This is a genomic window from Pseudoalteromonas sp. NSLLW24 (genome assembly GCF_015864725.1).
GTDB classification, from domain to species: domain Bacteria; phylum Pseudomonadota; class Gammaproteobacteria; order Enterobacterales; family Alteromonadaceae; genus Pseudoalteromonas; species Pseudoalteromonas arctica.
Map to the genome: position 1 here is coordinate 115,343 of NZ_JADYWQ010000007.1, position 95,492 is coordinate 210,834.

79 protein-coding genes and 1 tRNA gene (1 of these 80 cut by a window edge) are annotated in these 95,492 nt (G+C 37.4%); 50 read left to right on the forward strand and 30 right to left on the reverse strand.

Going from position 1 to position 95,492, the window contains the following annotated elements; all coding sequences use genetic code 11:
* From I6E72_RS09380 to I6E72_RS09395, 4 genes are all read right to left on the reverse strand, one after another.
* Positions 1 to 4,079 carry the 5' portion of an Ig-like domain-containing protein gene (locus I6E72_RS09380; RefSeq protein ID WP_197111995.1) on the reverse strand. It extends 2,635 nt beyond the left edge of the window, so the window shows 4,079 of its 6,714 coding nt (coding positions 1-4,079); its start codon is at positions 4,077 to 4,079; its stop codon lies off the left edge, out of view.
* A gap of 39 nt (positions 4,080 to 4,118) precedes the next feature.
* On the reverse strand, positions 4,119 to 5,237 hold the full coding sequence (locus tag I6E72_RS09385; RefSeq protein WP_165735302.1) for a FecR family protein: 1,119 nt from the start codon (positions 5,235 to 5,237) through the stop codon (positions 4,119 to 4,121).
* Positions 5,238 to 5,249: 12 nt separating this feature from the next.
* Entirely contained in the window at positions 5,250 to 6,575 is a 1,326-nt protein-coding gene (locus tag I6E72_RS09390) for a surface lipoprotein assembly modifier (RefSeq protein ID WP_165735303.1), read from the reverse strand.
* Positions 6,576 to 7,057: 482 nt separating this feature from the next.
* Positions 7,058 to 7,133 (reverse strand) — tRNA-His (locus I6E72_RS09395).
* A 284-nt stretch (positions 7,134 to 7,417) separates the two neighbouring features.
* On the opposite strand from I6E72_RS09395, the gene I6E72_RS09400 reads away from it, so the two are divergent.
* The 20 genes from I6E72_RS09400 to I6E72_RS09495 all read left to right on the forward strand — a co-directional run bounded on the left by I6E72_RS09400 (position 7,418) and on the right by I6E72_RS09495 (position 31,130).
* The gene (locus I6E72_RS09400; protein WP_101217996.1) at positions 7,418 to 8,236 is read left to right on the forward strand and encodes a mechanosensitive ion channel family protein; all 819 of its coding nucleotides are present in this window, start codon (positions 7,418 to 7,420) and stop codon (positions 8,234 to 8,236) included.
* Between the two features lie 185 nt (positions 8,237 to 8,421).
* Positions 8,422 to 9,204 carry a DUF481 domain-containing protein gene (locus I6E72_RS09405; protein ID WP_007582317.1) on the forward strand — a complete coding sequence of 261 codons (783 nt, stop codon included), beginning with the start codon at positions 8,422 to 8,424 and terminating at the stop codon, positions 9,202 to 9,204.
* A 122-nt stretch (positions 9,205 to 9,326) separates the two neighbouring features.
* Positions 9,327 to 12,005 (forward strand): SLBB domain-containing protein, encoded by a 2,679-nt coding sequence (locus tag I6E72_RS09410; protein ID WP_197111997.1) that lies wholly within the window; start codon positions 9,327 to 9,329, stop codon positions 12,003 to 12,005.
* A 271-nt stretch (positions 12,006 to 12,276) separates the two neighbouring features.
* Positions 12,277 to 13,236: a Wzz/FepE/Etk N-terminal domain-containing protein gene (locus tag I6E72_RS09415; protein WP_197111999.1), complete on the forward strand. Its 960-nt coding sequence runs from the start codon at positions 12,277 to 12,279 to the stop codon at positions 13,234 to 13,236.
* A 41-nt stretch (positions 13,237 to 13,277) separates the two neighbouring features.
* Positions 13,278 to 14,381: a dTDP-glucose 4,6-dehydratase gene (gene rfbB, locus I6E72_RS09420; protein WP_197112001.1), complete on the forward strand. Its 1,104-nt coding sequence runs from the start codon at positions 13,278 to 13,280 to the stop codon at positions 14,379 to 14,381.
* A 1-nt stretch (position 14,382) separates the two neighbouring features.
* A complete protein-coding gene (gene rfbA, locus I6E72_RS09425; protein ID WP_197112003.1) occupies positions 14,383 to 15,255 on the forward strand; it encodes a glucose-1-phosphate thymidylyltransferase RfbA in 873 nt (290 codons plus the stop codon).
* A 20-nt stretch (positions 15,256 to 15,275) separates the two neighbouring features.
* Positions 15,276 to 16,007 (forward strand): acetoacetyl-CoA reductase, encoded by a 732-nt coding sequence (gene phbB / locus I6E72_RS09430; protein WP_010555583.1) that lies wholly within the window; start codon positions 15,276 to 15,278, stop codon positions 16,005 to 16,007.
* 7 nt (positions 16,008 to 16,014) lie between these two features.
* The gene (locus I6E72_RS09435) at positions 16,015 to 16,584 is read left to right on the forward strand and encodes an acyltransferase (RefSeq protein ID WP_197112005.1); all 570 of its coding nucleotides are present in this window, start codon (positions 16,015 to 16,017) and stop codon (positions 16,582 to 16,584) included.
* Positions 16,571 to 17,701, forward strand: a complete 1,131-nt coding sequence (gene rffA / locus I6E72_RS09440; protein ID WP_197112007.1) for a dTDP-4-amino-4,6-dideoxygalactose transaminase — start codon at positions 16,571 to 16,573, stop codon at positions 17,699 to 17,701. Before I6E72_RS09435 ends, rffA begins: the two co-directional genes overlap by 14 nt.
* Complete coding sequence (locus tag I6E72_RS09445; RefSeq protein ID WP_197112013.1) at positions 17,691 to 19,106, forward strand: lipopolysaccharide biosynthesis protein; 1,416 nt, start codon at positions 17,691 to 17,693, stop codon at positions 19,104 to 19,106. The genes rffA and I6E72_RS09445 overlap by 11 nt, the downstream gene beginning before the upstream one ends.
* A complete protein-coding gene (locus I6E72_RS09450; RefSeq protein ID WP_197112015.1) occupies positions 19,107 to 20,369 on the forward strand; it encodes a glycosyltransferase family 4 protein in 1,263 nt (420 codons plus the stop codon). It abuts the gene before it with no gap.
* A 35-nt stretch (positions 20,370 to 20,404) separates the two neighbouring features.
* A complete protein-coding gene (locus I6E72_RS09455) occupies positions 20,405 to 21,907 on the forward strand; it encodes a hypothetical protein (RefSeq protein ID WP_197112017.1) in 1,503 nt (500 codons plus the stop codon).
* A complete protein-coding gene (locus I6E72_RS09460) occupies positions 21,897 to 22,997 on the forward strand; it encodes a glycosyltransferase (protein WP_197112019.1) in 1,101 nt (366 codons plus the stop codon). Before I6E72_RS09455 ends, I6E72_RS09460 begins: the two co-directional genes overlap by 11 nt.
* Entirely contained in the window at positions 22,987 to 23,994 is a 1,008-nt protein-coding gene (locus tag I6E72_RS09465) for an EpsG family protein (protein ID WP_197112021.1), read from the forward strand. Before I6E72_RS09460 ends, I6E72_RS09465 begins: the two co-directional genes overlap by 11 nt.
* 22 nt (positions 23,995 to 24,016) lie before the next feature.
* Positions 24,017 to 25,150: a glycosyltransferase family 4 protein gene (locus I6E72_RS09470; RefSeq protein WP_197112023.1), complete on the forward strand. Its 1,134-nt coding sequence runs from the start codon at positions 24,017 to 24,019 to the stop codon at positions 25,148 to 25,150.
* Positions 25,151 to 25,419: 269 nt separating this feature from the next.
* Positions 25,420 to 26,589 carry a glycosyltransferase family 4 protein gene (locus I6E72_RS09475; protein WP_197112025.1) on the forward strand — a complete coding sequence of 390 codons (1,170 nt, stop codon included), beginning with the start codon at positions 25,420 to 25,422 and terminating at the stop codon, positions 26,587 to 26,589.
* Positions 26,589 to 27,185 carry a sugar transferase gene (locus I6E72_RS09480; RefSeq protein WP_024593736.1) on the forward strand — a complete coding sequence of 199 codons (597 nt, stop codon included), beginning with the start codon at positions 26,589 to 26,591 and terminating at the stop codon, positions 27,183 to 27,185. Before I6E72_RS09475 ends, I6E72_RS09480 begins: the two co-directional genes overlap by 1 nt.
* Positions 27,178 to 27,819 carry an acetyltransferase gene (locus I6E72_RS09485; RefSeq protein WP_197112027.1) on the forward strand — a complete coding sequence of 214 codons (642 nt, stop codon included), beginning with the start codon at positions 27,178 to 27,180 and terminating at the stop codon, positions 27,817 to 27,819. Before I6E72_RS09480 ends, I6E72_RS09485 begins: the two co-directional genes overlap by 8 nt.
* Positions 27,820 to 27,846: 27 nt before the next feature.
* Positions 27,847 to 29,025: a DegT/DnrJ/EryC1/StrS family aminotransferase gene (locus I6E72_RS09490; protein WP_197112029.1), complete on the forward strand. Its 1,179-nt coding sequence runs from the start codon at positions 27,847 to 27,849 to the stop codon at positions 29,023 to 29,025.
* A 170-nt stretch (positions 29,026 to 29,195) separates the two neighbouring features.
* Complete coding sequence (locus I6E72_RS09495) at positions 29,196 to 31,130, forward strand: polysaccharide biosynthesis protein (RefSeq protein ID WP_197112031.1); 1,935 nt, start codon at positions 29,196 to 29,198, stop codon at positions 31,128 to 31,130.
* A 1,101-nt stretch (positions 31,131 to 32,231) separates the two neighbouring features.
* Here I6E72_RS09495 and I6E72_RS09500 read toward each other — a convergent pair.
* Positions 32,232 to 32,699, reverse strand: a complete 468-nt coding sequence (locus I6E72_RS09500) for an REP-associated tyrosine transposase (RefSeq protein WP_331459152.1) — start codon at positions 32,697 to 32,699, stop codon at positions 32,232 to 32,234.
* A gap of 702 nt (positions 32,700 to 33,401) precedes the next feature.
* Positions 33,402 to 34,775: an MBL fold metallo-hydrolase RNA specificity domain-containing protein gene (locus tag I6E72_RS09505; RefSeq protein ID WP_197112033.1), complete on the reverse strand. Its 1,374-nt coding sequence runs from the start codon at positions 34,773 to 34,775 to the stop codon at positions 33,402 to 33,404.
* A gap of 582 nt (positions 34,776 to 35,357) precedes the next feature.
* Between I6E72_RS09505 and rfaH the strand changes: the two genes are divergently transcribed.
* Positions 35,358 to 35,840, forward strand: coding sequence for a transcription/translation regulatory transformer protein RfaH (gene rfaH / locus I6E72_RS09510; RefSeq protein WP_197112043.1), 483 nt, complete (start codon positions 35,358 to 35,360; stop codon positions 35,838 to 35,840).
* 829 nt (positions 35,841 to 36,669) lie between these two features.
* On the opposite strand, the gene I6E72_RS09515 is transcribed toward rfaH, so the two are convergent.
* Positions 36,670 to 36,807: a hypothetical protein gene (locus I6E72_RS09515; RefSeq protein ID WP_197112045.1), complete on the reverse strand. Its 138-nt coding sequence runs from the start codon at positions 36,805 to 36,807 to the stop codon at positions 36,670 to 36,672.
* Between the two features lie 625 nt (positions 36,808 to 37,432).
* Between I6E72_RS09515 and I6E72_RS09520 the strand changes: the two genes are divergently transcribed.
* The 18 genes from I6E72_RS09520 to galU all read left to right on the forward strand — a co-directional run bounded on the left by I6E72_RS09520 (position 37,433) and on the right by galU (position 59,788).
* Positions 37,433 to 38,548 carry a polysaccharide export protein gene (locus I6E72_RS09520; protein WP_197112047.1) on the forward strand — a complete coding sequence of 372 codons (1,116 nt, stop codon included), beginning with the start codon at positions 37,433 to 37,435 and terminating at the stop codon, positions 38,546 to 38,548.
* Between the two features lie 12 nt (positions 38,549 to 38,560).
* A complete protein-coding gene (locus I6E72_RS09525; RefSeq protein WP_197112049.1) occupies positions 38,561 to 38,995 on the forward strand; it encodes a low molecular weight protein-tyrosine-phosphatase in 435 nt (144 codons plus the stop codon).
* Between the two features lie 15 nt (positions 38,996 to 39,010).
* Entirely contained in the window at positions 39,011 to 41,260 is a 2,250-nt protein-coding gene (locus tag I6E72_RS09530) for a polysaccharide biosynthesis tyrosine autokinase (protein ID WP_197112059.1), read from the forward strand.
* A gap of 206 nt (positions 41,261 to 41,466) precedes the next feature.
* Positions 41,467 to 42,216 (forward strand): 3-deoxy-manno-octulosonate cytidylyltransferase, encoded by a 750-nt coding sequence (gene kdsB, locus I6E72_RS09535; RefSeq protein ID WP_197112061.1) that lies wholly within the window; start codon positions 41,467 to 41,469, stop codon positions 42,214 to 42,216.
* A 2-nt stretch (positions 42,217 to 42,218) separates the two neighbouring features.
* A complete protein-coding gene (locus I6E72_RS09540) occupies positions 42,219 to 43,145 on the forward strand; it encodes a KpsF/GutQ family sugar-phosphate isomerase (protein WP_197112063.1) in 927 nt (308 codons plus the stop codon).
* Between the two features lie 11 nt (positions 43,146 to 43,156).
* Positions 43,157 to 44,596, forward strand: a complete 1,440-nt coding sequence (locus I6E72_RS09545; RefSeq protein ID WP_269435266.1) for a flippase — start codon at positions 43,157 to 43,159, stop codon at positions 44,594 to 44,596.
* Positions 44,593 to 45,942 (forward strand): capsular polysaccharide export protein, LipB/KpsS family, encoded by a 1,350-nt coding sequence (locus I6E72_RS09550; protein ID WP_197112072.1) that lies wholly within the window; start codon positions 44,593 to 44,595, stop codon positions 45,940 to 45,942. The genes I6E72_RS09545 and I6E72_RS09550 overlap by 4 nt, the downstream gene beginning before the upstream one ends.
* A gap of 50 nt (positions 45,943 to 45,992) precedes the next feature.
* Complete coding sequence (gene wzy / locus I6E72_RS09555) at positions 45,993 to 47,318, forward strand: O-antigen polysaccharide polymerase Wzy (RefSeq protein WP_197112074.1); 1,326 nt, start codon at positions 45,993 to 45,995, stop codon at positions 47,316 to 47,318.
* Entirely contained in the window at positions 47,315 to 48,286 is a 972-nt protein-coding gene (locus I6E72_RS09560) for a hypothetical protein (protein WP_197112077.1), read from the forward strand. Before wzy ends, I6E72_RS09560 begins: the two co-directional genes overlap by 4 nt.
* Before the next feature lie 7 nt (positions 48,287 to 48,293).
* Entirely contained in the window at positions 48,294 to 49,301 is a 1,008-nt protein-coding gene (locus tag I6E72_RS09565) for a glycosyltransferase (protein ID WP_197112079.1), read from the forward strand.
* Between the two features lies 1 nt (position 49,302).
* Entirely contained in the window at positions 49,303 to 50,340 is a 1,038-nt protein-coding gene (locus tag I6E72_RS09570; RefSeq protein ID WP_197112081.1) for a polysaccharide biosynthesis protein, read from the forward strand.
* Positions 50,340 to 51,449, forward strand: a complete 1,110-nt coding sequence (gene wbjC, locus I6E72_RS09575) for a UDP-2-acetamido-2,6-beta-L-arabino-hexul-4-ose reductase (protein ID WP_197112083.1) — start codon at positions 50,340 to 50,342, stop codon at positions 51,447 to 51,449. The genes I6E72_RS09570 and wbjC overlap by 1 nt, the downstream gene beginning before the upstream one ends.
* Positions 51,450 to 51,485: 36 nt before the next feature.
* Complete coding sequence (gene wecB / locus I6E72_RS09580; protein WP_024607987.1) at positions 51,486 to 52,616, forward strand: non-hydrolyzing UDP-N-acetylglucosamine 2-epimerase; 1,131 nt, start codon at positions 51,486 to 51,488, stop codon at positions 52,614 to 52,616.
* Positions 52,616 to 53,821, forward strand: a complete 1,206-nt coding sequence (locus I6E72_RS09585; protein ID WP_197112085.1) for a glycosyltransferase family 4 protein — start codon at positions 52,616 to 52,618, stop codon at positions 53,819 to 53,821. Before wecB ends, I6E72_RS09585 begins: the two co-directional genes overlap by 1 nt.
* 485 nt (positions 53,822 to 54,306) lie before the next feature.
* Complete coding sequence (wecA, locus tag I6E72_RS09590; protein ID WP_197112087.1) at positions 54,307 to 55,389, forward strand: UDP-N-acetylglucosamine--undecaprenyl-phosphate N-acetylglucosaminephosphotransferase; 1,083 nt, start codon at positions 54,307 to 54,309, stop codon at positions 55,387 to 55,389.
* Positions 55,390 to 55,835: 446 nt separating this feature from the next.
* Positions 55,836 to 57,002, forward strand: coding sequence for a nucleotide sugar dehydrogenase (locus I6E72_RS09595; RefSeq protein ID WP_197112097.1), 1,167 nt, complete (start codon positions 55,836 to 55,838; stop codon positions 57,000 to 57,002).
* A gap of 692 nt (positions 57,003 to 57,694) precedes the next feature.
* Positions 57,695 to 58,699: an NAD-dependent epimerase gene (locus I6E72_RS09600; RefSeq protein ID WP_197112099.1), complete on the forward strand. Its 1,005-nt coding sequence runs from the start codon at positions 57,695 to 57,697 to the stop codon at positions 58,697 to 58,699.
* Positions 58,700 to 58,897: 198 nt separating this feature from the next.
* Positions 58,898 to 59,788, forward strand: a complete 891-nt coding sequence (gene galU / locus I6E72_RS09605; protein WP_197112101.1) for a UTP--glucose-1-phosphate uridylyltransferase GalU — start codon at positions 58,898 to 58,900, stop codon at positions 59,786 to 59,788.
* A gap of 513 nt (positions 59,789 to 60,301) precedes the next feature.
* Here the strand turns inward: galU and I6E72_RS09610 are convergent.
* Complete coding sequence (locus tag I6E72_RS09610) at positions 60,302 to 60,535, reverse strand: hypothetical protein (protein ID WP_231620524.1); 234 nt, start codon at positions 60,533 to 60,535, stop codon at positions 60,302 to 60,304.
* A 74-nt stretch (positions 60,536 to 60,609) separates the two neighbouring features.
* Here I6E72_RS09610 and I6E72_RS09615 point away from each other — a divergent pair, with 74 nt between their 5' ends.
* The gene (locus I6E72_RS09615; RefSeq protein ID WP_197112103.1) at positions 60,610 to 60,759 is read left to right on the forward strand and encodes a hypothetical protein; all 150 of its coding nucleotides are present in this window, start codon (positions 60,610 to 60,612) and stop codon (positions 60,757 to 60,759) included.
* 110 nt (positions 60,760 to 60,869) lie between these two features.
* Here I6E72_RS09615 and I6E72_RS09620 read toward each other — a convergent pair whose 3' ends face one another.
* The 10 genes from I6E72_RS09620 to lptD all read right to left on the reverse strand — a co-directional run bounded on the left by I6E72_RS09620 (position 60,870) and on the right by lptD (position 74,102).
* On the reverse strand, positions 60,870 to 61,901 hold the full coding sequence (locus I6E72_RS09620; RefSeq protein WP_197112105.1) for an acyltransferase family protein: 1,032 nt from the start codon (positions 61,899 to 61,901) through the stop codon (positions 60,870 to 60,872).
* 235 nt (positions 61,902 to 62,136) lie between these two features.
* A complete protein-coding gene (locus I6E72_RS09625) occupies positions 62,137 to 63,579 on the reverse strand; it encodes a capsule assembly Wzi family protein (protein WP_197112107.1) in 1,443 nt (480 codons plus the stop codon).
* 562 nt (positions 63,580 to 64,141) lie between these two features.
* Positions 64,142 to 64,594, reverse strand: a complete 453-nt coding sequence (locus I6E72_RS09630) for an REP-associated tyrosine transposase (protein ID WP_076923743.1) — start codon at positions 64,592 to 64,594, stop codon at positions 64,142 to 64,144.
* 779 nt (positions 64,595 to 65,373) lie between these two features.
* The gene (locus I6E72_RS09635; RefSeq protein WP_101163650.1) at positions 65,374 to 67,389 is read right to left on the reverse strand and encodes a methyl-accepting chemotaxis protein; all 2,016 of its coding nucleotides are present in this window, start codon (positions 67,387 to 67,389) and stop codon (positions 65,374 to 65,376) included.
* Positions 67,390 to 67,525: 136 nt separating this feature from the next.
* Complete coding sequence (locus I6E72_RS09640; protein WP_197112109.1) at positions 67,526 to 68,344, reverse strand: symmetrical bis(5'-nucleosyl)-tetraphosphatase; 819 nt, start codon at positions 68,342 to 68,344, stop codon at positions 67,526 to 67,528.
* An 8-nt stretch (positions 68,345 to 68,352) separates the two neighbouring features.
* Entirely contained in the window at positions 68,353 to 68,742 is a 390-nt protein-coding gene (gene apaG / locus I6E72_RS09645) for a Co2+/Mg2+ efflux protein ApaG (RefSeq protein WP_007585091.1), read from the reverse strand.
* Entirely contained in the window at positions 68,726 to 69,532 is an 807-nt protein-coding gene (gene rsmA / locus I6E72_RS09650) for a 16S rRNA (adenine(1518)-N(6)/adenine(1519)-N(6))-dimethyltransferase RsmA (protein WP_007585090.1), read from the reverse strand. The genes apaG and rsmA overlap by 17 nt, the downstream gene beginning before the upstream one ends.
* Entirely contained in the window at positions 69,529 to 70,521 is a 993-nt protein-coding gene (pdxA, locus tag I6E72_RS09655; protein ID WP_197112111.1) for a 4-hydroxythreonine-4-phosphate dehydrogenase PdxA, read from the reverse strand. The genes rsmA and pdxA overlap by 4 nt, the downstream gene beginning before the upstream one ends.
* Before the next feature lie 2 nt (positions 70,522 to 70,523).
* The gene (surA, locus tag I6E72_RS09660; RefSeq protein WP_197103619.1) at positions 70,524 to 71,819 is read right to left on the reverse strand and encodes a peptidylprolyl isomerase SurA; all 1,296 of its coding nucleotides are present in this window, start codon (positions 71,817 to 71,819) and stop codon (positions 70,524 to 70,526) included.
* A 30-nt stretch (positions 71,820 to 71,849) separates the two neighbouring features.
* Positions 71,850 to 74,102, reverse strand: a complete 2,253-nt coding sequence (lptD, locus tag I6E72_RS09665; RefSeq protein WP_024589798.1) for an LPS assembly protein LptD — start codon at positions 74,100 to 74,102, stop codon at positions 71,850 to 71,852.
* Positions 74,103 to 74,213: 111 nt separating this feature from the next.
* On the opposite strand from lptD, the gene I6E72_RS09670 reads away from it, so the two are divergent.
* Genes I6E72_RS09670 through djlA form a run of 3 tightly spaced genes read left to right on the forward strand, consistent with a single transcriptional unit; the run spans position 74,214 to position 76,766 of the window.
* The gene (locus I6E72_RS09670) at positions 74,214 to 75,215 is read left to right on the forward strand and encodes an aminoglycoside phosphotransferase family protein (RefSeq protein WP_197112113.1); all 1,002 of its coding nucleotides are present in this window, start codon (positions 74,214 to 74,216) and stop codon (positions 75,213 to 75,215) included.
* Complete coding sequence (murU, locus tag I6E72_RS09675) at positions 75,212 to 75,868, forward strand: N-acetylmuramate alpha-1-phosphate uridylyltransferase MurU (protein WP_197112115.1); 657 nt, start codon at positions 75,212 to 75,214, stop codon at positions 75,866 to 75,868. Before I6E72_RS09670 ends, murU begins: the two co-directional genes overlap by 4 nt.
* Positions 75,869 to 75,899: 31 nt before the next feature.
* Entirely contained in the window at positions 75,900 to 76,766 is an 867-nt protein-coding gene (djlA, locus tag I6E72_RS09680) for a co-chaperone DjlA (RefSeq protein ID WP_007585079.1), read from the forward strand.
* On the opposite strand, the gene I6E72_RS09685 is transcribed toward djlA, so the two are convergent.
* The 3 genes from I6E72_RS09685 to rsuA form a co-directional block, all read right to left on the reverse strand.
* Positions 76,749 to 77,699, reverse strand: coding sequence for a DUF3530 family protein (locus I6E72_RS09685; protein ID WP_197112117.1), 951 nt, complete (start codon positions 77,697 to 77,699; stop codon positions 76,749 to 76,751). The genes djlA and I6E72_RS09685 overlap by 18 nt on opposite strands.
* 92 nt (positions 77,700 to 77,791) lie before the next feature.
* Positions 77,792 to 78,445 carry a bifunctional tRNA pseudouridine(32) synthase/23S rRNA pseudouridine(746) synthase RluA gene (gene rluA, locus I6E72_RS09690; protein ID WP_197112119.1) on the reverse strand — a complete coding sequence of 218 codons (654 nt, stop codon included), beginning with the start codon at positions 78,443 to 78,445 and terminating at the stop codon, positions 77,792 to 77,794.
* Between the two features lie 386 nt (positions 78,446 to 78,831).
* On the reverse strand, positions 78,832 to 79,530 hold the full coding sequence (gene rsuA, locus I6E72_RS09695) for a 16S rRNA pseudouridine(516) synthase RsuA (RefSeq protein ID WP_197112121.1): 699 nt from the start codon (positions 79,528 to 79,530) through the stop codon (positions 78,832 to 78,834).
* Between the two features lie 59 nt (positions 79,531 to 79,589).
* On the opposite strand from rsuA, the gene zapE reads away from it, so the two are divergent.
* Positions 79,590 to 80,699 carry a cell division protein ZapE gene (gene zapE / locus I6E72_RS09700; RefSeq protein ID WP_197112123.1) on the forward strand — a complete coding sequence of 370 codons (1,110 nt, stop codon included), beginning with the start codon at positions 79,590 to 79,592 and terminating at the stop codon, positions 80,697 to 80,699.
* An 826-nt stretch (positions 80,700 to 81,525) separates the two neighbouring features.
* Here zapE and I6E72_RS09705 read toward each other — a convergent pair.
* The 6 genes from I6E72_RS09705 to I6E72_RS09730 are packed head-to-tail and all read right to left on the reverse strand — an operon-like array spanning position 81,526 to position 86,535.
* Complete coding sequence (locus I6E72_RS09705) at positions 81,526 to 82,953, reverse strand: tetratricopeptide repeat protein (RefSeq protein ID WP_197112125.1); 1,428 nt, start codon at positions 82,951 to 82,953, stop codon at positions 81,526 to 81,528.
* A 19-nt stretch (positions 82,954 to 82,972) separates the two neighbouring features.
* Entirely contained in the window at positions 82,973 to 83,629 is a 657-nt protein-coding gene (locus tag I6E72_RS09710) for an energy transducer TonB (protein ID WP_197112127.1), read from the reverse strand.
* Position 83,630: 1 nt separating this feature from the next.
* On the reverse strand, positions 83,631 to 84,035 hold the full coding sequence (locus tag I6E72_RS09715) for an ExbD/TolR family protein (protein WP_197112128.1): 405 nt from the start codon (positions 84,033 to 84,035) through the stop codon (positions 83,631 to 83,633).
* Positions 84,036 to 84,039: 4 nt separating this feature from the next.
* Positions 84,040 to 84,420, reverse strand: coding sequence for a MotA/TolQ/ExbB proton channel family protein (locus I6E72_RS09720; RefSeq protein WP_002960812.1), 381 nt, complete (start codon positions 84,418 to 84,420; stop codon positions 84,040 to 84,042).
* Complete coding sequence (locus I6E72_RS09725) at positions 84,413 to 85,762, reverse strand: MotA/TolQ/ExbB proton channel family protein (protein WP_197112129.1); 1,350 nt, start codon at positions 85,760 to 85,762, stop codon at positions 84,413 to 84,415. The genes I6E72_RS09720 and I6E72_RS09725 overlap by 8 nt, the downstream gene beginning before the upstream one ends.
* Entirely contained in the window at positions 85,762 to 86,535 is a 774-nt protein-coding gene (locus I6E72_RS09730; protein WP_197112130.1) for a DUF3450 family protein, read from the reverse strand. The genes I6E72_RS09725 and I6E72_RS09730 overlap by 1 nt, the downstream gene beginning before the upstream one ends.
* Before the next feature lie 217 nt (positions 86,536 to 86,752).
* On the opposite strand from I6E72_RS09730, the gene I6E72_RS09735 reads away from it, so the two are divergent.
* Positions 86,753 to 88,933, forward strand: a complete 2,181-nt coding sequence (locus I6E72_RS09735; RefSeq protein ID WP_197112131.1) for a TonB-dependent receptor — start codon at positions 86,753 to 86,755, stop codon at positions 88,931 to 88,933.
* Positions 88,934 to 89,010: 77 nt separating this feature from the next.
* Positions 89,011 to 89,691: a Fe2+-dependent dioxygenase gene (locus I6E72_RS09740; protein WP_197112133.1), complete on the forward strand. Its 681-nt coding sequence runs from the start codon at positions 89,011 to 89,013 to the stop codon at positions 89,689 to 89,691.
* Positions 89,692 to 90,127: 436 nt separating this feature from the next.
* On the opposite strand, the gene galE is transcribed toward I6E72_RS09740, so the two are convergent.
* The gene (gene galE, locus I6E72_RS09745) at positions 90,128 to 91,144 is read right to left on the reverse strand and encodes a UDP-glucose 4-epimerase GalE (protein ID WP_165724766.1); all 1,017 of its coding nucleotides are present in this window, start codon (positions 91,142 to 91,144) and stop codon (positions 90,128 to 90,130) included.
* Positions 91,145 to 91,423: 279 nt separating this feature from the next.
* Here galE and I6E72_RS09750 point away from each other — a divergent pair, with 279 nt between their 5' ends.
* The gene (locus tag I6E72_RS09750) at positions 91,424 to 91,915 is read left to right on the forward strand and encodes a DUF3016 domain-containing protein (protein WP_197112135.1); all 492 of its coding nucleotides are present in this window, start codon (positions 91,424 to 91,426) and stop codon (positions 91,913 to 91,915) included.
* A gap of 47 nt (positions 91,916 to 91,962) precedes the next feature.
* Here the strand turns inward: I6E72_RS09750 and I6E72_RS09755 are convergent, their stop codons facing one another.
* Positions 91,963 to 92,253, reverse strand: a complete 291-nt coding sequence (locus I6E72_RS09755) for a hypothetical protein (RefSeq protein WP_007585044.1) — start codon at positions 92,251 to 92,253, stop codon at positions 91,963 to 91,965.
* Positions 92,254 to 92,324: 71 nt separating this feature from the next.
* Here I6E72_RS09755 and I6E72_RS09760 point away from each other — a divergent pair, with 71 nt between their 5' ends.
* Positions 92,325 to 92,534, forward strand: a complete 210-nt coding sequence (locus I6E72_RS09760) for a hypothetical protein (protein ID WP_002960797.1) — start codon at positions 92,325 to 92,327, stop codon at positions 92,532 to 92,534.
* Here I6E72_RS09760 and epmB read toward each other — a convergent pair.
* Positions 92,531 to 93,544 carry an EF-P beta-lysylation protein EpmB gene (gene epmB, locus I6E72_RS09765; protein ID WP_197112169.1) on the reverse strand — a complete coding sequence of 338 codons (1,014 nt, stop codon included), beginning with the start codon at positions 93,542 to 93,544 and terminating at the stop codon, positions 92,531 to 92,533. The two genes, I6E72_RS09760 and epmB, sit on opposite strands and share 4 nt — an antisense overlap.
* A gap of 41 nt (positions 93,545 to 93,585) precedes the next feature.
* Here epmB and efp point away from each other — a divergent pair, with 41 nt between their 5' ends.
* Positions 93,586 to 94,152 (forward strand): elongation factor P, encoded by a 567-nt coding sequence (gene efp / locus I6E72_RS09770; protein ID WP_010555265.1) that lies wholly within the window; start codon positions 93,586 to 93,588, stop codon positions 94,150 to 94,152.
* A 56-nt stretch (positions 94,153 to 94,208) separates the two neighbouring features.
* Complete coding sequence (gene epmA, locus I6E72_RS09775; protein WP_197112137.1) at positions 94,209 to 95,183, forward strand: elongation factor P--(R)-beta-lysine ligase; 975 nt, start codon at positions 94,209 to 94,211, stop codon at positions 95,181 to 95,183.
* Positions 95,184 to 95,492 lie beyond the last annotated feature (309 nt).

Here is a 95,492-nt window from a genome sequence, read left to right on the forward strand (position 1 = left end):
GTTAAACTATAAGTTAAGGTCTGGTTCTCAATATCTGACGCGCTAACAGTCCCTATGATGTCGCCATCGGTAGCATTTTCATTAATACTAAAACTTTGAACCGATGCTACAGGTGCATCGTTAACACCAGTTACGGTAATGGCCACTGTGGCTGTATTGGTTCCGCCATTATTATCACTAATCGTATAAGTTACCGTGGCAAGTCCATTGGTATTGGCTTCAGGCGTATATTGAATTTGATTGCCAACTACTGAGACCGAACCAATATCAGCTGAGGTTGAAGAGATCACCAAGCTATCTCCATCAGAGTCAGTATCATTTGCTAATACGTTTATCAGTATTGGTGCTGCATCTTCAGCCATGGTCGCGGTATCGTTATTGGCAACAGGCGCATCATTCACGGCAGTTATCGTAATAGCGAGCGTGGCAGTATTCGTTCCACCATTATTATCACTAACAGTATAGGTAACTGTTGCTAAGCCGTTGCTATCGGCTGCTGGTGTGTATTGAATTTGATTGCCAACTACTGAGACTGAGCCAATATCAGCTGATGCTGCACTAATCGCCAGGCTGTCGCCATCTACATCTGAGTCATTTTCTAATACGTTTATCAGTATTGGCGCTGCATTTTCAGCCATAGTAGCGGTATCGTTATTGGCAACAGGTACATCATTCACGGCAGTTATCGTAATAGCGACCGTGGCAGTATTTGTTCCACCATTATTATCACTAACGGTATAAGTAACTGTTGCTAAGCCATTGCTATCAGCTGCCGGTGTGTATTGAATTTGATTGCCAACTACTGAGGCTGAGCCAATATCAGCTGATGCTGCACTTATCACCAGGCTGTCGCCGTCTTCATCTGAGTCATTGGCTAATACGTTTATCAGTATTGGTGCTGCATCTTCAGCCATAGTAGCAGTATCGTTATTGGCAACAGGTGTATCGTTCACTGCAGTTATAGTAATAGTGACCGTGGTATTATCTGTTCCGCCATTATTATCACTAACGATATAAGTAACTATTGCTAAGCCATTGCTATCGGCCGCCGGTGTATATTGAATTTGATTGCCAACCACTGAGACCGAGCCAATATCGGCTGATGCTGCACTGATAGTGAGGCTGTCGCCATCTACATCTGAGTCATTGGCTAATACGTTTATTAGTATTGGCGCTGCATCTTCAGCCATGGTAGCCGAATCGGCGTTTGCTATTGGAGCATCGTTTACGGAGGTAATAGTGATAGTTAACGTTGTTGTACTGGCACCACCGCTGCTATCGCTTACAGTATAAGTAACTGTTGCTACGCCGTTGTCGTCAGCTGCCGGTGTATATTGAATTTGATTGCCAACCACTGCGACCGAACCAGTATCTGCCGAGGCAGCACTGATAGTGAGGCTATCACCATCCACGTCGGAGTCATTTGCCAATACGTTTATTAGTATTGGCGCTGCATCTTCATCTACTGTCGCTGAGTCTGCGTTTGCAATAGGAGTATCGTTTACAGGAGTAATAACTATTGATAAGTTTGTAGTTGCAGTACCACCATTACTATCACTTATTGTGTAGCTAATAATTGCTGTTCCATTTGTATTAGCAGCAGGCGTGTATTGGATTTTATTATCAACAACAGATGCAGAACCTATATCTGCAGTAGCAGCTGTTATTGTAAGAGTATCGCCATCAATGTCGGAGTCGTTAGCTAGTACGTTAACTAATAACGCAGGAGCATCTTCGTTCATCGTTGCTGAATCAGTATTTGCAGTGGGGGCATCATTAACGGGTGTCACGGTAATCGTCACACTTGCTGTTCTGTCGTTTATGCCTTCATTACCAGTGCTATAGCCATCCGTAATGGTGTAAGTTAGTACTATCTCACCTGAAAAGTTTGCTGGTGGAGTAAACTGTATTTTTCCGGCGACAATAGTCGCTTCTCCAGCAATATTTTCTATGTTCGAAATACTAATCGTATCGCCATCTGCATCAGTGTCGTTAGCTAGCACGTCTAATAAAGATGCAGAGCTGTCTTCGTCTAACATATATTGATCGTCATTGGCTTCTGGAAAAGTATTAACGCCGCTTTCACTTAAGGTTACTTGAGCTGTTGAAGTTAAGCCTTGCTCATTTGAAATTGAATAGGTAAAGCTATCTACACCAATAAAACCTGAGTCTGGTTGATAGGTAAACGAGCCATCAACTTTTAATGTAAGCTCGCCATTTTGAGTTGTATTAATTGCCGTAGTATTAACCGATAAATCGCCAGCCTCAATATTAAAGTCGTTAATTAACAAGCCATTTTGTACTGTTACTTCAAATAGTTTATTTTTACTAAATTGATAGGCATCATTTTGTGCGACAGGGCTATCGGGTTCGCTGTTTATTACTAAAGTTACTGTGGCTGTAGAGGTTGCACCTAATGAGTCTATAGCTTGATATCGAAATTGATCAACACCATTAAAATTAGCATCCGGCACATAACTAAAGCTGCCATCAATTGCTAATAATAGTTGGCCATGTGTTGGTGCCACAATAAATGTTTCATCAACTGAAAAAATGTCATTATTTGGGTCAGTATCGTTACTAAGCACACCATTGGCTGATGTAACCACAAGTGTCTCATCTTCGCTTAAACTATAGCTATCATTTTTTGTTACAGGGGCTACGTTAGTATTTGAGCTTACAATAGTTACATTTGCAATAGCCTGAGCACCTTGCGCATCAACAACTCTATACTGAAAGCTGTCTTGGCCTTGCATGTTCTGCTCGCCTTGGTATTCAAAGCTACCATTATCAAAAAGGGTTAATTGTCCTCTTGTCGGTTCGCTAACAGGCGTTGTATCAACAGTTAAGTTATCTAAATCAATATCGCTATCGTTAATAAGTAAGCCAGGCGATAGGACAACTAAGGTTCCATTGTTTGTAATGTTATAAGTATTATCAAGCGCAATAGGGGCGTCGTTAACAGCTAAAATGGTTATCTCTACAACTGCGGTATCTGTCATACCTAGCTCGTTAGCAACTTGATAGCTAAAGGCATCTTCACCATTAAAGTTTGCAATAGGGATATAAGTAAAATCCCCATTTTCATTTATATTAATGGTGCCATGCTGCGGTAGAATTAATGCATCTGCATTTACACGTAAATCGCCACTGTATTGATTCGTATCATTTGTTAGAACGTTGCCTTGCAGAGTTTGATCTTCATTTATCTGAAACTGATCGGCATTAGCTTCTGGTGCAAATGCAAGCTCTCCACCCACTGGTGCTATGTTTATTATATTAGCAAAGCCACTTTCACCACTGCCATCAATACCGGTAATAAGTACTTGATAACTTTTATCTGTAAGTGACTCGGTAATGCTTAATGCAGTATCTTGAATACTTAAAAATTGTTGCCCGTTTTCTAATTCATAAATATTAGTAGATGAAACTCCAGCTTGAGTTGCAATATAAACGTTATAACGATTAAGTTCGGGGTTAGCTTGCCACGAAAGATTAATATTATCCTCGTCTCGCTGAGCTGTAACACCTTCAATTTGATATGGTTGCCAGTTAAAAGTAATTGCATCAGCAAGGACTTGATTATTTAAAGTGTCAGTTATCCATATTTCTAGGCGTATCTCTCCTGGAATTACGCCATAAAGCACAGGGCTGAGGCCTATAATTGATTTTTCGTAGTCAAAACCACAATCAGAAGAACACAGTGATATGCTTTTATTGACACTAGGGAGCACTAAACTAACTTCAGCAATGCCATCAGTATCCGAAGCTTCAAGTAAAAAAGAAACGTTGCCTTGCACAGTTTCGTTTGTTTGTGAAAAAATAATATTAGCGCGTGTATTAGCTATGCTTGATCCAACAACACCTCTACTTGAAGTGACAGCACCTAAAGATTTTGTATTTTTGGTTTGATTACTCGCTATAACACCAGCCAAATTTATATAGCTAGTCACCGTTGGCGGTACTACTTCAGCCGTAGGTGATTGTATTGTCTCTTGAGCAGGGCTTTCTTCTGAGCCTCCACAGGCACTTAACAAAAACACCATAGAACCAAGCAAAAATATATTTTTTGCTGTCATTTTAAATACTCCATAATAAAAGCTTTGTATCCAATGTGTTTATGGTTCTAATTTAAAAGAACCGCTAGCATTTACATCAGGATTATTTATTTCGTTAAGATTGAAGTTGCCAGTAATATTGTCTAAGTCATTCAAAAATATTGCATCAACATCGCCCTCGGCTTTATTGTTGCCATGGGATGCAAATGTAACGGCTAGGTCAAGTTCGCTTAAATTTATTAAGCCGCTGTAAGCCGCATACCAATTTCCGCCCGCGTCATTAAAACTAATTTCACCATCAGGTACCGTGCCATTATCAAAATCAACAGCCATAGTCATAGCAAAGTCAGTAACAGCACCCACACTCGAATTTACATTAAAGCTTGATGCTTCATAGTTAAATACACCTTGGCGCTGAGCTATTTGATCGACTAAAGATGCGCTGCTAACTGTTTGAAATTGTTGTTCAGAATATATATCCATAGTATCTGTATCTGCTTCAAAAGCATTTACTTCAACTTCAGTTACAGATGCTTGTTCAGCCTCTTCTTCGTTGTCATCTTTAGGGTCGATCGTTACTATATTTTGATCAAACACACGTGCCGCACGCGTCGTTTTTAATACTTCACCAGAGGCTGTAATTTGTGCAAACGAAAATGCCTCGTTATCACCCAAAGAAACCACGCTATTATTTTCTAAAGTTAAATCTATTGCGCCATCCCATACAGCTAAAAACACGTTGCCTTCAACGAGCTGAACTTCAAAATGTGTTCCACGTATACCAATAGATCCAACGGGGGTTTTTACATTATAAGAGCCGCCATTTTTTTTAATCACACCCGAAATAGAGCGTAAACCACCTTTAAGTAACTCAATAGAAGCAGAACCTTGTTGGGTATTATCATCAAATTCGTAGTTAGCAATATTGAGTTCTGAATTTTCTTTTAAAGCGATTAAACCACCATCCGACATTGAAAATTGCGCTTTGCTTTTCTCTCCAGTCGTAATGCGATCTACACCAAAAACGGTATCTCTGCGCTGCAACTGCCGTTGTTCAGAGCTTCCATCAACCGCTAGTACAGAGCCTCGCGCTAAAATAGTTTTACCAGCAGGGGAGTTTGCTTGTGTATAAAAACTTACACAAAGTAAAGTGGTAATTACAGGGAGTAAATGTTTCATAAATACCTTAAATTAAAATGAGTAAGAAGCGCTTAAATTGATATCTAAACGGTCATATTCGAATAAAGAAATATTACTGGATTTATCTTGATAGTTGGCAGCCAACTGTATTGCTAAATCACGATTAACTAAATAGCGAACAGTGGTTGAGAGCATAAAGAGGTTATCGGCACGTTCTTGTAAAAATAAAGGGTGATCATCTTTATAATTAATCCATTGGTATCCAGCAAGAGATAACAACTGCCAATGTTGAGCTAGTTGAGTGTTCACTTGGTAGTACAAACTCGTAATATTACGGCTATTAAATTCACCTTCAGTAATATCGGCTTCTTCATTTTTAGCGTTAACACTTAAACTTTGAAACCATTGCTTAGTTGCATAGCTAGCTCCTGCGTTTATTGCATAAAACGAATTATTGAGCTTTTCATCAAATCTATTATTTAAAACACCCGCAGTCGCAGAGCTAAATAAATTAACTTGTTTATTCAGCTTATAACTAGCACCTGCTGTTAAAGCTGATTCAGTACGATAAAGATCGCCATCAAGCATTAATGGAGTCGTCGATACTTGTGCAAACCAACTTATGTCATTTTGTTTATATTGATAGGCAGCATTAATATGCGCATTTATACGATCGTATTGGCTGAGTTCTGCAAACTTGTACCACCCGGTATTAACGCTTAAAGTGATTAAACTTTTTTGATCTATAGGGTGAGAGTACTTTCCTCTGTAATTTAGTCGCGCATAGTTGTCTTGCGTACTTTTACTTTCTGGCGATAATAAAAATTCACCAATATTAGGAATTATAATCGTATTTTCTGCCGTACCCGCATTTACGTTGCCATCAACGCCAAGGGCAAGCTCAATATTTTGCTTATAAGAACGTCCAGCTTCTTGCTTTTTAAGTGTGGTTGTATCAAGTAACGACTGGGCCGAAGACTTTATGTTATTAGGTGTATTAGGTGAGTTAATCAGTATTAAAGCTTGGGTATCGGCAGCAGGTAAATTATTAACGGTTAAATAAGCACGAACTAAGTACAAGCGAGCTTCATACCATCTAGGGTTGTTTTCAACTACGCGTTCAAAAGCAAATACAGCAGGTGCCGCATTTCCTGTTTTAAGCGCAGAAACCCCAAGTAAAAAATCATAAACAGGCTCACCTAAGTATTGAAATTCACTGTTACTTTTTTCGTAAGCCTGAGTATATTTCTTTTCAGAAACTAATTTTTGCAGTTTAATCAATAGATTATCATATTCATCATTGCTTTGAGCCAATGAGCTAAAACTTATTAAGGCCAAATAACTACATAGTAAATTTCTTAAAAGCTGTTTAATCATGCTTAATTTTATATCCCATAGGAAGTTTGATGTTTTGTAATAAAGTGATGTTATACCAATCTGCTTATATGTGAGGTCTATTTAACGTTAAGAAAATCACGCTAGAACTAGGCGAAAATTTTTGTATCTAGTTGTTCTAAATAAAAAAATTTTAACAACGTTTTAGTGAAATTTAATTCGTTAAGTTGCTCAAATATTTATGCAGGTTTGGTATTAGTACTAGAAATCTAGCACTTTTTGTACTTAAGTACAGCCAATGTAATCACATTGGTTAAATAAATGTTATTTAATTGCAGGCTAAATACTTGCTAAGAAATCTTCAAGTTAAACTAATTAAAGGGGAGAGGTTGCTGATAAACTAATTTAGCTTAAAATATTAATTAATTTGGGTAATAAAGCTTGGGTATGCTGTATAGAATATTAAAAAATATAATTTAGGGGAATTATTAAAATATAAATAAGGGTATTACTAGGAGAAAAAGTGGGGCGATTGACGGGGCTTGAACCCGCGACAACCGGAATCACAATCCGGGGCTCTACCAACTGAGCTACAACCGCCACTACACACACCTTGTTTGGTGTGGCGCGCATAATACATAAAATAATAAATGTTGTGAAGTCTAAAAGTGAAATAAATTAAAATAATTTAAATAAACAAATTTAATCAGTGTTGGACAGCTAGTATTTACGGGGATTAGGTAACATATTTGTCGCATAACCTTCGCGAAAAATCGAATACAGGCGAATTTAATAGTATTAATTCATTATTCTATGAGAATAAATTGTAAATTAATGTATAATAATGCTCGGAAAACGCTTAATAAAAAACATTTGGAGTAAATATGGATTCAGTACTTAATTGGCTTAACGATAACTCAGGCCTAATCTTACACTACGGTATACAAGCTGTTGTTGCGCTTGTTATCTTTTTACTTGGTAGTCGTATCGCTAAGTTTTGTTCTAACTTAACTGAAAAAGGTTTTGCTAAAAAGAAAGTAGATAAGGCTGTAGGGTCGTTTGTTTCAAGCATTGTGTACACACTTGTATTTGCTGTTACTATTTTAATGGCACTTTCGCAAATTGGTATTGAAACAACTTCGTTCATTGCTATTTTAGGTGCTGCAGGCTTAGCTGTTGGCTTAGCATTACAAGGTTCATTATCTAACTTCGCATCAGGCGTACTTATTATTTTACTTCGCCCATTCAAGTCTGGTGACTTTGTTGAAGCCGGTAATAAAATGGGTACTGTTAAGAAAATCGAAATATTCTCAACTGAACTTCGTACTCCAGATAATAAAGTAATCATCGTACCAAACTCTCAAATAATGTCAGGCGCTATTACTAACTTCTCGCGTGAGTCTACTCGCCGTATCGATTTAGTTATTGGTGTTAGTTACGATGCTGATTTACGTCAAGCAAAAGAAGTATTAAAATCTGTATTAGATGCAGAAACACGCATACTTAAAGACCCAGCTTATACAGTAGCTGTAAATGAGTTAGGTGATTCTAGCGTAAACTTTGTTGTTCGCCCTTGGGTTAACGCTGCTGATTACTGGCCTACTTACTGGTCATTAATGGAAAATATTAAAATTGCATTAGATGATGCAAATATTGCAATCCCATTTCCACAAATGGATGTTCATTTACACAAGCAAGACTAATTTTAAATAGTTATTTAATTAAAGTTATTCTTAGTTGTTGTAGTGATAAAACGGCTATTAGACATAAAATTTCATGCAGTATTTGCTGCATGAAATTTTTTACATTATTACTTAGCTGTTTTGCTTGCTCTAACAAGTAACGCTTTAATAAAATAGATATACATTTATACAAAGGTTATTTTTTAATGAAATTAAAGCTTTTATCAGTTTTAGTTGCAGCATCTGCTGCAACAAATGCATTCGCTGCAGACGCAGATCAAAAAACGTGGGAAGTTACCAGTGAGCTTGGTGCTATTATCACAAGTGGTAATACAGAAACGACCACACTCAAAGGTGGTATTAAAGTACAGCACAACCTTGAACACTGGAACAACGAATACAAGCTAGATGGTATCTACAAAGAAGATGAAGTTGAAGATGCGAATGGCGACAAAAATAAGCAGCGCACAAATGAAAAGTACTCGATTTCAGCGCAAGGTAATTACAAATTAAATGAAGATCATTCTCATCTATTCATTTATGGTTCACACGTTTCAGATTATTTTGGAGCATATAGAAGTGAGTCAGTAATTTCTGCAGGTTACGGTCTACGTTTATTAAACGAAAAAACAATGTGGTTAAGTGCCGAAGTTGGTCCTGGTTATAAATATTTTGAATACCCAGATGACAGCACTGAAATAGATGATAACGGTAACTCTCTTGCTGGCGAGTTTGAAGGCGAAGTAATTGCCTTAGGTAAATTAGATTACAACTGGCAAATTTCTGAGAGTGCACGTTTTACTCAATTAGTTGCTGTAGAGTATGGTGATACAAACACTAAAACTCGTTCAGAAACTGCATTGCTTGCAAAAATAAACGGCTCATTACAAATGAAAGTCGCTTTTAATGTCACTAACAACTCAGATGTTGCTGACGACAAAGAAAGCACTGACACAGAAACATCATTTACTCTGGTTTACAGTTTTTAACCAATGTAACTAAGTTAATGACACTAAAGTGACAAAAGGGACGAAAGTCCCTTTTTTATTTGCTCAAAATTAAGGTATTATAGCCACCAATTTTGGTTGTAGACCTAGGGATATACCTACTCGTGAAAGTTTTTACACAATTTATTAGTGCTTTTATTCTACTTTGTAGTTTTAGTACTTTGGCTTTTACGCCAACAGCATCTCAAATTGAGCAATTTAAAAAGCTGCCAAAAGCTCAGCAAGAAGCCCTAGCAAAACAGTATGGTGTTGATGTTTCAACAATCACCGGTACAAACCAATCCAATAATCAAAATAATACAGAGCAACAAAACAGTATTGGCGAGCGCGCAGAGCCAGAAAAAGAAAAGCTAACAGATGAAGAGCGCTTCAAACCAAAAGCAGACGAACTAAAACCATATGGTTATGAGTTGTTTGCAGGTGAACCCACTACATTTATGCCAAGCGAAAATGCCGCAGTACCCGATACTTATATTGTAGGTCCTGGCGATCAATTAAAAATTAACTTTTATGGTAAAGAAAGTGACAGTTTTGAAGTCATAGTTGACCGTGAAGGACGTATTAGTATTCCTGATCTGAGCCCTGTAGAAGTGGCTGGTTTAACCTTTGCTGAAATTAAAGAACTAATAAAAGTAAAAGTAGAGCAGGAAGTTATTGGTGTAAAAGCCTTTATATCGCTTGGCCAACTTCGTAGCATGCGTATTTTAGTGCTAGGAGAAGCGTATAAGCCGGGTAGCTACAGTGTTTCTTCGTTAACAACCGTTTCGCACGCATTATTCGTAAGCGGTGGCGTGTCTGACATTGCCTCTCTTCGTAATATTCAAGTTAAACGCGCAGGCAACGTAGTTGCAAACTTTGACCTTTACGACTTACTTATTAATGGCGATAGCAGTAACGATATCGTATTAAAGCCGGGCGATGCTGTATTTATTCCATCAGTTGGCGCTCAAGTAAGAGTTGAAGGTGCGGTTAAACGCCCAGCTATCTTTGAACTTAAAAAAGGTGAGTCTGCTAAGCAGTTATTAGCAATGGCTGGAGGCCTTAAACCAAATGCATATGCCAAAAGCGCAATTGTAGAGCGCTTTAACTTCGATCGTAAAGAAGTACTCTCGGTAGACTTTTCAAAATCGCAAATTAACTATATTCCACAAGATGGCGATCGTATTCGCTTTAATTCAGTTAGTTCGCAATATCAAAATTCAGTTAGCTTAATTGGTGCCGTAGCGCGCCCAGGCAATTATCAGTGGCACCAAGGCAAGCGCATTTCAGATGTACTTAAATCAGTACGTGGTGACTTACTACCGCAAGCCGATTTAAGCTATGGACTCGTAATCCGCGAAATAAATATAAACGGCGATATAGAAGCACACCAATTCGACGTTGCTCAAGCGATTATTAAAAATCCTGAAAATAACTTACAACTTCAAGCTAATGACAAAATTGTTGTATTTAGCCGTTTTGAAGAAAAAGAATTAGAGCAATCAACTCTAGCAAATATGGCCCTTAGTAAAGAGCAACAAGAGCAGCAACAAAAAGCAGAGCAATGGCATAAGTTTGAGCAAAAAGAGTTCGAAAAATACATTGGCGTTAATCAAGAAGACGAAGAACTTGTTCTTGAAGACAATAAAATACTCACTATTGCTGAAATTTCTAAGCGCAAAGCAAAAGAAGAAGAAGACAAAGAACTCAAACCTGAAGATTACGCGTTATTTAGCCGCCATAATTTATTAGCGCCAATTATTGCTAAATTTAAGCAGCAAGCATCAGTGCAGCAAGCTATGCAATTAGTTGAGATTAGCGGGAACGTTACTTTCCCTGGTATTTATCCACTAATGATTGGTGGTGAGGTAAGTGATTTAATAACAGCAGCAGGTGGCTTGCTGGAGTCTGCATACATAAAACAAGCTGAAATTACACGTATTGTAGCAAGCGATGGCTCTAAAATAGAACACTTAAGATTTGACCTTGAAAGTGCCATGAAGGGCGATCTTCAAAGTAATATTACGTTACAAAGCAAAGACAGCATAAACGTATTCGCTATTCCAAATTGGCAAGAAAATGTAAAAGTAGAATTAAAAGGCGAGCTTAAATTTCCGGGCACTTACACCATACGCCGAGGAGAAACGCTTACTGAATTGCTAGAACGTGCGGGTGGCTTTTCAAAATTTGCAGAGCAAAAAGCAGCTGTATTTACCCGTACGTCGATTAAAGAGCAAGAGGAAAAGCAGTTAGCACGTTTATCTACAGAGCTTCGCCGTGATATAGCTTCTAAGAGCTTCCAAAACTCTGTAAGCAGTAGCACACTTTCATATGAAGAAATGAACAAGCTGTTAAACGACCTCGCGAGTGTTGAAGCCGTAGGACGTTTAGTAATTGATTTACCTTTAATTGTAAATAACCAACAAAACTTAGTATTACAAGATGGTGATACACTTTATGTACCAAGCAAGCGTGATTCAATTAGCGTAATTGGTGAAGTTAATTACTCAACATCGCACCTATACAAAACTGGGGTGAGTGTTGATGATTATCTTGCTTTGAGTGGTGGCCTTAAAGAGCGTGCCGCTGAAGACAGAATTTACATTATTAAAGCCAATGGTTCAGTGAAAATACCAAACACAGGTGGCTGGTTTGCAGCAAATAATGCTGATCAGTTAGAACCAGGCGACACAATAGTAATACCAATGGACGCAGGACACATGGACAAGCTAACGCTTTGGAGCACTGCAACGCAGATTCTTTATCAGCTAGGCGTAGCAGTGGCAGCTATTGGTAGCTTATAAAAAGAAAATAAATAAACGCAATGAGTAAAACCATTGTTGCGTTTATTTTGACTAAAATATTGATAGAAATATAAATCGAAACTTGAGTTAACTGTGTTGTTTACTTCAGTTAAGTTATTTACTCCGTAAGAGTATTTATTTTTAATAAGTTAAGATTACTAAGTTTTGTAGTTTCATATCTTCCCAGTTATCTGTAGCTAAAAACTTAAATTCAATGTTTTGTTGAAAATTGAATCATATATCTCAGAAAACTGGCTGATAAGAGAATTACATGAGTAATAAAATTAAAGAATATCACAACGAGTTAAACTATTTAGAGCAAGACTTTGATGCAGAGATAAATTTAAAGGAGTTATTATCAGTACTATGGAAGCGTAAATTTATAATTATTTTCACATCGATATTATTTACTTTTATAGCTGTATTTTATGCATTGAGTTTACCCGATACTTATAAGTCTGAAGCATTATTAACTGCAGCAGAACAGAAAGAGTCTGGCGGCTTAGGTGGCTTATCAGGGCAGTTTGGTGGTTTGGCTAGCTTGGCTGGAATTAATTTGGGTGCAGCCTCTGATAATAAAACACAGCTAGCAATTGAAGTTTTGAAGTCACGTCAATTTACGAGCGAATTTATACAAAATCATAATATCCTACCCAATTTAATGGCAGTAAAGTCATGGAATAGTAGTACTAATGATATTTTATACAATGAAGATGTTTATCTCGCAGAACAAAAAAAGTGGGTTCGTGAAATATCTGCACCTTTCAAGCCAAAGCCTTCAATGCAAGAAGCATATAGAGCATTCAGCAAAGTCGTATCTATAAATACTCTAAAAGATACAGGGATGATTACAATTTCAATTGAACATGTTTCCCCTGTCGTTGCCAAGCAGTGGGTAGACTGGTTAATTGCCGACATCAATTCGGTTATGAAAAAACGAGATGTAGCAGAAGCCAATCGTAGTACAGATTTTCTAGTTAAACAGTTAGATAAAACAAAAATTGCAGATATACGTTCAATTTTATACAAGCTTATAGAAGAGCAAGCAAAAACGATTATGTTCGCTAATGTTCGTGATGAATACGTATTTAAAACAGTAGATCCAGCAATCGTCGCTGAAATTAAGTCAGGCCCCAAACGAGCTTTTATCTGTATATTTGCGGCAATTCTAGGGTTTATTTTGGCAACAATTAGCGTTTTAACTTTGTATTTTCTAAAAAAAGAAGACTGAAATAATCCGCTTTGAGCAGTAAAGTTTTAAAGGTAATTAAATTGAAAATACTAATAACAGGTGGTGCAGGGTTTATTGGCTCTGCTGTTATCCGACATATAATAGATAATACTCAAGATTTGGTTATCAATCTCGATAAGCTGACTTATGCAGGTAATTTAGAGTCACTAAGATCAGTTGATAGTAATGAGCGTTATGCATTTGAGCAAGTTGATATTTGTGACCGTGTAGCCCTAGACCGTGTGTTTGCCGAGCACAAGCCAGATGCTGTAATGCATTTAGCTGCAGAGAGCCATGTTGATCGCTCAATTACAGGCCCCGCTGAATTCATTCAAACCAATATTGTAGGAACTTACACTTTATTAGAAGCTGCTCGCGAGTACTGGAATTCACTCGAAGATAGCGCAAAGCTCGCTTTTAGGTTTCATCATATATCTACTGATGAAGTGTATGGTGATTTACCTCACCCAGATGAGCAAGCGGGTAATGCGTTGAGTAAAGCGCTACCTCTGTTTACTGAACAAACATCTTATGCACCAAGCAGTCCTTATTCAGCAAGTAAGGCATCTAGTGATCACTTAGTTCGTGCATGGCTACGTACGTATGGCTTTCCTACAGTTGTAACCAATTGCTCAAATAACTATGGGCCATATCATTTCCCTGAAAAATTAATACCATTAGTAATACTTAATGCCCTTGAAGGTAAAAAACTACCGATTTATGGAAAAGGTGATCAGATTAGAGATTGGTTATTCGTTGAGGATCATGCTCGAGCTTTATATAAGGTAGTAACTGAAGGTAAAATTGGTGAAACATATAATATTGGTGGTCATAACGAAAAGCAAAACATTGAAGTTGTTAAAAGTATTTGCAGTATTCTAGATACTTTAGTGCCTAAGGACTCCCCGTACTCAGAACAGATAACGTACGTGGCAGATCGCCCTGGTCACGATAGACGTTATGCTATTGATTCATCAAAAATGAGTGCAGAGCTAAACTGGACACCGGTCGAAACCTTTGAAACAGGCCTACGTAAAACCGTTCAATGGTATTTAGATAATCAAACGTGGTGTCAAAACGTACAAGATGGTTCATATCAGCGTGAGCGTCTGGGCGAAATAAATATGACAGCTAAAGGAAAATAGCATGAAAGGAATTATCCTTGCCGGAGGCTCCGGTACACGCCTTTATCCTATTACTATGGGTGTATCCAAGCAGTTACTCCCAATTTATGATAAGCCAATGATTTACTATCCGCTTTCTGTGTTGATGTTAGCGGGAATACGTGAAATCTTAATTATTACTACACCTGAAGATCAAGAATCATTTAAACGATTATTAGGTGATGGTTCACGCTTTGGCGTTGAGCTTAGTTACACGATACAACCAAGCCCAGATGGCTTGGCTCAAGCGTTTATTTTAGGTGAAGAGTTTATTGGCTCTGACGACGTTTGCTTGTTGCTAGGCGATAATATTTTTTATGGGCAAGGGTTTTCACCTAAGTTAAAACATGCAGTCGAGAATGCCAAAAATGGGCAAGGAGCGACTGTATTTGGTTATCAAGTAAAAGATCCGGAACGTTTTGGTGTCGTTGAATTTGATGATAACCAAAAGGCTATTTCCATTGAAGAGAAGCCAGCTAAACCAAAGTCTGATTTAGCGGTAACCGGTTTATATTTTTACGATAATTCAGTTGTAGAAATAGCAAAACAAGTTAAGCCCTCGCATAGAGGTGAGCTAGAGATAACGTGTTTAAATGAAATTTATTTAAAGCAAAATAAGCTAAATGTTGAAATACTTGGTCGAGGCTTTGCTTGGCTTGATACAGGTACGCATGAAAGCTTACTTGAAGCGGCTCAATTTGTAGAGACTATTGAAAAGCGACAAGGGTATAAAATAGCTTGCTTAGAAGAAATTGCATTAAATTATGGCTGGTTAACAAAGCAAGAAGTTTTAAGACTAGCTAAGCCACTAGAAAAAAATAGTTACGGGCAGTATTTAAAAAGTATTGCCACCTGAAATTATAAAGTGAGTTAGTTATGAAAAAAATAGCCGTAGTAACTGGTGCTACAAGAGGTATTGGCTTAGCTATATCCCAGAAGCTAAGTCAGGATGGTTTTTTTATTGTTGGTATATCAAGGGCTGATAATCAAGAAGCAAATGATTCTTGGGTAAATTCTCTATCAAATGATTGTCGCTTATTTAAGTGCGACGTCACAAGTTTATTAGCTGTTGAAGAGATGATTGCTAAAATTAGTGAGCTTGAAGGTTCAGTTCATTTACTTGTAAATAATGCGGGTATTACAAGTGATAGTTTTTTTCATAAAATGTCATTGGAAAGTTGGAAAAGTGTAATCGATACTAATCTAAATTCATTATTTTATATTACACAACCAATATATAAAATAATGAAAGAGAACGGCGGTGGAAAAATAATTAACATTTCATCTGTTAATGGTCAAAAGGGTCAGGCAGGTCAAGTAAATTATTCATCTTCGAAGGCTGGTGTCCATGGATTTACAATGGCATTAGCGCAAGAAGGCGCTAGAAGTAATATTTTAGTTAATACAATATCCCCGGGTTATACAAACACCGAAATGATGAAGAATATTAGAGTTGATATATTGCAAGGCATAAAAGACAACATTCCACTAGGGCGACTGGCTGAGCCAAAAGAAATTGCTAATGTAGCTTCATTTCTTGCGAGTGATTGTTGCTCATACATTACAGGTGCGAATATTCCTGTAAATGGCGGCTTATTCATAGGGTAATTATAAAATGGCATATTTAACAGATATTGAATTACAAAATGTTGGCTTTAAAGCGCTTGGTAAGAATGTCAAAATTAGCGACAAAGCTGCAATATATAACCCAGATCAAATTGAGATTGGTAATAACAGCCGAATTGATGATTTTTGTGTTATTTCAGGTAATGTAAAAATAGGTCAATTTGTCCATATAGCACCATTTTGTCTAGTTGCTGGCGGTGAGAAAGGTATTCAAATGGATGACTTTTCAGGTTTAGCTTATCAAGTACAAGTGTTTAGTCAGTCGGATGATTACTCTGGTCGAACTTTAACAAACCCTACAATACCGACTAAATATAAAAAAGAGACGAAAAAACACGTGCATTTAGCTAAGCATGTAATTGTCGGTGCTGGATCAATCGTTTTTCCAGGAGTAAAGCTTGCAGAGGGCTGCTCTGTAGGTGCCATGTCTCTAGTTAACAAAACTACTGAGCCTTGGGGGATTTACGTTGGAAATCCAGCAAAGCGTGTCAAAGAAAGAAAGAAAAATTTACTTGAACTAGAAATTGAATTTTTAAGAGATAACAATGGTTCCTTTTAATATACCTCCTAAAGTAGGTACAGAATTAGCGTATATCGAGCAAGCGATTGCATCAGACAAGTTATGTGGCGATGGTTACTTCTCTAAAAAATGCGAAAAATGGTTTGAAGACAGCTTCAACACAACAAAAGCATTACTAACTCCCTCATGTACAGCATCGTTAGAGCTGGCCGCTATTCTGATTGATATTCAGCCTGGTGATGAAGTTATAATGCCCTCATACACATTTGTATCTACAGCGAATGCGTTTGTATTACGTGGTGCAAAAATTATATTTGTTGACGCTCGTCCGGACACAATGAATATTGATGAAACACTCATTGAAGCTGCTATTACGGCTAAAACAAAAGCAATAGTGCCAGTACATTACGCAGGTGTAGCTTGTGAAATGGATACAATACTCGCTATCGCAGAAAAACATGACTTGTGGGTAGTAGAAGATGCAGCACAAGGCGTAATGTCTACCTATAAAGGTAAAGCACTAGGAAGTCTTGGTCATATAGGTTGTTATAGCTTTCATGAAACTAAAAACTACTCATCGGGTGGTGAAGGTGGGGCTATTTTAATTAATGACCCTAAGCTAGTTGAACGAGCTGAGATTATACGTGAGAAAGGAACAAACCGTAGCCAATTCCTACATGGTATTGTCGATAAATACACATGGCAAGACATAGGCTCGAGCTTTTTACCAAGCGAGTTACAAGCTGCATATTTATATGCTCAACTTGAAGCCGCAGACACGATAAATAATTTCCGTTTATCAATATGGGAACGTTATTACAATAAACTGAGCCTAAAACTAAAGGCTGAACAGCTACCTCATATTCCGGATTCATTAACGCATAACGCGCATATGTTTTATATAAAATTGAGCTCAAATGAAGAGCGAAATGAATTTATTAGTTATATGAAAACGCAGGATATTACGACACCTTTTCATTATATCCCACTGCACTCAAGCCCTGCAGGAAAACAGTTTGGCGAGTTTTCAGGCAAAGATACTTATACAACGCAAGAGAGTTCAAGGCTAGTACGTTTGCCGCTGTATTATGGAATGACTACAGAAAATCAAGACAAGGTAATAAAAGCGTCTTTGGATTTCTTCCTTGAAAGCTAAAATAATTTTACAATTTGCTTTAGGCCCAATTGGTGCAGCACTTCTTGGGTTTATAACCCTGCCGTTTGTCGCTTGGTTTTTTACAGTTGAAGATGTCGGCCGTTTGACTATGCTGCAAGTGGTTTTAGGGTTAGCTGTATCCTTATTTAGTTTATCAATGCATCAAGCTTATGTTCGTGAATATCATGAAAAGACTGATAAGGAAGCTTTATTAAAATTAAGTATTCTTCCCGGTTTAGTCTTAATTACTATTGTTGCATTGATAGCCTTATTACAGCCTTACTCTATTTCTAAATTATTATTCGGGATAAATTCAAATTCGTTAACGGTTTTGTTATTTGTGGGATTGTTAGCTAGTTTTTTTATTAACTTCTTAGCACACGTAATTCGTATGCAAGAACGTGGTTTAGCATTTTCTATAACGCAGATTGCTCCTAAGTTATTTTTACTTATATTAATAAGCTTAATAATGCTTTTTGGCTTAAAAGCTGAATTTTATACGCTTATGTTGATGAATACGTTAGCGATATCGTTTTCATTAATTATATTTGCTTGGCTAACCCGAAAATCTTGGATTGCAGCTTTTACGAAGCGAATTGACACCGTATTATTAAAGGGAATGCTAACATTTAGCTTACCGCTGGTCGCTGGGGGCATTGCTTACTGGGGGGTGAGTACAATGGATAGGTTCTTCCTTAGAAGTTTGTCAGGCTTCGAAGAACTCGGTATTTATTCATTGGCAGCAGCTCTTGCTGGAGTTGTATCGGTTGTTACATCTATTTTTTCTAGCATATGGCACCCCCTTCTTTATCGTTGGGTCAAAGAGGGCTCTGAGAAAAGTAAAATCGAGTGTGTTATAGAAAATATGGTGTTATTTGTTGTGCTGATTTGGTCTTTATTTGGTTTATTATCTTTCATTATTCCTATATTTTTACCTCAGGAATACTCCGCTATAGAATATTTAATAGTAGCGTGCGTAGCTATGCCTTTATTTTACTTATTAAGCGAGGTGACAGGAGTAGGGATTGGTATAACCCGCAGAACTAACTTTTCTATGTTAGCGTCTTTTATAGCATTTGCAGTTAATGCAATTCTAAATTATCTACTAATACCTCATTATGGGGCTTCTGGAGCTGCATTAGCTTCAATCTTTGCATTTTTTATTTTTTTTACAGTAAAGACAGAATCTAGCGCCCATATATGGAAGGCCATACCAAGAGTTAAAATTTATGTATTGATGATTGGTTATGTCGCTGCTACATGCATTATGGTCATTACAAAAGCAAATGAACCGGCGCTAATGTGGATTTGGGTTTTCCTACTAATTTTGAGCTGCGTTCTATTTTCTAAAAGATTAGCAGAAACATATTTTTATTTAAAAAACTATCTAATGAAAAGGGTTTGAATGTTATTTATTTATGGTGCTTTACCAGTAGGTGGTATTGAAACGTTTTTTATGCGAATGGCTAAAGAGCGTCACAGGTTAGGGTTGCATACAACCATTCTTCTTTTGTCATTACCACACGAAAGTAACCCTGAATTATTAAACGAAATGAAAAAGTATGCAAACGTACTATTTCCTGATGATATATTTTTAAATTTAGGAAAATTTACACGCAGATTACCTCTACTCGTGCCCGTTAAAAAAAGAGCATTAGAGCGCATTTTAGAAAATGTCGATCAGATACATGCAAGCGATGGAATGCATGCACTAGTGGGATATCGCTTATCAAATATGCTAAATAAAAATATAATTGTTACGGTTGGTTTTTATCATTACATAAAGTTTTTGTGGGGCGGTGATAATGTTGCTTGGCATGAAAAAGTTAATCGCAAATTTATATTTGATTTTTTACCCGAAAAATCGCTACTTTTTTTCTCGGAAGGCAATCGCCAATTATATATAAAACATAAGCGTAAAAAATTGACTGATGCAAATACTTTTAGACTAGGTGTTATCGATAAAAAAGATATTAAAGTTTCAGGTGAAGTAAACTTACCAATAAAAATCGTAGCAATAGGGCGACTAGTTGATTTTAAAACATATAATTTTTATATGATTAAGGTCTTAAAAAATTTAAAAACGAAAGGGTTTAATGTTCAATTTGACATTTATGGTGATGGCCCTTTAAAAGCACAAATAGCTGATGAGATAAATAAGGCTGGATTGAGTGAATCTATTCATTTAAAAGGGACATTAGACTATCTAAAATTTGATGAAACAGTGAGTAATTATAATTTATTCATAGGTAGTGGTACTGCTATAATCCAAGCTGCAGCATTAGGTTTGCCAAGTATAGTAGGCGTTGAAAATGTTATAGAAGCTGAAACATATGGGTATTTTAGCGATGTTAACCAATATGAATACAATCTAAAGGGATTGGATTTAGAAATGATATCGGTTGAGACAATTATTGAAGATTATATCAATATGAATACTCAGCAAAGAAAAACCCTAATATCTAGTCATTTAGAGTGCATTGATAGTTTTACTAATGAGTCTTGTCAAAAATCAATGGATGAATTGAAATATATAACTATGCCGGCTAAAAAATTAAAATATAACCGCTGGATTTATGAATTTTCAAGAATATTAGACAGAGTTAGTATGCGTTTTAATAAAAGGCATCCTAAGTTAACTCAATTTGAAGACTTTAAACCAAACTAAATCAATGTATTATCGATTATAAAAGAGCTAACTAAATGATAAAAAAATATACTCTTAATGAACCTGCTATAAAGTTAGATTCTGATTTGGCAGGTGAATTCCCTCTCTATATATATCTATCTAAAGATAAAAAAGTACTTTTATATTCTGAATTAATTACTCAGCTACTTAATGATGAAAGAGTTGAGAAGCCATTAAAAGTATCGAATGAAGGGCTTTCTTTTTTATTGCAAAGTGGAGTTGTTCCTCCACCTTTAACGGCCTATGAAAACATATTTATTCTTGGTATTGGCGACTCTGTAAAGGTACAAACCAACAACAATGAAATTGTAATGAAATTTGAGCATAACTTCCCATTTATGAGTGATAAAAGGGAAGGTAAAGAGGCAATATCTGAACCTAAGCATGAAGATATATTAAACTTATTGGTCGAAGAAACAGTTAAAAGAATTGATCCCAATAAAAAAACATACTTATTCCATAGTGCAGGGAAAGATAGTAATAGTATTGTTTTAGCCTTATCTGAAGCTGGTATAAAAGACAATATAACGCTTGTGACTCATCGCTCTAAAGGGAATTTAGACGAGAGTATCATTAGTGAGAAAATAGCAAAGCAGCTAGGATTTTCGCATCAAGTATTACACGAAATAGATGAACTAAAAGAAGAGCACTTAGTATTTATTAAAAAATACTTTAAAGAATCTCCGTTCCCATGTGTAGATAATCTTTGCTTAGCTTATCCATTGTATAGCATGCAAATTCCAGAGTTAGTGAACGCAAATATTATCTTTGGAGATGGTAATGATAGTCATATGATAAGTCCTCCATCGCCAAAAGATGGGTTATTTATTAATATTTTGCAGTTTACATCTAAGTTTTCTTTTTTAAGAAATTTTATTGAATCTGAAAGTCATTTAAATGTTCCACTACGAACACCTTCTGAGTGGTTTGGCTCATCTGGATTTTCTTTGAAAGATAGTAATAAAATATATCCAGAGGGTATTTCTGTTTATCCGTACTGGAGCGCAGAATCTAAAAAAAGAAGGAAATGGGATTTATTTTATTTTAAATCTGATATTTACTCTACGCGTGTAATTAGCGAAAAAATGATGAGGAAGTTGTTTAATTTTTCTACTTATTTAAACGCAAATATAGTCCTTCCTTTTGCAACGAAACGTGTTGCTAAATATTTTTCAAAAGTAACTGAAAATCATCTGTTTGATAGAAAAACCTTTAAAAACAAAATGATTTTAAGAGATATTTTAAAAGAGCGAATGAACCTCGACTCCGATGAAATTGGAAAAATGGGGTGGTCATACGATACAATCTCTATTGTATTGAATAACTGGGACTTAGTTACGAAAGAAATTTACGATTGCTCTTTGTGGGAGCGTGATGAAGTAGAAAAAATAATCCATAGGCTGAGGAAAACTGTTGACAGTAAAGGGAAGTACTCTGAGTTTTCTTGTGTATTAATATATCGATTATATTTACTGTCAATGTGGAAGAATAAGAGTAAATACTTGAATGAAAAATAAAAAAATTACTTTCTTTATATCATCACTCGCAGGTGGTGGTGCTGAGGGTGTGTGTGTTACTGTCGCAAGTGGTTTAGCTGAAGCAGGTTGTGATGTAACACTTGTAATACTTACATTGAAAGATGCTGCTTATCTCGCTCGATTAAGTAAAAAAGTCAACTTAGTTGTATTAGATTTACCAAATGCTCGCAGTTCTACTTTACCTATATATAATTATTTAAAAACACATAAACCAACTAAAGTGGTTGTTTTTAATTATGAACTTAGTCTTATATTGTTACTTATTAAGCTTTTCATGAGAGTTAATGTAAAAATTATAAGTAGGAATATAAACTCACTTTCTGAAAATTCAAAAAGTGTTAAAAGGAGTTTTCGTACTTCTGTATTTTCTTTCTTACTCATGAAAATTTACAAAAGATCTGACCATATTGTTAATCAGTGTGAAGGCATGAGAACTGATTTATTATCAGTGTTTCCAAAATTAAAAAATAAAACAAGTGTTATATATAACCCTGTAAACACAACAGTCGAAAATGAAGCTGTTAATATAAAACCAAGCGAAGTGTCTAAAGGCGATTATATTTTATGTGTGGGCAGACTCGAAGATCAAAAAGCATTTCATTTTGCAATTCAGGCTTTTTCTGTCTTATCAAAAAATCATCCTAGTTTAAGGCTTAAAATAGTTGGTCAAGGAAGTTTGGAGCAGAAGTTAAAGCAACTTGTATCAGACTTTAATTTGAGTGAAAAAGTCGATTTTGAAGGCTTTCAGCAAAGCGTAATACCTTATTACTTGCATGCTAAGTTAACATTACTAACCTCTTTGTACGAAGGTTTCCCCAATACTTTAGTTGAATCTATTTCCCTAGGCACACCTGTCGTTGCATTTAATTGTAAAAGTGGTCCAAGCGAAATAATAGAACAAGGTAAGAACGGCTACCTGGTTGAGTATCAAAATATAAATAGCCTACAGGATTATTTAGACAAAGCTCTTAAATCTCCTTTTAATGGCGATGATGTTTTAAAGTCATCAGAGATATATAAAATTAAAAATATAATCCAAAGTTGGGAAGCTTTGTTAAATGAGTACTAATATCAAAAAATACAATTTTTATGATCGCTCTTTTAGGATTAACCCTAAATCACATAAGCTATTAAGTTTTTTTATAGCATTATTTTTTTGTATATTTTTAACTGCATTACCTATAGATGGGTTAGTTGATAGAGGAAACTATTTATTATACCCAGAAAGCTCACCAATCTTATTAGTAAAAAACTTTTCATCTGGGGTGTTGCCGCTATTGGTTAACGAGCCTTTGTGGTTGGTTATTAACTCATTACTTTCGTTTTTTATTTCTCCTGAAAATATCGTGAGAATAATAATTGCTTTTTCTACATTCTCTACGTTTTACTTGGTATTAAAAAATACCAATAAAAAGTATTTTTATATGGTAATGCTATTTTTATTACTACCTTTGGTGCTAAAAAACAATTTAATTCATTTACGACAAGGTTTTGGGGTAGCAATCTTTTTAATTGGGTGGTTTAGCGCTTCAAATAAAGTAAAGTATTTTTTTTATATCTGTGCTGCACTCATACATTCATCATTCATTATAATTTTGCTAGGTATTTTTGGTGTTAACTTCTTAATGTACTTAAAGCTTTCACACGGTATCAGAAGTATATTGTACGTACTTGTTGGAGTTGTTGTTGGAGCAATGGGACTTTACTTAGCGCAGTTTATTGGCGCAAGGCAGGGTGAAGAATATAGTAATGGGGCTTCGCAAAGCGCAAGTGGTCTAGGCTTTATTTATTGGAGCTTTGTTTTCATGTTATTTGTTATGCAAGGCAAAGTCTTTTTAAAATATAACACGCAAATTATATTCTTTCTAATTCTGTACCTTTCAACTTATTTTTTATTACCTGTTACAGCAAGGATATTTGAAAGTGTTGTATTGCTAGTGTTGTTAGCTTCACTTCGTTTTAAAGTAAAATATAAACGTATTTTTCAATTAGTGTTCTGTTTATATTTTTTCCTAGTTTGGAGTTTACACTTTAGGCAGGAAGGGTTCGGTTGGTTTGTTAGCTAGTTTTTCGAAAGGGTATTTATAATTGAAAGTATTACACATTATCACAGGACTTAACGATGGTGGGGCAGAAGCTGTTTTATATCGATTAGCCACCTCTAAAAACTCTACCTTTAAACATTCTGTTATATCATTAATGGATGGTGGAAAGTATGGACCTTTACTGGAAGAGGTCGGGGTTGATGTTTATTGTTTAAATATACAGCGAAGTGGATTAAATGTTTTTTTTGTCTTTAAGATTTTTAGTTTAATAAGAAAATTGAACCCGGATGCTGTACAAACCTGGATGTTTCATGGGGATTTGTTTGGTGGTCTTTTCGCTCGTTTATCTGGTTTCAAGAACATCGTTTGGGGTGTTCATCATACTACTTTAGTCAAAGGTGAGTCTAAGCGTTCTACTATTTTCGTTGCAAAAATCAATGCTTTGTTATCACATTTTGTACCCAATAAAATTATTTATTGCGCCGAAAAGTCTAGAGAAGTTCAAGAGTCTATTGGTTTTTGTACTAAAAAAGGTATTGTTGCCAGTAATGGTTATGATGTTAGTCAATATGTTTACAATGAACAATTAGGTATAGATTTTAGAGAAGAATTAAGTTTATCAAACCGCTTTTTAATTGGGCATGTTGGTCGTTATGATCCTTTGAAGGATTACAGTAATTTTTTAGCGGGTTTGGGTGTATTAAAAAAAGTACGGAAAGACTTTAAATCAATATTGGTTGGATCGTTCTTAGACGAAAAAAATCATGAGCTGAATAAATTAATTTTAAAAAATGATATAAAAAATAACGTTTTATTATGTGGGCGAAGAAGCGATATTCCATTAGTGATGAATGGCTTTGATGTGTTTGTTTTATCGTCAATTTCTGAAGCTTTTCCTAATGTTTTGAATGAAGCTATGGCTTGCGGCACTCCTTGTATTACTACTGATGTAGGCGATGCGGCCCGAATAGTTGGTGATACCGGCTGGGTTGTTCCAGCAAGAGATCCTCAAGCTTTAGCAAAGGCGATATCAGAAGCTTGGTACGAGAAAGATAATCTACCGGTACAATGGCTGGCGAGGAAAAAAGCTTGCCGCGAACGCATTGTTAATAATTTTAGCCTAGAAAAAATGGTCAGTGATTATGAAAGCGTTTGGATGGAAGGAATTAAGGTATAATTATTGAGACTATTTATTCTATCAATTTAGAAGCAGATTAGATTATACCTGGCTCTTTATTTAAAACTCTTTGTGCTCGAATTATCAAAATTTTTTTTATGGCCGTGATTTATTACATCATTTTAAATGCTAATACACGGTTTTTTTAGTGCATAAAAATTCGCTCGATATGAGCTTTGCACAACATATATTTTTAGCCAGAAAGTATATTATAATTAGAAAGCAGTAGTTTTGGCTTTATAATTATTTATATTGTTCATTTAGAGAAAGTGAAGCTTTCTTATTTTTTATTAGAGGTTAAGTTGAAAGTCGTAATTATTGGTACTGTAGCATCTTCTATTTTTGGTTTCAGAATGCCATTAATTAAAGAACTTTTGGGGAAAGGTCATAGTATACTTGTTTTTGCTATAGACTTTAACCTTGAACAAAAAAAAGAGTTACTTGCTCTTGGTGTTAGCCCTGTTGATTATCAGTTATCACGTTCTGGTTTAAATCCTTTTGCTGATTTGAAAACAATGTTAACTCTAAAGAATACGTTAAAAGAAATTAAACCGGATATTGTTCTTAGTTACTTCATGAAACCTGTTATTTATGGCTCAATAGCTGCTTACTTAGCTGGTGTACCTAAAAGAATAGCTATGCTTGAAGGTCTAGGGTACACGTATACCCCAAGTTTAAATGGGTTTTCATTTAAAAAGAAAATATTACAGTATATTCAGGGTTGCTTGTTTAGTATTAGTTTTCGAGCAACGAATGAAATAATTTTTTTGAATCCTGATGATCCAAAAGACTTGAGTAAATACGTTCTATTTTACAATTACAGCCATAAGATTAATGTTCTGGGCGGTATAGGCTTAGATATTAGTGAGTTTTCATATAGTGCTGTTGATATTACAAAACCAATCAGGTTTGTTTTTATTGCACGATTGTTAGCGGAAAAAGGTATTTATCAATTAATTGACGCTATAAAAATAGTGAAAAAAAAATATCCTACTGCAGAGCTTTTGGTACTTGGTAATCTTGATAAAGAAAGCCCTTCTAGTTTAAAAAGCAAGGAATTAGAAAGTCTTATAGAGCAAAAAATCATAGTGTATCCTGGTCATGTATCTAATGTAACCGAATGGTTGTCTGAATCTCATGTGTTTGTTTTACCTTCTTACTATCGTGAAGGGGTTCCTAGAAGTACACAGGAAGCTATGGCTATTGGCCGTCCTATTCTAACTACTGATGTCCCGGGCTGTCGTGAAACGGTTGTTGAGGGAGAGAATGGGTATATGGTACCGGCTTTCGATGTTAACTCACTAGTGGAAAAAATGAACTGGTTTATTGAGCATCCTGAGTATATTGAACCTATGGGGAAAGTAAGCCGTCGTTTGGCTGAAGAAAAATTTGATGTTCATAAAGTGAACGAAAAAATGTTACAAATAATGGGTCTATAATGAAACGTTTATTTGATTTTATAGTGGCACTGAGTGCCTTTGCTATGTTGTTACCCATTATTGTTATTGTAGCGATATTAATCCGTACTAAATTAGGTTCACCTATTTTATTTACGCAAAACCGCCCTGGTTTACACGGTAAAGTATTTAAAATGATGAAGTTTAGAAGCATGCTCGATGCCAAAGATAAGCACGGTAACTTGCTTCCAGATAACGAAAGAATGACTAAGTTTGGCGCTTTTTTACGCTCAACTAGTTTAGACGAGCTACCTGGTTTGTTTAATGTTCTTAAAGGCGATATGAGCTTAGTTGGGCCTCGGCCACTATTAGTACAATATTTACCGCTGTATAACTCAGAACAAGCTAAACGCCATAATGTAAGACCTGGTATAACAGGTTGGGCACAAGTTAACGGGCGTAATGCAATTGGCTGGGATGAAAAGTTTAAGCTCGACGTTTGGTATGTAGAAAATCAAAGCTTTTTACTCGATATGAAAATATTACTGTTAACAGTAAAAAAAGTTTTTATAAGAGAAGGCATCAGTGCTGATGGGCACGTAACTATTGAGCCTTTTAAAGGCTCTAACAATGACTAAGCCAGCTGTAAAAACGTTGGCTATTTTAGGGGCTAGCGGCCACGGTAAAATAATAGCTGATATTGCGGAGCAACTAGGTTTTAGTGTTAGCTTTTATGACGATGCCTATCCTAATAAAAAAAATATAGAGCATTGGCCTGTTATAGGTACATTTTCAGATTTACTTAATGTACCTATCACCAACATAAATGTTGCTGTTGCTATAGGTCACAATAATACTCGAGAAGTAAAAATAAAAACGTTAGCCAAAAATGGCTATACACTTCCAGCCTTAATACACCCAAGTGCGGTTATAAGTAAATATGCTCAAATAGATTTAGGGTCTGTTATAGCTGCTAATGCTGTTATTAACGCTTTTGCAGTAATAGGCCGTGGATGTATAATTAATACTTCAGCTATAATTGAGCATGATTGCAAAATAGATGACTTTACGCATATTTGTCCTGGTACAGCATTAGCTGGCGGAGTTTGCGTCGGACGAAGTAGCTGGGTAGGTATTGGAAGTAAAGTAAAACAACTTATTAATATTGGCGACAATACATTAATTGGTGCAGGTAGTTTAGTTGTCAAAGATATACCATCTGGTGTAATTGCTTATGGCTCTCCTTGCACTAAAGTTTCAGATAATAGTTAAGCCTTTTTTAAATTTTATAGGAATTGCATGTTAAATACCCCATTTTCCCCATGGCCTAGCTTTACACAAGAAGAAGCCGATGCAGTTAGCCGCGTTATTTTATCCAACAAAGTAAATTATTGGACCGGCACTGAAGGCCGTGAATTTGAAAAAGAATTTGCAAGCTGGGCTGATAGTGAATATGCCATAGCGCTAGGTAATGGCACATTAGCACTTGATCTTGCTTTAAAAGCATTAAATATAGGCGCTGGTGATGAAGTAATAACTACTCCGCGTACTTTTTTAGCATCTGCTTCAAGTATTGTTACATCTGGTGCGGCCCCTGTATTTGCGGATGTTGATCTAAATAGCCAAGCTATAACCGCCGAATCTATAAAAGCAGTATTAACGCCAAAAACTAAAGCAGTTATTGTTGTTCATTTAGCGGGTATGCCAGCTGAAATGGATGAAATAATGGCGCTCAGTAAAGAACATGGATTTTATGTAATTGAAGACTGTGCACAAGCCCATGGTGCTAAATATAAAGGTCGTTCTGTTGGAAGTATTGGTCACATAGGTGCATGGAGTTTTTGCCAAGATAAAGTAATGACTACTGGTGGCGAAGGCGGAATGGTAACGACTAACTCAAAAGAGCTATGGTCAGCCATGTGGAGCTATAAAGACCACGGGAAAAGCTTTGATGCTATTTATAATAGAGAGCACCCACCAGGTTTTAGATGGCTGCATGAAAGTTTTGGCACAAATTGGCGTATGACCGAAATGCAAGCTGCTATAGGGCGTATTCAGCTAAAGCGTATGGCTAAATGGACCGCAAAACGTCAAGCTTATGGTGCATTGCTCGACAATGCCGCAGATAGCTTTGATTGCGTAAGATTAGTTAACGTACCAAAACACATCGAACATGCTCAATATAAACATTACATGTTTATAAAACCCGAATATTTGGCTAATGATTGGAATCGAGATCGTATAGTAAACGAAATTGTGGAACGTGGTGTACCGTGTTTTCAAGGCAGTTGTTCAGAGGTTTATCTTGAAAAAGCATTTGATGATACTCCATGGAGACCTAAAAAACGTTTACCTAATGCCGTACAGTTAGGAGAAACGTCAATTATGTTTTTAGTGCACCCAACTTTAACTGAAAGCGAAATAGGTAAATCAGCTCAAATAATCAACGAAGTGCTTGTTTTAGCTTCTTTAAAATAAAAACATATACCTAACGATAACGTTTACTTACAAAAAACAACCAAATACATAAAGACTATATAAATATTTACATATAGTCTTTAACTATTAAGTTCAATAGTTGTTCATCTTGTAGTAAAATTGTAATCAATAGAATAGTAGTATCACTGCTAGCTTCAGGGAAATGTATTGTGCCTTTAAAATTTTTAGTTAATTTGCCTCGTCCTCAAAAAAGAATTATTTCTCTCCTCATCGATAGCGTATTTATAATAGTGGCTTTTTGGCTTGCTTTTTTACTAAGGCTAGACAGCACAGCAGTTTTAAAAAACACACATACTTGGATTTTACTATCAGCCGTATTGCCGCTAAGTTTATTTAGCTTTGTAAGGCTCGGGCTTTATAGAGCCGTACTACGTTATATGAATACCCAAGCTATGTGGGCAATTATTGCTGGTGTTGTACTTTCAACTGTTTATTTAACTATTTTATCTTTTTTTCTTAGTGCGCCAGTACCAAGAACAGTACCGTTTATTTATGCCAGCTTTTGTATTTTATTTGTTGGTGGTGCAAGGTTAACCGTGCGAGCTGTAGTTGGCCAAATAACTATGCGCCGCAAGGAGGGTGTAATTATATATGGGGCTGGTTCTGCTGGTCGTCAATTAGCCACTGCCTTAGCAAACGGGCCAGAATATTCACCAGTCGCTTTTATAGACGACGACCCTAAAAAGCATTTATCGTTAATCCAAGGTATTTGTGTACATGCACCGTCGCAAATTGCTGAAATAGCAAAGCAAAAGTGTGCAAATAAAATATTATTGGCACTACCAAGTACATCTCGAAGTCGTCGAAAAGAAGTCCTTAACGCAATAGAAAAGTTTAAACTACAAGTTATGACAGTTCCTGGCATGGCCGATATTGTTGCAGGGACAACGAATCTTGATGAAATCAAAGATGTTGAAATAGAAGATCTGTTGGGCCGCGATTCAGTCCAACCACGACAAGATTTAATGTCGGCAAATATAGCCAACAAAGCTGTAATGGTAACCGGCGCTGGCGGCTCTATAGGTTCAGAACTTTGTAGACAAATAATTAAGAACAGCCCGACTAAAATAGTGTTATTTGAGCTGTCTGAGTTTGCTTTATATGCTATAGAAAAAGAGTTGTCGGAGTACTGTGATACCAATAATTTAAATATAGAAGTACTACCAATATTAGGTTCAATTCAAAATAAAAAACTTGTTGAATCTACATTTTCTACCTTCAATATTCAAACTGTCTATCATGCTGCCGCATATAAACATGTACCTTTAGTTGAGCATAATGTAGTTGAAGGCGTGCGTAACAATGTTTATGGCACCTACAATGTAGCAACCGCTGCAATTTATACAAATGTAGAAACGTTTGTATTGGTTTCCACTGACAAAGCAGTACGCCCAACAAATATAATGGGCACAACTAAGCGCATGGCTGAATTAGTACTGCAAGGGCTATCTGAAATCCAAGACACAACACGCTTTACTATGGTCAGATTCGGTAATGTTTTAGGATCGTCTGGTTCTGTTGTGCCTCTGTTCAGAAAACAAATTAAAGCAGGCGGCCCAATAACACTTACTCATCAAGATATAACGCGTTACTTTATGACAATACCAGAAGCTGCCCAGTTGGTTATTCAAGCGGGTGCAATGGGAGTGGGTAGTGACGTGTTTGTACTTGATATGGGAGAGCCTGTTAAAATTAAAGATTTAGCGACTAAAATGGTTCACCTATCAGGGCTTGAAGTTAAACATGCAAAACGCCCAAATGGCGATATAGAAATTAAGTGCACAGGATTACGCCCAGGTGAAAAACTCTTTGAAGAGCTACTCATCGGAGATAACGTTATTGGAACAGACCACCCAAGAATCCTAAGTGCACAAGAAGTTAAAATGCCTTGGTCTGAGCTCGATCCATTTTTAGATAAGCTTAAGATTGCATGTGACGAGTCTGATCATCAAGAAATACGTAGGTTATTTTTAACAGCACCTACCGCTTTTTCACCCACTGATGGCATTTGTGATTTGAATTGGAAGCAAAAATTTAATAAGCAAACGAATGTTACAATTTTACCAAACGTAAGTGGCTCCTAAAGCGAATAGTTTGCTTTTTGTAGGTAATGACGTACCTACGTGTATTTTTACCCTCGGTGTATGTGATCATGTAGGCGCCTTGCTTGCTGGCGCTTTAAAAACGCAGCTTTTACGTATTTATTAAATTGCGATAACAAGCTTCACGCATACGTGGATTTTTACCCTCGGCGTATGTGGTCATGCAGGCGCCTTGCTTACTGGCGCACTAAAAGCGCAGCTTTTACGCATTTATTAATTTGCGTGAGCAAGCTTCACGCCTACGTGGATTTTTATCCTCGATGTATGTGATCATGTAGGCGCCTTGCTTGCTGGCGCACTAAAAGCGCAGCTTTTACGTATGTATTAAATTGCGTGAGCAAGCTTCACGCCTACGTGGATTATTATCCTCGGTGTATGTAACCACGTAGGCGCCTTGCTTGCTGGCGCACTAAAAGCACAGCTTTTACGTATTTATTAAATTGCGCGAGCAAGCTTCACGCCTACGAGGATTTTTACCCTCGATGTATGTGGACATGTAGGCGCCTTGCTTGCTGGCGCACTAAAAGCGCAGCTTTTACGTATTTATCAAATAGCGTGAGCAAGCTTCACGCCTACGAGGATTTTTACCCTCGGTGTATGTGATCATGTAGGCGCCTTGCTTGCTGGCGCACTAAAATCACCGCTTTTACGCATTTATTAATTTGCGTGAGCAAGCTTCACGCCTACGTGGATTTTTACCCTCGGTGTATGTGGCCTTGTAGGCGCCTTGCTTGCTGGCGCACTAAAAACGCAGCTTTTATGTATTTATCAAATTGCGCGAGCAAGCTTCACGCCTACGTAGGTTTTTACCCTCGGTGTATGGTGACCATGTAGGCGCCTTGCTTGCTGGCGCACTAAAAGCGTAGCTTTTACGTATTTATTAAATTGCGTGAGCAAGCTTCACGCCTACGTGGATTTTTACCCTCGGTGTATGTGACCATGTAGGCGCCTTGCTTGCTGGCGCACTAAAAGCGCAGCTTTTACGTATTTATCAAATAGCGTGAGCAAGCTTCACGCCTACTTGTATTTTTATCCTTGGTGTATGTGTAGGCGCCTTGCTTGCTGGCGCATTTAAAACCACTTTTACAAGTAAACACAATCCCAATATGGGTATTTCCTTATGTTGTCCACTAAGCCCGCACGTAAAGGGTTTGCCACTATATACCTCGCTTGACCTATTAAATCTTCATCATTTCTTATTTTGTGGTCATAGTAATTTGATTGCCATATCTTTCCGTGTGTACCACTATGTTTATTAAGTCTATAAGTTGTAATGTTTTTAAAATTCCTAACTAGGTTTGAAAGGTCAAGGCTACTATTTAACTGTAAAATCCAATGTATATGATCAGGCATGATTACGTAGCAGATAGTATTAAGTGAATTGTTTCTTGAAAATTTAATGAGTTCACTCGCAATTAACCGTGCACATAAAAAGTTAGCAAATAATGGCTTACGAAAATCACAACAAATTGTAATAGAGTAATAAGCGTTTACCGAAGTGCAGCGTCCTTTTAAACGTTTATGTGTGTTAGCCATATAATTAATTTCCATTTGAATAAATTAATTTGCGTGAGCAAGCTTCACGCCTACGTGGGTTTTTACCCTCGGTGTATGTGCCCATGTAGGCGCCTTGCTTGCTGGCGCACTAAAAGCGCAGCTTTTACGTATTTATTAATTTGCGAGAGCAAGCTTCACGCCTACGTGGGTTTTTATCCTTGGTGTATAGTGACCATGTAGGCGCCTTGCTTGCTGGCGCACTAAAAGCGCAGCTTTTACGTATTTATTAAATTGCGATAACAAGCTTCTCGCCTACGTGGATTTTTACCCTCGGTGTAGTAACCATGTAGGCGTCTTGCTTGCTGGCGCACTAAAAGCGCAGCTTTTACATATTTATCAAATTGCGTGAGCAAGCTTCACGCCTACGTGTATTTTTATCCTTGGTGTATGGTGAGCATGTATGCGCCTTGCTTGCTGGCGCTTTAAAAATGCAGCTTTTACGTATTTATTAAATTGCGCGAGCAAGCTTCACGCCTACGAGGATTTTTACCCTCGGTGTATGTAACCACGTAGGCGCCTTGCTTGCTGGCGCACTAAAATCACCGCTTTTACGCATTTATTAATTTGCGTGAGCAAGCTTCACGCCTACGAGGATTTTTACCCTCGGTGTATGTAACCATGTAGGCGTCTTGCTTGCTGGCGCACTAAAAGCGCAGCTTTTACGTATTTATTACACAGCGTGAGCAAGTTTCACGCCTACAATTTACCAATCTTAATTTTAACTTCACTACCTAAAACCTCTTTGTACTTTGCTGCTAACGTATTTTTTGCATCATCATCGCCATGCACAATTTTTATCAGGCTTGGCTTTTTATGCATACCCGTTACAAACTTAATTAATCCGTTTTGATCGGCATGGGCGCTGTAGCCACTAATTGTATGTACTTTGGCGTTTATAGTAATGCGAGCATCATTTATAAAAACATACCCATTACGTGGGCCATATTTTTGAATTTCGCGGCCTAACGTTTTATTACCTTGGTAACCTACAAATAATACATCGGTGGTTTTGTCATTTAAAAATCGCTCAAGATAATTAACTATTCGGCCACCAGTGAACATACCGCTTGCCGCTAATATTATGGCTGGTGTTTGCCGCGAACTTAAATAGTTAATAATAGCCAAATGCTCTTTGTGTGAATCAACCGTAGTTAGGTTTTTAAAATCGAGCGGGTGCCTACCGTTTGCAACTTTGCGTTTGGCTTCGCTATCCCATAGGTGCTTAAACTTTTTGTATTGCTCAGTAAAATTGGCTGCCATAGGGGAGTCGAGTATTACGTGAATGTCTCGCCACTTAGACTTTTTAGATGAGCTATGTATGAGTTGCTCAAGCTCGTATAGCAGCTCTTGTGTACGGCCAATACTAAAAGCAGGTACTAAAACAACGCCATTGTCGGCTACGGCGCGTTCAATAATGCTTTTTAACGTTTTAGTACGCTCTTTACGGCCTTGATGATTTTTATCACCGTAGGTTGATTCAATAACTAGAGTATCAGCTTTATAGGGCGGCTTAGGCGAAGGGAGTAGCGGGGTGTATGGCGCGCCTAAATCTCCTGAAAACACAACACGGTGTTTGTTGTTATCACTATTTGTAACATCAATTTCAACGTAGGCAGAACCTAATATATGGCCTGCACGCTGAAACCGCGCTTTAGCTTTATTGAGCCCTTTGCAAGGTAATTCAAACCACGTTTTATAATTAACAGCAACTATGCGTTTATTTAATAAGCTTAAGCAGGCAGCTATAATTTTAGGGTCGCGGGTTACACCCACTTTTAAAGCATCTTCAATTACCAAAGGTAATAAACTGGCCGATGCAATACTTGTAAAAATAGGGCCTTTAAAACCGGCTGCTAATAAATAAGGAATTCGGCCAACATGGTCAATATGGCAATGGGTAACAATAAGGGCAGTAACATGGGTAATATTAAACTCAATTGATAAATCGGCTTTAGAGTCTTCGCCTTGAAATAACCCGCAATCAATAAGCACACTTGTTTGCTCGTTAACGACTAGCTCGTGGCACGAACCAGTAACGCCGTTAACCGCTCCGTGGTGAAGTATTTGCATTGTGCTTCCTTGTCATCAATTTGTTACATTGAATTTTAAGGTAGAAGTAAAGCCATAATTATTCAAGGTTCTAACGCTTGAGCTAAATTAATAACCTCACCTTCAACATATCACCTGTAGGTGCGAATTTACTTCGCGCTCATACTTTAACTCCCAAAAAGTGAGGTATAAAACCTCACCTACAAACATGCACCAACTTGTAGGTGCGAATTTACTTCGCGCTCATGTTTTAAATCCTAAAAAAGCGAGGTATAAAACCTCACCTACAAATATGCACCAACCTGTTGATGCGAATTTACTTCGCGCTCTTACTTATATATTTATTTAAAAAATATTAATTAAATTTTTTAATAAATTTTCGCGGCTAAACTTTTGTTTAGCCCAATCTAAACATAGCTTTATAGGTACTAAACTAGCGTTAAAGCCTTTACTCCCTTTAAACTCAATAACAATATTTGTTAAAGTGAGTGGCTATTAACCGCTAAGGCTTATTTACATAAGTACTCTATGTTGGCTATAATGCCGCCGTTGTTTAGTTTGGAATTGTATTTTTTGCAATTTAGTTATGTATTAAGGGCTACTATGGAATGTTGGTATTTAGTCGTATGCAAATCTAAGCAAGAAGAGCGAGCTAAAACTAACTTGCAAAATCAAGGGATTGAAGCGTTTTACCCCCAATTAACTACCGAAAGGTTGGTTAAAGGTCGTCGGACCGTCAAACACACCGCTTTATTCCCTAATTATTTATTTGTATGCCTTGAATCAAAAAATGGTAACTTTTCTGCTGTAAAAAACACCCGTGGAATAGGCGGTTTTGTTTCTTATGGAGCAAATTATCAGTTGGTTTCTAAGCACATAATTGACCAGTTAAAAAATGAACGTGCACACACTACTGAATCACAAATACCAAAAACAGGTGATGTAGTAAGTGTGAATAACGATTCATTCAGTAATATACAAGCAATATACAAAGAGCCTGATGGCGACCTGCGCAGTATTTTACTCATTAACTTACTTAATCAAAAAATTGAAGTAAGTGTAGATAATAAAGATATTAAACAATAATAACTAAAAACGTAGCAGCGGCTTTATGCCGCGTGAATTAAAATGTAGCAGCGGTTTTACACCGCGTGAATTAAAACGTAGCAGCGGTTTTACACCGCGTGAATTAAAATGTAGCAGCGGCTTTATGCCGCGAAAAAATATTTTTATATCAGTAACTAGGAACTGTAACCTAAGGGCGGAAGCGTGCCTAAAGCACTTAAAGCTACGCGGTTAAGTTCACTTGTAGACGCGCAGCTTACTGGCGTGACGAGCAAAGCTCGTAATAGGGTTTATTCATGAAAGGGTTAAGAGCGCACTGCGCTTTAGAGAAGTAAGCAGCCATAAAGTACTTGTTTAAATGGCTTCTCATTTACTCCTCATTCGCTTCTCTTTGTGCAATAAGGCTTTAAGTGATTTATTCACAAAAAGGCCAAGAGGGCGCTGCGCTTTAGAGAAGTAAGCATCCATAAAGTACTTGTTTAAATGGCTTCTCATTTACTCCTCATTCGCTTCTCTTTGTGCAATAAGGTTTTAAGTGATTTATTCACAAAGAGGTTAAGAGCACACTGAGCTTTAAAGAAGTAAGCAGCCTAAAGCACTTGTTTAAATGGCTTCTCATTTACTCCTCATTCGCTTCTCTTTGTGCAATAAGGCTTTAAGTGATTTATTCACAAAGAGGTTAAGAGGGCGCTACGCTTTAGAGAAGTAAACAGCCTAAAGTACTTGTTTTAAATGGCTTCTCATTTACTCCTCATTCGCTTCTCTTTGTGCAATTATCAATGAGTTTATTCAAAAATAAGCTAAGAGTGCTATTCGTGTGAAAGCCCAACGGCAAAGTTTAACTCCGTGGTTAATTCACTTGTAGACGCACAGCTTGCTGGCGTGACGAGCAAAGCTCGTAATAAGGGTTATTCACAAAAGGGTTAAGAGCACACTGCGCTTTAGAGAAGTAAACAGCCATAAAGTACTTGTTTAAATGGCTTCTCATTTACTCCTCATTCGCTTCTCTTTGTGCAATAAAGCTTTAAGTGGTTAATCTGAAGAGGTCGCGGGCACTGCGCTTCAGAGAAGTAAGCAGCCATAAAGTACTTGTTTAAATGGCTTCTCATTTACTCCTCATTCGCTTCTCTTTGTGCAATAAGGCTTTAAGTGATTTATTCACAAAGAGGTTAAGAGGGCGCTGCGCTTTAGAGAAGTAAACAGCCATAAAGTACTTGTTTAAATGTCTTCTCATTTACTCCTCATTCGCTTCTCTTTGTGCAATAAAGCTTTAAGTGGTTAATCTGAAGAGGTCGCGGGCACTGCGCTTCAGAGAAGTAAGCAGCCATAAAGTACTTGTTTAAATGGCTTCTCATTCACTTCTCTTTGTGCAATTGGTGATGAATGCGTTAAGTGTTTTGCTAAAAACGGCTATCAATTAAATTTATTCATAAAGACCTTATGAAAATACTGATATAATTTCAGTGCTAATTAAAAACTTAGTAACAAAGCTTTTACAAAGCAAAGACTATTGCTTCACAATAGTGCACATGCTTTAATTAGTCGGCTAAAATACAAGTGCTCACCAAGGTTGGTGAGTAAGTGCAATATTAAAATAATTTTGGGATTCTACAATGGCGTTAAGCTGTAAATCACTCGCATCAATACTCGCAATACTAAGCATGACCGGCTGTACAATAGTACCAGGCAGCCACTTTGAAGGTATAGACTCAGGCGAGCAAACACAAAACCTCGAACAAGATCTCGAAAAAGTAAACATTCAAATAATCGACTCGCTACTAATAAATAAACAAAATCAAGCGCGTATAGCAGCTAAACCAATTTCAAGCACCGCTGGTTTAAACGTAAGTAACTACGAATACAAACTAGGTGTTGGCGACGTACTAACAATAGGCGTATGGGATCACCCTGAGCTAACAATACCTGCAGCAGTACAGCGTACCGCAGAGTTTGACGGCTTTAGAGTACAACGAGACGGCACCATTACTTACGCCTACGCACCAAATATACCCGCAGCAGGTAAAACAATAAGCCAAGTACGTAATGAGCTTGTAAAACGCCTAAGCCGAGTGATAGAAGACCCACAAGTAGACGTAAAAGTAGTTGGCTTTAGAAGCCAAAAAACTTACGTTACCGGTGAAGTAAAACAACCTGGTGTATACCCAGTAACCGAAATTCCACTTACCTTAATTGATGCCTTAAACCAAGCAGGCGGCTTAACAGAAACAGCCGACTGGCGCACAGTAACATTTACCCGTGGTGACAAAACAGAAGTTATAAAACTTGATGACTTTTATGCCCATGGTGACATTTCGCAAAACCGTTTATTGCAACATGGCGATATAGTGCATGTAAATCGTAATGATGCACAAAAAATATTTGTATTAGGTGATGTTAAAAAAGCAGGTTCAGTAACGCTTAACCGTTATGGTTTAAACTTGGCCGAAGCGCTAAGCGACTCGGGCGGCTTAAACGAAAATACAGCAGACGCTAACGGTGTATTTGTACTACGTAAAAGTGACGTAGAGCAAACCGGTATTATTGCAAACGTATACCAATTACACGCTAAAAATATAGCTGCAATGGTGTTAGCTGAGCAGTTTGAGCTACAACCGCGCGATATTGTATATGTAACATCGGCACCACTTGCCCGTTGGAACCGTGTAATTAGCTTACTATTACCGTCAATCGCTACTGTAGATAGTGTTGACGATATAACTGCAAACTAAGGGTTTTTAAAAATGTTTGATTCAGTTTTAGTTGTGTGTGCAGGCAACATTTGCCGCAGCCCAACAGGTGAGTATGTTTTAAAGAAAAAGCTTGAAGGCAAAAATATTAAAGTATCGTCTGCTGGGTTAACAGCGCTTGAAGGCAAACCAGCAGATGCAAAAGCAAAACAAATAGCACTCGCACATGGCGTTAATATGGATACTCACCAAGGCCAGCAGCTTACATCAAGCTTAGTAGCGCAAAACAGCGTAATACTAGTAATGGAAGAACGCCATTTAAACGATGTACACGCTCGTTATCCTGAGGCGCGCGGTAAAACGTTTTTACTCGGTAAGTGGATTAATAACGCTGAAATACCAGATCCGTACCGCCAAAGCCAAGAGGCTTTTGAACACGTTTATACATTAATCGACAGCGCGTGTAGCGCTTGGCAAAAGTATTTATAAGGAATGGCTAATTTAATGAATACCCAGCCGAATAACAGCGCTAGTAACGCTAATAATAAAAGCACTAATAACACACAACCAACGCAAGACATCGATTTAATGGCGCTACTTGGTGCATTGCTCGATCGCAAATATTTTATAGTAGCCGTAACTGCGCTATTTATGTTTGTTGGTGTTATTTATGCAGTATTAAGTACCCCTGTTTACCAAGCAACAGCCATGATACAAGTTGAAGACGGCGGCGCATCAGTTCCTGGTTTTGACGATATGGCAGGTATGTTCGAAAGTACATCGGCTGCAGTAACCGAAATAGAGCTACTAAAGTCGCGCAGTATAATAGGTGAAGCAGTAGACACTTTAAAGCTTGATGTAATAGCAGAGCCTAAGCTATTCCCGTTTATAGGTAGCCGAGCTTATCGTACTTTTACCCCAGTGGAAGATGGCGATTTAGCTGAGCCAAATTTTGGTGCTAACAGCTACGCATGGGGTGGTGAAAGCATAAATGTATTTAGATTTGACGTACCACGCTTTGCAATTAATCAGGGGTTTACCCTGGTAGCACAAGAAAATAATAGCCTTGCACTTTTAAATGGTGACGGCGAGCAAATATTATCGGGTAAAGTGGGCCAGGAGCTCACTAACGGTAAGTTTAACTTAACCATTCGTACTTTAAATGCACGCCCTGGTACAGAGTTTACAATTACCCGTAAAGATCGTCTAAATACTATTTTAGACTTACAAGCAGCAATTGGTGCAAGTGAAAAAGGGAAAGACTCAGGCATAATTAATTTAAGCTTACAAAGTATTAAACCAAGCTTCGCTGAAAAAGTGCTTGATAAAGTAGCCGCTATTTACGTACGCCGTAATGTTGAGCGCAATAGTGCTGAGGCGCAAAAGTCGCTGGAGTTTTTAGAAGTACAATTACCTGAAATTAAAAAACAGCTTGAATACGCAGAGCAACGCTTTAACGACTACCAAATTAAACGCCAATCAATAAACATAACGCTCGAAACACAAGGCGTGCTTGAGCAAGTTGTAAAGCTTGAAACCAAGTTACAAGAGCTAAACTTAAAGCGTTTAGATATTGGCCGAAAGTTTAAAAAAGATCACCCTTCGTACCAAGGTATACTTGAGCAAATAGAAGCGGTTGAAAGCCAAAAACAAGAGCTTGTTGGTGAGGTAGGTAACCTGCCAGAAACTCAACAAGAGCTACTACGTTTAAAGCGCGATGTTGAGGTAAGTAACCAAATTTACACGTTACTGCTTAGTAAAACACAAGAGCTTGATATAGTACGTGCTGGTACCGTAGGTAATGTACGTATTATTGACTACGCTGAGGTTAACACCAGCAAGCCAGTTAAACCTAAAAAAGCATTAATAGTGGTAATGGCCACTATGCTAGGTGGTATGTTAGCTGTGGCTATTGTGCTTATACAAAAAGCAATGCACAAAGGCGTTGAAGACCCAAGCGAAATTGAAGCGCTAGGCCTACCTGTATACGCAAGTGTACCGCACTCAGATTATCAAGATAAACTAAGTGGCTTTGCTGATCGAGCCCGTAAAAACAAAGTTAATAAGCCTAAAAGTATACTCGCACTTGATAACCCAGCCGACCTAGCAATTGAGGCACTACGTAGCTTACGTACCAGTTTGCACTTTGCGATGATGGAAGCTAAAAACAATATTATTGCCATATCGGGCCCAAGCCCAAGCGTAGGTAAATCGTTTATATCGGTTAACTTAGCAAGCGTGCTTGCGCAAAGCGGCAAAAAAGTACTTATTATTGATGCCGATATGCGCAAAGGCTACTTACAAACCCAGTTTGGTTTAAAGTGGGACGATGGCTTAAGTGATTACTTATCGGGTCGTTTAAACCTAGAACAAGTTACTAAACCGACCAAAGTTGAAGGTTTAAGTGTTATTACGCGCGGACAAATACCGCCAAACCCTTCAGAGCTATTAATGCATAGCAACTTTAGTAAGTTGGTTGAAGAAGTAAGCGCCGCTTACGACATTATAATTATCGATACTCCTCCAATTTTAGCAGTTACCGACCCTGCAATTGTAAGTGCGCATACAGGCACTACATTACTTGTAACCCGTTTTGGACAAAATCATGTGCGTGAAATAGAGCTAACTCGTAACCGTTTTGAGCAAAATGGTATTGACGTAAAAGGTGTTGTGTTTAATGGCGTAGTTAAAAAAGCAAGTAATGCATACGGATATTACGGTTATTATAACTATGAATATAAAAGTGATAAGTAATTAAATAACAAAACATCTTAAATTTTTTATTGCTGGTATATGTATTAATGAACCTAAAAATTTATTTTATAGGTATAGGTATAGGTACTTAAAGCATGTTTATTTTTAAAAATGTAGAAACTAGTTTTTTAAGCACTCACAAAAAGCTATAAAAAATTTATGAAAAATGTTCCGAATGCTAAAATATGTAATATGGATCAGCAAATATGTTAAAAAATGGAATTAAAGTAGTCATACCTGCGCGTTATGGTTCATCTAGGCTACCAGCAAAACCATTGCTTGAGCTTAATAATAAGCCACTTTTTTGGCATGTTACTCAAAGAGTTTTAGAGGCAAATGTATCTATAGAGGATATTGTTATTGCTACTGATGATCTGCGTATAGAGAAAAAAGCTAAAGAGCTAAAACTTCCTGTTGTTATGACATCAATTAATAATTCCAGCGGAACAGATCGTGTAAACGAAGTCGTAAATATATTAGGGTGGAGTGCAAATTCGTATGTAATTAATGTACAGGGAGATGAACCTTTAATACCTCCAGAGCTTATTCGTAAATTAATCAAATTTACTACTTTGAATGATAAGTTTGATATTACAACGGTTGTAACACCTATCAAGAGCTATGAGGACTTTATTGATTTAAATGTTGTTAAAGCTATTGTAACAGAACAAAACCAAGCGCTTTATTTTTCGCGTAGCCCTGCACCTTTAAATCGAGACGAACCTACAGACTTCTCTAAAGCTAAACACCATATAGGTATTTATATATACAAAGTGAGTGCACTACAAAAGTTTTGTAGCCTACCAGAATCTTTACTTGAGCAACTTGAAAAGCTTGAACAATTGCGTGCTATTAGCAATCAGTTAACTATTGGTGTAATGAATTTTAATGGTGAGGTTCATCATGGGATTGATACCGAAAAAGACTATCTAAAAATAAAAGAGTTAATGGAATAGTAATGGACACCCTACAAATAGCTAGACGCGTAATTAATATCGAAATTTCGGCACTCAATGCACTAGAGAAGCAGCTTGATCAGCAATTTGATAAGGCGGTAGATGTAATATTAAACACATCAGGTCGAGTAATCATTTGCGGTATGGGTAAATCAGGAATTATTGGAAAGAAAATTGCTGCATCATTAGCAAGTACTGGAACCCCAAGCTTTTTTATGCACCCTGGGGAGGCGTTCCATGGGGATTTAGGCATGGTTACTATTGATGATGTTTTTATTGCTATTTCTAACTCGGGTGAAACGAGTGAGGTTCTCCAGTTACTTCCATTTTTAAAAGATAATAGTAATACTATAATTGCCATGACAGGAAATTCAGAATCAACTTTAGCACTTAATGCTTTATATCATTTAAATATAGCTGTGCCAGAGGAGGCTTGCCCATTTCAATTAGCCCCAACGTCTTCTACAACGGCCTCTTTAGTAATGGGGGATGCATTAACAGTTGCTTTAATGGAGAAAAGGGGATTTCAACCAGAAAACTTTGCACGTTTTCATCCCGGTGGAAGTTTAGGTTCGCGGCTTCTGGGAAATGTAAAAGATAATATGCACTCTCAAGCGCTGCCAGTGTTGAGTGAGAGTGACTCATTCACTTCTCTTATAGCGTGTATATCGAAAGGAAAGCTTGGTCTAGCTATTATAAAAAAAGAATCAGAAATTGGTTTAATTACAGATGGTGACATTCGTAGAGCTATGGATAAATACGGAAAAAATGTATTTAATTTAACTTGTAAAGAATTGGCCAGTCTTAGCCCTTATACAATTAAAAGTCATGCAAAAATGGCCGTAGCGGTAGAGTTGATGCACGAAAAAAATATTAGTTCACTCATAGTACTAAATGACAGTGAAGTTGTTGGTGTAGTAAAAAAATAGTGAGAGACTAATTGTTAACAACGACTAAACTTAAAAATATAGTATTTAATGTAGTATATTATTTGTTAAATGTACTGTTTCCTATAATTACATACCCTTATATAACTCGAATGCTAGGGGTAGAAAATGTAGGTACAGCCAACCTAGTGATAACCGTCTCTACATATTTCGCAACACTCGCATCGCTAGGGATACCTATTTATGGAATAAGAGAAATAGCAAAATGCAAAGGAAATGATAAGCAACGAGACTTTGTTGTATCTGAATTGCTATTTTTAAATTTAATAGCAGTGTCTATTTCTTTAGTCTTATATTTTATTACTATTCATAATGTCAGCTTTATGGAAGATAATATTGTTTTATACTATTTTGCTGGGGTTAATGTTGCTTTAAGCTTATTTCAAATAGACTGGTTTTTTCAGGGGACTGAAAGATTTAAAATTTTAGCAATTAGAAATCTGATTGTGAAAGCGCTGTCGGTTGTTCTGATATTTTTATTGGTTGACAGTGATGACGATACAGATATGTTTGTCATAACTACTGTCATTGCTCTAACACTAACTAACGTAATCAATATAATAAGTCTATTGAGATGTGTTAGTTTGAAATACAGTAATTTGAACCTGAAAAAACATCTTAAGCCAATACTGTTTTTTTCTGGAACTCGTTTGGTGTCAACGATTTACACACTTTTGGATAGTGTGTTGCTTGCTATTTTATCATCAAACTATTTTGTTGGTTTATATACTACAGCGATTAAATTAATAAGAGTTTTAACTACTGCTATATCATCAGTTTCATTGGTTTTTTTTGCGGATACTGCCAGGCTGGCTAACTCGTCACAAGATGAATATACAGCTAACTTAACATCGCTATTAATGTTTCTTCTATTGCTAGTATGCCCATCGGTTTTATTCTTTTTTGTGTTTTCGTACGAAATTATCACTGTTTTTGCGGGAGAGAGTTTTTCTGGTGCAGCATTTACATTGAGAATTTTATCAATTTTAATTTTTGTTTCAATGGCCACTAATTTTATTGGTATGCAGATCTTATACGCGAAAAATCATGAGAGATTTGTTTTTATATCATTATCAATAGGTGCTTGTGTATGCGTTATTTCAAATTTAATACTAATCCCTTTAGCTAAACACAATGGCGCTGCTATATCAGCTGTTTTGACAGAATTTAGTATTTTAATGTTTCAAGTGTTTATAGTGTATAAAAATAAATTAATCTCATTTAAAAATATAAAATATAAAATATTAAAGATTCTATCTATTAATGTTTTGTTTATAGTTTTTATCTTCATAGTTTATTTATTGTTCAAAGGAATTGATACTATGTGGATGTTGATTTTATTATCCACTTTATCTTTATTTAGTTATCCGATTTTTCTTATTATATTTAAAGAGTCGACATTTTGTGCAATTAAGTCTAGGTTTTTAAAATGAAATTTATCACTACAACATTCTTTTATGACTTTGCGAGGTATTTCGATTTTATTGAAATGGAAATATTAAAAAAAATCCCAGAAAGTTCTTTTTTTAATATTAGTATTTACCCATGTTCAGAAAAATATTGGAATCGAATAGGGATTCATTCATTGCAACTTGCTCGTGATCATGATTCCGAGTGTGATGTTTATTCATATGAAAATTATAAAAGTTTAATAGATGAACTCATAAAGTTTAACTTAGAAACTCTTAAGTTGCATGGCCGGGAAAATGAAAAGCAGTATTTAATAGAGCTTGCAGTTAAGTACTTAAATAAATTAGACCCAATTTTTGAACGTGAAAAGTTTGATTACTTAATTTCTTCGGGTGAATCTAGGTTAATACCTTCTGTTGTGATTTATTTAGCTAAAAAACATGGAGTTAAAATAATATATTTTGAGCAAGGCCCATTTAATACCACTATGTTGGATACTAAAGGGGTTAATGCAAATATATCTTTTAAACCAACGTTTAAATCACTTACTGCAGAGGAAGAGACGAGGTTATCTGATTTTTTAAGTACATATAAAAATATTCCGGCAAAAAAGTTTTGGCTTGATAAAAAAAATACTCAAAGCAATAGATATGCCAAATACTTAACGTTGTTAAGTATGTATCCCCCAGCCTTACTTAGACGGTTTATTTCACTGGATTTACAGCTTGGCCCCACGTTATATGAAGGCTATATAAAGCCAAATATCACAAAGCTAAATAATAGACTTTTTAAAAAAAGAAATAACACTAATTCTACGGCCATTTCATTGGCTGATAATGATTATATTGCTCTTTATTTGCAGGTTCCCGTAGACGCGCAACTTATCTCTCATTCGCCCTATTATAATTGTTTTTATGAAATGTTGGTTGATACATTAAATGCCAAGCCTAAGCATATTAATTTGATAGTTAGAGAGCACCCTATGAATAGAGGAAAATATGATCCTCGTATTTATGAACTTATAAAACAGCGCGAAGATGTATGGCTTGAAAATGACGTATCTCTTGAAATACTAATAAAAAACTCTATGTGTTCAGTTGTTAATAATTCAGCTGTGGGAATAGAGTCCCTCTTATTTGGTGTTAATGTAGTATGTTTAGGTGAGGCTTATTATGCTGATAAAGGAATCACATATGATGTCCGAAATAATGATTACAAAGAAGTATTGAATCAAGCTATGAATACCGCTTTTGATAGTAAAAAGACAAATAGTTTTTTATATGAGTTTATATTTGATTATTTAAGTCATGGCCACTTTCAGGATGAAAACCTTAGAATACCTGAGTTTATTTTTTCAATAATGAAATAGCATGTTTTCAGTATGAATTCGCCCATAGACCTTCTAAATAGGTTTTTCAAATGTATATAAAGTTATTATTAGTATTAGTACTTAATATAAGTCATCTGATATTTCAAAGTGTTTTTGAAATGTCAGATGAAAGATCTTTGTGGATATCATCTGTCTTGGTGACATTTAACTATTTTTTAATGTTATATATTTCATTGTCAAGAGTTAATTATAATTACCTTCATCCTTTAGTTTTGTATGTTATTACATCAGGGTTGTTTATTTATAACAGGTTCTTTTTTCACTTTTTAGGTCTTAGTGATATTACAAAACCTAATTTTATGGATTTTACGGTTCTAGAACACGGTTATGTTTATTCTACTGCGTTGATACTTCAGTTATTTACAGTAGCATTTGCATCCACGTTGATTTTTTTACCTAGTTCATTTTACAAAAATAATTGGTCTTTTAAGTTAGATAATATCTACTTTAAAGTAGGTGTTATAATGTATTTTATTGGTATAGTGCCAGCTTACTATATCCAAGTGATGACCGTGTCAGAGTTTTTGAATAAAGGTTATTTATCTGTTTTTACAGATGGTATTAAGTATGAAGCTCCTGCTTTAATTAAATTTTTCGGTGTTTTTTTTAGGTTGGGTCTGTTCCTTATCTTGATTTCAATACCTCCAAAGAAAATGTTGAAGCTAATCTTAATTCTTTTTCTACCTTTTATTTTTCTGAATTTAATGATGGGTGTTAGGGGGTATTATTTTTCGTTTATTTTAGTTTTACTTTTTTATTATTATAATTTTTATTCATTAAAAAAGCTTAATTTAAAAAAATCGTTTTACTTGGTTTTTGGTGTTGTTCTGTTAGGGGATTTGATAGCAAGTTATAGGCTAGGATTAATGCCACTGGAGAATGGTTTCTCCATTTTTTATGAATTTTTCTACAATCAAGGTACATCAGTTCTCGCAGTAATTAATTCTGTCAAATATCAAGAGTTAGGTTTGATCGATGCAGGTTATATTAACTATTTTGACTTAGTAATAACACCTCAGAACCTCTTACAAGATAAAGTGGATTATTTAGTCTCATCAGCGTCTAAAGTTCGTGGTTTGAGTCTTGGCGGGAGTATATATCAGGAAGGATATTTAATTGGTGGTTTTCTACTGATATTTATATTAGGTGCTTTTTCACCGTTGGTTATATTGAGTTTGTCAGTGATTTCACAAAGGAATAGAGTTTTATTTGGTGTTTTTCTTATTATACTACCAGATATACTTTTTAGCCCGAGGTCTAGATTACTAGATTTTTTATTGAAAAATGCCGTTTATTTACTACTTTTTTTATTAATTACTTTTCTTATTGCAATACTTTTTAAAGGAAAAAAATGAAAGTTTTATTAATCGCTCCAATTGTATATGGCTTTTCTTCACAGATAGAACTGGAAATTAAGAAAAAAGGGCATGATATTGACTTCATTGATGAACATATATTAAGTAACGCGAAAATATTAAGAAAGTTAGTTATGAAGTTGCCTCATAGTATATTGATAAGATTGCATACTAAGTACTTCTTGTCGCTTTTAACTTATGAAAATAAGTATGATAGAGTTATAATAATTCGAGGTGAATACTTAGAAGGCAAAGTTATTGAAAAGTTAAAAAAACACTTCTCCCAAGCGCAATTTATAATGTACCAGTGGGATTTTAGTAAAAATTTACCTTTATTAAGTAGTCAAATAAAGCTTTTTGATAAAGCTTATAGCTTTGATAAAGATGATAGTGAATTATTTAATATAGAGCATAAGCCACTGTTTTTTAACCGGCAGTACAAAGAGCTTAATGCAAAGGAAGGCGTAACTCATGATATAAATTTTGTAGGTACTGATCACTCTAGACGATATGTATTCATAAAAGAATTTATAAATTGTAACAAAGATAATAATTTCAAATATAAAATTCACTTATTTCGGCCATTAACCTCTTTGCTTTTAGCTTTTTTAAAAAAGCCTACATTCTTTGTTGGAAAAAAAGTCAAGCACTTTAAAGTAAAACCATCTTCAGAGCATGACACTTTGCTATCTATGGCTAATTCTAAAGTTATTTTGGACATAACTCAGCCGGGTCAAAATGGATTAACGATGAGAACTTTAGAGGCTTTAGGATTACAAAAAAAATTAGTTACCACTAATCGTTCAGTTGAGCAGTATGACTTTTATAATTCAGAGAATATTAGAATCCTTGATTCTGAAAATTTATTCATAGAAAAAGAATTTGTAGATTCGCCTTATAAAAGAACTTCCAAAGAAGTTTATAATAAATACTTTATTGATAATTGGGTTGATGACTTTATTAGGTAAGCTAGATATGAATATACTTATAAATGCGACCGCTGCAAAAGAAGGTGGCGCTGAGACCATAGTTAAAAATTTCCTTGAGCATAAGAAAAATGATGGTAATGATTATTATATTTTAGCTCCATTTAATAATGACTTTAATGCTGATAATTTTTTTTGGAAAAAAAAATCAACATCAGGTTTCTATACAACTTTATTCTCGGTTTTTTTTGTCTTCTTTTATATCAAACTTTATAAATGTGAAAAAATTTATAGCTTTTCTAACGTAAATTGTTTTTTTCCAGTAAAGTTTAAAATTACATACTTCCATAACTATTTAATTCTAATATCACCAGGGCTCAAATTTAAACTATTGAGACTGACGCTTCGATTTTTCAACCAATTAAAGGCTAGTTTTGTTTTCCAAACCGATTTGGTATCTCGCGATTTTTTACATGTTATAGGTAACCCTAAATCAATTTTGATACGTTGGCCTGGAGTTAATATTGACATGGTCAATTTTACTTCAAACCTTGATACTGATACTGATACTGATACTGATACTGATACTGATACTGATAAAAAATATAAGTTTTTAATTCCAATTACTGATCTTAAAAATAAAAATAAGAATTTTGAATTAATTACAAAAATAGTTGAGAGCATGAATGCAAATAAGAATGTTTTATTTTATGTTACTGCAAATGAACCTTTAGATAATGACTATGATGAGAGGTTTATTTTCTTGGGCAAGTTAATGCCTAATACCTTCCTTAATACCTTAAAGTCCTGCGATGCAGTAATTATTACATCATATTTTGAAACAGCTTGTTTGCCACTTTTTGAAGCGTTGGCTTTCAATAAAGTGGCTTTTGTATTTAATAGAGATTACGTACAAAGTTTCATTGAAATGTTTGGTAATATCGATGGTTTAATAAGATTTGACGATGAAAAAGAGTTACTCGCTTTGTTTGAATTTAATAAATATATTCATGCTGAAAGTGAGAAAAAATTTATGATTGGGAATTGGGAATTCTAAAATGTTTAAAGATAAAATATTATTAATAACTGGTGGTACAGGTTCGTTTGGTAATGCTGTATTAAAGCGTTTTTTAGACACTGATATTAAAGAAATACGTATATTTTCTCGTGATGAAAAAAAACAAGATGATATGCGTAAAGCATTTAATAATGAAAAATTAAAATTTTATATTGGTGATGTACGCGATCCACAAAGTATTTCTACTGCTATGCGTGGCGTTGACTACGTGTTTCATGCTGCAGCTTTAAAGCAAGTGCCTTCATGTGAGTTTTACCCACTAGAAGCAGTTAAAACTAATGTGTTAGGTACTGAAAATGTACTGGAATCGGCAATTTTTCATGGCGTTAGCCGCGTTGTATGTTTGAGTACCGATAAGGCCGTATACCCAATTAACGCAATGGGTATTTCTAAGGCGATGATGGAAAAAGTGATTGTTGCTAAAAGCCGTAATTTAGAAGGCACAAACACTGTTATTTCGGGTACACGTTACGGTAACGTAATGGCTTCTCGAGGCTCTGTTATTCCTTTGTTTATTCGACAAGTAATCGAAAATACACCCATTACATTAACAGACCCTTCAATGACTCGCTTTATGATGACATTAGATGATGCCGTTGATTTAGTACTACATGCTTTTGAAAATGGCACTAATGGTGATATTTTTGTACAAAAAGCGCCTGCAGCGACTATTGAAGTGTTAACACAAGCAATACTTGAAATGATTGGCAAGCCAGAGCATAAAGTTAATGTTATTGGCACACGCCACGGTGAAAAGTTATTTGAAGCATTATGTAGCCGTGAAGAAATGTTTGTTGCGCAAGATCAAGGCGAATATTACCGAGTTCCTGCAGATAACCGCGATTTAAATTATGCACAATATACAGACGAAGGCGATAAAGATTTGTCTACTATTGAAGACTATAACTCACATAATACAGAGCGCTTAGATGTTGAAGGGATGAAGCAGCTACTGCGTAAACTTGACTTTATGCGTGATATTGAAGCAGGTAAATTAATAGTACCAGAAGGTGTGTAATGAATATTTTAGTAACTGGTGCTAATGGTTTTATTGGTCGAAACTTATGTGTGCATTTAAAAGAAGCTGGGTTTGAAAATGTTGAAAAAATCACCCGCGATAATGACGACATAAGTATTGATGAAAAAGTAAAAAATGCTGATTTTATATATCATTTAGCCGGTATAAATAGACCTAAAAATGATGATGAGTTTAAACAAGGCAATACAGATTTAACTCAAAAAATAGTAAATACACTTGTTAACAACAAGCGTAATACGCCAATTTTACTTACGTCATCAATTCAAGCTGAGTTAAATAATCCTTATGGGGTAAGTAAAGCAGGCGCAGAATCAGCTATTGCTGCTTACAGAGAAAAAACAGGTAGTGCTGCTTATATTTACAGATTACCGAATGTTTTTGGTAAGTGGTGTAGGCCTAATTATAATTCTGCAGTGGCTACCTTTTGTTATAACACAATAAACGACTTACCAATTACTGTACACAATGCTGATGCACCCCTTAGTCTTGTTTATATAGATGATGTTTGCCATGCGTTTATTAGTCTACTAAACAATACGCCTTCAGAGCCTAAAGAATATAGTCAGGTGGAGCCTGTTTACAAAACTACAGTAGGTAAAGTTGTTAGCTTATTAAGTGACTTTAAACAAAGCCGCACCTCTTTAATAACTAACAAGGTAGGCCTTGGTTTTGAGCGCGCACTTTATTCTACTTATTTAAGCTACTTTAAGCCTGAGCAATTTACTTACGATGTACCGAGTTACACTGACGAACGTGGCTCATTTAGCGAAATGCTTAAAACAACTGATTCTGGCCAGTTTTCATTTTTTACTGCACACCCAGGGATCACTCGCGGTGGGCATTATCATCATTCGAAAAATGAAAAGTTTTTAGTGTTAAAGGGCGAAGCTCGATTTAAATTTAAACAGATTGCTACTGGTGAAGAGTACGAGGTTAATACCTCAGAAGCTGTTCGTACAATAGTAGAAACAGTACCTGGTTGGACTCATGATATAACGAATGTTGGCTCAGAAGAGTTAATAGTCATGCTTTGGGCAAATGAAATATTTGACAGAGACAAGCCAGACACTGTTGCAATGGCTTTATAAAGCTGTTTTTTAAATTTCAGATTTTAAGTGAGTAAAATGAAAAAGTTAAAAGTAATGTCAGTTGTGGGAACACGACCAGAAATAATTCGTTTATCTCGAGTACTCGCTAAGCTTGATGAGCACTGTGAACATATATTAGTTCATACAGGCCAAAATTATGATTTTGAGCTTAATGAAGTATTTTTTAACGATTTAGGTGTTAGAAAGCCTGATTACTTTTTAAATGCTGCAGGTAAAAATGCTGCTGAAACAATTGGCCAAGTAATCATTAAAGTTGATGAAGTACTTGAAGAGGTTATGCCCGAGGCCATGCTTGTATTGGGTGATACAAATTCGTGTATATCAGCTATACCAGCAAAGCGCCGTAAGGTTCCTATATTTCATATGGAAGCTGGTAATCGTTGTTTTGATCAGCGAGTACCTGAAGAGACTAACCGTAAAATAGTCGATCATACTGCTGATATTAACCTTACTTACAGCACTATTGCGAGAGACTATTTGTTGGCTGAGGGAATTCCTGCTGATCGTATTATTAAAACAGGCAGCCCGATGTTTGAAGTGCTGACACATTATATGCCTCAAATTGATTCATCAAATGTATTAAAAGAGCTTGAGCTTAAAAAAGGTCAGTTTTTTGTAGTGAGTGCTCACCGAGAAGAAAACGTTGATTCTCCAAAGCAGCTTATAAACTTAGCAAATACGCTTAACGCGGTTGCTGAGCATTATGATATGCCTGTAATAATTTCGACTCACCCGCGCACAAGAAACAGAATAGAAGCACAAGGAATTGAGTTTCATAAAAATATTAGGTTATTAAAACCGTTAGGTTTTCATGATTATAATAACTTACAAAAAAATGCTAAGGCTGTACTTTCTGATAGTGGGACCATTAACGAAGAGTCTTCGATAATGAATTTTCCTGCATTGAATCTTCGTGAAGCGCATGAGCGACCTGAAGGAATGGAAGAAGCTTCGGTAATGATGGTTGGTTTAGGTGTAGAGCGTGTTATGCAAGGCTTGCAAATACTTGAGTCGCAACCAGCGGGCGAACAACGATTATTACGCCAAGTGTACGATTATAGTATGCCAAATGTAGCTGATAAGGTGGTTAGAATTATTCATTCTTATACTGACTATGTTAATCGCGTGGTTTGGAAAAAATATTAATGAAATTAGCGCTAATAATTGATGATTATTTACCAGATAGCACAAGAGTAGGCGCTAAGATGTTTCATGACTTGGCGCTTGAACTTATATCAATGGGGCATAATGTAACAGTAATTACGCCTGCTGTAGGGCAAGCAAAAAAAGTTACTGAGCAGAGTGTTGAAGGGGTTAGAGTTTGGCGCTTTAGTTCAGGCCCAATTAAAGATGTAGGCAAAGTAACTCGGGCTTTAAATGAAACTTTGCTTTCATTTAAAGCTTGGTCAGCTATTAAGGGAAATGTTAACGAGCACACATTTGATGGAGTTATTTATTACTCGCCTTCTATTTTTTTTGGTGGTTTGGTTAATAATATTAAAAAGCACTGTAAATGCCCATCTTACCTTGTATTAAGAGATTTATTCCCTCAATGGGTAATTGATGCAGGGATGATTAAAAAAGGCTCGTTAATTGAGAAATATTTTAAGTTTTTTGAACAGCGATCGTATAAAGCTGCGAATACAATTGGCTTAATGTCAGAAAAAAATATAGAAGTATTTAAGCAAAGTAACCAAGATAAGTACCCAATAGAGGTTTTGCGCAATTGGGCTGATATAAAGCCTGTTATCGCTGAGGGGGCAGATACCTCTTTTCGCTCTCAGTTACAATTACAAAACAAAATCATCTACTTTTATGGCGGTAACATTGGCCATGCGCAAGATATGGCAAACTTAATGCGCTTAGCTAAAAATATGCAGCACTGTATGCAGGCTCACTTTTTATTTATAGGCCAGGGCGATGAGGTGGAACTTATTAACCAACTTGCTGAGCAGTGGAATTTAAAAAACTATACTTATTTACCATCAGTTAATCAGAATGAATTTAAAAAAGTGTTAGCTGAAGTTGATGTAGGAATGTTTTCTTTATCGGCTGAGCATACTGCACATAACTTTCCGGGCAAGCTATTAGGGTATATGGTTCAGTCTCTTCCTATTTTAGGTAGTGTAAATAGCGGCAATGACTTAAAAATGTTAGTTAACTCAAATCAGGCTGGGTATATCACTATAAACGGTGATGATGAACAGCTATTGAAAGATGCCGTAAGTTTATATGAAAGTGCAAGCTTAAGGAAAAAAGTTGGCTGTAATGCATATGAGCTACTTAAAAATGAATTCTCGGTTACCTCAATAGCTGAAAATTTAGTAAGTAAATTAAAACAGAAAAAATAATAAAGTAGTTAAAAACTTACCTGCTCATTCTATTTGATTTATCTAATTATTCATCAAAAACGTACTTGAATTTATGTCGTAATAGATTTTTGATATAACGATTTTGTACTGTCTGTTTAAAGTTAGCTCTATTAATTTTTATTACTATTACTATATAACTCAATGATAAATCTGATTTTATCATTGAGCTAATTTGTATGTTAAGTATAAAGCTAAAAATACCTAATACCTTAGGTTGGTCTAACTTTTTCGGTAGGGCCCTTGATAAGACAAAGAATTAAAACTTTAGAGAGTGCTTATTGAAATCTCTAAACTACAACTCAACTTTTAAGTTGCATCAAATAATACTTTTAATGTTACTTAATATTACTAATAATATGCTTATTTAAAGTAAGCAGTTTAAGTGCTAGTTATTAGCTAAATACTCAAGTTTTTATTTATATTTTTAGCTCTAGTTAGCATGTTTTAAAAAATATGGATTTTATATGTTTTTAGATCTGCTTTTTACTTTTTTTATCGCTTTTGCTGTGTTGTTTTTTATGCGTAAGGTGGCGCGGCAAGTTGGTTTAGTTGATAAACCCTCAGGCCGTAAGATGCATACAGGTAATATACCTTTGGTTGGAGGAGTCGCTATATGTATTACTATAGTGCAATACATATATTCACACCCTGATATGATTAACCACGCTAATTTGTTTATGTGTTGCATTGTTGGTTTAACAGTTGTAGGTGCGTTAGACGACAGGTATGACTTGAGCGTAAAAATACGTATGCTGATACAAACTCTTATATCTATAGCAATGATTTACTTTGCTCAAGCAGAGTTGGTTTCACTTGGAGATATATTAGGGTTTGGTGACATTAGCTTGGGTTATGGTTATGTAGGTGGGCTAATTACCGTATTAGCCGTTATAGGCTGTATTAATGCTTTTAATATGGTTGATGGCATAGATGGCCTTTTAGGTGGCCTTTCGGTAGTTACATTTGGTGCGATTGGTATTTTATTGAGTATGGCTAATGAGCAAAGCTTAAGTTATTTATGCTTATTATTAGTTGTATGTATGATCCCTTATATTGTTATGAATTTGGGCCTTATAGGCCGTGAGCGTAAAGTGTTTATGGGCGATGCAGGAAGTATGATGATTGGCTTTACTGTTATTTGGTTATTAATTGGCGCAAGCCAAACCCCAGGAAACCCTATGATACGCCCAGTAACTGCATTGTGGTTAATTGCATTACCATTAATGGATATGGCTGCAATTATGATACGCCGGGTTAAGCAAGGTAAATCACCGTTTAAGCCCGACCGTGAACATTTACACCATATATGCCAACGCTTAGGTTGCTCGCCTACACAAACACTTATTTTAATATGCTCAATCGCATCTGTATTTGCAGGTGTAGGTATAATTGGCGAGATTTTTGTAATACCAGAATTTTTAATGTTTTATAGTTTTATAGTTATTTTTGCAGCTTATTTAGTTGTACTGATTAACTACTGTAAAATTATAAACTTTTTCAGACGTAAGTTAGACCTACCAGAAAAACAATATTCAGCGAGTAAGTAAAATTACTTGAGCGCGAAGTGAGTTCGCACCTACAGTTGACATATATCTTAGGTGAGGCTTTATACCTTGCTTTTATAAAGATGAATTACTTAAGTGCGAAGTGAATTCGTACCTACTGGGTGAATATATTGTAGGTGAGGTTTTACACCTCGCTTTTGTAAAGGTAAATTACTTAAGTGCGCAGTAAATTCAAATCTACAAAGAACGCCTTCATCAGAATTGTCACCCACTTTTATTTTACTATTAAGCAAAAAAACCTTAGGTGATTTACTCACAAATAAATTAAAGAGTTAATGCACTTTAAAAGCGCACTTTAGGTAAAGCTCTGAGACCGTCGAGTAATATCATTCGATTTTACATTTTGGCTAAAGCCTTTTCACTAGAGCCTAATTTATAACTCTGATAGAATCATTTTATTACTTATTAACTAATCTTAAAGGATTAATATGAAAATTGCCGTAGTAGGTACAGGCTATGTAGGCCTTTCTAACGCTATGTTGCTAGCACAACACAATGAAGTGGTTGCATTAGATATAGACGAACAAAAAATAGCGCTATTGAATGATAAAAAGTCTCCAATTGTTGATACCGAAATTAGTGAGTTTTTAACACGTAGTGACTTAAATTTTACAGCAACTACCGACAAAGTAGCAGCCTATAAAAATGCAGACTTTGTAATTATTGCTACACCAACCGATTACGATGTTGAAAATAACTATTTTAATACAAACTCAGTAGAGGCTGTAATTAAAGATGCGATAGCGCATAACCCAAATGCAGTTATGGTTATTAAATCGACGGTACCAGTTGGTTTTACGCAAGGTATAAAAGAAAAGCTCGGCATTAGTAACTTAATATTTTCGCCAGAATTTTTACGTGAAGGTAAAGCACTACACGATAATTTATACCCATCACGTATTGTTGTTGGCGAACAAAGTGAGCGTGCAAGTGTGTTTGCTAACTTACTTAAGCAAGGCGCTATAAAAGAAGATATTGAAGTACTTTTTACCGATTCAACAGAAGCCGAAGCTATTAAGTTATTCTCTAACACCTATTTAGCAATGCGTGTGGCTTATTTTAATGAGCTTGATAGCTACGCTGAAGCTCATGGCTTAAACAGTAAACAAATTATACAGGGCGTTAGTTTAGACCCTCGCATTGGTAGCCATTATAATAACCCATCGTTTGGTTACGGTGGTTACTGCTTACCAAAAGACACTAAGCAGCTGCGTGCAAACTATGCAAATGTACCTAATAACATTATTGGTGCAATTGTTGATGCTAATACTACGCGTAAGGACTTTATTGCAGACTCAATAATTAAGCGCAGCCCAAAAGTGGTTGGTGTGTATCGGTTAGTAATGAAAACTGGGTCTGATAACTTTAGAGCCTCTGCCATCCAAGGCATTATGAAGCGCATTAAAGCTAAAGGTATTGAGGTTGTAGTTTACGAACCTGTGCTTGAAGAAAGTGAGTTTTATCACTCTCGTGTAATTAAAGACTTAAACGAGTTTAAGCAAATATCTGACGTTGTTGTATCTAACCGCATGGTTGAAGAGTTGAGTGATATTGCTGACAAAGTTTATACTCGCGACTTGTTTGGTAGTGATTAATTAAAATAATAGCAGTTAGGTGAAAGGTTTATAGTTGAAATTAGTGTTTTTTGTGCGTGAGCAAGCTTCACGCCTACGACTCAGCCGTATAATTGCGATGTTGTTGTAGGCGCCTTGCTTGCTGGCGCGTTTAGGCTTTTTTCGTGCGTGCGCAAACTTTACGCCTACGACTCAGTTGTATAATTGCGATGTTGTTGTAGGCGCCTTGCTTGCTGGCGCGTTTAGGTTTTTTTCGTGCGTGCGCAAACTTCACGCCTACGGCTCAGCTGTATAATTGCGGTGTTATTGTTGTAGGCGCCTTGCTTGCTGGCGCGTTTAGGCTTTTTTCGTGCGTGCGCAAGCTTCACGCCTACGACTCAGCCGTATAATTGCGATGTTATTGTTGTAGGCGCCTTGCTTGCTGGCGCGTTTAAGCTTTTTTCGTGCGTGCTCAAACTTTACGCCTACGGCTCAGCTGTATAATTGCGGTGTTATTGTTGTAGGCGCCTTGCTTGCTGGCGCGTTAGCAAATAAGCATAGCTTTAAAAGTTAAAGGCATTGAGGTAAAAGTACGGACCTGGATAGAAGAGTCTAGGCAGTTATCAAAAATGATATCTGCTTTAATGAAAACTATTGAAACTTGGGATTAGGCTTTTAGTCTTCAACTTTCAACTTTCAACCTTCAACTTTATCAGCTTAAAGATTAGGAAATTATGAAATATTTAGTAACGGGTGCGGCTGGTTTTATTGGTGCGGCAACATGCCAAAAATTGTTAGCGGCCGGCCATGTTGTAGTTGGTATTGATAACCTTAACGACTATTACGATATAAATTTAAAACTAGCTCGTTTAGTGCAGTTTGAAAGCCATGAAGCATTCACATTTATTAAGCTTGATATAAGTGAACGCCCAGCAATGAGCGAGCTATTTAAAGCACAGAAGTTTGATAAAGTAATACATTTGGCAGCGCAAGCCGGTGTTAGGTATTCAATAGAAAACCCTGATGCTTATGCTGATTCTAATTTAGTAGGGCATTTAAACGTACTTGAAGGGTGTCGTAATAATAAAGTTAAGCACTTGGTTTATGCCTCATCTAGCTCTGTATATGGTTTAAACGAAAAAACACCGTTTGAAACAACCGACAGTGTTGATCACCCTGTGTCGTTTTATGCTGCTACTAAAAAAGCGAATGAGCTAATGGCGCATAGCTATTCTCATTTATATAGCTTACCTACAACAGGTTTACGCTTTTTTACCGTTTATGGCCCATGGGGTCGTCCTGATATGGCACCGTATATTTTTACTAAAAAAATACTTGCCGGCGACACTATTGATATAAACAACAACGGCGATATGTGGCGTGACTTTACTTACATAGATGACATAGTAGAAGGCGTTGTTCGTGCTGCTGATGTTATACCCGTTGCAAACCCTGACTGGAGAGTTGAAACAGGTTCGCCAGCTTCTAGCTCTGCGCCGTATGCGGTTTATAATATTGGCCACGGTAGCCCAATAAACCTAATGAAGTTTATTGAAGCCATTGAAGCTGAACTAGGTACTGAAGCTAAAAAGAACTTCCGTGAAATGCAAGCCGGCGATGTTTATAAAACTTATGCTGATACTACAGATTTATTTAATGCGACGGGCTATAAAGCGCAGGTTGGTGTTAAGCAAGGCGTAAGTGAGCTTATTAAGTGGTATAAAGACTTTTATAAATAAAGGTTACAATTTGTAAGTCATTTAAAAACACTGTTTTAAATTTGAGGCAGTGTTTTTTAATGTGTTTAGATTGGTTAACCTAAACACATTAAACCATTGGTGATCTAAATTTTACTGAAAGTTACTTTTTATTTACCATCCACCTATTTTTAACCTATTAACTTTAAAAATTATTAATTTATAAATAAAGGACTACCCATGAAAGCCGTTATTCCTGTTGCAGGCCTTGGTACACGTATGCTACCTATGACTAAAGCAATTCCTAAAGAAATGCTGCCAATTGTAGACAAGCCACTTATTCAATATATTGTTAGTGAATGTGTTGCTGCTGGTATTAAAGATATTGTTTTAGTAACGCATAGTTCTAAAAATGCAATTGAAAATCACTTTGATACAAGTTACGAGCTAGAAGCCACACTCGAAAAACGAGTAAAACGTGCGCTGCTTGATGAAGTCCGATCAATTTGTCCGCCAGACGTAACCGTTATGAGTGTACGCCAAGGTGAGGCGAAAGGTTTAGGCCATGCAATCTTATGTGCCAAACCTATTGTAGGTAATAACGATTTTGTAGTGTTACTTCCAGATGTAATACTTGATGCATATACAGCAGATCAAAAAACCGAAAACTTAGCTGCGATGATTAGGCGCTTTAGCGAAACACAAGCAAGCCAGATTATGCTTGAGCCTGTAGCTCAGGAGGATGTAAGTAAATACGGTATTGCCGATATTAACGGTGTGCAACTTGCCCCAGGTATGAGCGCAGCAATTAAAACAATGGTTGAAAAGCCTGCTACCGATTTAGCTCCTTCAAACCTTGCGGTTGTTGGTCGTTATGTACTTAGTAAAAACATTTGGCCATTACTTGCTAAAACGCCTGTAGGCGCAGGTGACGAAATTCAATTAACCGATGCTATTTATGCGTTAATGACACAAGAAACGGTTGAAGCATTCCATATGAGTGGCGCTTCGCACGATTGTGGCGATAAGTTGGGTTATTTAAAAGCAATTGTTGAATACTCAATGCGCGATGAAAAGCTAGGTAAAGATTTTACTCAGTATATAAATACCTTTGTTAATGGTAAAAATTAATAACATAGTTAATTTATATCCCCTAGGTGAGTTTTCATACCTCGCTTTTGGTAAAGTTAAATCACATGAGCGCGAAGTAAATTCGCACCTACAGGGGGCATATATTGTAGGTGAGGTTTTATACCTCGCTTTAGTAAAGTTAAATTACATTAGCGCGAAGTAAATTCGCACCTACAGAGGGGGGGATTGTAGGTGAGGTTTTATACCTCGCTTTTGGTAAAGTTAAGTTAGAAGAGCGCGAAGTAAATTCGCACCTACAGGGGTAAATTGTAGGTGAGGTTTTACACCTCGCTTTTGGTAAAGTTAAATCACATAAGCGCGAAATAAATTCGCACCTACAGGGTGGCATATGTTGTAGGTTAGGTTTTATACCTCGCTTTTGTAACGTTAGATTACATGAGCGCGAAGTAAATTCGCACCTACAGGGTGCATATATTGTAGGTGAGGTTTTATACTTCGCTTTTGGTAAAGTTAAATTAGATGAGTGCGAAGTAACTTCGCACCTATAGGGTGTTAAAAATTAGCAAATACACCTAACCTAGCAAATGTTTCCCCGTATACATCCTTTCCTTGATACAGCTCAGCTCCCCAACTTTTAGCGCCCATTATTGGTTTACTTAACTTGCGTGTATACGCTGTTTGCAGTTCGTAACTTTTTTTATAGCCTTCGTTTTTATTTTCAAACATACGAATAGTAGTATTTAAGCTTTCTATTTTACTTAATTGCCAATGCCAGTTTACGCTCATTGATTAGTTGCTTTTAGTCTTGCTTATCATCTGCTTAGTGGCCAATTACATCACCTAATGCTACTGGTGCAGTAATGACGCAAGAAACGGTTGAAGCGTTTCATATGAGTGGCACCTCGCACAATTGTGGCGATAAGGTGGATTGTTTAAAAGCAATAGTTGAGCTTTCAGTGCGAGATGAAAAACTAAATAAAGCTTTTTATCAGTATATAAAGGCAAAGTAGATCAAAAAATTAACATATAAAAAATCAATATACAAAAGGTATTATTAATTAGCGGCGCTGTAAGCTGTTTAAGTATTGGCGCCGCATTTATTTTAGGTGATGTTTTTAAGTTATTTTACTTTTTTATTTATTATATTTATTTTTAACGTATTTATAAAGCTAGAGTTTTCAATATATTTATACGAATAATGTGAAATAATATATGTTGTTAGTGATAGTGAAATAATAACAAAAACTTCTTTTAAGGGAGATGGATTGCTACCAAAGAAGTTAAATAATACGCCAAGCACTAAAATATGGGCTAAATAAGTAGAATAAGAGTAGTCACCAAGCTTTATTAAAAATTGCGTCAGTAAATTTTTTTCATTAAATAAGTTATTAATCAATATAAATCCAATTACTATTAAACTCGCAGATATTGTTGTATGTATAAGCCCATATCCCACAATGCCACTAAGTACAATTCCTCCCGCTATTAATGAAATCAAACCCGTTTTAAAAAGCTGTATTTCGATGATCTTATATTTTAAAAATATATAGCCAATAGCCATGCCAAAAACAAACTGCCACATTTTTGGATTCTTTATTACAGACATAGTTACATTATCAAAGCTATAAAAAACTATAGGAAATAAAAGTATAAGCGCGCAGCAGATGTAAATACCTTTTCTTTTAAATATAGCTAGACAAATAGCCAGTATAGAGTAAAACAAAACTTCATAATTAAGTGTCCAGCCAACGGTTAAAACAGGGTAAACTCCCAGTCCGGATACATTTTCATGAGGTATAAATAATAATGATTGGATTAATGTGTAAGCAGTATATTGGTTGTAAATAAAGGCGCTAGGAATTAACGCAACAGCAATAATAATGATGAAAGTGAAAAACCAATACGTAGGAAATACACGAAATAATCTTTTTATAAAAAATGACCATCCATCTGTTGAGGGTCTTGATGCAGCTAAATACATCATAAAACCACTAAGTACAAAAAAAAGGTCAACTCCAAACCCTCCTCGGCTACTCAAAAACTCACCGATTGAGCTGGTTGAATTAAAACTATGAAATATCTGCATGTAATGATGGTACACAACTAACCATGCTGCAAGAGCCCTAAGAACTTGTAAAGATTGTATTTTCAAACTGTTTTCCAATTATAATATGGGGATAACTTACTTTGGTTTAAAGCAAGTATTTAGGTATTAAAAATTGAGCTAGTGTAAGTAACTCTTGGTTTTATTTGTCATAAAAGCGATATTAGGAGTGATTTAGTAAATGTTGAATTTTATTAAATCAGCAATATCTATACTTGCAGGTTTGTAATAAACGTAAAATAAGCGGGATTGCTAGCACAACACCGATTTTTGTATTTTTTAACTAAAAATTAGCAAACACACCTAACCTAGCAAATGTTTCCCCGTATACATCCTTTCCTTGATATAGCTCAGCTCCCCAACTTTTAGCACCCATTATTGGTTTACTCAACTTACGCGTGTATGCCGTTTGTAGTTCGTAACTTGTTTTATAACTTTCGCTCTTATTTTCAAGCATGCGAATAGTGGTATTTAAACTTTCTATTTTACTTAATTGCCAATGCCAGTTTACGCTCATCGATTTAGCAGGAGTGTAGTCACTGTAGTCGTGTTCATCACCCGCCCAGTGGCCAATTACATTGCCTGAATTACGGTTGCCATCTAAATATAAGTGGTTACTATACCAGCTAACTTGCCAATTACTGTGCTCAAAACGTAGGCTGTGGTTATTAGCAATAAACGGTAAGTAAAGGCCAAAGCTATAAGCGTTATTTCTACCACCACCCAATGTATCTTCAAGTGCTACTTCACCGTAAAACTCATAAGGGAGTGCATAAATGCTATTGTTGTATGCGAATGTAATTGAGCCCAGTTGATCCCCAAGCTCATAATCTTCACCTAACTCTTGAGCGTCATCGCTATTGATATTGTCTTTACTACCAGGACTAAAAAAACCTTCAGTAAAATCTTTAATTGTAACGCTTCGCGGACCACCACCAAACTGCATTAAGCGGCTTAAGCCTATTGTTAAGTTATCGGTTGCTGCAAAACTAGTGTGCAAGCCAAATAAATATGGCTTGCCTGGTTCGTAAACTCTAGCTACACCATCCTGCCTTCCTTCTCTTAAAATTCCGCTTTGCTCTGTCATTTTACTAATAAACATATCGTAACGAATATTAAAGCTGGTTATGGGCTCTACATTGCTAAGCGTTATAGAAGGCGTTGTTTTAGCTTGTGTGCTTAAAAGCATGGCACTGTCGTTAAAAGGTGAGTACCAATGCTCACGATAACCTACATCTAGTTGCGCGTATTTATTACCAAGGTAAAAAAAGCTTTGTGTAGGTAATATTTCATCTTCGTTGGCAATGCCTGCAACACTTACACCAAAGTAACGCCCGAAGTTAGCGTAAGCACCACCTTCAACAATTAAGTTGGTTTTAGTAGTTTGGCCGCGTTGGTTAGGCAGTGTTTTATCTTTTGTGCCTGCAGCAAGCGTTACTTTTGCAAATGTACCCGCGTCGCTTTGAATGTAAGGGCTAAGCTGGTACGAAAGTGTTTGATATAGTTCTGGGTAAGTATGCCTTACTGTTTGCAGCACTCTATAAATATCGTGCGCTTTATAAGGCTTGCTCATAATATGTGTGTTTTTACTTACGGCTAAAAGTCGTTGTACTTGGTGCTCAAGTTCAGGGGCTTGATTTAAAGGTAAATAAGGTGATACGCCACCTTTAGCAACAGCATTTGCACTGATTGCCATCCCGATAAACAGTGATATTTTTTTGAGCATAATTATTCCGTTAGCAAAAATTTGTTTAAGTAAAAACGTTAACGCGAGGTTAGCAATAAACGCCTAAGTAAGGAAGAAAAAAGCGATATATTAGTGGTTAGTAATTGGTGTGTGTAAGTTGTAGGGAGTTTTTATATCTGACTTTGGTAAAGTTAAGTTAGATGAGCGCGAAGTAAATTCGCACCTACAGGAAGCATATATTGTAGGTGAGGTTTTATACCTCGCTTTGGTAAAGTTAAGTTAGATGAGCGCGAAGTAAATTCGCACCTACAGGAAGCATATGTTGTAGGTGAGGTTTTATACCTCGCTTTTGGTAAAGTTAAGTTAGATGAGCGCGAAGTAAATTCGCACCTACAGGGTACATATATCGTAGGTGAGGTTTTATACCTCGCTTTGGTAAAGTTAAGTTAGATGAGCGCGAAGTAAATTCGCACCTACAGGGTGGTATATGTTGTAGGTGAGGTTTTATACCTCGCTTTGGTAAAGTTAAGTTAGATGAGCGCGAAGTAAATTCGCACCTACATGGTGTGTATATTGTAGGTGAGGTTTTATACCTCGCTTTTTATTTTATATAAATACAATCCCAGTAAGGGTATGAAGCAATTTTATCGACAATTTTAGCCCGCAAAGGATTGGCAATAATATATCTAGCATTGTTCAGTAAATCGTTTTCATTTTTAATCATGTGATCATAGTAGTTACGTTGCCATAATTTATACATACCTAAATCGTCACGGGTTACTTTAGAACAACGGCCTTTAAATAACTTAATTACATCGGACAGCGTTTTTTTATTTCCTAATTGAATTAGCCAATGTATATGATTTGGCATAATTACAAATGCTATTGTTTTAGCTGCTTCTTGCGTTTCTATCTTTTTCATTTCTGTGATTATCAAACGATTAATATCCATAGAAATAAATATGTTTTCTCTTTTGTGCGCCACTAGTGTGATTGAGTAAAATCGATTTGTTAATGATACTCTGCCTTTTCGCAATAAATCTGAACGATACATTTTTCAGGCCTTCAGTACTTTTGTTTAAAGGTAGCAGAGGTTTCAAAATAAGAGAGCGCGAAGTAAATTCGCATCGATAGGGTGTGTATATTGTAGGTGAGGTTTTATACCTCGCTTTGGTAAAGTTAAGTTAGATGAGCGCGAAGTAAATTCGCACCTACGGGGTGGCATATATTGTCGGTGAGGTTTTATATCTGGCTTTGGTAAAATTAAATTACATAAGCGCGAAGTAAATTCGCACCTACAGGAAGCATATATTGTAGGTGAGGTTTTATACCTCGCTTTGGTAAAGTTAGGTTAGATGAGCGCGAAGTAAATTCGCACCTACAGGGTGTGTGCATGTTGTAGGTGAGGTTTTATACCTCGCTTTGGTAAAGTTAGGTTAGATGAGCGCGAAGTAAATTCGCACCTACAGGGTGTGTGCATGTTGTAGGTGAGGTTTTATACCTCGCTTTGGTAAAGTTAGGTTAGATGAGCGCGAAGTAAATTCGCACCTACAGGGTGTGTGCATGTTGTAGGTGAGGTTTTATACCTCGCTTTGGTAAAGTTAGGTTAGATGAGCGCGAAGTAAATTCGCATCGATAGGGTTGCACATATTGTAGGTGAGGTTTTACACCTCGCTTTGGTAAAGTTAAGTTAGATGAGCGCGAAGTAAATTCGCATCGATAGGGTGTGTATATGTTGTAGGTAAGGTTTTACATCTCATTTCTAAAGGTCTTATAAACAAAAACCCCGATGGTACATTGTACCATCGGGTTTTTTTAATCGTTTTAGTAAACCTAAACTTTAAATTCGTCTACCGATAAGCGAAGCTCTTCGGCCAGTTTTGCTACTTCTGAACTTGAAATATTAGTTTGGTTTGCGCCTTCGGCTGTTTGCTCTGCGATGGCTACAATCGACTCAAGGCGTTCGCTAATTTCTTGCGCTACTTGTTGTTGCTCAAGTGCGGCAGTCGAAATTTCTTCACTTACATCGTGAGCTTGCGAAACCGCAAATGTAATTGAATCAAGAGCACTACTTGCTAGGTCTGTTTGCTCAACACACGATACCGCACGTTGCTTACCTTTACTCATTGCCGTTACTGCAGCTTCTGCGCCTGTTTGTAGAGACTCAATCATTGATTGTATCTCTTGGGTCGACTCTTGAGTTTTACTCGCTAGAGAGCGTACTTCGTCTGCTACAACAGCAAAGCCTCGGCCATATTCACCAGCACGTGCAGCTTCAATTGCGGCATTTAGTGCAAGCAGGTTAGTTTGATCCGCTATGCCGCGTATTACATCTAAAATGCTGCCTATTGATGCACTATCTTGGTGTAGTTTATTAATTACTTGAGAGGCGTCGTCTACTTCACGTGCTAACTGTTCTATCGTGGCTTTATTGTTATTCGAAATACCTTTAACGCGCTCAGCTTCTTTATCAGCATTTTTAATTTCGCTAAGTGCTTGTTGAGCGCTGTTGCTAACCGTTTGCGATGTACTGCTCATTTCGGTTGTTGCCGTGGCTGCTTGTTCAACTTGTGCTTGTTGATTACGAATTGCTTGGCTTGATTCTGCGGTAATTGCAGATGTTTGTTCTGATGCTGCAGCTAACTGAGTAGAGCGCGAAATAATGCCTTTAATTAGGCTGCGTAAGTTATCAATTAAGGTGTTACAACTTTTAGATAGTTCGCCAAATTCGTCTTTAGCGCTGTCGTCTAAGCGTTGTGTCATGTCGCCACTGGCAACAATATCTAAAATTCGGTTAACTTCAGCAAGTGGTTTAGTAATGCGGCTAACAGTAATAATAGCAATCGCTACAGCTAAAAGGGTGGCTATAATCATACCAACCCACGTCCATAAGTTTGCTGAGTCTACGTCGCTGCGTACGCCTTGCTGTAATTTAAAGGCAACGTCACTTGCTTGATTAACTAACTCATCAATTTGGTTAAGTGCCATTTTGGTGGCTTGCTCTGACTGGGCAAGCTCTGATTCTGTTAGCGTAATAGAGTCAATTAATCGTTTTTTGTTTGCAGCTAAACCACTACTACCTTTTATATTGTTTTCTAAAGTATCAACATTTTCTTTTAAGCTTGAGTATAAATCGCTGTGAGTTTGCTCAATAGCCGGTTTAATTAAGGCAATGGTACGTGTTACTTCTTCTAGGTAATAGGTTTGCTCGTTTTTAACAATATCGAGTGTATTAAGCGTTTTAACAGTTAGCATATCGGTGCTGTTACTTACCACCGACATAAAGTTATTTTCTAAATTGTTTGCGGCTTGATAAGCACGAGGGTGGTTTTGCTCAAAGCCATCTATATCAATAATATCGAGTACAACAGAATTGGCATCTTCTGCACTTAGCTCTATATTTTCTAATTGTGCTTTTAATGTTTTGTTTAATGCTAGCTGTTTGCTTTTATCTTCTAACAAGCTTTCAACTGTGCTTAAAAAGCTTAAGTAGGTTTTTTCTACATTTTGGCTACTTTGATTAAGCGTTGCATCATTTTTTACTACGTCTTGAAGTTCGCGATGAAGAGTATTGAATAACTGCTTTTGCTCAAGAACTTGTTTTTTAATGGGGGCAAGTTCATTTGCAGAGGTAGTGTAAAAACTCGCTTGAGCGGCTTTACTCATTAAAATAAATTCGGCTTGTAGTTCTGAGCTTTTATTTAGTGCTGGAAGTGATAGTTGGTTCACTTTTTGAGTAGAACGGTCAATATTTGCAATTTTTATTAAGGAGTTACCACCAATTATTAATAATAATAGTGTGATAAATATAAAACCACCCCAAATACGTTGGCTTACTGTCAGGTTCATAAGATTTCCACTCAAAAGTACTTCAATTAAGACTTATCGGCGTTTGTACCAATAAGTTAAGTAATTAAAATCAATTACTTTAACTAATTTTAACTATTAATTGATAAATCTAACAGATGTATTGTTTTTTTTCAGTTTATTTAGACGAAAGGTGGGATTTTTCGATAATTACTTTTTTAGTACTTAGCTCCATTAGTGTCATGGTGTTACCCCATACACAGCCTGTATCTAAGGCGTGAACCCGTGGATTACCTGTCCTACCTTCAAGCGCGGCCCAGTGGCCAAAAATAATATCGTGTTTAGTTTTAGCAATATTAGGATGGTTAAACCAAGGGGTTAGTGTTTGGCTATCGGTTATTGCACCCTTTGCATTAAGCTCGAGTTTGTTATCACTTGTTAAAAAGCGCATGCGGGTAAAATAGTTAACTATGTATCTAAACTTTGCAAAGTCATCAAGATTGCTTGACCACTGCTCCGGGTGAGGTTGATACATGTGTTCAAAAAACGCTTTAGCATTGTTTGATTGATAACAGCTTTGTGCAAATTGCGCTTGTTTTAGCGCGTAGTCAATAGACCAGTCGGGGTTTAATCCGGCGTGAGATATAAAGCAGTTATGTTTTATAAGCTCTAAGGCCAATGGTTGGGTTTGTAAAAAAGCGATGTAATGCGCGAATTTTGGGCTTTCAAATATTGGGTTTAGTTTATCTTTTGGGTTGGTAGGTTTGTTAAGAAAGTAGCAGGCAACCATGTGAAGGTCGTGATTGCCTAAAGTGATGGTCATGCTATTTTGATGTTGATAAATGTAGTCTAAGCAGGCTAGAGAGTCTGGCCCGCGGGCAACTATGTCGCCAACTAAATAAAGGTGATCTTTGCTTGGGTTAAAATCAACACGTTGCAAAAGGGTGTTAAATTCACTAAAACACCCTTGTAAATCACCTATCGCATAATCTGCCATTTAAGTGCTTAATGCAAAATGTTAGGACAAGCCAAACGAAACACATTAATAGGCGCCTGAAACTCAGAGCCAAATTCGTTGCGTAACGTGTAATGGCCTTGCATTGTGCCTACAGGTGTATCTAAAATTGCACCGCTGGTGTATTTATAGCTTTCGCCTGGGCCAATGTCTGGCATTTCGCCAACAACGCCTTCACCTTCTACTACTACTTCTTTGCCATTTGCATCGGTAATTAACCAATAGCGGCTCAGTAATTTTGCACTACATAAACTATGGTTTTTAATCGTTACTGAGTAAGCAAATACGTATTTTTCAAGCTCAGGTTGAGATTGACCTTCTACGTAAAATGTTTCTACAGATACCTTTACAGGCGATCCAATATTACTGCTTGTTGTCATAAATCCAGTTAGCTATATCAATAAATTGTTGTAAAGATAAGCGCTCAGCACGCAGCGTTATATCAATGCCAATGCTAGTAAGCTCTTCTGCAGTTAGTAAATTACCTAAACTGTTACGCAGTGTTTTACGGCGTTGATTAAAGGCTTCTAAACACACTGTGTTTAATATTTTAACGCTTTTTGCTGTACGTTGCTCTGGCTTTTTAGGTATTAAACGTATAACAGCAGAGTCAACTTTTGGCGCTGGTTTAAAGCACTCAGGTGGTACTTCAACAACCGGCATTGCATTACAGTAGTATTGAGTCATTACGCTTAAACGGCCAAATGTTTTACTACCTGGGCCTGCTACCATGCGTTTTACTACTTCTTTTTGAAGCATAAAGTGCATGTGCTCAATATGATCTGAAAATTCAAAAAGATGAAACAATAACGGTGTCGAAATATTGTAAGGTAGATTACCAAACACTTTTAATTTTTTGTCATCGCGAACCAAGCTTGCAAAGTCAAACGTCATTGCATCGCCTTGGTTAACGGTTAATTTAGGACCCAAAAATGGGTGTTCAATTAATCGTTGCGCTAAATCTTTATCTAATTCAACAACCGTTAAATGGCCGCTTAATTCGGCTACTGGCTCAGTAATTGCGCCAAGGCCGGGGCCAATTTCTACTAGGTTGTCTTCTGGTTTAGGATCGATCGCAGAGACTATTTTATCGATAATAGATTCATCAAATAAAAAGTTTTGCCCAAAACGCTTACGAGCGCGGTGTCCTAAATGTACTTTATCGGTCATTGATTTTGTGCTTTTTCTTGGGCGAGCTTAATTGCTTCGCGGATCGCTAATTCAAAACTGCCAACGTCAGCTGTACCAGTCCCTGCTAAATCGAGTGCAGTACCGTGGTCAACTGATGTGCGGATAAATGGTAAGCCAAGGGTAATATTTACCGATTTACCAAATCCCTTGTATTTTAGCACAGGTAATCCCTGATCGTGATACATAGCAAGCACTGCATCTGCTTCAGATAGGTATTTATCTTGAAATAAGGTATCGGCCGGTAGTGGGCCAATTAAATTCATACCTTCGCTTCTAAGTATCTCAAGCGTTGGCGTGATTGTTTCTATTTCTTCACGACCTAAATGGCCATCTTCACCGGCATGCGGATTTAAACCACACACTAAAATACGTGGTTTTTCTATACCAAACTTAGTTTGTAAGTCGTGATTTAAAATACCCGCTACTTTAGTTAAACGCTCAGGTGTAATGGCGCGCGATACATACGCTAGTGGAATATGCGTGGTTACAAGTGCAACGCGTAAGCCCTCTGTTGCAAGCATCATAACTACATCAGCAGTATTTGATTGCTGCGCAAAATACTCAGTGTGCCCACTAAACGAAATGCCTGCTTTGTTAATTATGCCTTTGTGAACCGGGCCCGTAACAACTGCATCGAAGGTGCCATCCATGTTTTTTTCGCTTGCTATACGCAAGGTATCTAACACGTATTGTCCGTTACCGTCGTTTAGTATGCCAAGTTCTACATCAACCCCTAAATCAACTTGATGAATATACAAGCTGCCAGCAGGTGCTGCGATGGCGGGGGCATTATCATCAAATTTAATTAAGTTTATTGTTAAGCCTAAATGTTTTGCACGCTCTTTTAATAGTTTGCCATCGGCAATCGCTATAAGTTGAACATCCCACGCTTGCTGAGCAAGCGTGAGTAGCAAATCTGGGCCAATACCGGCGGGTTCACCCGGTGTAATAGCAATTCTTAAGGTCATATTTATTGGTCTGCTGTGAAAATTTCAACGTGAGCTTGCTCGCGCATTTCTTGCTGCCAGTTAAAACTTTCTTCCTTAAATTTACGGTTAAACAACATACCGTGAGCACGGTTACGTTTGGCTAGCTCAGTTTTATCAGCTACACGTTTACCAAGTAACTGCACAATATGCCAACCAAACTGTGTTCTAAACGGTTCGCTTATTTCGTCTTGCTTAAGAGAAAGCAAAGTATCTTTAAACGCAGGTACGTAGGTAGTTGGATCTGTCCAATCGTACTCGCCACCTTTAAGTGCAGAGCCTGGATCTTCTGAGTACTCTTTAGCTAACTTTCCAAAGTCGGCAGTTCCTGCGCGTAAGTCTTTTGCAAAGCCTGCAAGCATTGAGCGTGCTTTTTCTTCACTTAAAATAATTGAAGGTTTAATTAGTATATGGCGTGAGCGCACTTCTGTTGTTTCTACAACTTGTAGGCCACGAACATCTTGTACTTTAATGATATGAAAACCAGCACCAGAGCGAAGAGGGCCAACAATAGCGCCTTTCTTTTGGCCTTTTACTGCTTCAGCAAAAAGCGATGGCATTTCGTTAATGCCCATGTAACCAAGCTGTCCGCCTTCAAGTGCTTTAGAGCCGCTTGATGATGAAATAGCAATACGCTTAAACTCTTGGCCATCGTTTAATAGCTCAATAACTTTATCGGCACGTGTTTTTGCGCCAGCAATTTCGTCAGCGTTCGCATCGTTAGGGATATCTATTAAAATATGACCAATGTCGTACTCTTCAGCACTTTGGCCTTGGGTTTCCATAATTTTTAAAAGGTTATCAACTTCTTGCTCGCTAATATAAATACGGCGATCGACACTTGCACGTGTTACTTGCTGCGTTGTAATTTCTTTACGAATTTCTTCACGGTAAGCTTGAAAGCTTTCGCCCGAACCTTCAATAGTACGGCGTAAATCGGCAATTGTACCGCCTTGCTCTTGTGCCATGCTAGCAAGAGTTTGATCGAGTTGACTGTCTGAGATTTGTAACCCCATACGGTCAGCCATTTGTATCATAAGGGCTTGATTTACTAAACGCTCAACGGCTTGTACACGAAGAGTTTCATCTTTTGGTAATTGCTGGTTTTGTTCTTCGGCTTGCTTTTTAACACGATTAATAATGGTGTCTACTTCGCTTTTTAAAATTACGCCTTGGTTTACAACGCCAATAACTTTATCTATTTCTACTGGTGCGGCCATTGCACTTTGACAAAGGCTGGCACTTAAAACTGCTGATGTTAATAATTTTTTTAAATTCATATTCTTTTTACTACTCTTGCTGATAGTACTCTAGTTACTAAGAAAATACGGTCTACGATAGCCAAAAATACCTTGTTGTAATAATTTTTGTGCATCATAACGGCTTTTACTGCCAAGTCCTTTTAATACAAAATTCAAACTAATACCTGAATCAAAAGTTGCTTGTTCTTGGCCTATTGATTGATTTAAATCTGTTTCAATTTGGCGGTGCCCAGTAATTTGGATAGCCCAACAGCATGATTCATACTGTAATCCGCTCAATACTTCGATACTTCTGTTGTTTTCAAGATCTCGATGATAGCTTGCAATAAATTGCCATTCGTCGCTAATAGGAATACTTGTAAATACACCTGCTTGCTCGATTGTATTTCCTGAGACATCATTTGCATAGCGATGGTTCAATTGTACTAGCTGATTATTATCACCTTTATAATCAAGTGTTACATTTGACTGTACCATTTGCTTGCCATCTGTATCGTATTGAATACCTCCAGCGAGGTACCAACGGCGGTGCCAATGTAACATGGTTTGAGCTGCAAATAGTGCATTATAATTAGTGTCTGAGTTCAAGCCTTGCTCTGTTGGCTTGGCATCGTCACTTAAATAAAATATTTGGCCGGCACTAAAATTAAATACTTCTTCTTGTTTTTTATCAAATAGGCGCGTTGTAGCACCTAAAGTAAACTGATTCGCTGCTGCTATGCGGTCAACACCCGAAAAGCGCACGTCTCTAAATAAACCATAATAATCGTCTTGTAGCTTGGTTGTATCAAACAAGCCAATGTCTGACTGGTCTTTATTAGGTGTATATAAATATTGAATTTGCGGCTCTAGCGTTTGTATAGCATCTTCAAAAAAGTAAGATGCGTCGCGCTCAAAATTAAGCTGAGAATACAAACGTACTTTAGGAATAGTACGCGATACGGTATCGCTGTATTGCGTGCCTGTTAAGTTTCCGCTTTGCTTATAATTAGTTTGCAATAAGCTCACTTCAGATAAAAATGACCACGCATGCGTTGCGTAGTTGTAGCGGGCTTTTGGCTCTACGTGTACACGAGTTGCGCTGTCTATGGCCACTTCTGATGAATCATTAGTAAAATGGCTAATTTCACCTGACACACTAAAGTCAAAATTATCAAAACGCCAAGGCGCAGTTTGCGTAAAATTAACTTGTGGTATTGCAGTGTATGACTCTAAGTGATCGCCCAATACTTCAAAGTTTTGTACTTTAATATCGGTGCGCCATGTATCACCCAAATGAGTAAGTGAACCGGTACGATACAACTGAGTATCTGTTTTACTTGCGTAATTTGAGCTTAAATCGGTGATGTAGTTATCATCGCTTACATTGGTTACATCAACGTTTGCACGCCAGTTTTCACCTAGGTAGCTTTGTTGTTGCCAATGAAACATGTAGCGTTCATTCAAATCTGGCTCAGAATCATCACTATCTAAATATTCAATTCCTACTAAGCCTTCATGTTGCTCTGTTAGGTATCTAAATTCGGTTTGTAATTGTAGCCCTTTGTTAGACATATAACGAGGCGTAATAGTGGCATCAAAATTAGGTGCAATATTTAAATAGTACGGCGTAATTGTTTCAAGGCCGTATTTATCAGAGCTTGAAATAGTCGGGGTAAGTAAACCCGATTTACGGCGCTCATCTAGCGGAAATGTAAAATAAGGTAAATATAAAACCGGTGTATCGAGAATACGTAATACGGCGTTATATGTTTCGCCCCAGCCTTCTTCGCGTGAAAGGTTTATTTCGTCAGCTTCAATTTCCCACACTGGGGTGTCACTAGGGCAAGTAGTAAAGCTTGCATTCATGAGTAATAGGCCAGACTGATTAACAGTGAGCTTTTCAGCGCCGCCTTTACCTTGTTGTTCGGTTAGGCTGTAGTCGGCGCCTAACAAACTGACTTCTGAATTATTTAAATCGGCATTTAATCCGGTGCTGTTTACTTTACTTACGTAATCTTGATAAGTAATTGGCCCCGTTGCATTTAATAAACCACGCTGTTTGTCTATCAACGCAGTTTGTGCGGACAAACTCATCTTAAGGGTGTTAATATCAACATTGCCGGTAAATTCAGCGCTTTGAGTGCCAAGTAGCTCAACATCATCAGCTTGAATATCAACTTCACCAAGGTTAAGGCCTTCAAGTGGTTGCCAAGCTCTGGTTTGCATTGAAATGCCACAAAGGTTGTGTGCCAGTTCAGTTTCGGCAAGCGATGGTGCGCTAACTACGCTTAGCATCAATATGCCCCAGGTTTTGCTCATTTATCGACCTTAATACTGTGTGTTTAATATAATATACACATAATAAAGGAAAATAATGGCAATTACAGTAATTGACCTAATTAACTTAGTGAAAAATAGATATCTTATAAAATGACACGCTTTGAGAATTTACAACAATTTATAAACATACACCTTAATGCCAAGTCGCATACTTTAAACGCGATCACAGGTGATGCTAGCTTTCGCCGTTATTACCGTTTAAATCACGATAATAAGTATTTAATAGTGATGGACTCAGATCCAAAAAAAGTAAATAACGAACCTTACATTTCGCTAAATCAGGTGTTTGTTGAGCAAGGTTTTTTACTTCCTACTATTATTGCAAGTGATGAGAAACAAGGCTTTTTTGTTCTTAGTGATTTAGGGAGTACGCACCTAGCCGATATGCTTGGTGATGCAAACCGCATCGAGCACTATCAAGCGCTAATTAGTTTAAGTGCTCAATGGGCTAAAACGCCGGCAGCTTCTGCTATGCAAGCGTATAACGAAGATTTTATAACACTAGAACTTGATATATTTAGCCAGTGGTTAGTGAATGACTTTATTAATGAGCCACTAAGCGCAGAGCAAAACGTAATGTGGCAAACAAGTTCAGAGCTATTAATAAAGGCCATGCGTGAGCAACCCACTGTTACCGTTCATCGCGATTATCATAGCCGTAATATTATGAACAGTAACGGCCAGTGGGCAATTATAGATTATCAAGATGCTGTACGCGGGCCGCTTTGCTACGATTTAGTATCGCTACTACGCGATTGCTACTTTAAACTGCCTCAAAAAGAGTTAACAAGCTTGCTTGATTTTGCTTATCAAGAATTTACGGCTCAAAATTTACTGGCTGACACTCCATTCGATGAGTTTAAATATTGGTTTGATTTAACCGGGTTACAGCGCCACTTAAAAGCTGCGGGTATATTTTGTCGATTATATTTGCGCGATGGTAAAACAGGTTATTTAGATAATATTTTACCGACGCTTGATTACATTATTGAAGTAGCGGCAAATTACCCAGAGCTTAAAGCATTGAGTGAGTGGACAAAAAATATCATAGTGCCAAAAGTGACTGAAAAGTTGGCAAAGGAGCGCTCATGAAAGCGATGATTTTAGCTGCAGGGCGCGGACAACGTATGATGCCGCTCACGCAAAATATGCCAAAGCCAATGTTAAAAGTGGCACAAAAACCACTTATTGAGCACCATATAAATAACCTTAAAGCTGCCGGCATTACCGATATTGTAATAAACCTTGCGTGGCAGGGTGATAAAATAAAAGACTACTTTAAAGATGGCAGTCAATTTGGCGTAAATATACTTTATAGCCAAGAAGTTGAAGGTGGCCTTGAAACGGCCGGCGGTATTATTGAAGCGTTACCGTTGTTGGGTGGCTCGTTCATTGTAGTAAATGGCGATGTATACACCGACTATGGTGTAAGTTCGCTAATGCAACTTCATTTACAACCCGGTGAGGCGCACATAGTGCTTATAGAAAACCCGCCACACAATCCAGATGGCGACTTTGCATTGAGCCATTTATCGGCCGAGAGTCAAAAATATACCTTTTCGGGGATTGGCCGGTATCAGGCTGATTTTTTTAAAGGATTAACGCAAGGTATTCGCCCTTTAGGGCCTATTTTACGTGAAAAGCTAAATGAACATTTAGTCTCTACTGAGCTCTATATAGGGCAGTGGGATGATATTGGTACACCAGAGCGTTTAAACCAATTAAACAAGCGCCTTGAGGCGTAACAACTCAATTTTTAAGAAGGCAGTATTATAGATGTGGGGAAAAATTCTCGGTTTTTGTTTTGGCTTTATGTTTGGCAAAATATTTGGTGCCATTTTAGGTTTATACCTAGGTCATTTATTTGATAAAAGCTTAAAAAATAACTTTGATAAAGCAGGCGGCTTTTCTAGCTTATTTAGTGGTGACGATGTTCACGAGCGCCAAGCTTTATTCTTTTCAAGCTGCTTTGCTGTCATGGGGCACATTGCAAAATCGAACGGTCGAGTCAGCGAAGTACATATAAAAGCGGCTAACTTGTTTATGGATGAAATGGGCTTAAAGGGCGAAGAACGCCGCGAAGCACAACATGCATTTCAGTCAGGTAAAGAGAGCGACTTTTCACTTAAAGAAACAGTACACGATTTTAAAGAACGCTTTGCTAAACGAAACGATCTAATACAGTTGTTTTTAGAAATACAAATTCAAATGGCGTTTTCTGACGGGGTATTAGCCGAACAAGAAAAGCAATTATTAGCAGAAGTAAGTAAACAGCTAGGCATTTCTAAAACACACTTTGCATTTGTATTAAAGCGCTACCAAGCAGAGTTTAACTTTAGAAAGCAACAACAGCGCTTTAATCAGCAGCAACAAAACCAAGGTCAAAGTAGTAGTTACCGTGAAGGTTCTGGCCACCATGTACCGCCAAATAATAATATGAACCGTGCGCAAGCATTGGCGTTATTAGGCTTAAGTAGCGATGCAACGCAGCGTGATATAAAAGTAGCGTACCGTAAACTTATGTCGCAACATCATCCAGATAAATTAGTATCGCAAGGTTTACCAAAGCACATGATGGAACTGGCTGTTAAAAAGAGCCAAGATATTCAAGCTGCTTATGAGTATTTAAAAAAGTCGGCGTAAAAAACCGTCTATTTCTTTTGTTAGGCGTGCGTGTTGATCGGGTTGATCGCGCAGGCCAAACAACTGGCGTTGGCGGTAATCAAATTTTGCATTTCGGTCAACCCAGCGCTGACGATTTTTAAGGCTCATTAAAATGTCTGTGCTGTCATTTGCATAGTAAATATCAAGTAAGGCGGGTGTAACAAGTGATGCTGTTTGGCTCAAGCTTTCGTTACGCTTGGTATTAGGTAAGTAACTACTTAAACTGATAAATGCCTCAACTCTCTCGTCCGGAAAATCTGCATAGTACTCCAACAACACACCCGCACTCGTGCCTTGTGCTATAACCACTATATTATTCGAATCTTCCATAGCGGTTTGATACAGCGCATTAAAGCGAGAAATGAGATTTATTTTATAGTTATCAAGTATGTCGTCGGTTACTTTTTCAATTGCATTAACGTAATGAGGTTCTTCTTTTATTTTTGCAGGCTGCGGTTGTGCGTTTGCTGTTGTGTCGGATGATGCAGGTTCCTCGGCGTTACTCGGCGCAGCTTCGGTTTCGCTGGGCGTTGTTTTTGCCATTTTACTAGTTTGCCAATCAATGTCGGGCACTGTCATTGCGTAGGTGCTGTAACCTAAATTATTAAGCTCTTTGCGCAAGTAGCTCATACCTGAATTATTGGTAGGTGAAGAGTGCCAATCGGGTATAAGTATTACGATACCTCTAAAATTACTACTCATATACTCGCTGTAAAGGCTTAAAAATTCTGTTTCACCCGCCAATATAGGCTTTATTTCATCGCTTGGAAGTAGTCGCTCAATGTCGCTATTTTCAATGCTTGATAGATTAGGTGGAGCAATATGTTCAGCCGCGCTGATGGGGTTAGCTAAAAGTAGGGCACAGCTGAGCTGTATATAAAAAGCCCCTTTTAAAAACCGTGTAAATAGCATAACGCACCTAACTAATGACAATTAGTTAGGTATCGGCAAGGTTATCTAAAAGTTTAATGTATAGAGCGAATTAGCTAGTAAATTTAAACCTGTTAAAACTCTAATTCGGCTTCAAAAGTAAGTACTTGCTCAGTTACAGGGTGCTTTAATTGCAGCATTTGTGCATGTAATTGTAAGCGAGGAGCGGCAGCAAGTGCCTCTTTGTGGGCGTAAAGTCTATCACCTAAAATAGGATGACCAAGGCTTAACATATGCACACGTAGTTGATGCGAGCGACCAGTGATGGGAGTTAGCTCTACACGGGTTGCATTTTCTTCACGCTCAAGTATTTTGAAATGCGTAAGCGAAGGTTTACCTCTGTCGTGATCAACCATTTGTTTTGGGCGATTAGGCCAATCACAAATAAGGGGTAAATCTACTGATCCTGTTTCAGCTTCAAGTTGTCCGTATACACGTGCTATGTAACGTTTAGCTGTTTCGCGCTCTTGAAACTGCATACTTAAATGTCTGTGTGCTGCTTTATTCATGGCAAGGCACAGTATGCCAGAAGTCGCCATATCTAAGCGGTGCACTATTCTTGCTGTTGGAAAAACACGATTAACACGATTAATTAAGCTGTCGGCATGTTTAGGATCTTTACCTGGGACAGTTAATAACTCACTTGGTTTATTAACTAGCAGTAAGTCGTCATCCTGAAAAAGTATTGTTAAATACGGGCTCATAGGGGGATTGTAGTTAACTAACACGGCCGACCTTAGTAATTTTGAAGGGCACTATTTTAGTGGAGCAAGGGAATAGGCTCAAGTAAAAGTTTGGCTATATTGTTTTAGTTAGGGCGTGTTGAACGTTGGTGGTTGAATTTGCAGTAGTATGTTTGGTTTTTAGGCAAGGCAGAGCCTATGTAGTGTGGTTATTCCCCATAATTAGGCGATAACGCAGCATAAATGCCAAACATGCTCTGCCCTTTGGGTTCTTTCTAGGGGCGATTAACTCTTTGTTGCTCGATTTTTACTTAGCCCACTAGGTTACAAACCTCGCGCCGCGATTAAATCGCCCCTAGATTGAACAAATTTCAATCCACAAAGTTCAACACGCCCTAGTATATCCAAACTTAGGCTCCTTTAAAGCGCTTTTATAACTTAATTTCTTGCGCTGTTAATAATCGATATTCACCACTGGCCAAGTTTTCATCTAGGGTAATTTCCGCAATCTGCTCGCGATGCAGCTCAACTACTTTGTTGTCTACCGCGTAAAGCATACGCTTAACTTGATGATACTTACCTTCACTTATTGATAAACGCAGTCCGTAATTAGCAAGTCGTTCGGCAATAGCTGGGCGGGTTAAATCTTTTTCGTTATGCAGCATGACACCTGTTCGTAATTGCTCAAGCGCTTCATCGGTAATAGGCTCTTGGGTCTCGACTAGGTAGGTTTTAAATTTATTGCTTTTAGGTGACGTAATTTTATGTGACCAATCGCCATCATTAGTAATAATAACTAACCCTGTGGTATCTATATCAAGACGACCTGCTACGTGAAAGTCGCTCATATTTGGCTCATCAAGTAAGTCAAAAACAGTTTTATGTAGCTCGTCACTGTTAGCACATACATAGCCAACAGGTTTATTTAGCATGTAATAGCGCTTACCTAAAAATACCAAAGGCGTACCTTGGTGCAGTACTTCATCTTGCTGGGCTAGCTGAAAATTATGTGATGTGATTACTTCGCTATTAACGCTTACTTCTTTTCGCTTTATACTCGCGCGGGCTTGCGTGCGCGGTATTTCAGCTAAGTGGCTAATAAATTTATCTAAGCGGCAAGGGAATTTCATTTTGGTTCACATTTTTAGTCGGCTACAATGGGCGCGATTATAGCCGATAGTGAAATACCATGACAGTGCACAGCACACAAATTTTAAGCCTTTACCAAGCAAAAATAGACACGGGTGAACTGTGTTTTGATGCTGCGCAGCAAAATGCAGTGGAAGCTTTAAATACGCTAACCGAGCAACTTCAAGCTCACACATCATGGTGGCAAAAAGCGCCCTTAATAAAAGGCGTTTATTTATATGGACCTGTAGGACGAGGTAAATCTATGTTGATGGATTTATTTTATAAAAACCTACCTACTGAGCAAAAGCAGCGACTGCATTTTCATCATTTTATAGCGCAAGTGCATGCCCAACTTTCGCAGCTACAAGGTCAAAAAAATCCACTAATCCTAATTGCAAAACAGTGGGCTAAAAATATTCGAGTACTGTGTTTTGACGAGTTTTTTGTGAGCGACATTGGCGATGCTATGGTTATGGCGAGATTGTTCAATGCATTGTTTGAACAAGGTGTTGTGCTGGTGGCCACATCGAACGCAAAGCCAGAGCAGCTTTATTACAACGGCCTGCAACGAGCGCGATTTTTACCTACTATCGATTTAATTAATAACCATTGCCATATAATTAACGTGGCGGGGGAGGACGATCACCGCTTTAGATACGGTAAAAATAGTCGTCACTATTTTATTAATTTATCAAATCACGATTTTGAAAATGAGTTTTTAGTTTCTTATGCAGAGGTAACATATAGAAATACAATTAGTGTACATGGCCGCAATTTACCTTATTTATTAAAAGCAGATCACGCCTTGATGATTGATTTTATGGCGCTATGCTCAGGCCCACGCAGTGCTAGCGATTATATGTTTTTAGCAACGCAATTTGATGTGTTATATGTATCGAACGTGCCACAAATGGGTGTTAAAGCAACGGGCAAAGTTATTGTTCACGGTATAGAAGATAGCTACCAACGCGAAAAACAAACGCTTGATGAGCACATCTTTGACGACGAAGCACGGCGCTTTATTGCATTAGTAGATGAGTTTTACGATTGCCATAAGTTACTGGTGATAAATGCCGAAATCGACATTGAACATTTATATAAAGGTAAAAAGTTGAGCTTTGAATATGCACGCACGCAATCACGCATAGTCGAAATGCAAAATTGGTAACGCTTTAATATATATTGTAAACGAGCTTGCTCACGTGAGAAGCGTGAGCTTCTTTTTAGCCTCTTTGTGAATAAATCACTTAAAAACTTATTGCACAAAGAGAAGTAAAATAGAAGTAAATGAGAAGACATAAAACAATAGTAATTATGTATTTTTACTTCTCTAAAGCGCAGCTCACTTTTAGCCTCTTCGTGAGCAAATCACTTAAAAACTTATTGCACAAAGAGAAGCGAATGAGGAGTAAATGAGAAGACATAGAACATATAAATTACGAGCTTTGCTCGTCACGCCAGCAAGCTGTGCGTCTACAAGTCAGTTTAACCACAGCGTCAAATTTTACCGGTAGGCGTTTAGCTTGCTCACGCGAAAAGCGCAGCTTTTAATATACATAACTGATTACTTTGCTACTTATTGGTTTCTCTAAAGCGAAGCGCCCTCTAAACCTCTTTGTGAATAAATCACTTAAGATCTTATTGCACAAAGAGGAGTAAATGAGAAAAAATTAAAGCATAGAAATTACGAGCTTTGCCCATCACGCCAGCAAGCTGTGTCTACAAGTCAGTTTAACCACAGCGTCAAATTTTACCGGTAGGCGTTTAGCTTGCTCACGCGAAAAGCGCAGCTTTTAATATACATAACTGATTACTTTGCTACTTATTGGTTTCTCTAAAGCGAAGCGCCCTCTAAACCTCTTTGTGAATAAATCACTTAAGATCTTATTGCACAAAGAGGAGTAAATGAGAAAAAATTAAAGCATAGAAATTACGAGCTTTGCCCATCACGCCAGCAAGCTGTGTCTACAAGAAAGTTTAACCACGGCTTAAACTTACCCCTCTTGGCGCACTATATTCTCAAGGGCGCGAATATTAGTAATTAAGTCTTGGCGTTGTGGGTTAGCTTGTAATGCTTTTCTAAGATGCTTTAGCGCGCTCGAGTAGTCTTTAGAATCAATCGCTATTTGCGATAACCCAAGCCATGCAGATAGTTGATAGTCAGGCAGAGCCTGTGCGCGTACATACATTAATCTAGCTTGGGTAAGCTGATTTTTACTGCGATAAATACTTGCTAAACTAAGTAAAGCATCACCTAAATTCGGGTTTATTTTAAGTGCGTTATTTAAGCTTTTAAGAGCACGTTTAGTATTACCTTGTTGCATAGCAATTTGTGCGCTGTATACAGAAAACTGGGCCTGTTCATCACGGGGTAGCTGCTTAGTTAATCTTTTTGCGCTGCCTATTAGATCTTTAGCTAAATCCCATTTTTGTTGAGATACAAGCCAGCCTAAAGTTTGCATGGTGGTATTAATAACCTCAACTTGTTGTTTTTTATTAGCCTGTTTTAAACCTTGCTTTAATAAATCAACAGCGCGTTCACTGCTGCCTTCACTTAAATGTAGCTGGGCTGCTAAAAGCTGGTTGCTGGTATCTTTAGGGTTGAGTTTTAAGGCCACTTCAATAGCAGCAAGCGCTTGCTTTTTTTGATCAAGTTGTAACGCTATTTGTGCACGTTGCAGCCAAAGTTCAGCTTTATCAGGGCTTTTATTAAGTAATTCTTTTAGTAATGCACTTGCCTGACTTAAATCACCCGATTCAATTAACGCAAACAATAGCCCTTGTTGATATTGGCTTGTTTCTGGCGCTAGCATCAGTGCTTGGCGGTACGCCGCTACTGCGCTCCAAGGTTGGCTATGCTGCACGTGTATATAAGCAAGTTGCGCATAACTTTGTGCATCAGCCTGACCAAGTTCAATAGTGCGTACTAAGTGTGTTTGTGCTTTGTCATACTTTGCTTGTTGCATGTATAAAAGGCTCAAACCTTGGTGTGCTTTTACTAAATCAGGTGAAGCTTTTAAACACGCTAAGTAAGCTTGTTCAGCGTTATTAAAGTCTTTTGTTGAAAGTAAAACTTGTGCACGTAATAAGTTTAAAGCAGTGCTATCTTGGCTTATATCACGGCCTTTAAATAGCGCAGCAACTTCACTGTAATTACCAGCTTGCAATAGTGGTTGTACTTGGCGAGCAAAACCGCGCTCGGTCGGCTCAATAAGGACCTCTGTAGGGCCTAGTAATTTATTATTTATAGCCAACTGCCATGTTGGATCGCTAGGCGATAAAGTTACTTTTAGTGGCGCACTTTTTAATGGCGTACTAGCAGCACTAGCATGCACGCTAGTTACACCTAATAAAGGGAATGAGCACATTAAAGTAGTGATAACTGCGCGAGTTAATGGTTTTAGCGTTTTAAATATATTCATGTTTTTCATTTTAATAGGCTTAAGGTTTAAATTCGATTGGCCAAATAAAGCGAGCGCGTACGGTTTCACCTTCTTTTTTAGGTGCACTAAAGCGGCTTTGTTTAATAATTTTGTCGATAGCTGGTTTAAGTTCAGGATATGGATTTTGTACTATCTCAATTAAACTTACCTTGCCACTTTCATCAATAAATACATCGAGTTTTACAGTAAATACATCAACACCTCGGCGGGTTAAGCTTTTTGGTAAAACGGCCTTGACGGGAGTAAGCAAAGTGGGGAGACCATCGAGTTGATTTAAGCTAAATGCATCCCAATTTACACTCATTGATTGCCATTGTGGCGCGCTTACTTTTACGCTAGGTGTATCGGGTTTTACAATACTTAAATTGCTGTTGATCTTAATTTTTACGGCTTGAATAGACGCGCCTGCACCTTCTACCGCTAAGCTTTGCATTGGCTCACTTGTTTGCTGTTGCGATATTGATGGCGGAGGAGGAGGTGGCAGTGCCACCATGGCAATCTCACGTACAACCACTTTGTCTTGCATATGGTGTTCGGCAAGTTGCCCAAGCCATAAAAGTAGTAATGCAGCACTAAGCACAATGAGGCTAAGGCCAAATGCAAAAAGTGGATGGCGATTGTTTTTTGTTTTTTGTAGCGAGTTAGCTGCGTGCATATTATTGCTTGGTCGCTAAGTTAACTTGCGCCGCGCCTGCCAGCTTTGCTTCGTCAATTACTTGAACAAGTAACTCAGTAGGTACTGTTTTATCAGCTTGAATAACCACCGGGCGTTGTTGCTGTTTTAACATTTGCTCGACACTACTACGTACACCAGCAACACCAATTTGGCTGCCATCAAAAAATACTTGTTGAGAGTCGGTTATTGCTAAAAATATAACTTGCTGCTCAAGACGACTGGCCGATACGGCTTGTGGTTTATCAACTTCAACGCCGCTTTCACGTACAAATACGGTTGTAACAATAAAAAATATTAGCAATATAAATACTACATCAAGTAGCGGCGACATATCGATATGTTGCCCCGTTTCTTGCTCTAGCTTGTGCTTTAATCGTGATTGCATAGTGTTACCCTAACTGTTTACTTAACGTATGTAATTTAGGATTACGCTGCGAATACGCTAAGTAAGCTTGCATTAACCACGCGGGAATAGCGCACACAAGGCCCAATTGAGTTGTTAGTAATGCATCACCAATGGCGTCACTCATTAATTCGTTATGGCCCAGCGCCATTACTTTAAATGTATCAAGCAAACCAACAATGGTGCCTAATAAACCAAGTAGCGGAAGAGCGGCAGTTAAAATAGAGCTAACCTCTTGCCAATAACCTTTGCGCTGCGCTTGGTATTGTTTAAGGTGCAGCAAGTCATGAAAAATTAACTGGTATACAAATAAAGCGAGTAAAAGAATACACCAGCAAATAGGGTTACTAACGATTTTCTCAAACATTGGTTTCTCCTTTTTCTAGTTGACTTAGCTGTAATGCAAAGCCTTCGAGCTGGCTGTAGTACGCTTTTGCTTTACGTGATAGCAATGCATTTAATACCAATGCAGGGATGGCAACGACTAAACCCAATTCGGTTGTTATAAGTGCTTGTGCGATACCGCCCGATACAACTTCTGGGTCACCTGAGCCAAACAAGGTCATCATTTTAAATGTTTCGATCATGCCGCTAACAGTGCCTAATAACCCGAGTAATGGGGCTACTGCTGCAGTAACAGCGATTGCACCAATAAAGTTATCGAGTTTATGCTTATCATGAATTAACTGATTAAATAATTGATCGTCTCGTACTTGGCCTTTTTCGCTTTGCAGCGTTAAGTTAAATAACTGCTGCTGCATACCTGCGAATTCACTGCTATTTTCAGCTTTAAAAAATTGCTGTAATTGCATTTGAGAGTGCATTTTAATTTTACTTAAACGTAGTAGCTGTGCCGCTTTTAATAGCGCAATGGTTAGTGCAAAGCAGGCAAATAAAATAATAGGGATAGCCCATAAACCGCCTTTTTCTAGGTGTTCAAGCGGGCTTTCTTGTTGGGCTTGGCTAGTTACTAAGTGCGTTAAACTAGGATCAAAAGTAAGTAATATTGAGCCAACACCGTTTTGCTTTAAAGTATTATCGAGTGGGTTGTCGTCACTTGTAGATTGCACTAACGCTACTTTTAATGCATTAGATTCATCATCCAAATTTAATAACCCCATAAGTTTAGGTGTTTGCGTACTAAACCATGCAACAGGGCCTACTTGAAGGGTATTAGCTTGGCTTAATTCGCCATTACTTAGCACAACCGATTGTTTTTTAAACTGTGGATAAAGTGCCTGTTCTTGATTATTAATTTGCGATATAACGCGGCTTAATAACTCGCTCTGATTATTAGTCGCGTTGTTATTGCCTGAACCATTGCCTGCATTATTACCGGTACTATTGCTGGTATTTTGGCGCACAAAACGGCTAAGTAAGTTTAATTGATATTGCTGTTGCTGTTGCCAAGTGTCTAATCGGGTTTGTAACTGATCGAGGCTTAATGTGTTTTCGTCAGCTAGGCGGCGATTAACGGCTGCTTGTTCGCGTAATTTACTGAGCGATTGCTGCTTGGTAAAAATTTGCTTTGCAAGGGTAGCTTGCTCTTTTGAAATACTATTTTGAGTTTTATTTAGAGTATGTTGCGCTGTTTTAATATCACCTAAAATACTTTGTTTAGCATCATCACTGCTCCCAGCAAAAGAAATGTTTGCACTAAAAAGTAACACTGTGGCGCTAAATACTTTAATTATGCGCATAATAGCCATTATTTAGCCCCTTGCAGGTTTTTATTTACATAACTTAATGTTGGGAGTGTTACCCAATCAGCAGCGCGCTTTTTTTGCTGTACCGCAATACCCAGTGCAACTTGCTCAGCATTAATGCTTGGGTCAAATTCCCACTGCCAACCTAAATCACTTGGAAAACCAATACCTACGTAACTTAAATCTTCGCTTACAAACCATGCTTGAGCTGCACCTAAGTAAAGCTGCTTTACCCATACTTCTTGCCCGTCAGGATGCTTAATAGCCATTTCGTGAATTGAAATACGTTGTTGAAAATCATTAAGTAGAGTCAGCATTTTTAGCGCTGTTTGTAATTTGTCAGTTGTACTGAGCTGTGAGTCGCTTAAATCACCAGTGTTTTTCCAACTACTTAAAAGTGGCGGGGGGAGTTGCACTTGTAATGAAAGTAATTGCTGAGAAATACGTGCTAGTTGATCATTTAATTGCTGTTGATCATTTTCAAGTTCTGATTGCTTAGTAACAAGTTGTTCGCGTTTTTGGGCAAGCTCACTGGTGCTTTTTTTTCTACGCTGATTAAGCTCGCTAAGTTGCTGCTGCTCAGCATTTAGAAGCGTTAAGGTTTGCTCCATGCTGCTTTTTCGTTCAAGCCAATGAGTATTTAATTCTGTGTTTTGATTTTCTATTTGTAGCCATTTATTAACGAGTTGTTCTAGCTCACTAACAGTGTCGGCCTTTACTGCCATGGTGCTACAAAGCGCGATAACTACGCTAATTGGTTTAATTAAGCTTCGCATTACTTAACAACAATCCTGAAAGTTACGACAAGCAATTACAGGGACGTAATTACTGTTAATTTTTGAGTGTGTATACAATATAGGAATTTACATAACAATGCAATTGATAATAGTTATCGTTTACATTGCGTTGTTTGAGTGGTAGGATTTCGCCGAAATTAAATATGTACCTTAAATTAACAATAGTTAAGTGCTTAATAAAAACTACGGAGTAACCATGAGTAAGCCATCGAATAAAGGGAATGCCTACATAAAGCCAATTGCAGCGGTTGTTACGGCAACGCTTTCAACTTGGGCAAGTGCACAGGATGTTCAAGAACTATCGGTAACTAAAGCAGAAACTAAAACTGAGTCTAGCTATGTTGTTGAAAAATCAACGTCGCATAAATACACTCAACCGCTACTCGATACAGCTAAAACTGTAACGGTAATTAACCAAGCGGTAATGAAAGATAGAAACGTAGATAGCTTACGTGATGCTTTACGCAATGTGTCTGGTATTTCTTTAGCAGCAGGTGAGGGTGGTTCACCTACTGGCGACAGCATGTCGATTCGTGGTTTTAGTGCTACAAATGATATTTTTGTAGATGGTATTCGTGATGTTGCAGGTTACACACGTGATATTTACAACATTGAAGCCGTTGAAGTTGCAAAAGGCCCAGGCTCAGCAGTTTCTGGTCGTGGCGCAACAGGTGGTAGTGTTAATTTAGAAAGTAAAAAGGCGAAGTTAGACAGCTTTAACGACGTTTCGCTACGTTTAGGCACAGAAAACGATTACCGTGGTCGTTTTGATACTAACATTCAGGTAAACGACACAAGCGCACTACGTATAAACCTTCTTACTGATAAAGGTGATGTTGCAGGTCGTGACCATATTGAAAACGAAACAAATGCTGTTGCGCTTGCATTTGCAACAGGACTTGGTACAAACAGCCGTTTTGATTTAAACCTAGAGTATCAACGCCAAGACAATTTACCAGATTACGGTATTCCTTGGGTTTACAGTGATACACCAGTAGCTGAACTTGCAGATAGCGCGCGCTCTCCTTCTCCTGTCGATTTTGATAACTTTTACGGTAATATTTATCGTGATTACGAAGATATTGAAGCCTACTCAACAACAGCTCGTTATGAGTATGATTTTTCTCAAAATACTACGTTACGTGTTCAAGGTCGTTTAGGTAAAGTTAAACGTGAATCAGTAACAACTGCACCGCGTTATTTCTCGGTTACAACAGATACTGACATTACCTTTGCAGATGAAAAAACACGTGATACAGAAAATTCACTTGCTGCACTTCAAGTTGATTTAATTGGTAACTATGAATTTGCTGGCTTTACTCACGACGTAGTAGTGGGTGTTGAACTTGCAAACGAAACGTTTACACGCCATAACTTTGTTGCAACTACGCCTGATAACCTAATTGAAGATGGAATACGCAACGACTTATACAATCCTGATGCAACAATTGCATTTACGGGTGTGTACGGCCGTGACGGTACAAGCATTGAAGCTAAAGCTAAAAACCAAGCTATTTATGCATTTGATACAGTGACACTTAACAAGCAATGGGAAGTTACAGGCGGAATTCGCTTTGATAGCTTCACTACGGATTATCACAACGATTACAATGATCCAAGCGCTTTAATTTCTACAAGTGACGACTTATTTAGCTGGAATGCAGCTGTAGTTTATAAACCTACAGAAAACGGCAGTGTATATTTAGGCGCAGGTAATTCATTCAATCCATCAGCGGAAAGCCTAACGGTATCTACGCGTTCAAATGCAGCTGATTTAGACGCAGAAGAAAGCCGTAGTTATGAATTAGGAACTAAATGGAGCCTAATGGATGGTCGCCTGCAAACTAATGCTGCACTTTTCCGTACTGAAAAAACCAATGCCCGTACTGATGACCCATTTGCAGATAGCTCAAGTGACGAAATACTCGGTGGTGAGCAGCGCGTTCAAGGTTTAGAGCTTTCAGCAACGGGCCTAATTACTAAAGAGTGGACTGTAATTGCTTCATACACTTACCAAGATAGCGAAGTAACTGAAGCATTAGGCGACGACGCAACTCAAATTGGTAACGAGCTTGCACGTACGCCTAAAAATAGCGCGAGTGTTTGGACTACGTACGATATGTCGGATAAATTATCGTTTGGTTTAGGTGCGCAATATGTAGGTGAGCGTTACAACGGGACTACGTCAACACGTTCTCGTGCGCCAGGTTATACTATTTTTGACCTGATGGTTGCGTATGACATATCAAAAGATTTGAGCCTGCAGTTTAATGGTGAAAACTTAGGTGATAAAGATTACGTTGATCAGTTAGGTGGTGGACACTTTGTACCAGGTGATGGTCGTAAGTTTAGCTTAACAGCGAGCTACTCTTTCTAAGAGTAAAATAAGTACGGCATAAAAGGGCAGAGTTAACTCTGCCCTTAATTATTTGATGGAAATGTGAGAGGGCGCACATGCTAGTTAAAATTCCAGAGCTACTAACTAAAGAAGAAGTGGCTTATTGTCATGAGGTTTTGCTTAAAGCCCAGTGGGCCGATGGCAGTATTACCGCAGGGCATCAATCAACCAAAGCAAAAAATAACTTACAGCTACCTGAAAATAGCCCTGAATGCCAAGAGCTTGGCGACATTATTATGGCGGCACTTGCGCGTAGTAATTTGTTTATGTCGGCAGCGCTCCCCGCAAAAATTTTTCCTCCGCTTTTTAACTGTTATCAAGGTGGGCAATCGTTTGGTGTGCATGTAGATAATGCGATTAGACAAGTGCCGGGTACGCCAGTAAAAATTCGTACAGATGTATCAATGACGTTATTTATTAATGACCCCGAAGACTATGAGGGCGGTGAACTTGTTATTGAAGACACTTATGGCTCACATAGCGTAAAGCTGCCAGCAGGCAGTATGGTGTTGTACCCTTCAACGAGTTTACATCATGTAATGCCCGTAACGAGTGGGCGTAGATTAGCCTCATTCTTTTGGCTACAGAGCATTATTAACAGCGACGAAAAACGTGGTTTGTTATTTGATTTAGATATGTCGATTCAAAGTTTGCGCAGCAAAGTAGAAGATAGCCCAGAGATTATTCAATTAACAGGGGTTTATCATAACTTGCTAAGACAGTGGGCGCAGACATAACGAAGATGCTCGTTATTGAATATTAGATATAAGTAATGAAAAGCTGCGCTTTTCGCGTGAGCAAGCTTCACGCCTACAGGCAAAACTTAACGCGGTGGTTAAATTACGTGTAGACGCACAGCTTGCTGGCGAGACGCGCGAAGCTCGTAATTTCTATGCTTTGGTCTTTTCTCATTTACTCCTCTTTTACTTCTCTTTGTGCAATAAGGTTTTAAGTGATTTATTCACAAAGAGGCTAAGAGGTCGCTGCGCTTTAGAGAAGCCAAAAGTAGGTAACAAGCAGTTTTAAATGTTAAAAGCTGCGCTTTTCGCGTGAGCAAGCTAAACGCCTACAGCCAAAACTTAACGCTGTGGTTAAATTACTTGTAGACGCGCAGCTTGCTGGCGTGACGAGCGAAGCTCGTAATTTCTATGTTTTCTGACTTGCCCTTTTTACTTAACCCTTATAACCGTTAGGGTTATTTGACTGCCAACGCCATGTATCTTGCATCATTTCATCAATACCGCGCACTGCTTCCCAGCCAAGTTCATTAAGTGCTTTTTCTGGCGCTGCATAACACGCTGCAATATCACCAGGGCGGCGAGGTGAAACCTGATAGGGTACAGCCTGATCGCTTGCTTTAATAAATGCATTAACCATTTGTAGTACAGAGTAACCGTTACCAGTACCTAGGTTATAAACTAATGCACCCGTGCTGCTGGCAATTTTATCAAGCGCTTTTAAATGACCAATAGCTAAATCTACAACGTGTATATAGTCGCGTACACCTGTGCCATCAATTGTGTCGTAGTCATCACCAAATACAGCGAGCTGCTTTAATTTACCTACCGCTACTTGTGCGATAAACGGTAAAAGGTTATTTGGAATACCATTAGGATCTTCACCAATTAAGCCCGACTCATGTGCACCCACTGGGTTAAAGTAACGCAAAATAGCAAACGCAAAGCGCTCATCTGATTTGGCGATATCTTGTAGCATCATCTCAACCATCAGCTTAGATGTGCCGTACGGGTTAGTAGTACCGCCTACAGGGAAGTCTTCTTTAATCGGTAAGCTTGCAGGGTCGCCGTATACCGTGGCTGACGAGCTAAATACTAATTTAAATACACCAGCATCGCGCATTGCATCAACAAGCGTAAGCGTACCTTGTACATTGTTTTGATAGTACTCAATGGGCTTTGCAACCGACTCGCCCACTGATTTTAAGCCCGCAAAATGTATAACACTATCAACCGTGTGTTTTGCAAATACTGAATCTAAAAAGAATTTATCGAGAATATCGCCTTGGTAAAAAGTGGCCTCTTTGCCTGTAATATTCTTTACGCGCGCAAGTGATTCTTGTGATGAGTTACTTAAATTATCAATAACAACAACATCGTTACCTTGCTGTAAAAGTTCTAAAACAGTGTGCGAGCCAATATAGCCAGCGCCACCGGTTACTAAAATAGTCATGAAAGCTCCGTGGGTACCTTTTATCAATTGAGTTAATTTCACCATAAATAGAGGTGATTTACATGCTTTATCTGTAATTTCTATAGTTTAAATAACATCTTTTTTTAATAACGGTAAATTAAGTACTTTTGATTACATTTCACTCAGTACAAGTAACACTTTATACGTAAGATTAAGTTATAGTTAATAAACAAGTGCTAAAATGAGTCTAGTAATAGCTAATGCTAGGTTTACTCCAATCTACACTTTTGTGATTGGTCTACCTCTTTGGAGAAAGATATGAATTTAGTTAAAAAAATAGCAACAACAATGTGTATCGCATTACCTGCGCTTGCCCATGCTGGTGAGTCTGTTGTTAAATGGCATGACTTTAATGATTATCGTGATGTGCGAGCGTCAAACCAAACAAAGAGCTCATATCATAAAAGTGTGGCAGCAAGTTTCGAAAAGCATATGGCTAAACTAGCCGAGCAATTGCCAAAAGACTATAAATTAAAGGTAGAGTTTACAGATTTAGATTTAGCAGGTGATGTGCGTTATGGCGGTATGGACGAAATTCGTGTAGTAAAACCAATTTATTTTCCACGCATTAAGTTAAATTATTCGTTAACCGATAACGACGGTACAGTGCTAAGTAAAGATACTGATGTGGAGCTTAAAGATATGGGCTTTATGGATAAAATTAAAATGGGCCGCGACGAATCATTTTATTACGAAAAACGCTTATTAACAGAGTGGTTTGGTGAACAAATATTACCAAGTTTAGATTAACTGAAAATAAAAATGCCGCTAAATAGCGGCATTTTTATTTTTAAGCTTTACTTAAAAGTAGCTAACAACGTGAGTATTTGTTGTAACTTAATAACGGTTGTTTTCAGTTTTTCTTCTTCAAAACCATCGTTAGATAAGCTTTCAACATCAGCGGCTACGTCAAGTACGTAAGGCTTAAAACGTTTAGCTTCAAAGCTAAAGCCAGAATCGGCAGTAAATAAGGCTTTAAACTTACCGTGACCTTGCTGTTGAAGCTCGTCGAGTTTTTTGTCAGCATCAAGTGCCTGACGGTAAACAATTTTTAAGTTGGCATTGAGTTGTTCAATAATAGAATCCATGGTTTTCCTAAAGCTTTGCACTGCATTGCCGACATAATACTTGGATTACATTTAAAAGTCAGGTTTGTTATATGAATATATCAGGCACAAGTTTACCCGCTGTTTCTGGCTCAGGCCAAGGCAGTGAGCTTTACAGCGCTGCTTTATCTAAAAAGCAGCAATTAGCAGATGGCGCGGCGGCTCTTGCACTTATTGAAGGTGCTGCACAATCGTCAAGTGCGCAAACACCGGCTAAATCGGTAACTGCATCATTGGGTAACAACGTAAATATATACGTTTAAATTAGCTTAAGATCGATAGGTGTTTTGCTTTTTTGACCACCGATTTCTCTTACTAATTTAGGCACTAAAAATCCAGGCAGAGCTTTTAATAGCTCTGCCATTATTTCAATTGCTTGCGCTTCATTAATATCAAAGTGGCTCGCCCCTTCAACTTTATCTAGCAAATACAAATAATACGGCAATACGTCTGCGTCAAATAACGCTTCGCTTAAATTTATTTGCGCATCAACCGTATCGTTCACATCTTTTAAAATTACAGCTTGGTTTAGAAGCGTTACGTTTGCTTGTTTAAGCTTTTGCATAGCAGCTTTAAAATCAGCGTCTATTTCGTTGGCGTGGTTTATGTGATTAATAAAAATAATTTTTAATGGCGATTTTGCTAATCGTTCACATAACTCATCGGTAACTCGCGCCGGTATAACTACTGGCAAACGGCTATGAATTCGCATTCGTTTTATTTGTGGTAATTGCTCAAGCTCATCCAAAAACCAGCTTATTGCATCGTCTTTGGCCATCAGTGGATCGCCACCACTTAAAATCACTTCGTTTATATTGCTATCTGATTTTATATAGCTCAGTGTTTCAAGCAGACTTTTTTTATTGAGTTGGTTTTCTTGATACGGGAAATGCCTTCTAAAGCAATAACGGCAATTTACAGCACAGCCGGTTTTAAACATCACCAAAACACGCGATTTGTACTTATGTAAAAGGCCTGGTTGGTCGTTATCTTGCTCAAGTAGGGGATCTTTATTAAAACCCGATTTAGTCAAAAATTCTTGATGGCGTGGCATAACTTGTAGCAATAGAGGATCGTTTGGATCGCCTTGGCGTATTTTTTTTATAAAAGGGATAGGCACGCGTACCGGAAATAAACTACGGGCTTTTAGGTCGTTTTCATGGACTTGGCTCGATAAACCGACCATTTCAAGCAAGGTTTTTGGGCAGGTAACTACATTTGCTAATTCTTTTTGCCAGTTTTTATGCAAATTTGCTTCATTTCTTTGTATCATTGGCATGTAGATTACTCGAAAAAATATAAATAGAGGAAACGATGGCGAATTATAGCACCAACGAGTTCAAGGGCGGCCTAAAAATTATGATGGACGGCGAGCCTTGCAGTATCTTAGAAAATGAAATGGTAAAACCTGGTAAAGGCCAGGCGTTTAACCGTGTTCGTATCCGTAAACTTATCTCTGGTAAGGTGCTTGAAAAAACCTTTAAATCGGGTGAATCAGTTGAAGGTGCTGATGTAATGGATACAGATTTAGCGTATCTATACACAGACGGCGAATTTTGGCATTTCATGAACAACGAAACATTTGAGCAAATTGCTGCTGACGAAAAAGCACTAGGCGATTCAGTAAAATGGTTAGTTGAAAATGATTTATGCACAATTACATTATGGAACGGCAGCCCTATTGCTGTTACACCACCTAACTTTGTTGAGCTTGAGATCACTGAAACAGATCCTGGCCTTAAAGGCGATACAGCGGGTACTGGTGGTAAACCAGCAACGCTTAGCACAGGCGCTGTGGTACGAGTTCCATTATTCGTACAAATTGGCGAAGTAATTAAAGTAGACACTCGTAATGGTGAATACGTAAGCCGTGTTAAGTAAGCTTTAACATTGTTTATAAAATCCCAGCTTACGCTGGGATTTTTTTTGGAGAAAATATGTCAGCAGATCTTTGGGCCCCAAGCGCAAGCATTGAAACACTAAAACAACGCGCAGCGATATTACGTAGCATCCGTGAATTTTTTTATGCACGTGATGTTTTAGAAGTAGAAACGCCAAGCTTAAGTGCTGCCAGTGTAACCGATGTGCACTTAGCTAGTTTTAATACCAAATTTGTAGGTCCAGGGCATGCTGGTGGGCTTCTTCTGTTTTTACAAACATCTCCAGAGTTTGCTATGAAACGCTTGTTAGCAGCAGGCTCAGGCGCTATTTTTCAGCTTTGTAAAGCATTTAGAAATGAAGAAGCGGGTAGCCATCATAATCCCGAATTTACTATGCTGGAATGGTATCGCCCAGGCTTTGATGAATTTGCACTTATGGATGAAATGGATGAGCTAATGCAGCTTGTTTTAGGTGTCGCGCCTGCAACTAGACTTACCTATCAGCAAGCGTTTGAAAAAGCACTCGGCCTCGATCCGTTAACAGCAAGCATAGAGCAATTAAAGCAACTAGCGTGTGAGCAAGGATTTGCTGATATAGCCAAAAATGAAACGCATAAAGATACTTTACTGCAATTATTATTTTGTATGAAAGTAGAGCCAACAATAGGACAAGATAAGCCATGCTTTGTGTATCATTTTCCAGCTTCTCAAGCAGCACTTGCACAAATTTGTGAACATGATGCACGCGTAGCAGGGCGCTTTGAGCTTTATTACAAAAATATGGAATTGGCTAACGGCTTTAACGAACTCACAAATGCCAGCGAGCAAGCTAAACGTTTTAATGAAGATAACGCATATCGCGCTAACAACGGTTTAAAGCAAGTGCCAATGGATACGCGTTTAATTAAAGCGCTGGAGCATGGATTACCACAGTGCGCAGGGGTGGCTTTGGGGATTGATAGGTTGGTAATGCTCGCAACAAATAAAGAAAAAATTAAAGACGTAATAGCGTTTGATGTGCAAAGAGCGTAATGCTTAGCTTGTAGGCGTAGGTGGAATATTTGTAGGTGCGAATTTATTTCGCGCTCATGTAATTTAACTTTATAAAAAAGCGAGGTATAAAACCTCACCTACAAATAAAGTGTAAACGCGAACCGTAGGTGCGAATTTATTTCGCGCTCATGTAATTTAACTTTATAAAAAGCGAGGTATAAAACCTCACCTACAATAAACATCAAACCCAACAACATACGCTAAACCTGTAGGTGCGAATTTATTTCGCGCTCATGTAATTTAACTTTATAAAAAGCGAGGTATAAAACCTCACCTACAATAAACTCA

Bases quoted from the DNA above. Each gene is read 5' to 3' on its own strand.
- I6E72_RS09485 (WP_197112027.1), top strand. From the start codon at position 27,178: ATGACTAAGCCAGCTGTAAAAACGTTGGCTATTTTAGGGGCTAGCGGC.
- I6E72_RS09610 (WP_231620524.1), bottom strand. From the start codon at position 60,535: ATGAGCGTAAACTGGCATTGGCAATTAAGTAAAATAGAAAGCTTAAAT.
- I6E72_RS09760 (WP_002960797.1), top strand. From the start codon at position 92,325: ATGAATATATCAGGCACAAGTTTACCCGCTGTTTCTGGCTCAGGCCAA.
- I6E72_RS09625 (WP_197112107.1), bottom strand. From the start codon at position 63,579: ATGCTCAAAAAAATATCACTGTTTATCGGGATGGCAATCAGTGCAAAT.
- efp (WP_010555265.1), top strand. From the start codon at position 93,586: ATGGCGAATTATAGCACCAACGAGTTCAAGGGCGGCCTAAAAATTATG.
- I6E72_RS09390 (WP_165735303.1), bottom strand. From the start codon at position 6,575: ATGATTAAACAGCTTTTAAGAAATTTACTATGTAGTTATTTGGCCTTA.
- I6E72_RS09755 (WP_007585044.1), bottom strand. From the start codon at position 92,253: ATGGATTCTATTATTGAACAACTCAATGCCAACTTAAAAATTGTTTAC.
- I6E72_RS09730 (WP_197112130.1), bottom strand. From the start codon at position 86,535: ATGCGAAGCTTAATTAAACCAATTAGCGTAGTTATCGCGCTTTGTAGC.
- I6E72_RS09520 (WP_197112047.1), top strand. From the start codon at position 37,433: ATGGCGTTAAGCTGTAAATCACTCGCATCAATACTCGCAATACTAAGC.
- wzy (WP_197112074.1), top strand. From the start codon at position 45,993: ATGTATATAAAGTTATTATTAGTATTAGTACTTAATATAAGTCATCTG.
- I6E72_RS09515 (WP_197112045.1), bottom strand. From the start codon at position 36,807: ATGAGAAGCCATTTAAACAAGTACTTTATGGCTGTTTACTTCTCTAAA.
- I6E72_RS09600 (WP_197112099.1), top strand. From the start codon at position 57,695: ATGAAATATTTAGTAACGGGTGCGGCTGGTTTTATTGGTGCGGCAACA.
- galE (WP_165724766.1), bottom strand. From the start codon at position 91,144: ATGACTATTTTAGTAACCGGTGGCGCTGGCTATATTGGCTCGCACACT.
- I6E72_RS09400 (WP_101217996.1), top strand. From the start codon at position 7,418: ATGGATTCAGTACTTAATTGGCTTAACGATAACTCAGGCCTAATCTTA.
- I6E72_RS09405 (WP_007582317.1), top strand. From the start codon at position 8,422: ATGAAATTAAAGCTTTTATCAGTTTTAGTTGCAGCATCTGCTGCAACA.
- I6E72_RS09550 (WP_197112072.1), top strand. From the start codon at position 44,593: ATGAAATTTATCACTACAACATTCTTTTATGACTTTGCGAGGTATTTC.
- I6E72_RS09460 (WP_197112019.1), top strand. From the start codon at position 21,897: ATGAAAAATAAAAAAATTACTTTCTTTATATCATCACTCGCAGGTGGT.
- wbjC (WP_197112083.1), top strand. From the start codon at position 50,340: ATGAATATTTTAGTAACTGGTGCTAATGGTTTTATTGGTCGAAACTTA.
- galU (WP_197112101.1), top strand. From the start codon at position 58,898: ATGAAAGCCGTTATTCCTGTTGCAGGCCTTGGTACACGTATGCTACCT.
- I6E72_RS09435 (WP_197112005.1), top strand. From the start codon at position 16,015: ATGGCATATTTAACAGATATTGAATTACAAAATGTTGGCTTTAAAGCG.
- I6E72_RS09630 (WP_076923743.1), bottom strand. From the start codon at position 64,594: ATGTATCGTTCAGATTTATTGCGAAAAGGCAGAGTATCATTAACAAAT.
- I6E72_RS09505 (WP_197112033.1), bottom strand. From the start codon at position 34,775: ATGCAAATACTTCACCACGGAGCGGTTAACGGCGTTACTGGTTCGTGC.
- epmA (WP_197112137.1), top strand. From the start codon at position 94,209: ATGTCAGCAGATCTTTGGGCCCCAAGCGCAAGCATTGAAACACTAAAA.
- I6E72_RS09720 (WP_002960812.1), bottom strand. From the start codon at position 84,420: ATGTTTGAGAAAATCGTTAGTAACCCTATTTGCTGGTGTATTCTTTTA.
- I6E72_RS09455 (WP_197112017.1), top strand. From the start codon at position 20,405: ATGATAAAAAAATATACTCTTAATGAACCTGCTATAAAGTTAGATTCT.
- rfaH (WP_197112043.1), top strand. From the start codon at position 35,358: ATGGAATGTTGGTATTTAGTCGTATGCAAATCTAAGCAAGAAGAGCGA.
- I6E72_RS09525 (WP_197112049.1), top strand. From the start codon at position 38,561: ATGTTTGATTCAGTTTTAGTTGTGTGTGCAGGCAACATTTGCCGCAGC.
- I6E72_RS09710 (WP_197112127.1), bottom strand. From the start codon at position 83,629: ATGCACGCAGCTAACTCGCTACAAAAAACAAAAAACAATCGCCATCCA.
- pdxA (WP_197112111.1), bottom strand. From the start codon at position 70,521: ATGACCTTAAGAATTGCTATTACACCGGGTGAACCCGCCGGTATTGGC.
- rsuA (WP_197112121.1), bottom strand. From the start codon at position 79,530: ATGAAATTCCCTTGCCGCTTAGATAAATTTATTAGCCACTTAGCTGAA.
- I6E72_RS09450 (WP_197112015.1), top strand. From the start codon at position 19,107: ATGTTATTTATTTATGGTGCTTTACCAGTAGGTGGTATTGAAACGTTT.
- epmB (WP_197112169.1), bottom strand. From the start codon at position 93,544: ATGATACAAAGAAATGAAGCAAATTTGCATAAAAACTGGCAAAAAGAA.
- I6E72_RS09560 (WP_197112077.1), top strand. From the start codon at position 47,315: ATGAAAGTTTTATTAATCGCTCCAATTGTATATGGCTTTTCTTCACAG.
- apaG (WP_007585091.1), bottom strand. From the start codon at position 68,742: ATGACAACAAGCAGTAATATTGGATCGCCTGTAAAGGTATCTGTAGAA.
- kdsB (WP_197112061.1), top strand. From the start codon at position 41,467: ATGTTAAAAAATGGAATTAAAGTAGTCATACCTGCGCGTTATGGTTCA.
- I6E72_RS09725 (WP_197112129.1), bottom strand. From the start codon at position 85,762: ATGGCTATTATGCGCATAATTAAAGTATTTAGCGCCACAGTGTTACTT.
- wecA (WP_197112087.1), top strand. From the start codon at position 54,307: ATGTTTTTAGATCTGCTTTTTACTTTTTTTATCGCTTTTGCTGTGTTG.
- I6E72_RS09490 (WP_197112029.1), top strand. From the start codon at position 27,847: ATGTTAAATACCCCATTTTCCCCATGGCCTAGCTTTACACAAGAAGAA.
- I6E72_RS09750 (WP_197112135.1), top strand. From the start codon at position 91,424: ATGAATTTAGTTAAAAAAATAGCAACAACAATGTGTATCGCATTACCT.
- I6E72_RS09715 (WP_197112128.1), bottom strand. From the start codon at position 84,035: ATGCAATCACGATTAAAGCACAAGCTAGAGCAAGAAACGGGGCAACAT.
- rsmA (WP_007585090.1), bottom strand. From the start codon at position 69,532: ATGACCGATAAAGTACATTTAGGACACCGCGCTCGTAAGCGTTTTGGG.
- I6E72_RS09615 (WP_197112103.1), top strand. From the start codon at position 60,610: ATGACGCAAGAAACGGTTGAAGCGTTTCATATGAGTGGCACCTCGCAC.
- I6E72_RS09530 (WP_197112059.1), top strand. From the start codon at position 39,011: ATGAATACCCAGCCGAATAACAGCGCTAGTAACGCTAATAATAAAAGC.
- I6E72_RS09740 (WP_197112133.1), top strand. From the start codon at position 89,011: ATGCTAGTTAAAATTCCAGAGCTACTAACTAAAGAAGAAGTGGCTTAT.
- djlA (WP_007585079.1), top strand. From the start codon at position 75,900: ATGTGGGGAAAAATTCTCGGTTTTTGTTTTGGCTTTATGTTTGGCAAA.
- wecB (WP_024607987.1), top strand. From the start codon at position 51,486: ATGAAAAAGTTAAAAGTAATGTCAGTTGTGGGAACACGACCAGAAATA.
- rffA (WP_197112007.1), top strand. From the start codon at position 16,571: ATGGTTCCTTTTAATATACCTCCTAAAGTAGGTACAGAATTAGCGTAT.
- rfbA (WP_197112003.1), top strand. From the start codon at position 14,383: ATGAAAGGAATTATCCTTGCCGGAGGCTCCGGTACACGCCTTTATCCT.
- I6E72_RS09415 (WP_197111999.1), top strand. From the start codon at position 12,277: ATGAGTAATAAAATTAAAGAATATCACAACGAGTTAAACTATTTAGAG.
- I6E72_RS09685 (WP_197112117.1), bottom strand. From the start codon at position 77,699: ATGCTATTTACACGGTTTTTAAAAGGGGCTTTTTATATACAGCTCAGC.
- I6E72_RS09500 (WP_331459152.1), bottom strand. From the start codon at position 32,699: ATGGAAATTAATTATATGGCTAACACACATAAACGTTTAAAAGGACGC.
- I6E72_RS09595 (WP_197112097.1), top strand. From the start codon at position 55,836: ATGAAAATTGCCGTAGTAGGTACAGGCTATGTAGGCCTTTCTAACGCT.
- I6E72_RS09635 (WP_101163650.1), bottom strand. From the start codon at position 67,389: ATGAACCTGACAGTAAGCCAACGTATTTGGGGTGGTTTTATATTTATC.
- I6E72_RS09480 (WP_024593736.1), top strand. From the start codon at position 26,589: ATGAAACGTTTATTTGATTTTATAGTGGCACTGAGTGCCTTTGCTATG.
- I6E72_RS09640 (WP_197112109.1), bottom strand. From the start codon at position 68,344: ATGGCAGATTATGCGATAGGTGATTTACAAGGGTGTTTTAGTGAATTT.
- I6E72_RS09735 (WP_197112131.1), top strand. From the start codon at position 86,753: ATGAGTAAGCCATCGAATAAAGGGAATGCCTACATAAAGCCAATTGCA.
- I6E72_RS09565 (WP_197112079.1), top strand. From the start codon at position 48,294: ATGAATATACTTATAAATGCGACCGCTGCAAAAGAAGGTGGCGCTGAG.
- phbB (WP_010555583.1), top strand. From the start codon at position 15,276: ATGAAAAAAATAGCCGTAGTAACTGGTGCTACAAGAGGTATTGGCTTA.
- I6E72_RS09585 (WP_197112085.1), top strand. From the start codon at position 52,616: ATGAAATTAGCGCTAATAATTGATGATTATTTACCAGATAGCACAAGA.
- murU (WP_197112115.1), top strand. From the start codon at position 75,212: ATGAAAGCGATGATTTTAGCTGCAGGGCGCGGACAACGTATGATGCCG.
- I6E72_RS09570 (WP_197112081.1), top strand. From the start codon at position 49,303: ATGTTTAAAGATAAAATATTATTAATAACTGGTGGTACAGGTTCGTTT.
- I6E72_RS09705 (WP_197112125.1), bottom strand. From the start codon at position 82,953: ATGAATATATTTAAAACGCTAAAACCATTAACTCGCGCAGTTATCACT.
- I6E72_RS09385 (WP_165735302.1), bottom strand. From the start codon at position 5,237: ATGAAACATTTACTCCCTGTAATTACCACTTTACTTTGTGTAAGTTTT.
- zapE (WP_197112123.1), top strand. From the start codon at position 79,590: ATGACAGTGCACAGCACACAAATTTTAAGCCTTTACCAAGCAAAAATA.
- I6E72_RS09465 (WP_197112021.1), top strand. From the start codon at position 22,987: ATGAGTACTAATATCAAAAAATACAATTTTTATGATCGCTCTTTTAGG.
- I6E72_RS09670 (WP_197112113.1), top strand. From the start codon at position 74,214: ATGACACGCTTTGAGAATTTACAACAATTTATAAACATACACCTTAAT.
- I6E72_RS09540 (WP_197112063.1), top strand. From the start codon at position 42,219: ATGGACACCCTACAAATAGCTAGACGCGTAATTAATATCGAAATTTCG.
- surA (WP_197103619.1), bottom strand. From the start codon at position 71,819: ATGAATTTAAAAAAATTATTAACATCAGCAGTTTTAAGTGCCAGCCTT.
- lptD (WP_024589798.1), bottom strand. From the start codon at position 74,102: ATGAGCAAAACCTGGGGCATATTGATGCTAAGCGTAGTTAGCGCACCA.